85 protein-coding genes and 1 tRNA gene (2 of these 86 cut by a window edge) are annotated in these 115,343 nt (G+C 55.3%); 47 read left to right on the top strand and 39 right to left on the bottom strand.

Features of this window, described 5'->3' with window-relative positions:
• Nucleotides 1-1,099, bottom strand: partial view of a sensor histidine kinase gene (locus tag SH573x_RS20150; protein WP_479349537.1) — the 5' portion only. The gene continues 524 nt to the left of window position 1, outside the view; the window shows 1,099 of its 1,623 coding nt (coding positions 1-1,099); it begins with the start codon at nucleotides 1,097-1,099; its stop codon lies off the left edge, out of view.
• A 107-nt stretch (nucleotides 1,100-1,206) separates the two neighbouring features.
• The gene (locus SH573x_RS20145; RefSeq protein WP_479349536.1) at nucleotides 1,207-1,734 is read right to left on the bottom strand and encodes a hypothetical protein; all 528 of its coding nucleotides are present in this window, start codon (nucleotides 1,732-1,734) and stop codon (nucleotides 1,207-1,209) included.
• Nucleotides 1,735-2,024: 290 nt separating this feature from the next.
• Between SH573x_RS20145 and SH573x_RS20140 the strand changes: the two genes are divergently transcribed.
• A complete protein-coding gene (locus tag SH573x_RS20140) occupies nucleotides 2,025-3,002 on the top strand; it encodes an Lnb N-terminal periplasmic domain-containing protein (protein WP_479349535.1) in 978 nt (325 codons plus the stop codon).
• A 138-nt stretch (nucleotides 3,003-3,140) separates the two neighbouring features.
• On the opposite strand, the gene SH573x_RS20135 is transcribed toward SH573x_RS20140, so the two are convergent.
• Nucleotides 3,141-3,545, bottom strand: coding sequence for a bifunctional nuclease family protein (locus tag SH573x_RS20135; RefSeq protein WP_479349533.1), 405 nt, complete (start codon nucleotides 3,543-3,545; stop codon nucleotides 3,141-3,143).
• 58 nt (nucleotides 3,546-3,603) lie between these two features.
• Between SH573x_RS20135 and glcF the strand changes: the two genes are divergently transcribed.
• The 3 genes from glcF (at nucleotide 3,604) to SH573x_RS20120 (ending at nucleotide 5,568) form a co-directional block, all read left to right on the top strand.
• Complete coding sequence (gene glcF, locus SH573x_RS20130; protein WP_479349532.1) at nucleotides 3,604-4,863, top strand: glycolate oxidase subunit GlcF; 1,260 nt, start codon at nucleotides 3,604-3,606, stop codon at nucleotides 4,861-4,863.
• A gap of 138 nt (nucleotides 4,864-5,001) precedes the next feature.
• The gene (locus SH573x_RS20125; RefSeq protein ID WP_479349530.1) at nucleotides 5,002-5,292 is read left to right on the top strand and encodes a hypothetical protein; all 291 of its coding nucleotides are present in this window, start codon (nucleotides 5,002-5,004) and stop codon (nucleotides 5,290-5,292) included.
• Between the two features lie 39 nt (nucleotides 5,293-5,331).
• The gene (locus tag SH573x_RS20120; protein ID WP_479349528.1) at nucleotides 5,332-5,568 is read left to right on the top strand and encodes a carbon storage regulator; all 237 of its coding nucleotides are present in this window, start codon (nucleotides 5,332-5,334) and stop codon (nucleotides 5,566-5,568) included.
• 105 nt (nucleotides 5,569-5,673) lie between these two features.
• On the opposite strand, the gene SH573x_RS20115 is transcribed toward SH573x_RS20120, so the two are convergent.
• Nucleotides 5,674-6,300 carry a hypothetical protein gene (locus SH573x_RS20115; RefSeq protein ID WP_479349527.1) on the bottom strand — a complete coding sequence of 209 codons (627 nt, stop codon included), beginning with the start codon at nucleotides 6,298-6,300 and terminating at the stop codon, nucleotides 5,674-5,676.
• 330 nt (nucleotides 6,301-6,630) lie between these two features.
• Between SH573x_RS20115 and tilS the strand changes: the two genes are divergently transcribed.
• From tilS to SH573x_RS20070, 9 genes are all read left to right on the top strand, one after another.
• A complete protein-coding gene (gene tilS / locus SH573x_RS20110; RefSeq protein WP_479349526.1) occupies nucleotides 6,631-7,821 on the top strand; it encodes a tRNA lysidine(34) synthetase TilS in 1,191 nt (396 codons plus the stop codon).
• A gap of 138 nt (nucleotides 7,822-7,959) precedes the next feature.
• Nucleotides 7,960-9,411, top strand: a complete 1,452-nt coding sequence (locus tag SH573x_RS20105; protein WP_479349525.1) for a DUF1501 domain-containing protein — start codon at nucleotides 7,960-7,962, stop codon at nucleotides 9,409-9,411.
• A 129-nt stretch (nucleotides 9,412-9,540) separates the two neighbouring features.
• Complete coding sequence (locus tag SH573x_RS20100; protein ID WP_479349523.1) at nucleotides 9,541-11,832, top strand: hypothetical protein; 2,292 nt, start codon at nucleotides 9,541-9,543, stop codon at nucleotides 11,830-11,832.
• A gap of 653 nt (nucleotides 11,833-12,485) precedes the next feature.
• The gene (locus tag SH573x_RS20095) at nucleotides 12,486-13,238 is read left to right on the top strand and encodes a flagellar hook-basal body protein (RefSeq protein WP_479349522.1); all 753 of its coding nucleotides are present in this window, start codon (nucleotides 12,486-12,488) and stop codon (nucleotides 13,236-13,238) included.
• Between the two features lie 33 nt (nucleotides 13,239-13,271).
• Entirely contained in the window at nucleotides 13,272-14,075 is an 804-nt protein-coding gene (gene flgG / locus SH573x_RS20090) for a flagellar basal-body rod protein FlgG (protein WP_479349521.1), read from the top strand.
• A gap of 6 nt (nucleotides 14,076-14,081) precedes the next feature.
• Complete coding sequence (gene flgA / locus SH573x_RS20085; protein ID WP_479349520.1) at nucleotides 14,082-15,263, top strand: flagellar basal body P-ring formation chaperone FlgA; 1,182 nt, start codon at nucleotides 14,082-14,084, stop codon at nucleotides 15,261-15,263.
• On the top strand, nucleotides 15,260-16,060 hold the full coding sequence (locus tag SH573x_RS20080) for a flagellar basal body L-ring protein FlgH (protein ID WP_479349519.1): 801 nt from the start codon (nucleotides 15,260-15,262) through the stop codon (nucleotides 16,058-16,060). The genes flgA and SH573x_RS20080 overlap by 4 nt, the downstream gene beginning before the upstream one ends.
• Before the next feature lie 81 nt (nucleotides 16,061-16,141).
• Nucleotides 16,142-17,245 (top strand): flagellar basal body P-ring protein FlgI, encoded by a 1,104-nt coding sequence (locus SH573x_RS20075; RefSeq protein ID WP_479349518.1) that lies wholly within the window; start codon nucleotides 16,142-16,144, stop codon nucleotides 17,243-17,245.
• 198 nt (nucleotides 17,246-17,443) lie between these two features.
• Complete coding sequence (locus tag SH573x_RS20070; protein WP_479349517.1) at nucleotides 17,444-17,779, top strand: rod-binding protein; 336 nt, start codon at nucleotides 17,444-17,446, stop codon at nucleotides 17,777-17,779.
• On the opposite strand, the gene SH573x_RS20065 is transcribed toward SH573x_RS20070, so the two are convergent.
• Nucleotides 17,776-18,213: a hypothetical protein gene (locus SH573x_RS20065; RefSeq protein WP_479349516.1), complete on the bottom strand. Its 438-nt coding sequence runs from the start codon at nucleotides 18,211-18,213 to the stop codon at nucleotides 17,776-17,778. The two genes, SH573x_RS20070 and SH573x_RS20065, sit on opposite strands and share 4 nt — an antisense overlap.
• A 163-nt stretch (nucleotides 18,214-18,376) precedes the next feature.
• Here SH573x_RS20065 and SH573x_RS20060 point away from each other — a divergent pair, with 163 nt between their 5' ends.
• On the top strand, nucleotides 18,377-19,735 hold the full coding sequence (locus SH573x_RS20060) for a Gfo/Idh/MocA family protein (RefSeq protein ID WP_479349515.1): 1,359 nt from the start codon (nucleotides 18,377-18,379) through the stop codon (nucleotides 19,733-19,735).
• Nucleotides 19,736-19,744: 9 nt separating this feature from the next.
• Here the strand turns inward: SH573x_RS20060 and SH573x_RS20055 are convergent, their stop codons facing one another.
• From SH573x_RS20055 to aceE, 5 genes are all read right to left on the bottom strand, one after another.
• Nucleotides 19,745-20,245: a hypothetical protein gene (locus SH573x_RS20055; RefSeq protein ID WP_479349514.1), complete on the bottom strand. Its 501-nt coding sequence runs from the start codon at nucleotides 20,243-20,245 to the stop codon at nucleotides 19,745-19,747.
• Nucleotides 20,246-20,272: 27 nt separating this feature from the next.
• Nucleotides 20,273-21,079 carry a hypothetical protein gene (locus SH573x_RS20050; protein ID WP_479349513.1) on the bottom strand — a complete coding sequence of 269 codons (807 nt, stop codon included), beginning with the start codon at nucleotides 21,077-21,079 and terminating at the stop codon, nucleotides 20,273-20,275.
• Between the two features lie 22 nt (nucleotides 21,080-21,101).
• Nucleotides 21,102-22,025 carry a DUF1559 family PulG-like putative transporter gene (locus SH573x_RS20045; protein ID WP_479349512.1) on the bottom strand — a complete coding sequence of 308 codons (924 nt, stop codon included), beginning with the start codon at nucleotides 22,023-22,025 and terminating at the stop codon, nucleotides 21,102-21,104.
• 254 nt (nucleotides 22,026-22,279) lie between these two features.
• Complete coding sequence (locus SH573x_RS20040) at nucleotides 22,280-23,716, bottom strand: 2-oxo acid dehydrogenase subunit E2 (RefSeq protein ID WP_479349511.1); 1,437 nt, start codon at nucleotides 23,714-23,716, stop codon at nucleotides 22,280-22,282.
• A 108-nt stretch (nucleotides 23,717-23,824) separates the two neighbouring features.
• Nucleotides 23,825-26,542 carry a pyruvate dehydrogenase (acetyl-transferring), homodimeric type gene (gene aceE / locus SH573x_RS20035; protein ID WP_479349510.1) on the bottom strand — a complete coding sequence of 906 codons (2,718 nt, stop codon included), beginning with the start codon at nucleotides 26,540-26,542 and terminating at the stop codon, nucleotides 23,825-23,827.
• A 345-nt stretch (nucleotides 26,543-26,887) separates the two neighbouring features.
• Here aceE and SH573x_RS20030 point away from each other — a divergent pair, with 345 nt between their 5' ends.
• Nucleotides 26,888-27,874: a glycosyltransferase family 2 protein gene (locus SH573x_RS20030; protein WP_479349509.1), complete on the top strand. Its 987-nt coding sequence runs from the start codon at nucleotides 26,888-26,890 to the stop codon at nucleotides 27,872-27,874.
• Nucleotides 27,875-28,300: 426 nt separating this feature from the next.
• Here the strand turns inward: SH573x_RS20030 and SH573x_RS20025 are convergent, their stop codons facing one another.
• Nucleotides 28,301-29,044: an SDR family NAD(P)-dependent oxidoreductase gene (locus SH573x_RS20025; RefSeq protein WP_479349508.1), complete on the bottom strand. Its 744-nt coding sequence runs from the start codon at nucleotides 29,042-29,044 to the stop codon at nucleotides 28,301-28,303.
• Between the two features lie 476 nt (nucleotides 29,045-29,520).
• On the opposite strand from SH573x_RS20025, the gene SH573x_RS20020 reads away from it, so the two are divergent.
• On the top strand, nucleotides 29,521-30,018 hold the full coding sequence (locus tag SH573x_RS20020; RefSeq protein WP_479349507.1) for a fasciclin domain-containing protein: 498 nt from the start codon (nucleotides 29,521-29,523) through the stop codon (nucleotides 30,016-30,018).
• A gap of 6 nt (nucleotides 30,019-30,024) precedes the next feature.
• Here the strand turns inward: SH573x_RS20020 and SH573x_RS20015 are convergent, their stop codons facing one another.
• The 4 genes from SH573x_RS20015 to SH573x_RS20000 form a co-directional block, all read right to left on the bottom strand.
• Complete coding sequence (locus SH573x_RS20015; RefSeq protein WP_479349506.1) at nucleotides 30,025-31,245, bottom strand: nucleotide-binding protein; 1,221 nt, start codon at nucleotides 31,243-31,245, stop codon at nucleotides 30,025-30,027.
• A gap of 84 nt (nucleotides 31,246-31,329) precedes the next feature.
• Complete coding sequence (locus SH573x_RS20010; protein ID WP_479349505.1) at nucleotides 31,330-32,937, bottom strand: type II and III secretion system protein family protein; 1,608 nt, start codon at nucleotides 32,935-32,937, stop codon at nucleotides 31,330-31,332.
• A gap of 161 nt (nucleotides 32,938-33,098) precedes the next feature.
• Complete coding sequence (gene cpaB, locus SH573x_RS20005; protein WP_479349504.1) at nucleotides 33,099-34,247, bottom strand: Flp pilus assembly protein CpaB; 1,149 nt, start codon at nucleotides 34,245-34,247, stop codon at nucleotides 33,099-33,101.
• 1,475 nt (nucleotides 34,248-35,722) lie between these two features.
• Nucleotides 35,723-36,067, bottom strand: coding sequence for a histidine triad nucleotide-binding protein (locus SH573x_RS20000; protein WP_479349503.1), 345 nt, complete (start codon nucleotides 36,065-36,067; stop codon nucleotides 35,723-35,725).
• 237 nt (nucleotides 36,068-36,304) lie between these two features.
• Between SH573x_RS20000 and SH573x_RS19995 the strand changes: the two genes are divergently transcribed.
• The 4 genes from SH573x_RS19995 (at nucleotide 36,305) to SH573x_RS19980 (ending at nucleotide 40,294) form a co-directional block, all read left to right on the top strand.
• The gene (locus SH573x_RS19995) at nucleotides 36,305-37,051 is read left to right on the top strand and encodes a ParA family protein (protein WP_479349501.1); all 747 of its coding nucleotides are present in this window, start codon (nucleotides 36,305-36,307) and stop codon (nucleotides 37,049-37,051) included.
• The gene (locus SH573x_RS19990) at nucleotides 37,044-38,201 is read left to right on the top strand and encodes a ParB/RepB/Spo0J family partition protein (protein ID WP_479349500.1); all 1,158 of its coding nucleotides are present in this window, start codon (nucleotides 37,044-37,046) and stop codon (nucleotides 38,199-38,201) included. Before SH573x_RS19995 ends, SH573x_RS19990 begins: the two co-directional genes overlap by 8 nt.
• A gap of 47 nt (nucleotides 38,202-38,248) precedes the next feature.
• Nucleotides 38,249-38,323, top strand: a tRNA-Pro gene (locus SH573x_RS19985).
• 648 nt (nucleotides 38,324-38,971) lie between these two features.
• Complete coding sequence (locus tag SH573x_RS19980) at nucleotides 38,972-40,294, top strand: NAD(P)/FAD-dependent oxidoreductase (RefSeq protein WP_479349499.1); 1,323 nt, start codon at nucleotides 38,972-38,974, stop codon at nucleotides 40,292-40,294.
• A 370-nt stretch (nucleotides 40,295-40,664) separates the two neighbouring features.
• On the opposite strand, the gene SH573x_RS19975 is transcribed toward SH573x_RS19980, so the two are convergent.
• The 4 genes from SH573x_RS19975 to SH573x_RS19960 all read right to left on the bottom strand — a co-directional run bounded on the left by SH573x_RS19975 (nucleotide 40,665) and on the right by SH573x_RS19960 (nucleotide 44,083).
• Entirely contained in the window at nucleotides 40,665-41,144 is a 480-nt protein-coding gene (locus SH573x_RS19975) for a response regulator (RefSeq protein WP_479349498.1), read from the bottom strand.
• 177 nt (nucleotides 41,145-41,321) lie between these two features.
• Entirely contained in the window at nucleotides 41,322-42,494 is a 1,173-nt protein-coding gene (locus SH573x_RS19970; protein WP_479349497.1) for an aminotransferase class V-fold PLP-dependent enzyme, read from the bottom strand.
• A 57-nt stretch (nucleotides 42,495-42,551) separates the two neighbouring features.
• Entirely contained in the window at nucleotides 42,552-43,679 is a 1,128-nt protein-coding gene (moaA, locus tag SH573x_RS19965; RefSeq protein ID WP_479349496.1) for a GTP 3',8-cyclase MoaA, read from the bottom strand.
• The gene (locus SH573x_RS19960; protein WP_479349495.1) at nucleotides 43,676-44,083 is read right to left on the bottom strand and encodes a molybdenum cofactor biosynthesis protein MoaE; all 408 of its coding nucleotides are present in this window, start codon (nucleotides 44,081-44,083) and stop codon (nucleotides 43,676-43,678) included. Before SH573x_RS19960 ends, moaA begins: the two co-directional genes overlap by 4 nt.
• Nucleotides 44,084-44,345: 262 nt before the next feature.
• Here SH573x_RS19960 and SH573x_RS19955 point away from each other — a divergent pair, with 262 nt between their 5' ends.
• On the top strand, nucleotides 44,346-46,463 hold the full coding sequence (locus SH573x_RS19955; protein ID WP_479349494.1) for a carboxy terminal-processing peptidase: 2,118 nt from the start codon (nucleotides 44,346-44,348) through the stop codon (nucleotides 46,461-46,463).
• A complete protein-coding gene (locus tag SH573x_RS19950) occupies nucleotides 46,464-47,333 on the top strand; it encodes an RAD55 family ATPase (protein ID WP_479349493.1) in 870 nt (289 codons plus the stop codon).
• Nucleotides 47,334-47,462: 129 nt separating this feature from the next.
• Here SH573x_RS19950 and SH573x_RS19945 read toward each other — a convergent pair whose 3' ends face one another.
• Nucleotides 47,463-49,622, bottom strand: coding sequence for a DUF4153 domain-containing protein (locus SH573x_RS19945; protein WP_479349492.1), 2,160 nt, complete (start codon nucleotides 49,620-49,622; stop codon nucleotides 47,463-47,465).
• A gap of 74 nt (nucleotides 49,623-49,696) precedes the next feature.
• Complete coding sequence (locus SH573x_RS19940) at nucleotides 49,697-51,706, bottom strand: hypothetical protein (RefSeq protein ID WP_479349490.1); 2,010 nt, start codon at nucleotides 51,704-51,706, stop codon at nucleotides 49,697-49,699.
• Between the two features lie 83 nt (nucleotides 51,707-51,789).
• On the opposite strand from SH573x_RS19940, the gene SH573x_RS19935 reads away from it, so the two are divergent.
• Nucleotides 51,790-53,376 carry a DUF4153 domain-containing protein gene (locus SH573x_RS19935; protein ID WP_479349489.1) on the top strand — a complete coding sequence of 529 codons (1,587 nt, stop codon included), beginning with the start codon at nucleotides 51,790-51,792 and terminating at the stop codon, nucleotides 53,374-53,376.
• Nucleotides 53,377-53,656: 280 nt separating this feature from the next.
• Here the strand turns inward: SH573x_RS19935 and SH573x_RS19930 are convergent, their stop codons facing one another.
• A complete protein-coding gene (locus SH573x_RS19930) occupies nucleotides 53,657-54,352 on the bottom strand; it encodes a redox-sensing transcriptional repressor Rex (protein ID WP_479349488.1) in 696 nt (231 codons plus the stop codon).
• A gap of 620 nt (nucleotides 54,353-54,972) precedes the next feature.
• On the opposite strand from SH573x_RS19930, the gene SH573x_RS19925 reads away from it, so the two are divergent.
• Complete coding sequence (locus tag SH573x_RS19925; RefSeq protein ID WP_479349487.1) at nucleotides 54,973-56,616, top strand: hypothetical protein; 1,644 nt, start codon at nucleotides 54,973-54,975, stop codon at nucleotides 56,614-56,616.
• 468 nt (nucleotides 56,617-57,084) lie between these two features.
• Nucleotides 57,085-58,158 (top strand): DUF1573 domain-containing protein, encoded by a 1,074-nt coding sequence (locus tag SH573x_RS19920; protein WP_479349486.1) that lies wholly within the window; start codon nucleotides 57,085-57,087, stop codon nucleotides 58,156-58,158.
• A 180-nt stretch (nucleotides 58,159-58,338) separates the two neighbouring features.
• Here the strand turns inward: SH573x_RS19920 and SH573x_RS19915 are convergent, their stop codons facing one another.
• Nucleotides 58,339-59,727 carry a DUF1501 domain-containing protein gene (locus SH573x_RS19915; protein WP_479349484.1) on the bottom strand — a complete coding sequence of 463 codons (1,389 nt, stop codon included), beginning with the start codon at nucleotides 59,725-59,727 and terminating at the stop codon, nucleotides 58,339-58,341.
• Between the two features lie 183 nt (nucleotides 59,728-59,910).
• Complete coding sequence (locus SH573x_RS19910; RefSeq protein ID WP_479349483.1) at nucleotides 59,911-62,442, bottom strand: DUF1549 and DUF1553 domain-containing protein; 2,532 nt, start codon at nucleotides 62,440-62,442, stop codon at nucleotides 59,911-59,913.
• A 268-nt stretch (nucleotides 62,443-62,710) separates the two neighbouring features.
• Between SH573x_RS19910 and SH573x_RS19905 the strand changes: the two genes are divergently transcribed.
• Nucleotides 62,711-64,618 (top strand): ABC transporter ATP-binding protein, encoded by a 1,908-nt coding sequence (locus SH573x_RS19905; protein ID WP_479349481.1) that lies wholly within the window; start codon nucleotides 62,711-62,713, stop codon nucleotides 64,616-64,618.
• An 18-nt stretch (nucleotides 64,619-64,636) separates the two neighbouring features.
• On the opposite strand, the gene SH573x_RS19900 is transcribed toward SH573x_RS19905, so the two are convergent.
• Nucleotides 64,637-65,005: a hypothetical protein gene (locus tag SH573x_RS19900; protein WP_479349480.1), complete on the bottom strand. Its 369-nt coding sequence runs from the start codon at nucleotides 65,003-65,005 to the stop codon at nucleotides 64,637-64,639.
• A gap of 239 nt (nucleotides 65,006-65,244) precedes the next feature.
• On the opposite strand from SH573x_RS19900, the gene SH573x_RS19895 reads away from it, so the two are divergent.
• The 5 genes from SH573x_RS19895 (at nucleotide 65,245) to uppS (ending at nucleotide 70,286) form a co-directional block, all read left to right on the top strand.
• Nucleotides 65,245-66,339, top strand: coding sequence for a formylglycine-generating enzyme family protein (locus SH573x_RS19895; protein WP_479349479.1), 1,095 nt, complete (start codon nucleotides 65,245-65,247; stop codon nucleotides 66,337-66,339).
• A 49-nt stretch (nucleotides 66,340-66,388) separates the two neighbouring features.
• Nucleotides 66,389-67,903 carry a hypothetical protein gene (locus SH573x_RS19890; RefSeq protein WP_479349478.1) on the top strand — a complete coding sequence of 505 codons (1,515 nt, stop codon included), beginning with the start codon at nucleotides 66,389-66,391 and terminating at the stop codon, nucleotides 67,901-67,903.
• A gap of 37 nt (nucleotides 67,904-67,940) precedes the next feature.
• Nucleotides 67,941-68,897 (top strand): sugar phosphate isomerase/epimerase family protein, encoded by a 957-nt coding sequence (locus SH573x_RS19885; protein WP_479349477.1) that lies wholly within the window; start codon nucleotides 67,941-67,943, stop codon nucleotides 68,895-68,897.
• A 72-nt stretch (nucleotides 68,898-68,969) separates the two neighbouring features.
• Nucleotides 68,970-69,503, top strand: coding sequence for a peroxiredoxin (locus SH573x_RS19880; protein ID WP_479349476.1), 534 nt, complete (start codon nucleotides 68,970-68,972; stop codon nucleotides 69,501-69,503).
• Between the two features lie 60 nt (nucleotides 69,504-69,563).
• Nucleotides 69,564-70,286, top strand: coding sequence for an undecaprenyl pyrophosphate synthase (gene uppS, locus SH573x_RS19875; protein ID WP_479356772.1), 723 nt, complete (start codon nucleotides 69,564-69,566; stop codon nucleotides 70,284-70,286).
• 493 nt (nucleotides 70,287-70,779) lie between these two features.
• Here uppS and SH573x_RS19870 read toward each other — a convergent pair whose 3' ends face one another.
• From SH573x_RS19870 to SH573x_RS19860, 3 genes are read right to left on the bottom strand one after another with little or no spacing between them, the layout of a single operon-like run.
• On the bottom strand, nucleotides 70,780-72,294 hold the full coding sequence (locus tag SH573x_RS19870; RefSeq protein WP_479349475.1) for a sugar ABC transporter ATP-binding protein: 1,515 nt from the start codon (nucleotides 72,292-72,294) through the stop codon (nucleotides 70,780-70,782).
• 48 nt (nucleotides 72,295-72,342) lie between these two features.
• On the bottom strand, nucleotides 72,343-73,548 hold the full coding sequence (locus tag SH573x_RS19865) for an ABC transporter permease (RefSeq protein WP_479349474.1): 1,206 nt from the start codon (nucleotides 73,546-73,548) through the stop codon (nucleotides 72,343-72,345).
• On the bottom strand, nucleotides 73,545-74,657 hold the full coding sequence (locus SH573x_RS19860) for a substrate-binding domain-containing protein (RefSeq protein ID WP_479349473.1): 1,113 nt from the start codon (nucleotides 74,655-74,657) through the stop codon (nucleotides 73,545-73,547). The genes SH573x_RS19865 and SH573x_RS19860 overlap by 4 nt, the downstream gene beginning before the upstream one ends.
• A 480-nt stretch (nucleotides 74,658-75,137) precedes the next feature.
• Between SH573x_RS19860 and SH573x_RS19855 the strand changes: the two genes are divergently transcribed.
• Both SH573x_RS19855 and SH573x_RS19850 read left to right on the top strand, forming a co-directional pair.
• A complete protein-coding gene (locus tag SH573x_RS19855; protein WP_479349472.1) occupies nucleotides 75,138-76,274 on the top strand; it encodes a WD40 repeat domain-containing protein in 1,137 nt (378 codons plus the stop codon).
• A 270-nt stretch (nucleotides 76,275-76,544) separates the two neighbouring features.
• Complete coding sequence (locus tag SH573x_RS19850; RefSeq protein ID WP_479349471.1) at nucleotides 76,545-80,951, top strand: SdrD B-like domain-containing protein; 4,407 nt, start codon at nucleotides 76,545-76,547, stop codon at nucleotides 80,949-80,951.
• Between the two features lie 390 nt (nucleotides 80,952-81,341).
• Here SH573x_RS19850 and SH573x_RS19845 read toward each other — a convergent pair whose 3' ends face one another.
• Complete coding sequence (locus tag SH573x_RS19845; protein ID WP_479349470.1) at nucleotides 81,342-82,781, bottom strand: carboxymuconolactone decarboxylase family protein; 1,440 nt, start codon at nucleotides 82,779-82,781, stop codon at nucleotides 81,342-81,344.
• 165 nt (nucleotides 82,782-82,946) lie between these two features.
• Nucleotides 82,947-83,378, bottom strand: coding sequence for a hypothetical protein (locus tag SH573x_RS19840; RefSeq protein WP_479349469.1), 432 nt, complete (start codon nucleotides 83,376-83,378; stop codon nucleotides 82,947-82,949).
• 316 nt (nucleotides 83,379-83,694) lie between these two features.
• Between SH573x_RS19840 and SH573x_RS19835 the strand changes: the two genes are divergently transcribed.
• From SH573x_RS19835 to SH573x_RS19815, 5 genes are all read left to right on the top strand, one after another.
• Entirely contained in the window at nucleotides 83,695-85,413 is a 1,719-nt protein-coding gene (locus SH573x_RS19835; RefSeq protein WP_479349468.1) for a 4Fe-4S dicluster domain-containing protein, read from the top strand.
• Nucleotides 85,389-86,231, top strand: coding sequence for a cytochrome P450 family protein (locus SH573x_RS19830; protein ID WP_479349467.1), 843 nt, complete (start codon nucleotides 85,389-85,391; stop codon nucleotides 86,229-86,231). The genes SH573x_RS19835 and SH573x_RS19830 overlap by 25 nt, the downstream gene beginning before the upstream one ends.
• The gene (locus SH573x_RS19825) at nucleotides 86,228-88,513 is read left to right on the top strand and encodes a hypothetical protein (RefSeq protein ID WP_479349466.1); all 2,286 of its coding nucleotides are present in this window, start codon (nucleotides 86,228-86,230) and stop codon (nucleotides 88,511-88,513) included. The genes SH573x_RS19830 and SH573x_RS19825 overlap by 4 nt, the downstream gene beginning before the upstream one ends.
• A 231-nt stretch (nucleotides 88,514-88,744) precedes the next feature.
• On the top strand, nucleotides 88,745-90,178 hold the full coding sequence (locus SH573x_RS19820) for a DUF1501 domain-containing protein (protein ID WP_479349465.1): 1,434 nt from the start codon (nucleotides 88,745-88,747) through the stop codon (nucleotides 90,176-90,178).
• A 234-nt stretch (nucleotides 90,179-90,412) separates the two neighbouring features.
• Nucleotides 90,413-91,165 (top strand): sulfite exporter TauE/SafE family protein, encoded by a 753-nt coding sequence (locus SH573x_RS19815; protein WP_479349464.1) that lies wholly within the window; start codon nucleotides 90,413-90,415, stop codon nucleotides 91,163-91,165.
• A gap of 292 nt (nucleotides 91,166-91,457) precedes the next feature.
• Here SH573x_RS19815 and SH573x_RS19810 read toward each other — a convergent pair whose 3' ends face one another.
• From SH573x_RS19810 to SH573x_RS19800, 3 genes are all read right to left on the bottom strand, one after another.
• On the bottom strand, nucleotides 91,458-92,315 hold the full coding sequence (locus tag SH573x_RS19810) for a hypothetical protein (RefSeq protein WP_479349463.1): 858 nt from the start codon (nucleotides 92,313-92,315) through the stop codon (nucleotides 91,458-91,460).
• Between the two features lie 291 nt (nucleotides 92,316-92,606).
• Nucleotides 92,607-93,185 (bottom strand): hypothetical protein, encoded by a 579-nt coding sequence (locus tag SH573x_RS19805; RefSeq protein ID WP_479349462.1) that lies wholly within the window; start codon nucleotides 93,183-93,185, stop codon nucleotides 92,607-92,609.
• A gap of 185 nt (nucleotides 93,186-93,370) precedes the next feature.
• Complete coding sequence (locus SH573x_RS19800) at nucleotides 93,371-94,390, bottom strand: SMP-30/gluconolactonase/LRE family protein (RefSeq protein WP_479349461.1); 1,020 nt, start codon at nucleotides 94,388-94,390, stop codon at nucleotides 93,371-93,373.
• Nucleotides 94,391-94,509: 119 nt separating this feature from the next.
• Here SH573x_RS19800 and SH573x_RS19795 point away from each other — a divergent pair, with 119 nt between their 5' ends.
• Entirely contained in the window at nucleotides 94,510-95,679 is a 1,170-nt protein-coding gene (locus SH573x_RS19795; RefSeq protein WP_479349460.1) for an arsenate reductase/protein-tyrosine-phosphatase family protein, read from the top strand.
• 34 nt (nucleotides 95,680-95,713) lie between these two features.
• Complete coding sequence (rpiB, locus tag SH573x_RS19790) at nucleotides 95,714-96,184, top strand: ribose 5-phosphate isomerase B (protein ID WP_479349458.1); 471 nt, start codon at nucleotides 95,714-95,716, stop codon at nucleotides 96,182-96,184.
• Nucleotides 96,185-96,381: 197 nt separating this feature from the next.
• On the opposite strand, the gene SH573x_RS19785 is transcribed toward rpiB, so the two are convergent.
• The 4 genes from SH573x_RS19785 to SH573x_RS19770 are packed head-to-tail and all read right to left on the bottom strand — an operon-like array spanning nucleotide 96,382 to nucleotide 100,777.
• The gene (locus tag SH573x_RS19785) at nucleotides 96,382-97,905 is read right to left on the bottom strand and encodes an ABC transporter permease/substrate-binding protein (protein ID WP_479349457.1); all 1,524 of its coding nucleotides are present in this window, start codon (nucleotides 97,903-97,905) and stop codon (nucleotides 96,382-96,384) included.
• Nucleotides 97,902-98,651, bottom strand: coding sequence for an ATP-binding cassette domain-containing protein (locus SH573x_RS19780; protein ID WP_479349456.1), 750 nt, complete (start codon nucleotides 98,649-98,651; stop codon nucleotides 97,902-97,904). Before SH573x_RS19780 ends, SH573x_RS19785 begins: the two co-directional genes overlap by 4 nt.
• 15 nt (nucleotides 98,652-98,666) lie before the next feature.
• Entirely contained in the window at nucleotides 98,667-99,179 is a 513-nt protein-coding gene (locus SH573x_RS19775) for a SixA phosphatase family protein (RefSeq protein WP_479349455.1), read from the bottom strand.
• The gene (locus tag SH573x_RS19770; RefSeq protein ID WP_479349453.1) at nucleotides 99,176-100,777 is read right to left on the bottom strand and encodes a pyridoxal phosphate-dependent decarboxylase family protein; all 1,602 of its coding nucleotides are present in this window, start codon (nucleotides 100,775-100,777) and stop codon (nucleotides 99,176-99,178) included. The genes SH573x_RS19775 and SH573x_RS19770 overlap by 4 nt, the downstream gene beginning before the upstream one ends.
• A 501-nt stretch (nucleotides 100,778-101,278) precedes the next feature.
• Between SH573x_RS19770 and SH573x_RS19765 the strand changes: the two genes are divergently transcribed.
• The 3 genes from SH573x_RS19765 (at nucleotide 101,279) to SH573x_RS19755 (ending at nucleotide 105,623) form a co-directional block, all read left to right on the top strand.
• Nucleotides 101,279-103,270 (top strand): BBP7 family outer membrane beta-barrel protein, encoded by a 1,992-nt coding sequence (locus tag SH573x_RS19765; RefSeq protein WP_479349452.1) that lies wholly within the window; start codon nucleotides 101,279-101,281, stop codon nucleotides 103,268-103,270.
• 260 nt (nucleotides 103,271-103,530) lie between these two features.
• Nucleotides 103,531-105,099 carry a BBP7 family outer membrane beta-barrel protein gene (locus SH573x_RS19760; RefSeq protein ID WP_479349451.1) on the top strand — a complete coding sequence of 523 codons (1,569 nt, stop codon included), beginning with the start codon at nucleotides 103,531-103,533 and terminating at the stop codon, nucleotides 105,097-105,099.
• Nucleotides 105,100-105,281: 182 nt separating this feature from the next.
• Nucleotides 105,282-105,623, top strand: a complete 342-nt coding sequence (locus SH573x_RS19755) for a translation initiation factor (RefSeq protein WP_479349450.1) — start codon at nucleotides 105,282-105,284, stop codon at nucleotides 105,621-105,623.
• A gap of 30 nt (nucleotides 105,624-105,653) precedes the next feature.
• Here the strand turns inward: SH573x_RS19755 and SH573x_RS19750 are convergent, their stop codons facing one another.
• Entirely contained in the window at nucleotides 105,654-107,372 is a 1,719-nt protein-coding gene (locus SH573x_RS19750; RefSeq protein ID WP_479349449.1) for a C25 family cysteine peptidase, read from the bottom strand.
• 27 nt (nucleotides 107,373-107,399) lie between these two features.
• Nucleotides 107,400-108,410, bottom strand: a complete 1,011-nt coding sequence (locus SH573x_RS19745) for a lysylphosphatidylglycerol synthase transmembrane domain-containing protein (RefSeq protein WP_479349448.1) — start codon at nucleotides 108,408-108,410, stop codon at nucleotides 107,400-107,402.
• Nucleotides 108,411-108,539: 129 nt separating this feature from the next.
• On the opposite strand from SH573x_RS19745, the gene lpxD reads away from it, so the two are divergent.
• From lpxD to SH573x_RS19725, 4 genes are all read left to right on the top strand, one after another.
• A complete protein-coding gene (gene lpxD, locus SH573x_RS19740; RefSeq protein WP_479349447.1) occupies nucleotides 108,540-109,619 on the top strand; it encodes a UDP-3-O-(3-hydroxymyristoyl)glucosamine N-acyltransferase in 1,080 nt (359 codons plus the stop codon).
• Between the two features lie 6 nt (nucleotides 109,620-109,625).
• The gene (locus SH573x_RS19735) at nucleotides 109,626-110,498 is read left to right on the top strand and encodes an LpxI family protein (protein WP_479349446.1); all 873 of its coding nucleotides are present in this window, start codon (nucleotides 109,626-109,628) and stop codon (nucleotides 110,496-110,498) included.
• A 258-nt stretch (nucleotides 110,499-110,756) separates the two neighbouring features.
• Nucleotides 110,757-111,671, top strand: a complete 915-nt coding sequence (locus tag SH573x_RS19730) for a cation diffusion facilitator family transporter (RefSeq protein ID WP_479349445.1) — start codon at nucleotides 110,757-110,759, stop codon at nucleotides 111,669-111,671.
• Between the two features lie 517 nt (nucleotides 111,672-112,188).
• Nucleotides 112,189-115,343: the 5' portion of a vWA domain-containing protein gene (locus SH573x_RS19725; protein ID WP_479349444.1), read on the top strand. The gene runs 1,120 nt beyond the window's last position; 3,155 of the gene's 4,275 nt are visible here — the first part of the coding sequence; the start codon lies at nucleotides 112,189-112,191; its stop codon lies off the right edge, out of view.

Below are 115,343 nucleotides of genomic sequence, written 5' to 3'. Positions count from 1 at the left end.
AACGTTCGGTAATGCCTTTACAGCGAAAGGCCTCGTCTTGAATGCGTTTGAGGTATTTTCTGAGGACGTTCAATTCGGCTGGATCCATGCCGGCCAAGGCAGGCGCGGTTTGAGCGATGTTCTGATCGCTATGCAACACTTCGTGCAGTCGGCTTTCGAGGGCCTCGGCACTCCAGGCGATGGATGCTAGAGGATTATTGATTTCGTGAGCCACACCTGCGGCCAAGAATCCGACGCTGGCGAGTTGTTCACTACGCACAACTTCACGCGTCCGAGCTTGGACGGTTTCGTTCAGATGATTGCGAATTTGAACGAAACGATCGGTCATGGCGTTCAGGGCTTCGGCCAGTTCCGACAACTCGTCACCCGAATTGCAGACCACGCGATGATCAAAGTTGCCCTTAGCAATGATACGCGAACCGGCCAGCAGTTCTTTGAATGGTTGAACCACCGATCGTCGAAAGAAGGCATAGGCCAAGCCGATAATCAGAAATGCGGCCAATGACGAAATAATGATCATGGCGTACAGCGTGCGGTAACTGCCCCGCACACGCTCGCGAAGTTGTTTCATGCGGTCATGCAACTGCACCGGCAATTCATGCGCCTGGCCGCTCAGGTCGTACAGATCGTTCTCTAGACCTGCTAGCTGAGGATTGAGCTGGACCTCTTGACCTTGAACTGAATTCAAGATCGAGTTCAGCTTGGATATAATTTCGTGTACCAGTTTCAGTTCTTTACTGGTTGGATCCAAATCAAGTACGCCATCTTTAACCTGATCACTCAGCAAGCTTTGATACGATTTGACGTTTTCACGAATGTGACGCAATTCATCGACAACGTTGACCCGCATCAGGTGAACATGGCTAACAGCAAAGGCGTTCTCGAGCGTGGTGACACGCGTCGGTTGACAGCGAACTCGCAATTCATCGATGTCGCGGACGATGCGGTCGTTCAGCAGCGGCAAGTCCGAGACGCGATTGCTGACAATTAAAACCAGTTCGCGATACGCATAGAACCCACGCAGACTACTGCCGATCAAAATCAGCAGCGTCGCAGCCAACAATACGGTGGCGCAGACAATCTTTTTGCGTATCGGCATGCGTGTAAACATTCGTGTCGGTAGCGGAATGCGTCAAGCATCTCGTCCTGTACTGGTAGCGGAATGCGTCAAGCATCACGCCCTGGTGCTGGCCGCCGTAGCCGCGATCACTGAGGCGATTGCCATTCCAGTTGGGGTGGCTCATTGCTGGGCAGCTGACTATCGCTGATGGAGCGCGAAGCGGTCAGCGACGGTGGGCTGGTGTCGGACATTGGGGCCGTATATTGCTGAACGGCAGCCGCTGCGCGCGATGTGCTGGCTTGCACGACTTCATTGGCGCGATTGGTAGCGTCATTGATCACCGCGCTGGCTGAGTTGTTGACCCCGGCGCGCAGTTGGTCGATAGTGGGTGGTTGCCAGGCAGCGGTAGTCACCGTGCTATTGACTGCGCCGGGAGCAGGGGCGGCACCGTTTTGGCCGCTAGTGCCCGCGAGGGTAGAACTAGTTCCCAGCCCACTATTGGCGCTGGTTTTTTGTCCGTTGTAGTAGCTGCTGGGCACCGAGTAAGAACCCGTGCCAGGTGGTGGCACTCGGGAGCCCGAAGGCAGGCCCTGTCCCATTTGCGACCAGGATTGGCAGCCACCCACGGCGCCGACTAAACACGACAATACTAAAGTCGACCAGACTGCTCGCATGAATACTCTCCAATCTTCGTTGGCCACGAGGGACGTAATCCCTGCGAACACTAGCGATTTCCCGGCATTAGCAAAAGAGCGATTTTTGTCGCCAATTGGTGAACCTCTTATCGCTCGGCGCTTTCCAAAGGCATCGGGCAGTCTGCGAGCACTCTCTCTTGCCGTGGTTGCCTGGTTTTGCTAGACGCTATATTTGTGTTGCAGTTGGAGGAACGTTTAGAGAGTACACAGGCTAGAAGCCTATGCCACAAACAGGCTGGAAGCCTATACCACAAACAGGCTGGAAGCCTATGCCACGTACAGGCTGGCAATTGATCTTGCTGATTTTGGCGCTGCCTTGCACCGGCTGCCGAGTCTTCACCATGCCGGGTTGGACTTCGGTGACGCCAGGGGTGAACGACGAAGCGCTAGACACGCCATCTGAGAATGCGGCCGATCCGAATCTGACTGAAGGCGAAGCCAACTTTCGCAAGACCATCGCAGCTCGTTTGGCGTCGACGGTTCGCGGTGGTCAAGAGCCCCGTCGGCCGTCCAATTATCGCAACTGGCGTCCAGACCTGGCCGTCCTGCCAGTGGCCGATATCAATGGAGATCGGATCAAGCTGTACCACATTCGCGATTGCTACTACCGCACAGAAGACGATTATGATGTGCGGCACTTTGATCGTGAATTCAGACTTTCCGACGTGCGCACGATCGACTTTATCGTTGTGCCGTTTCAGAACACGCCGGCCCTGGCTCATACGATGCTGAGTTTTGGATTGGCCGATGGCGAACAACTGGTAGTGTCCGTCGAAGGCCGACTGGAGCAGGGCGAAAAGTATTCAACCTTAGGTGGGGCGCTGGACGGCTATGAATTGATGGTCGTCGTAGGCACAGAGCGCGATTTGATTTTGCTGCGAACCGAGGTCCGCAAGGTTGACGTCTACGTGTATCCCACCCGGGTTTCGCCCCAGCAGGCGCAGCGACTGATGGTCGCCATGCTGATGCGCGCCAACCAATTGGCCAGCCAACCCGAGTTTTACGATCTGTTAACCAACAATTGCACCACCAATATTGTCGACCACATCAATTCGCTCCGTCCGGGAGCGATACCCAGCGATATTCGCGTTCTGTTGCCGGGACATTCGGATCGCCTGGCGTACGATCTGGGTTTATTGGCTGTCAACGGACCATTTGATCAAATCAGGGGGGCGAGCAAGATAAATCTAGCGGCACACGTTAATGCCAACGCTCCTGATTTTTCGAAACGCATTCGCCAGCGTTAAAAAAAGGGGGCACATCTATTTCTCTCATCCCAACGCGTGTGGATGCCAGTTCGATGTTGAACAGATCGTACAGCTTCTTAGTTGTTCAATGGCATGGCCAGTGCCACCCCAGAATCGGGATAGGACGTGTGTGCCTGGTTAATTGCCGGTCTCGTCCAGGACCTCTTCGGCCACGAAGATCGGCAGGGGGGGATCGAAGGTGACGGCCACAGCGATCGCATCGCTGGGGCGGGCGTCGACTTCGATGATCTCACCATCACGTTTGAGCCGCAGTTTGGCAAAATAAGTGTGCTCGCGGAGCTCGCTGATGACCACGCTATCGAATTCCGCGCCCAACGCATCGGCGATAGAAACGATCAGATCATGAGTCAGTGGACGGGGGGGCTTATAGTCCTCTTTCACGCGCCGGTCTATGCTGGTGGCTTCAAAGATCCCGATGAGAATGGGAAACTGGCGGGGGCCGTCGATTTCCTGCAGGTAGATGACTTGATTCTCGCTAATTTCGCTGATGATGATCCGCGCGAGCTGCATTGGCACTGGCATGGCTGGGTCTGTCCGAAGCGATTCCTTCAAAAACTGTATCTCAGGTGATTATACCATTATGTTCCACGAAATAGATACCAAGAGCTTGGGGCCGCGTGGTCAAGCGATGGCCGATCCGGTGCAAGCGTGCGTGCACTGCGGCTTTTGTCTGCCGGCTTGCCCGACCTATCAGGAACTTGGACAAGAGATGGATTCGCCGCGAGGCCGAATTCTGCTGATGAAAAGTGTGTTGGAAGGGCAACTGGACGCGACGACGGCCCAACCGCATATCGATCGGTGCTTGGGCTGTCTGGCTTGCGTGACGCATTGTCCATCGGGAGTTCACTATGGTGATTTGGTCAGTTCCTACCGCGATCACGTGCGCAAAAGTGGCAAGTCGAAGTTGACCCTGACCGGCTGGTTGGCCAGCCAAACATTGCCGTATCCCAAACGATTTCGACTGGCCGTGACCACCGGCGCGTTCTTTCGGCCGTTGCATCGCTTCCTGCCCAAAATTCTGCGACCCATGCTGGAGATGATTCCACGGGAGTTGCCGCCGGCGGCGGAGTTGCCGCCAATCAGCCCGGCAGAGGGAACCAGGCGCGGACGAGTTGCTATGTTGCCGGGTTGCGCTCAGCAGGTATTGGCTCCCGATATCAACGCCGCAACGGTGCGGGTGTTGACGCGCAATCATATTGAAGTCGTCGTGCCCAAACAGATGGGCTGCTGCGGAGCGTTGGCTTGGCATGTCGGCAACGGGGACGAGGCCATCGGCTTTGCCAAACGCCTGATCGACTCTGTGCCCGGCGATATCGACGCGTTCATCATTAATGCAGCCGGCTGCGGTTCCGCGGTACATGAATACCCATTGTTACTGGCTGGCACGAACTATGAAGAGCGAGCCCGGCAGCTGGCGGCGCGGTCGATGGATATCTCGGTGTACTTGGACTCACTGGAGCTTGAACCAATTCCGAAACTCCGCGCACCTTTGCGTGTGGCCTATCACGATGCATGTCATTTAGCGCATGCGCAAGGTGTGCGGAGTGCGCCGCGCCGCTTGCTGGCTCGCGTGCCGGGATTGGAAGTGGTCTCGCTGAGCGATGCGGACACATGTTGTGGATCAGCCGGTACTTACAACATCGAACAACCTGAAATCGCCCATTCCTTGGGGCAACGTAAAGCCGCTGCGGTACTAGAAACCCGGGCTGCGATGGTGGCCACGGGCAATATTGGGTGTTTAGTCCAGCTGGATAAACATTTGCGAAATAGGACTGACCGGGTAGCGATTCTGCACACTGTGCAGGTAATAGATCGGGCCTACCAAGAGATTCTGGCCTAGTAAAGTTTACCAGGCTTTCCCAGATCAAACTTGGCGTCGAATTGTCCGATAGAATGGCTGTCAGCATGGAAGCGATGCTGGCAACACAATTTGACATCCTTGTAATTCGTTACCAACGGATTGGAGATACTGAGCAACATGATAAGCGCGTCACTTCAAGAGGAACGCTTGCAGACGATTCGAGAATTTGTTCGTGAAGAACTTTGTGAGAAAAACCAGCTTGAGAAAAACGCTTTTCAAATGACGGAACGTGTACTGGTCAAGAAGGGGCAACCCTGCGGGTTCTTCTTCTGCATCTATGGGCCGCGTAGTGTGCGGCTGACGGCGGTTTGGGATTTACAGCGCGGATCGGTATTTTTTTACGACTCACTTGGTCGCCGATCTGGCAGTTATCCCAGTCCTATCCGTGATGCATGGAGCCAGAATTGAGAACGGCCCTAGGGGACAGTTGATTCACGGAGGAACAACGTGCTGATTCTATCGCGCCGCGAGGCGGAATGTATTTGTTTGGGCGAGAACATCGTCGTGACTGTGGTATCGGTTTCAGCCGACAAGGTCCGCATTGGTATACAGGCACCCCACGGAGTGCGCATCTTGCGCACCGAACTGGAGAAGTTGCCGATCCAGTCGCTGGTGGCCGAACCGCCACGGCCGAAGGTGCAACCGATTACCAGTCTGGCCCAGTTCATGCGCCGCGCGGCCTAACCGCGAAGTAATTACAATTTGAAAGCGCAAGCTAAAAGGCGTTCCCAGTAGCGGCTGGGAACGCTTTTTCCGTTGGGGCAAGCAGTGGCAGCGCTCGCGTAACGTCTACTTGGCTTCAGTCGCAGCAGTGGCTCGGGGTTTGCGACCACGAGGTTTGGAAACGGTTTCGGGAACCATCTTCTGGTCGAGCACTTGCAGCAGCCGGCTAATGCACAGCTTGTTAACGCTGATGCCCAGTCGGCCCGCTTCATCGCACAGAGCTTCGTGCAAACTCTTGGGCAAACGCACGGTGATCATGCGCTGTGGGTCATTGGGATCACTTTCCGGTAAGTCGCGAGATCGCAGCGCGGTCAGCATTTGTTGCAGCTGATCATAATGACTGGTCGTCAGGAAGTGGGCATATTCCTCCGGTACTGGGAACAGGCAATTGGTCAAACCGCCCGTGGCAAAGACCTCGCGGAAAAAGCAAATCCACGTTGGCGCATGACCAAATAGATCGTTGGCCAAGCTAAAGGCTTGGTTGCACCGATCGGGGAAGCTAGCATTACTGTTGAGCGCATGTTTGGTCTTGGTCGCCAGAGCTTGAAACTTCTTCAAGTCTTCGGCTAGCTGTAAGGCCGCGTCGTTGGGCTCAGCCGGAGCGACTGGCTTGGTAGTGTCGACTTCCACTACCGCGCGCAGCTTTACTTGTCCGTTGGTGGGAGTCTGATCCGTGTTTTGTTCCGATTGCATCTGCTTCCTCTCGCAAAAAATGATTGGCTAATCCCTTTAGCTAGCAGGACCACCGTCCTCCGGCTGGACCTTTGCCATCATCATGCGAGTGCAAGCAATAGCCTCGACGTAAGTTCATTAAAAGCTAGCACTTAGGCTACTTGACTGGTTTGTGCGCAAATCCTGAGCAGCGGTGCCTCGAAAACGCGCTTTGATCGAGCTGCCTGTTTTTTGAGCAGTGTCGCACTGTCAAAATACTAAGTGTCCACTTGAGGCTGTGCGGAAATTTGTGCGGAATAATTGGTTCTTTAAGCTCAAGGCTAGCAATTTAGATAGTCAAGATTGGAAGTTGTGGATTTGAAGGCTCAGTGGTTATTGCAGGGCTGGTCGGCTAATCGCTGGCGGGGGCATCGTCTGCTGGTAGCGGTCAGCGGGGGTGCGGACAGTGTGGCCCTGTTGCTAGCACTGAGCGAGCTGCTGCCGGCCAGGCAGTTGGTGGTCGGGCACTTCAATCACGGCTGGCGCGGCCGACATAGTCAAAGCGATCAGCAGTTTGTGGTTAAGCTGGCCGCCAGGCTTTCTTTGTCGTGTGTCACAAACGCGACAGAGTCTATTTCGGATTCTGGGAATCAAAGTGATTCGGGCTGCGTTCGCGAGTTTGCAATGCTAGCTAGCGAGTGTGGGCCTGGTTTGTTTAAAGCTAGCGAAAGCAAAAAATCGGAAGAGAGTGCGCGGCAAGTGCGTTATGAGTTTTTGAAGTCAGCTGCGTATAGGCATGGAGCTGGGTACGTCGTTACGGCTCATACTGCCGACGATCGCGTGGAGACCATGCTCCACAATGTCATGCGCGGGACTGGCCTGGCTGGCGTGGCGGCGATCGCCGAGCGCCGCAGCCTGGATGAGCAATTGACGCTGGTGCGGCCCATGCTTCAGCGATCCCGTCAAGACGTTTTGGCTTTCCTGGCCAATCGGCATCAAGACTTCTGCACCGACGCATCCAATAACGATATTGCCTACAGCCGCAATTACATTCGCCATCGCCTCTTGCCACAGATTCTGGAGCGATATCCCGGCGCCATGCAGAACCTGCGCGGCTTGGCCGACCTGGCCGAAGAAACCACCGTCGACTTGCAGCAGCTGGCCCAGCGCTGGCGCGATCAAGTCGACCAGCGCATGGCCCAACTGAAATGCAATGAGGCTTTCCGTCAGCGTATCGCTGCCTGGCCCCAGTCGGATTGGTTCGTCCTGCCGATCGTCCTGGCCAGCGATCAAGTCTGGAGCGTGTTGCAGGTAGCCCTGCGCCAAGTGTGGCTGGAGCGTGGCTGGCCACAAGCCGACATGTCCAAACTGCATTGGCATGCCGTGCGCGACGCAATCAACAGCTCACAGAACCAACCAGGTGCTTTGCCAAGCGCAGTCGACTCAGCGACCAGGTCACCCAAATCGCTGCTCAACTTGCCTGGCGGAATCTCACTGCAAATCCATAAAGATATGCTAGCAATCGGTCGTTGTTCCCCCCAAGCTCAGCACCCGCTATCATAGAGCTAAGTCCCGGTTCAGCAAAACTAAACCGAGGGCGTTAGCCCCGGTTTTCGTTCAACCAACGCAAAACCGAGGCTAAAGGCAACCGGGGCTAACGCCCACGGTTTAGGAAGAATGAAGTTACGAGGTGGTGGAAGTATGTCGAATTCATGGCAGCATGCGCCTGTTTCGCGTCGCACGGCATTAACAGCCGGAGCTATCTCGATATGTGGTCTGGGCATGAACCACTTAACCGGGCTCCGCCAGGCCTGCGCTGGTCAGGCCAGTGCCGACAACGGTTTCGGCCGCGCCAAGTCGTGCATCTTTATCTTTCTCTCGGGCGGTCTTTCGCAACACGATAGCTTCGATATGAAGCCGGCGGCGCCGGATAATATTCGTGGCGAGTTCAAGCCGATCGCCACTGCTACTCCGGGGCTACAGATCTGCGAGCACCTGCCGATGCTGGCCCAGCGGAGCAACCTGTGGGCACTGTGTCGTTCCCTAACGCATCCCTCCAATGATCATTCCGCCGGTCATCACATCATGCTGACCGGACGGAGCCAATTGCCGCCAGGTTTTAGTCCCAATGCGGCCAGTCGCACCGATTTTCCATCGATCGCCGCGGTGGCCGGCGCAGCGACTGCGCATCGCAATAACTTACCGCCCTCAGTTGTTTTGCCCGAACGCCTGGTCCACAACACTGGCCGCGTTCTGCCGGGGCAGCACGGCGGACTGATGGGCAATCAGCGCGATCCATGGTTTGTCGAGGCATCGCCATTCCATACGACTGCCTATGGAGCCTTTCCACAGTATGGTTTTGATCATCAGGATCGAGGCAATGCGGACGGGCGGGCATTTCAAGCCCCACAACTAAACCTGCCGCCAGGGCTAGGTATGCGCGATGTGGATGGTCGTTTGGAATTGCTGCAGACTCTCAAGTCGCAGCAAATGCAATTGGCTCGGGCGGCCGAGACCAACCAATTCGATCGCTTCCGCCAAAGTGCCATCTCGCTGCTAACCGATAGTGGTCTGCAAAAATCCCTCGATGTCTCGAAGATGAACGAAGCGGATCTGGAGCGCTACGGCCGCAATTCATTCGGTTGGTCGCTGCTGATGGCTCGGCAGTTAGTCGATATCGGAGTCAATCTGGTCCAGGTGAATTTGGGCAACAATGAAACGTGGGATACGCATGGCAATGCCTTTCCGCATTTGAAGGACAACCTGTTTCCGCCGACCGATCGCGCGCTAGCGGCTCTGTTGGATGACTTGCAAGCGTCCGGTCAGCTGGACGAAACGTTGGTGGTAATGGCGGGCGAATTTGGTCGCACGCCCAAAATCACGCTGCTACCCTCGGCCTACAAGCTGCCCGGACGCGATCATTGGGGAGCGGTGCAGAGCGTTTTCTTCTCTGGCGGCGGGGTGCGCGGTGGCAATGTAATTGGCCGATCTGACGCAATTGGGGCTTATCCCGCAGACCAACCAGTTTCACCTGAAGATTTTGCAGCTACTATTTATCATGCCCTCGGAATTCCGCGTTCGGCCCAGTGGCATGATGCCAGCCAGCGCCCGCACCAGGTTTACCATGGCGAACCAATCGCCGGTTTGATGTAAGCGGTTCGCTCACCCGGCAAAATCCATCCCACCTACCTTTGGCTTCGACAAGCATTCGGCACCTCCCTGCGCCCCTGTCGCTGCTTGTTCCCTCCACCACAACATCCTCCTACATCGCTGCAGCTCACCATGCTATCGTCGCGTCGTCTGATCATCGTTACTGCCACCGCTGCGCTCTTGGCTCTCGCTGCTGGGAGGACCCATGCGCAAATCAGCCTGACCCATGCGCTACCGGCCGCGATAACCTCTTCAGGCCAAACTCGCGTGTATCTGCATGGCGATAAATTCGTCGCGCCGCTGCGAGTCTGGACCAGTGTGCCGCTGAATATCAATGTCGTTGAGGTAACTCCGAATCGCGTCGCGCTGGACATTGCACCGCGGGGTGATGCTCCGGTGTTAGGTGGTTTCAATCTTGTGGTCGCCACGCCCGATGCCATCTCGGTGCCGCTACTGGTTTTGGTTGACGATCTGCCGAGTATCATCGAAGCCAGCGACAATCATGCGCCGGCTACTGCGCAGTCGATTGGTACGTCGTTGGCCATTGATGCAACTGGTGACGGCAAGCTCTTGGACTACTTTCGGTTCCACGCGGACAAGGATCAGGCGATCACCTTTGAGATCCTGGCCAGTTCGCTGGGTTCAGCTTGTGACCCAGTAGTCCGCATCTTGAGTGAAGATGGTCGCGTCGTGCGCAATATTGATGACGATGCGATTTCGCCAGAGAGCCGCTTTCGACATTCCTTCTCCCAAGCCGGTAACTACCTGTTGGAAGTGCACGACAATCGCTTCACGGCCGGTGGCCGATACCGTGTGCGTCTGGGCAACTTTCCGCTGGTGCGATTCGCTTTTCCGCCTGTCGTGCAGCGCGGCCAAAGTGCTTCACTATCGATGGCTGGTCCTGATCGTGCATTGCTTGCCACCACCGAAATCGTCGCACCCACCGACGGCCTAACTGCCTGGATGCCTGTCCCGGCTCGTTTTCAGCAAGGCGGAACACCGTCGACAGCCCTCGTCCGCTTGAGCGATCAGCTGCAATTTCAAGAGAGTGAACCCAACAATAATGCTGAGCAAGCCAATGCAGTTGGCTCGGCCCGCGGAATCAATGGTCTACTGGAGCAACCGGGCGATCATGATTTCTTCAAGCTCACTGGGGTCAAGGATCAAACATGGCGCATCGCGGCGCTGACACGCAGTTTCGGCTCGAGCACCATGCTGAAGATGACACTGCGCAACGCCGCTGGCGAAGTGGTCGGCAAGGCCGCCGTCTCTGATAGCGATGAATGGCAGTTCGATGTCAAACTGGCCGCCGACGGCGATTACATCTTAGAAGTCGAAGATCTGCTGGGGCGTGGCGGACCGGATCATGGCTATCACATTCAAGCCGGCATCGCCCAGCCGTTCACCTTGGCGCTAAAGCCTGATCCAAAAACTCGCGTTTCCTTTGCGCTGCAGCCGAACTCTGGGGCCGCGGCTTTGGACCTTCTAATCAATCGCGTGTGGAACAATGGACCCATTGAAGTCCGATTGGAACCGCAGTTGCCCGGCTTGAATATTGTTAACCCAGTGATTCCCGCCGATGCCAAAGAAGCCAAGTTGTTTGTGCTGACTGCTGAAGGCTTCAATCCGCAACTGATCGATGAAGTTCGAGTGGTTGGCAAAGCCACGCAGCCGCCCGAAGGATCGGCCGTTGCCAGTACACAAGCGTTGCAGGTGCAGCGCGCACCGCATGTGCCCTTTCCAGCTCCCTGGCAAGATGGCGCGATCGCCATGTTAGGTGTGACCGACCAGCCAGCCTTCTTTGAAGTAACCGCTCCCTCCGACCCGATCACTCTGCCTCGTCCGCAAGCCGATGGCTCGGTCAGCCTAACGATCAAACGCGTACAAGCTGAATTCAAAGAACCGGTCTTCTTGGTCAAGAGCGAAGTGCCCGAGCACTGGAGCGCAACGCATGCCCTAGACAAGGACACGCTCACGCTTGCCATTAAACATCCGACCGACGCTACCGCAGAAACCGCCACCTTGAAGTTCTGGTGGTACGGACAGTGGAACGAACGCGGGCAAGTTTTCGTATCGACCGTCAACCTTAAATTGTTCGATCCCATGAAGGTAGCCGTCGCTCCGCTAGCAGCGGTCAAGCCAGGCGAAATGACCAAGGCGATTATCGAGATAACGCGCCAAGATGGTGAGCCTCAACCTGTCACCATCAAGCTAGCCAATCTGCCCGCGGGCGTGACCGCCCCCGAGTCGATCGTGATTCCCGCAGCTGAATCGAAAATCGAAGTCGCACTGACTGTGGCCGCTGATGCAGCAGTCGGTAAAGCGAGCGGTATCGTAGTCAATGCTGCTACCAAGTTAGGCGAACAAGAAATCTCCGCCAGCTCTCCTCCGCTCGATTTGGAAATCCAACCGCCCAGCCCGTAGAGCAGCTGTCCTCAGCTGCTCGGCACCCTCTAACCAAATTCTCGACCGCCCGTTGGTCGCGGGGATGTAGAGCAGCTGTCCTCAGCTGCTCGGCACCCTCAAATCAAATTCTCTACCGCCCGTTGGTCCCGGGGATGTAGAGCAGCTGTCCACAGCTGCTCGGCACCCTCTAATCAAGTTCTCTACCGCCCGTTGGTCCCGTGGATGTAGAGCAGCTGTCCTCAGCTGCTCGGCATCCTCTAATCAAATTCTCTACCGCCCGTTGGTCGCGGGGATGTAGAGCAGCTGTCCTCAGCTGCTCGGCACCCTCTAATCAAGTTCTCTACCGCCCGTTGGTCCCGTGGATGTAGAGCAGCTGTCCTCAGCTGCTCTACACCCTCTAACCAAATTCTCTACCGCCCGTTGGTCCCGGAAGGCCGAAGGGGCGAAGGTCCTCCTGAGCCCAACACCGCTTAGAAGAATGGACATAGCAGTGTTGGGCACGCGGTCACTCGGTCGGTCGTGAATTGGTAGGCAGGTGCTGAGCGGCTGGGGACAGCCGCTCTACAGCGGAAGGTCATAAACTCACCTTGACACCAGGGGAGTGGATTTGGGAAAGCGTATAGTGCGGAACAAGTGGCAGGGGGTGCGCCGACGCAGGATGAATTCAACACATGGCTTACGGGCTATATTTATCAGCCGCGGGTGCCAACGCGCAAAATCACCGACTGGAAGTACTCAGTCATAACTTGGCCAACGTCAATACGCCGGGCTTCAAGCCTCATTTGGCGGTCGTCAAAAGTCGTCATGCGGAAGCGGTCGATCGGGGCGACGTGCCCGAGATGTCCGGCGGTGTCGACAATCTGGGCGGGGCCGTAACCGTCAGTCCCTCACTGACGCAATTCTCACAAGGCCCAATTCGCACCACTGGTGGCCGTACCGACTTTGCGATCAACGACGAGTCGAGCTTCTTTGTAGTGCAGCGTGGCGATCAACAATTACTAACACGCGCAGGCAATTTTCACTTCGATAGTGGCGGCAAGCTGGTGACGCCTATTGGCGAAACGGTTCTTTCGGAAAACGGCGGGCCGATCACGATCGATCCACTAGCTCCCTTTGAAGTAATGGATGATGGCGCGGTTTACCAGGCCGGCCAGCGGCAATCGCTGATGCTGGCGCGACCACGCGAACAAGGGGACTTGTCACGCGTGGGCGACAACTTGTTTCAATCGTTGGCTCAAGTGGTGCCGGTACCAGCTACCGAACGATCCGTGGTGGGCGGTGCCATCGAAGAGTCGGCTGTGAAACCCACTGCGGCCATGATGGAATTGATCGAAGCTTCGCGCGTCTACGAAGCCAACGTGAAAATGATTCAAACTCAAGATCAAACCCTCGGTTCGCTCATTAGCCGCGTACTGAGTGAATAAATCTATGCCACATACTTCACGGAAGAATGAACGATGAGCATACAAACGATGTACACCGCTGCCACTGGCATGGATGCCATGCAGACCAAGTTGGATGTGGTGGCCAATAACCTGGCCAACATCAATACCACAGCCTTCAAGCGCGATCGGGCCAACTTCGAAGACTTGCTGTATCGCAATGAAGTCTATCCCGGGATGCTCGATGCCGGACAAAATCCAACTCCGACGGGTACTCAAGTCGGCTTAGGCTCGCGACTTCAGAGTACGCAGAAGGACTATCGCCAAGGCGCCGTTCAAGCCACCGGCCGCGATCTGGATATCGCCATCGAAGGCCCCGGCTTCTTGCAAGTGATCGATCCGCAAAGTCAGCAAACGATGTTCACTCGATCCGGCAACCTGGATGTCAACGCCAATGGCAACCTGGTCATTGGTTCGGCGCAGACTGGCCGTTTGCTCGAACCGCCTATACAGATTCCGCAAGATGCCACGGCGATCGTCATCAGTCCCAATGGCCAGGTGCAAGTTCGTCAGGTCGGCAATACGCAGCTCCAGCAAGTCGGCCAATTGCAAATGGCACAATTCATTAATCCGGATGGATTGCTGAAGGTTGGAGAAAATATGTATGTGCAAACTGATGCCAGCAACCAGGCGATTGCAGGTGATCCCGGGACCAACGGCATGGGCTTGCTGCGTCAGGGTTCGCTAGAGGCCTCAAACGTTGAGCCGGTGCAAGAGTTGATCGACTTGATCACGACTCAACGTGGTTTCGAATTGAATTCCCAAGCCGTTCAAGCCGGCGATCAGTTGCTGCAGCTAGTAGCGAATTTGCGTAGGTAGTGATTCATGATCGAACTACAACAATCAAGAGTCTATCGAAACGTTAGCCTGGTATCGCTGCAGGCGATTGTCTGCGCATGCCTGGTCATCGTACAGCTCGGTATCTCTGGGTTGCAAGCCGATGATAGGCTACTTAATCGTCGCTCTTCTCAGGTAGGCATGGGCTCTGGTCAGACTACTACAACGCTGCGCAGCGCCAATTTACTTGAGCTTCGTTTCCGTGCAGCGCCGCGCACCGACAGTTCAGTCGTCAAGCTGGGCGATCTGGTCGAAGTCGTCTCGTGGGGCGCTCACGCTAAAGAAGACATTCTGCAATTACCACTTGCACCGGCGCCTAAACTGGGTGCCAGTCAGGACTGGACATCCAAAGATCTCTTGCATCACTTGCAATTGCGTGGCATGGCTGCGCACCAAATACGCTGGCAAGGTCCCGAGACGACACGCTTGGTGCGCACACAAGCTGCTCCACCACCACCGGATCGTACTAAACTTACGCCAGCCTTCGTCCAGGATCGTACGATATCGCAAGCTCAGTCCAACGTCGTCCAAGCCACGCGCGAGTACTTGTGGTTGAAAACCGGTGAACGCACGGACTGGCGCGTCACGGTCAACGTGCCTACGGAATATGCCGCGACATTGTCCGGCCGACGAAACATTTTGGCCATTGATGGCGGGGAAGAACCTTGGACGGGCGACCAGGTCATGACCTACGTCATCAAACATCAAGGCGAAGAGATTGAACTGGAACTGGACCTGCAAATCGATCTTCCACCCACGGTCGTCGTCGCGGTTCATTCCTTGCGGCGCGACGAAGTTGTTGAAGAAGACGATGTGGCTTTGGCTGCGCTCAGTCAACGTAACAGCGATCAACTGGGTGAGTACTTTGAATCGCTGGACCAGGTAGTCGGCAAACAACTGCGTCGCAGTATATCGACTGGTCAGCCGATCGGCCGCGCGACGATCGGTGAACCGATCGTCATCAGCAATGGTGAATTCATTGACGTAGAGTCTGTGTCGGGCGCCATATCGGTCACGACGGCCGGTAAAGCCCTCTCCGGTGGCGCGATTGGTGACTTGATCAACATCGAACTGATCTCATCGAAAAAACGCTTGCAAGCTACGGTCATCGGCCCACTCCATGTCCGCATCGCCGGCGCCCCACCCATCGTACAGGAAAACAAGAAATGACCCCCACTGTCTCCTTTCGCTCCGCGAAAGGCAATATCGTCAACCTCACCAAATACACAGTCCTGCTTCTGCTCACATCTGCGTTAGCGCCCACGCAGCTAGCTCAAGCCCAGAACAGCAGTCTGCTCTCAGGACCGCTAACGGAAGTTGTGCCGGCGGTCGCTTTTAGTCGGCCGCAGGGCGCAGTAGCTCCGGCAGCTCCCGAGGCTGGCGCGCTCATTGTGCCGGCCCCACCTACATCGCCGCAGTTGGCAGCAGCCAGTTGGACATATGCGCCGGCTCCGACTCCACGCGTGTTGCGTATTCACGACGTCATCAGCATACGCGTTGACGAAATTGCCCGCATGGCAGCTGAGGGTCGCGCCACGCAGCGCAAGAACGCGCTTTACGATGCGGTCTTGAAGGAGTGGCTGGAATTGGACGGCTTCGGCGTACGCAAAGCACCTCAAACGGCCGGCGATCCACAAGTCAATGGACAGCTGAACCAACAGTACCGGGCCACCAGCGATCTGCAGACTCGCGAGACTCTCGCGTTCAACATCGCTGCCGAGATCGCGGATATTCGACCCAACGGTACCATCGTACTGGAGGCTCACAAGTCGATCACCGTCAATGACAATCGCTGGGAGATCTCGTTGTCAGGCATGTGTCAGGTGCGAGATATTACGCCTGACAACCAGATACTCAGCAAGGACATCATCGACCTCAAGATCGACAAACGCGAAAGTGGACAAACTCGCGACGGCTACCGCCGCGGTTGGTTCACCGAATGGTTCTCGCGCTTGCAACCGTTTTAAAGCAACCGCGCGGATACTCCAATTACTTGCCAACGAAATCTATCTCGTCTAACACAAAGCACGGCTACCATGCGTTGTTTTATGAAACTTGCCATCCTCACGCTCTTGGCGTGCAGCCATGTGTTTAGCGCAACTTCAAATGTCGAAGCGGCTGAGAATCAGCTGCGGTTAGCGGATATCTGTCGGCTAAAGGGGCAGGAAGAAAATACCCTGCAAGGTCTGGGGTTGGTCGTCGGCCTGAAAGGGACCGGAGATGATTCCAAGCCGACAGCGCGTGCACTGGCGCGCATGATGCAATTGATGGGTGGACAAATCAGTAACGATGCCAATGGACAAGCGATCGCTGCGGAAGTTGAAAAAGCGGGTAACGTGGCTATTGTCATCGTTACCGCGACAGTGCCACCGCAAGGCGTGCAGCAGGGGGACAAGCTTGATTGCACCGTTAGCGCTATCAGTGCAAAAAGCTTGGAAGGCGGCACATTGATGTCGACACCCATGTTGGGACCAAGAGCCGATCGACCAACGGTGTACGCTCTGGCTCAAGGCCGCTTGACCGTGCCCGACGCGCGAACGCCCACCTCGGCTTCCTTGTACCGTGGCTGCAAGATGGAAGCTACGATTGCCAACAAGTTTGTGAGCAACGACAAAGTTACGCTCGTTCTCGACAAAGACGTCAGTCGCTTCAATGCCGCTCAATATGTCGAGGACTTGATCAACCAGCTCAACAGCAGTGGTTTGTCGGCTGGAGGTAATCAATCGCCTTCATCGGGTTCTAACTATCAAGCGCTGGCCCGCGCGATCGATCCCGTGCACATCGAAGTGACCATTCCGAGCTACTACCGTGATCGACCGGTCGCGTTTGTATCGCTGCTGCTAGACACACCACTGCCGAATATGCCGAATGCGAAGCGGGTGGTCATCAACGAACGGGAAGGCGTGATCATCATCGGCGAAGACGTCTTAATGGCGCCGGTTGCAATTACGCATAAGAATCTATCCATCGAAGCTCGCGCAGGTCAGACGGGTTTTGTAGGGTTTGATCCAGAGAATCCACAACCGCGTCCCAAATTGAAAAGCTTGGTTGATGCACTTAATTCCCTCAGTGTGCCGTCAGACGATGTGATTTCGATCATCAAAGCCCTCAAGCAAAAGGGCGACCTGTACGGCGAAGTTGTGATCCAATGAGAGCGTACAGCTCTTTAGTCAATTGATTGAAGAGCTTTATGTCACCTCCCCCGGCGAAGCTGGGGGAGGTCGCAGACGAGGCGTTGAGCCGAAGTCTGCGGGAGGGGGCCCGTTACCGAAGCGAAAGTGTTTCGCAGCGAAGTGCACCACCTTACTCCTTACTCCTTACTCCTTACTCCTTACTCCTTACTCCTTACTATGCAAATCCCAACGACCTCCGGTTTTGATGCCACAAACAGTGCTTCCAGCGATCGCTTGCACTCGTTAGGTGAGCGTATGCTGAATAAGGATCAGCAGCATGCTGAATTGAAAGAGAAGTTCCAGGAGTTCGTCGGTCAGACCTTCTTTGCCGAAATGATCAAGTCGTTGCGCACCAGCCAAGAAGGTGCAGCTTACTTCAATGGCGGTCGAGCTGAAGAGATTTTTCAGGGACAATTCGACCAGATGATGTCCGAACACTTGAGCAAATCATCTGCGGCCAGTATCTCCGATCCGATGTTCGAACTGTTCCAACTGGGTCGGGCCAGCGGTTAGCTGTTGAGCGTTTCGCGGCCAGCTGCGGCGATTCGAGCCGCATCGGCAGTGTACGCTTCGACTTCGAATGGATTATCCAAGTAGGCATCGCGACCGCGCAGCCACATCCATGCGCTGGAACCCAAGTAGGCGGGGCCCATCAGCACTCCCCAGCGCTCGAACTGACGCACGTGCACTCGCTCGTGATCGGCACATGCATCCAGCCCATCGACTGATTGGCCTATGATCACATGGCCGAGCGTAATGCCTTGGGTACGCGCCCCTAGAGGCGAATGCCTGACGATCCACCGCGTGCCTCCGCCGAAGAATTCAAAGGCTCCATCGCGAAATCGACCACCACCGCCGGTGCATAATCCAATCAAGCCAATCGCCATGCCGAGCAGACTATAGGGTGCCGCCCAGGCAATCGCCAGCAGTTTCAACGTTGGTTGCATTATTGGCTTTGTCTCCTTTTGCTCCGCAAAAGGTAACTACCGTTGGCGGAGTGTGCTAGATTGTCTCGTTTTACTCGGCAAAAGTCGGTTACCTTTCGCGGAGCGAAAGGAGACAATGTCTTTCGCTGAGCCAGACATGCACTAATCATTAACGAGGTTCGCCATGAGTCAACCCACTACTCAGATCTCACGACGCAAGTTCGGTTTGATTTCCGCTGGGGCTGTGGCCGGTGCGGCTACTGTTGGTTGGCCTCGGCAGTCGCTGGCGCGGGCCAAGACCTTGCGGGTGGCTTTCATTGGCGTTGGCGGTCGCGGGGGGGCGAACCTCAGCACGATTGCTCAGCAACCGGACGTCGAAGTCGTGGCGCTGTGCGATGTCGATTCAAGACATTTGAACATCGCTCAAAAGGCTCATCCTTCGGCCAAAACCTTTCAAGATTTTCGGCGGATGTATGACGAACTGCGGGACTATGATGCAGTGGTGGTTAGCACCACCGAGCATACGCATGCTTATGCAACGCTGCCGGCGCTAAAGCGTGGCAAACATGTCTACTGCGAAAAGCCGTTGACTCAAAACGTGGCCGAAGCACGCTTGATCACCCAAGCTGCTGCCAAGGCGGGTGTCGCTACCCAGATGGGCACGCAGATTCATTCTGAACCCAACTACCATCGCGTGGTTGAACTTATTCAAAGCGGCGCGATCGGCAAGGTCAGCGAAGCTCACGTGTGGGTTGGTCGCGCTTGGGGACTGCAAAGTCAAGCCGATGCGCAAGCCAACAATGACATCGTGTACGTAACTGAGCGGCCCCAAGAATCGCAGATGCCACCGGCGTTTCTGGACTGGGACCTTTGGTTGGGGCCTGCACCACAACGACCCTACCATGAAGTGTATTTTCCAGGTCCCAAATGGTATCGCTGGTGGGATTTCGGAAATGGCACTATGTCCGACCTGGGTAGCCACTGGGTGGACTTGCCGTTCTGGGCCTTGAAGTTGGATCACCCGCTATCGATCGAAGCTCAGGGTGACAAGCCGCATCCTGAGATTGCTCCCGCATCGATGACCGCTGCATACCAGTACGGTCCGCGCGGCGACTTGCCCGCTTGCCAGGTTACCTGGTACCAAGGTTCTCACAAACCGCCGCAATGGCTGAACAAACAAATTCCACAGTGGAACAGCGGCGTACTGTTTGTGGGCGACAAGGGCATGCTACTGAGCGACTACGGTCAGCACGTGTTATTGCCCGAAGAGCAATTCAAGGATTTTAAGAGACCTGACCCCTTTATTCCGGATTCGCCGGGGCAACAGGCGGAATGGGTGCGAGCTTGCCAAACGGGATCCGCAACGGCCAGTCCGTTTAGCTATGCTGGACCACTTACCGAAGCCAATCATCTGGGCAACGTGGCGTTCAGGGCAGGTGGCACGATTCTGTGGGACGCGGCCGCTATGCGCATCACCAACAATGAAGCAGCCAATCAGTTCTTGTCGCGACAACCCAGACCAGGCTGGCAACTGGAGAGTTGAAGTGACAGATCAGCAGCCCGGTTTAGGCTCGGCCATTTCGTCGGGACGATCTAACTGCGAAGCCACTTCGGCCAACTGCTCAGCGGGCAGTTCATGGTTGCCGTGATTGTCATGATGATGCACCGGTGGCGGTTCAGGTGCATCGAGATCAACAACCAGGTCGTCGGGCTCCAGCAAATCCTCCGGGAAGTTTGAGGGCGTGATCGGTTCGACGATGCACTGGTCTTGCCAGCCCAAAGCCACCAGGTCTTGAATCGTAGCCCAATGGGCCTGAGGTCCAAAGAGCGGTTGATGACAGACGGGACAGGCTGGTATGTCGGCATCGGGATATTGATGAGGCGAATGCACATCGGGTTCCAGCCACAGCGTTTCGCAATCATCACACAAGATATAGCCATGCAAACTGGGATTCTGAACGCTGCCGTTACAGGCGCGAACTCTGCGCAGCCCGCACTGACATATCGGGCAATTGCCTACGTAAATCCAAGCTTCCGAAGGTTGTGCTGTCATGCAAAAATACTTTACATATAAAGTAATTTAGAATGGAAAGGCAGTGATGAAGCGGTTGCCGTCAACCACCAGGCGCAAGCGTTTGGCCGCTGGGTGTCCATCGCGTTTGCCGTCGCGTCCACCGATGTAGCCGATCGGCTGAGTGAACGGTACTTCATAAACGGTCCTGCCATCTTCTTCTTGTTTGCGGACACCCTTGGCACCTCGCTTGCCACGCGCGTAGGCGTCGTCGATCCATTTGAGGACTTGCGGCATATCGCCATCGAATACCCCATGTTTACCCGGTCGATTGGGCTGGTCTTTCAAATGGCGTTCCAAGTGCTGCAAGCGATGGCCTTCTTCGCTACCTGGATTGTATTGCAAGCCTTCCGGCGAGACATAGCGCTCACGCCCGGTTTCCTTGAGCAAGCCGTGAAGCAGCTCGGAAGAGTTATCGCTGGCAGGCTGTTTGGCAGTCGTTTCGCTGGTGGACTTCGAAGACGGTTTTTTTGTTTCGGTGTCGGCTTTTTTGGGCTTGGCGGACGAAGTTGTGTCCGAGCGCGGTGCCGATGGTTTGGTGGCCTCCGCAGCCGCGGTCGGCTGAGTATCCGCTGCAGATGGCGATGATGATTCGTCAGCTGATGATCTGCTGGAGGATGGCGCTGCTTTCTTTTCAGCGAGCTTGGGCTTGGGCTCGGGCTCGCCCAGTAGACTGGCCAGTGATGGCAACTGCAAACCCAAGCGACTGTTCAAGATGGGCTGGGCAAACCAGTAGCTGACCAGCAGTACCAACAATCCTATGGCCCAGCTAACTGGGATTTGGCGAAGCATTTGCTGCGTTGATGCGCGACTCATGGACTACCTCGGGCGGTGCGGACTATTGATCATTCAGTGAGACAACTTCGCTGCCGGCTCTGGTGCCCAGTGCGCTATAGATGGTTCGATCGACCGACGATGTCAAGAACGAAACGTGACCATCCGCAAATGCAACTTGAACTCCGCCGACGTGGCGACTGGCCAGGCATAACTCTTTTTCATCTACCTGGATCAAGGGATCGGCAAAGTTGTTCATAGCCACCGCGGTCGATCCAGTGCATTCGCTGGTCTCATGAAACCACTGCATACCGACATCCAGCATATCGGCTGTACCGATGTACCAGTGATCGATCAGTTGTCCACTACCGGAGCCGTCAGTGCCCAAGACTCGCCCTTCGAACAAACATTCCCCAACCAACAGAGTATTGGAAGTACCATCCAGGATGCTGGCCATCCGCGTGGCTGAGTTGATGTACATCATTCCGTCTTGTTGCAGCCGCCCAATATTGTCGTTGTCCGGCCCCCAATCGCGCGTGGCCGTGCCACTACCGATCGCCAGGTAGTTGCATGGCACACGGTTATCAACTCCTTGCACCGTGACATGTTCCGGCGAGTTGCTGCTGGGGCAACGAAACACTGGCAAGTATCGCGAGCAGGCCTGGCCGTTGGGCGTGTTCCCGTCGTTAAAAGGCAAGCTGAAATTGAGCGTGCCAAAGAGCGGCTCTTGCTCCAAGTGCGGCAAGATCATCGCGGTCCACATCGATCGATTGGGATACACGACCGATGAGGGGAATCGCTTGAGCGCATCATGGTATTGATGCAGGGCCAATCCAAGTTGATGCAGGTTGTTGGCGCATTGTATGCGCCGAGCCGCTTCGCGAGCAGCTTGCACTGCAGGCAGGATGAGCCCTACTAAGATGCCGATGATCGCGATAACTACCAGCAGTTCGACGAGAGTAAACCCGCGCGTAATTCGACGGCCCATAGCGCACCAGTGGTCGGGGTGGTGAATTGCACTGGCGTAGATTGTACTCTACAAATGCGCCATACGCTCGCACCGCGTAGCATAAGCCGTCAAGGCTTTCGTCTTGTGACCCGTAGCGGAAGCCGACAAGGCTTTCGTCTTCTAACCGATATGCTCACGAAATGCTTGACGCATTCCGCTACCTCTAACACGAAATGCTTGACGCATTCCGCTACCGCTCACACGAAATGCTTGACGCATTCCGCTACGCTAACTTAATTGATAGCCAGCAACAATCGGCTGGGGGCTTCCAAGTAAGCGATCAATTCATTCAGGAAGCGAGCCGCGGTGCCGCCGTCGACCAGACGGTGATCGTACGACAGGCTCAGTGGCATCATCAAGCGTGGCTTGATCGAGTCATCTTCCATTACGACCGGCAGCTTGCGTGTGCGGCCGACGAGCAAGATGGCCACTTCTGGCACATTCACGATCGGCGTGCTGTAGGTGCCGCCGATCGCGCCCAGGTTGCTGATCGTGAAAGTGCCGCCGCGCAATTCATTGACGCCAAATTCGCCATTGCGAACGCGCGAAGCCAGATCGGCCAGAGCCTTAGCAATGTCGGGGATACTCAATTGATCCGCGTTGCGAATATTAGGGACCACCAGGCCGCGGTCGGTGTCGATCGCAATGCCGATGTTGACATAGTCTTTGTAGATGACTTGTTCGTTTTCCAAATCCAGTTCGGCGTTGACAGCTGGGTGATGACGCAGCGCGGTAGCTACGGCTTTGATCAAGAAAGGCATCGTAGTTAGCTTGATGCCTTGAGCTGCATAATCGTCTTTGCTGGACGATCGGAATAGCTCTAGATCGGTAACATCCGCATCATCAAAGTTGGTTACGCGAGGCACATTGCTCCAGGATTTATGCATCTGGGCGGCAATCGTCTTGCGAATCTTGCTCATGCGTTCGATGCGTACCGGACCGTATTCGTTCTGGGCTTCTGGACTGCCGGTGGTCAGTGCGCGACTGCCGGAGCTTTGATTGGGCGCGGCGGTAACCAATTGCCCAGCCCGTTGGGCCGATGATTCGCGGACGCTGCGCAGCACATCTTCGCGCGTAATGCGGCCACCTTCGCCGGTACCGCTTACCTGGCTCAGCTCAATACCAACTTCGCGGGCCAGTCGCCGAATGGCTGGGCCGGCAGCAATTTCGCTAGCCGAGTCGGCCAAGGCAGCCGTCGCTAATGGCGTAGCTGGTTCTACTTGGCGCTGCACGACGGGCGGAGGAGTGGGCGCGGTTGGCTTGGGTGGTTCAGCTGGTGGCGGAGCAGGAGCGGCTGCAGCTGCAGGTGGTGCGGGCTGCGGCGCCGCAGCTTTTGGTGCCGCCGCAGGTTGGGCTGGAGCGGCTGCGGGCGCTTGAGCAGGCGCAGGCGCTTGAGCTGATGCTGCTGCCTTAGAGGGAGCGGCGGCCGAGTTGCTGGCTTCCATCGTGACGATGACGCTGCCGACTTCCACCGTGTCGCCAGCTTTAACACTGATCGACACAATCTTGCCACTGGACGGGCTGGGCACGGTCACCGTGGCTTTGTCGGTTTCCAGTTCCATCAGGCCGGAGCCTTGTTTGACACTGTCCCCTTCCTTTACCAGGATCTCCAGCACGTCGCCGGATGTTACACCTTCGCCCAAGGATGGTAGTTTGATTTCTGTGGCCATAGTCACTTATCGGGTTTCAGGATCTGTCGACAGGGTAAGTGTTAAACAACCTGCGCGCTCGCGCGCAGGGCTGTGATGGTGGTTTCCCACGCTGATGCGTCGGGTTGTTTAGGCAAACAATGGGTTGCGTTTCTCGGGATCGTAACCGAGGTCTTTGATGGCTTTGGCTACATCGGCTGCGCTGAGGGCCCCTTGCTTGCTCAGTCGATATAGGGCCGCGATCGCAATCGATGGTCCATCGACTTCGAAGTGGCGACGGAGCGCGTGCCGAGTTTCACTGCGTCCCATGCCGTCGGTGCCCAAAACATAGTAGTCTTGATCGATATAGGGCAGCAATTGCTCACCCACGGCTCGCACATTATCGCTGGCGGAAATGATTGGACCCTTGACGCCATCGAGCACATTTTGAATGTAACTGCGACGAGGCTTTTGGTCAGGATGCAACATGTTCCAGCGTTCGCATTCTTGGGCATCGCGACGCAACAGCGTGTAACTGGTCACGCTCCATACATCGCTGGCCACCTTGTAGCGTTCGGCCAGGATCTCTTGAGCTTCGATCGCGCTGCGCAGGATAGCGCCGCTGCCAAAGAGTTGCACGCGAAGTTTCGAACCTTCTACTTCACGCGAGTTGAACTTGTAGATGCCTTTGACGATGCCTTCTTCGACACCATCTGGCAAGGCTGGCATGTCGTATTCTTCGTTGTGAACCGTGATGTAATAGATGGCCGTTTCGCCGTCGCGATACAGACGCTTCATACCATCGATCACGATAACCGTCGTCTCATAAGCCCAAGCTGGGTCGTATGGACGCACAGTGGGAAACGCAATGGCATTCAAATGGCTATGACCATCCTGATGCTGTAGTCCTTCACCATTGAGCGTGGTGCGGCCCGCAGTACCACCAATCAAAAAGCCTTTGGCACGCATATCGGCCGCGGCCCAAATCAAATCGCCGATGCGTTGGAAACCGAACATCGAGTAGTAAATGTAGAACGGAATCATGGGCACGCCGTGGGCCGAGTAAGCTGTGGCAGCGGCGTTGAAGCTGCTCATGGAACCGGCTTCGGTGATGCCTTCCTCCAGGATCTGACCATCGGTAGCTTCTTTGTAGAAAGCGATCTGATCGGAATCGACTGGTTCGTATAGTTGGCCCGCATGCGCGTAGATACCCACTTCGCCAAACATGCCTTCCATACCAAAGGTCCGCGATTCGTCGGGCACGATCGGCACGATGTTCTTGCCAATCTTTTTGTCCTTGACCAGTCGCTGCATCAACCGCACAAATCCTTTGGTCGTGCTGGCGCCCTTTATGCCCTCGGTGAAGCGTTTGTACTCTTCCAGTGTGGGTGTTTCGAGCGTCGGGTGATTCTTGGGTCGACTGGGTACCGGTCCGCCCAGCGCACTACGTCGTTCTTCCAGGTACTTGATTTCGTTACTGGTATTGGGTGGTTTATAGAACGGAGCATGGCCAACTTCTTCATCCGAAATCGGAATACCGAAGCGGCTACGGAACTCGAGTAGTTCCTTCTCGTTCATCTTCTTTTGGTTGTGAGCCACGTTACGACCTTCGCCGGCTTCGCCCAGTCCATAACCCTTGATGGTCTTGGCCAGGATGACGGTCGGTTGGCCTTTGTGTTCCACGGCCGCTTTGTATGCCGCATAAACTTTCTCGGGATCGTGGCCACCGCGGCGCATCTTTTCCAGCTTTTCGTCGGAGTAATTGGCCACCAGTTGCAGTAGTTCGGGGTACTTGCCAAAGAAGTGCTCGCGAATGTACGAGCCCGGCATGACCGTGTATTTCTGGTACTGACCATCAACCACTTCGGCCATGCGCTTGGCCAACAATCCAGTTTGGTCTTTTTCCAGCAGTACATCCCAGTCGCCGCCCCAGACAACTTTGATGACGTTCCAGCCCGCACCGCGGAAGAGCCCTTCGAGCTCTTGGATAATCTTGCCATTGCCACGCACTGGGCCGTCCAGTCGCTGCAGATTGCAGTTGATGACGAAGATCAAGTTGTCGAGCTTTTCGCGCGAAGCCAAAGTCAGTGCGCCAAGCGATTCTGGTTCGTCGCATTCGCCGTCACCCAAGAAAGCCCACACCTTCTGGCCCGTGGTGTCTTTCAAGCCGCGATCTTTGAGGTACTCGTTGAAGCGAGCTTGATAGATGGCCATGATCGGTCCCAGGCCCATCGATACGGTGGGGTATTCCCAGAATTCGGGCATCAGCCACGGGTGCGGATAACTGCTCAGCCCCATCTCATCTTGGAGCTCACGGCGGAAGTTATCAAGATTGGCTTCTGATAGTCGCCCTTCAACGAAGGCCCGCGAGTACATGCCAGGCGATGCGTGACCTTGGAAGTAAACGATATCACCACTGTAACCGTCTTTGCCGCGACCTTTGAAGAAGTGATTGAAGGCCACTTCGTATAGTGTTGCGCTGCTGGCAAAGGTGCTGATGTGCCCACCTAGGCCATCATTCTTTTTGTTGGCCCGCACGACCATGGCCATGGCGTTCCAGCGAATGATGCTTTTGATGCGGCGTTCGAGCTCGCGATTGCCGGGGTAGGCTGGTTGCTTGCTGGTTGGGATGGTGTTCAGGTATGGAGTGTTCAGCTCCATCGGAACGTCGACGCCTTCTTGGCGAGCTCGGGTGTCGAGGGTTTTCAGCAAGAACTTGACGCGGTCGGGACCTTTGCTTTTGAGCACATAATCGAGCGAGCCCATCCACTCGCCTGTCTCCACTGGATCGATGTCCGAGGGTGCAGGAATTTGACCTTCTGCCCCTACAGCAGACTCTTCGTCGCTCTCGATCCTCACGTCTGACATCGCTGTGTTCCCCACTTGATTGATTACTTGATCTATTCAGGGCAAGGCCAATGCGGGCCTGAACCATTTGGGTGCTGCCTGGAATCAACCTAGCAACTTGCCGCCGTTGGCTCGATAGCAAACGCGTTTAGCACGCTGGCCAGTGCCCGCAAATCAATGGCCAACCGGCTTCGCCCTTAGCATGCATTTTCGCTTATTTACAGTAAATCGTAAAGCCGTTCGGATTGACGGCTAGGCCCGCGGTTTGGTAATTCCTTCGTTTTGACGCTATGTGAAACCAGATGCCGACGCGCTGCGTCGACTGGAATATTATCCGGCGGAATCAGCCGGTCTACGGGGTTTGCCATGGAAAATAGCCTGATTGTCCCAATTTATAACGAGGTAGAAAACTTACCGATCTTGGTTGGTCAGTTGGTCGAACTGGCTGAGACGCTACCGGGCGAGACCGAAATTGTGCTGGTCGATGATGGTTCAACCGATGGCTCGACGCAACTGCTAGAGACCCTGGCCGGGCAGTACCCCCAATTGGTGGTCGTCCAGTTTCGCCGCAACTATGGCCAGACAGCTGCCATGCAAGCTGGGTTGGAAGCGGCCAGCGGGGCGCGCCTAGTGACGCTCGACGGCGACCTGCAAAATGATCCAGCAGACATCCCAGCCATGTTGGCCAAACTGGACGAAGGTTACGACCTGGTCCACGGCTGGCGCAAAGATCGTCACGACACATTTCTGACGCGAAAGCTCCCGAGCCGGATTGCCAACTGGTTGATATCGCGCGTGACTCGCTTTCCAATTCACGACCTTGGTTGCACATTGAAAGCCATGCGCCGCGAGATCGCCGAGGAATTGGAGCTCTACGGCGAGATGCATCGCTTTATACCTATCTTGGCACATTGGCGCGGCGCGCGTTGCACTGAGATGGTGACGCGCCATCATCCGCGACGCTTCGGCAAGACCAAATACGGACTGTCGCGGACCCTGCGCGTGGTGTTGGATCTACTGACCGTCAAATACATGTTGGACTATTACAGCAGCCCCATGAAGCTGTTCGGTCGCATTGGCTTTGGTTTCTTAGCCACTGGTACGGCCATGATGGTCACTTCGGCGCTCAGCAAACTGCTGCTGAACATCGACATGACCGGCAATCCGCTGCTGTTGCTGGGGGCTATCCTGTGCGTGGTCAGCGTGCAGCTATTTAGTCTTGGATTGTTAGGTGAAGCCAACACACGTCTGTACTATTCGCGCAACAGCCGCCGCCCATTTACCATCCGCAAGATCGTACGCAGCGGAGCGGAAGATGAGCCCATCACGCTTCCCATGCGCAAAGCGGGGTGATGACCTGTGGCCGAAGTCGCCAGACTTTGGATGCGTCACCGATTGATTACATGGCATTAAGGGTTCTGGGTGGCACTGGCTATGCGCAGCATTGCCAGTGCTCCCAACGAAGCGATTGATATTCGATCTTTCAGTGGGATAAACCAATGAAAGCGAAGTTTGTGAGCAGCCAACGGTGCTTCATTCACGAACGAACAAGCGGTCACAGTAACATTCCCCGGAGCTGCGAGCTCAACTTCGCTTACATTGGCTGCTCAACAGACTTGCCAACTGCACCACTTCGTTCCATGCACTGGCAATGCTGCGCATAGCCAGTGCCACCCTGAGGCCTTAGGTGACGCTGTAGCCGAAGTCGCCAGACTTTGTATGCGTCACCGAACGATTTCCAATCTCTGGCGAGATCGGCTACCCTTGTAGCGGTGACATTTACGCTCGTCGTCTGGGGACTAGCTGGGACAGGCCACCGTCGACGTGCATGACTTCGCCGGTAGTCCAATCGTTTAGAGGATCCAGCAACCAGGTGATGGCTGACACGATGTGTTGTGGTTGCCCGAGACGTCCTAGCGCATGCATTTCCGAAGATGCCTGGCTGTTGGTTGGATTCTCCCAGATGCGACGCGTCAGTTCCGTGCAGGTCAAGCCTGGGCTAACCACGTTGACGCGGATATTGTTGGCGGCATAAGTCGCGGCGGCGGCGCGGGCCAGGCCAATAATGCCCGCCTTGGAGGCCGAAATGGCTTCGTGGTTTTGCAATCCAATTTCAGCAGCGGCCGAAGCGATCAGCACTACAGAGCCGCCGGTCTTGCGCATCAGCGTTCCCGCGCAGCGAACCGCTGCAAAAGCTGTGAACAAATTCGTCTCGAGCGTGCTGCGAAACTCTTGATCGCTTGTGCCGTGGCCGGGTTTGAGAATTAGCGAACCGATGCAATTGACGATGCCCTGCAAAGGCTGGTCGAGCAGCTGCGGTTCGAGTACAGCACGCAGCCCATCGCTGCTAGAGAAATCTGACAGATGGCAAGCACTAGTGGCTGGCCCCAGGCGTTCAGCGAGTGCATCAAGCTTTGGTGCGTCGCGGGCGACCAGCAGCACTCTATTGCCACGCGCAACTAAGTGCTCGGCCAGCAGACTCCCTATTGTGCCCGTGGCTCCCATTATAGCAAACGTATTCATTGTCACTCCCAGATGAGTTAAGTCTGTTTCTTTGCTCTTGAGATCGAACAGCTTTTAACTATTGAAGTTCAAAAGACTTCGGATGGCACTGGCTATGCTGCGCATTGCCAGTGCCACCCAAAACCCTAAACACGATGCAACTGCTCGACTTAAAAAGCCGGACGATCTCTTTTGTTATAGGGAGTGCGTCAAGTGTGGCACGCGAAATCTTAACTCTAAAATTTGAATCGAAAGCCAAAATTCGACTTTCAAAAAACGTGCAGAATTTTTTTCACTCGGTAAATCGTTGCTCGCTGCCCGTGCCAATAGCCACTTGCCCCTTGACGCCCTCCTATAACACAGGTGAAGACAGCGAGATCGAGATGCAACCTGCCGGCGGTTGCCTTTGATAGCGTTGCAGAGGCCGAATTTGAATCGCGGCGCTCCGTGGTGGAGTGCTGCGAAACGTTCCGAAACCGAAACTGGAGTTTGTTGTGATGAAGAGCTTTGCATTTGCTTTGTCGATGGTAGCGTTGGCCTGTATGACCGGTAGCGTTGTGGCTCAAGAAGCCAAGACAACCGACAAGACGATCGTTGAAATCGCCGCTGGTAACAAGGATTTCTCGACGTTAGTAGCTGCCGTCAAGGCTGCTGACCTGGTCGAGACCCTCAGCGGCAAGGGACCGTTCACGGTCTTCGCACCGACCAATGCGGCTTTTGAAAAGCTGCCCAAGGGCACTGTTGAGAATCTGCTCAAGCCAGAAAACAAGAAGAAGTTGATCGCTGTCCTGACCTACCACGTAGTGCCTGGCAAGGTGATGGCCGCTGACGTTGTCAAGCTGGACAAGGCCAAGACGGTCCAAGGTCAAGAAGTGATGATCGTCGCTGGCAAAGACGGCGTAAAGGTTGATAAGGCTAACGTAGTCAAGACCGACATCGAAGCCAAGAACGGTGTCATCCATGTGATCGACACCGTCATCCTGCCTAAGGACTAACTTGGACTACTTGGCCTTGGCTTTGCCTGGCCAGAAATTCATCCACGACGAGCTGCCGGAAGTCTCCGGTTGCTCGGTGGGTGTTTCAGGTGCGGGATGGCCACACAGCGCACTCGCCATTTGTTGCATAGCAATGGTGATGGCAGCTTTGGGAGCATGCTCCAGCAACGGCACACCGTTGTTACGCACTTCGACCATTGTGCGGTAGTCGTTCGGAATTTGAGCGAAGATGTCGCGGCCGATTGTTTCACGCGCCTTCTTGAGCTTGATTTGACCGCTTTCCAAACCGACGCGATTGACCACGATCTTCAATCGGTCTCGCAAGCCCTCGATCTCGTCAAATGACATCTGCAACCGGACGAGGTTTCGCAAGCATGGCAAGTCCAGTTGGACTACCAACAATACATCATTAGCCACTTCGATCGCGGACAAGTCGGTCTCGGTGAAACCTTTCGACAAGTCGATGACGATGTGCGAAAACGTCGCCTTCAACAGTCCGAAAACTCTGCGCAGCGAATCAGGGTTAATCAGCCGAACATCTTGCAGCTGCACTGGTCGCGGAAGTAGATACAAGCCTGAACTGTGTTTGGTCAATGACCGCTTCAAAAGTTGGAAGTCAAGTCTAGCAACGTTTTGAGTTACATCGATCAAGCTGTAATCGGGAATCGTGTCCAAGAACACGTCCGCATCACCAACTGCTAGATCCAAGTCGACCAGCGCTACGGTGTTGGCGGGATTGGCGGCCAGGATACAACCCAGGTTGACAGCCACACTGGTGCAACCGACGCCCCCGGAGGCGCCCGCTACGGCGATGATGCGCGAGTTGCGGTTCTTGCCATCGGTACCGCCAAATTTTGTTTGGCTAATGCGACCGAGGGCTCCCATCAATTCTTCGAGCGTCACAGGCAGGGTCAGGAACTCTTTTGCTCCCGCACGAATCGCTTTGAGAATGCGTTGACCGTCGCTGGTGGCGCTGACGGCCAGAAGAGCGCAGTCGGGTGCTTCGCTCCGCATTTTTTCCATCAGGCCGATAGCTTTGTCGGGATCAGCATCCAAGCAAATGACGCCGACATCGGGATTGGACTGGGCGACGACATCCGGAAAGAACTCGTAGCGGGAGCACTCGGCTTCCAACCAGACGATGTCCATACCCAAGAGCATAGTCTTGAGTTTTTCACGCGAGTCATCACGTGGGTCGACGATTGCTAGTCGTAATACGTTACTCATGCGCGCGTTCGTTATCCTTGAATGTTTTCCGCGATTCGGGCTAAGGTCGCGAACTACAAAGTGGTCACTTTGCTGTTATCGTCTTTAGCGAAACATGGGTGCAGTATACGGGCGAGTTGCTGTATTACCGGACTGAACGTTAACACCCGCAACTGGTTGGGCTAGCTTGGGCGCGTTCGGTCCCATGCTCATCGCCGAAGGAGTTGGAATCGGACTATTATCGTAGGCAGGAGCCGAGGTCGGCATGCCGCCAGGGATAGCGCTTCCTTCGCCACCGATCATGCCTGAGTTAACTCCAACACCTGGTTGGCCAGCGATTGGCACTTCCATGTAGCCTTGCCAGTACAGTTCCTTATCGCTTGGGCTGGTCGTATTGAGGCCTGGTCCACCGGCTGGTACTTCACAGGGATCCATAGGACCAGCGAAGTTCGGCGTAACGGTAATCAGCAATTCCACTTCGTTCTGCAGCTCGCGGTTGGAGCGGAAGAAGGTTCCGACGTATGGCAGGTCGCCAAAGAATGGCAGGCCCGTGTTGATCGACTCGGTTCGCATTTGCAGCAAGCCACCGAGGGCCAGTGTCTGACCAGCTTGGAGTTCAACACCTGTCTCCAGATATCGACTGCGCAATCCCGGAACGCTGATACCTTGCAACGTAACGCTGCGCGTCGGATCGATTTCACTAACATAAGGTCGCACTTCCAGCTTCACGCGACCTTCGCCGGCAACCTTGGCCACCATGTCGATGCGAGTACCGTATTCGCGATACTGAATCGCGACCTGTCCCAAACCTGCTGGAACGACGATCGGAATTTCACCACCAGCGTTGAAGCTGGCTGGGCGACCGTCGACAGCGGTGATGGTTGGATTGGCTAGAACTTTAACCAGGTTGTTTTGACGAAGCGCCCGTACCACGCCCAGGAAAGTCGTACTGTTCTGAACAACACCGACTTTGAAGGTCTCACCACCGCTGGTGGCCAAACCGGCTGCACTGGAGGATGCGGACAAAAGTCCCGACACCGATTGAGTGACGGCGTCGTTGCCGTTGATCACTCCCCAGTCGATACCCAGTTCGCGAAGCTTCGTTCGCGATACTTCCATGATCTGAGTTTCCAACTGGATCGTCTGCACGCCCAGCACGTTGACTCGATTGATCACCGTGGGGTAATACTGTTCAACGACTTTTACCACTGCTTCGATATCTTCGTCGCTGGTAACAATGCCTGAAACGATGCAGGCTTGTTGTAGCGGTGTGACACGCAGGTTACCGCTGGGGAACTCTTGGCGCAAGATCGCTTCGACTTCGCGTGCATCACCAATCACCATGACTTGGATGGTGTGAATCGATTCATCACCGGCCATCAGGTCGAGCGTGGTGACGCCCGGTTGTAGAGCGGATATCTGTAGGCGATTGCCACCTTCCAGCGGCAGCACAGACAAGATATTCGGATTTTGAATGCGAATCTGTTTGAAGGCTTTGTCGGTCGAGATCTCGCGACTAGTGTTGATCACCATGTTGACTTTTTGCTGATTGTCAACAGAGACCAGCTTGACGGAGTCTGGACTTGAGCCAACGTTGATTCCGCCGGGTTGTTGAGCCATGGCCGACTCAAGGGCAGCGGAACTAAGCGCAGAGCCCAACATTGCTGCGATACTCAAACGAGCGAGTCGCTTGAAGACGCTGGTGGAAACCATCGGCTCACATCCTTGTGTATTTCTCGGTTTTATGCAGAGTCGCGTGGACCTTCCCTGGTACCAATTGACTTTGCAACCCGTTAGGGCGTTTACTGACTCAACCAGTCACTGCGAGTGCTGTTGCAGTGACTGGTTCCATGAACTTGCGAGGGGTAACTTGTTCATTGTCCAGTCTTAGGCGGCAGAGGCGAACCAGCTGGTGGCTTAGCTCCCCCATAACTTGCGCCGGACTTAGTAGGTGACTTCGGTTCAGGGGCACCGGTGGCTTCACTTAGCGAAGGCGCGGTGTCTGACTCTTCACCAGTAGCAGTAGCGCCGGCACCTGTTGGGTAAACCGGAGCGTAACCGCCAAGACCACCGAACAAATTAGCCGTCGAAACTGGTAGACCTGCTGGGCTTGCGCCTTGTCCGGGCGCACTGTCTACACGTTGAGGCAACTCGTTATCGTTAGTCCACTGATACTTGGTCACTCCACTTGGAGTAATGATCAGCAATTCCTTCTTCTTTTCTTCAGTCGGCGGTGCAACAGAAGTCTGTGAAGGCCCACCAAAGATGTCAGCACCGTTAGAACCGCTAGAGTTTACCATGCTGGCCACCCGTGTATCGGAACCGCGCACCCAAGAGATGAACTCTTGTCCAGTATCAGTTCCTTCGGTGGCATCTTGATTCTCGATGGTGCCCCGCAGCGTGCACCGCAGCTCACCCATGGCCGTGGCCAGGTTGAGCGCATCCATCTGGCTTTCATGGACCAGCAGCTGGAACGTCGTGGCTCGATTGTTAGTTCCTGGATCGTTATCGCGAACGGTCACACCGTTGATACCAAAGATGCGCACATTGCGCATTACGGTGCGACTTTCAGTGATGCTGTTTACTTTAAATGTGCCCATCACATCGACGCGGGCACCTGGTTTGATGTAGCCACTACCGCCGTTGCGTTCGTTTACTGATAAGTCGAAGACGCGGAAGCCACGTGGAATCTCGGTATCCACTCCGACGATGGAGTCGTTTAGCTTGCCAGCCAGAATTGGTTCGCCTGGGTACATGCGTTGGCGAACGTAACGATCTTTGATTTCTTCGAGTTTGAAGATGGCTCCATCAGGAATGCGATTCTGGGGCCACTGCTCGAGCTTGAATAGTTCGGGACTGAGCTTGGTGTTGACGTCGATGTCTTTCACCGCCACGTAGATCTCGACCGTCGGAGCTTCGGCGGGACCTTGCTTCTGATCCATCATGACCTGACTGATACCCACGGACGCAACCGTGCCGCAGCCCAGGGCAATGATGAGCAATAGTAATGACTTGGCGCGCATGGACAAACTGCCTTAACCGGTAAGTTTACTGAGCGAGGCGTCAAGTCCGATCGACGCGCTCCACACAGGGAGGGAAACGCCCTCGACTCCAGTTCTCAGGCTTTGTCAGTCCTATCCATTGGCATTTCAGAGGTTAGAAATGCAAGCATTTCCCCTCGAGCGCTTCAGCCATTAAGATGGCGAGCGTTTGCTCAAATGACAAAGTTTGGCTGACAGTTAAACCCTATCTCACAACCGGCTCGGGCGGCAGAGAGAATACCGCACGGTTGTTCCATAGACGCAGAAATCGACTTAAGCCACCATTTAACTGTACGGAAAATCACTATAACCGTTCAGATCGTTATAGCTTTACAAATGTGTTTAGCTAGCTAAGGCTCTTTGGAGTGCGGGGCGAACAAACAAATTGAAACACCAGGTCGAAGACTTGTCTGCGATCCTCTGCGTCTCTGCGTTGAACAGATTCATCTAAAACGCAGAGGGGCGCAGAGCCCGCAGAGAAAGCGCTGAGGACACGAGCACCTGTGTACCGCATGTTGTAAGGCGGCGATCGAAGTCATCATCTGGTTTGACTTGTCTGCGATCCTCTGCGTCTCTGCGTTGAACAGATTCATCTAAAACGCAGAGGGGCGCAGAGCCCGCAGAGATAGCGCTGAGGACACGAGCACCTGTGTCCCGCATGTTGTAAGGCGGCGATTGAAGACATCATCTGGCTTGACTTCTCTGCGATCCTCTGCGTTTCTGCGTTGAACAGATTCATCTAAAACGCAGAGGGGCGCAGAGCCCGCAGAGAAAGCGTTGAGGACACGAGCACCTGTGTACCGCATGTTGTAAGGCGGCGATCGAAGTCATCATCTGGTTTGACTTGTCTGCGATCCTCTGCGTTTCTGCGTTGAACAGATTCATCTAAAACGCAGAGAACGCAGAGCCCGCAGAGAAAACGTTGAGGACACGAGCACCTGTGTACCGCATGTTGTAAGGCGGCGATCGAAGTCGTCATCTGGTTTGACTTGTCTGCGATCCTCTGCGTCTCTGCGTTGAACAGATTCATCTAAAACGCAGAGGGGCGCAGAGCCCGCAGAGAAAGCGTTGAGGACACGAGCACCTGTGTACCGCATGTTGTAAGGCGGCGATCGAAGTCATCATCTGGTTTGACTTGTCTGCGATCCTCTGCGTCTCTGCGTTGAACAGATTCATCTAAAACGCAGAGGGGCGCAGAGCCCGCAGAGATAGCGCTGAGGACACGAGCACCTGTGTCCCGCATGTTGTAAGGCGGCGATTGAAGTCATCATCTGGTTTGACTTCTCTGCGATCCTCTGCGTCTCTGCGTTGAACAGATTCATCTAAAACGCAGAGAACGCAGAGCCCGCAGAGAAAGCGTTGAGATCGCAAGTGCCTGTCTACCGCAGGCTGCGCTGTGGTTTGGTTATTGCATCAAAACTACGGCGTTGCTGTAGTACTCCAAGGAGCCGGCAGCGTTATCCTGGCGGCCACTTCAGCGGTCGGCCGCCCAGGATGTGGAAGTGGAGGTGATCGACCGATTGGCCGCCATCGCGTCCACAATTGACGACCACTCGATACCCGGATTCAGCGATGCCTAGCTGCCGCGCCAAGTTAGGGATCACTGTCCAGATATGGCCCAACAGAGCAGCATCAGTATCCTGAAGCTGATCAAGCGATTCAATTGGCTTCTTTGGAATCACGAGCACATGTACCGGTGCTTGTGCCGAGATGTCGTGAAACGCTAGACACTGCTGATCGTCGTGCACCAGCTTGGCCGGGATCTCTCCGCGAATGATTTTGGCAAAAATTGTTTCCGCCATAATATCCTCCCTCTATCAATCGTAAATCTTGAACAATCGAGCACAAAACGCATGCTTCCACCGGTTTCCTGTGAAACGCTAGCGTAGTCGTAAGTCCTTACCCAGCAGTTTCTCGTGAAACTGCTAGCAATGTTTTGCCATTTGCACCAACCATCAAACTTGGCATAATCGCCCGCACTGCGATACGCATGGAATAGCGTATCAACTAGCGACCATTGGCCAAGGGAGAGGCCTATTGTGGGACGCATATTATGCGTAGCCAATCAGAAAGGTGGAGTGGGTAAGACCACGACCGCCGTCAATCTCGCGGCCGGCCTGGCCAAGGCGGGCCAGCGGACGCTACTGATTGATCTCGATCCCCAGTGTAACGCCACTAGTGGGCTGGGATTCAAACCAGCCGACAGCCATCCTCTACTGCTCGTTGATGGTTTGCGTGACAGTTTGTTCGAGACCAGCCAAGAAAATCTGACACTCTTGCCCGGCAGTCGCTCGTTTGTAGACGTCGACCGGCTGGAACGAGGTGAAGTCAGCGATGCCCATACGCTCAAGCAGCATCTAGAAGCCGGTATGGGCGCTTTTGATTTTGTGCTGATCGATTGTCCACCATCGCTGGGCCAGTTAACTCAAGCCGCTTTGGCTGCCAGCACGGAAGTATTGATGCCCATCCAATGCGAATTCTACGCAATGGAAGGGCTGACCCAGATGATTCAAGTCATTCGTCAAGTAATGCAGAGCGGCGCTGGAAGATTGGCCTTTGGCGGGATCCTACTGACTATGTATGATCCGACCCTCGAACTGACCTACGAAGTCGACGCGGAAGTCCGCGAATTCTTCGGAGACATTGTGTTTGATACGGTGATTCCCCGCGATGTCGCGGTCTCGGAAGCCCCGAGCCACGGCACGAGCGTATTGGATTACGCTCCGCGATCACGCGGATCACGAGCTTACCTGGAACTATGCATGGAGGTATTGGAACGTGACTAAAGATAGAAGACTCGGTCGTGGCCTGGCTGCCCTCTTGGGAACTCCGATGGACGAAACCAATGTCGTCGAAGGCGCAGTAGTCGAAGGCGAAGGTCAAACGCCTGGCGTGTCGAATTTCTCAGCCCCGCGGCCCGCACCCACTGGCAGCGCTCCCAGCGTGCCTGCCACGCGTCCTCGCGCCGCTGCACCCGCCGGAGTCACCGGATCGGTGCCATTGAGCAGCGTTTTATCAGCACCTGCGCAATCTGCACAGGATGCACAGCCCAGTGTCATCCCAATGCAAAGCCACTCACTTACCAAGTCACGAACCGAGCCAGAAGTGGCCAGCCCCACCTCGCTAGAGATCGACGTGGCCTTGATCGATGCCAATCCCTTCCAGCCGCGTCGACAATTCAACGAAGAAGAAATCGCGTCGCTGGCCGAAAGCATCAAAGAACATCAGCAATTGCAACCGGTGCTGGTTCGCCAGGTGGGGAGCCGATATCAGCTGATCAGCGGTGAACGTCGGCTGCGAGCCACGATTCACGCTGGCCTAACCAAAGTTCGCGCTGAAGTTCGCGAAGCCGATGATCGATTGGTGGCCGAACTGGCGATCGTCGAGAACTTGCAACGCAAGGACCTCAATCCCATTGAGAAGGCGCTATCCTTCCGCCGCTACTTGGACGAGCACCATTGTACGCAAGACGAATTTGCCAAGCGGCTGAAGATTGATCGCTCAACGATAGCCAATCTCATGCGCTTGCTGGAATTGCCCCAGCCAATTCTTGAGGCGGTGCAGAACGACAAGCTGTCGGCTGGTCATGCCCGCGCTTTATTGCCTCTGGGTGAGGAAGCTCAGCAACTGGCCATGACGCGTCAAATTCAAACGGAAGGCTGGAGCGTCCGCCAAACCGAGCACGCAGTCACGGAGATCTTGGCTCGGGAAGATGGCGAGGAAACGGTCAAACCACGCGGAAAGCGCGGTGCGGCGCGAACCGTGACGCCCTTGATCGCGTCCTTGGAGCAAGAGTTAAAGCGTTCGTTGGGCACAAAGATCGAGATTCGACAAACAACTCGCGGTCGCGGGAAAATTGTGGTTCATTTCCACAGTGCCGAAGAATTCGAGCGGATTCGTGATATTCTTGCTCCAGGTAGCCGGGCCGCAGCCTGAAGACGCCTTGCAGGTTTTTCGCCAATCCACTAAAAACTCTCTTCTTACGGGGTGTAGCGCAGTCTGGCTAGCGCATCTGGTTTGGGACCAGAGGGTCGTAGGTTCGAATCCTATCACCCCGATTTTGATTCGAGCCCGTAGGGGCTCGAATCAAAATAGAGAGTAGATGGGAGAAAGTTGAAAGTAGAGAAGACCAGATCGGGAATTGGTTGTTCGAACACCAACGACAGATCCGGTGCTAAAGACTACTTTCTCCCATCTACTCGGTCTACTCACTTCTCTTGAAGTAGTTGATGACGTTCGCTTTCAAGAAGCGTTCGACCTACTTTCTCCCATGATCTACGGTAGTGTTCCCTCCCTCTTTTAGAGATCGTACAGCCTTTACCTAACGAAATTCAAAGGCCTTAGGGTGGCACTGGCTATCCGCAGCATTGTGCCAAGAAGTTCGCAGGGTGCTGGGAATTAAACGCAAAGACGCAGAGACTCGCAGAGAAGTCCAAGCATGCAGTTGCCCTGAGCCAATGTTTTCTGCGTTTCCTCTGCGGACTCAGCGCTCTCTGCGTTTGGAATGATTTTTTCTTGAACGCTAAGCAGCAGTGGGACGCCATCCAGGGAGAATCCGGGCGAGGTGCCAAAATCAGATGGACAAAAATTTTTCCATCTTCTTGTTCAAACAACTATTGTTTTAACGGTTACTATCTCCGATAATTGCGACTGAGCCGATGGTGGGTTGGTCTGCGAGTCTGGGTCTTACGGTAGTGGAGTTGGTTATGGTCAGCAAAATTCCGAGCGAAACGGACGTGATAGTAATTGGTGGTGGCCCGGCTGGTTCGACTGCCAGCACGCTGATTGCCAAGAGTGGCCACAAGGTTCAGTTGTTTGAGCGCGAGAAGTTTCCACGCTTTCACATCGGCGAGTCGCTGATCCCCGAGACTTATTGGGTGCTCGAGCGCTTGGACATGCTGCCCAAGATGAAGGCCAGCCGGTTTGTGCATAAGCACAGCGTGCAATTTGTGAATTCGTCGGGCAAAGTTTCGGCCCCATTTTACTTCTACGATAACAAGCCGCATGAGTGTTCGCAGACGTGGCAAGTTGTGCGGAGCGAGTTCGACCAGATGATGCTCGAGAACGCTCGCGAGCATGGCGTAGAAGCTCACGAACAGATTCGCGTACGCGATGTGATCATGGAAGGTGATCGCGTCGTGGGCGTTAAGTTATTAGATGCCGAAGGGCAGCCGCACGAAATTCGCGCCAAAGTGGTGGTCGATGCTAGTGGCCAGAGCGGCTTGTTGATGAACAAGTTCAAGCTGCGCGTATGGGATCCAGTGTTGAACAAGGGCGCAGTGTGGACTTATTGGGAGAACGCCTATCGGGACACTGGCAAAGACGAAGGTGCCACGGTGGTGTTGCAGCTGGACAACAAGCTTGGATGGTTCTGGTACATCCCGCTGCATGATAATCGCGTGAGCATTGGAGTTGTGGCGCCGTTTGACTACATCTTCAAAGGACGCGGCGATCACGAGACAATCTACGCCGAAGAACTTGAACGCTGTCCAGCTGTCAAGGAACGCATCAAAGATGCCACGCGCATCTCTGGTTACTTCGCCACTCGCGATTATTCGTATCGCGCCAAGGAAGTTGCCGGAGAAGGCTGGGTGATGGTGGGTGATGCATTTGGATTCTTGGACCCGCTGTATTCCTCCGGAGTTCTGCTCGCGCTGAGGTCCGGTGAAATGGCGGCGGATGCGATTGTTGAAGGGCTGGCCAATGGTGATACCAGTGGCGCTCAACTGGGCAAGTGGGGACCGACACTAAATCAAGGCATCGATCGCATGCGTCGTTTGGTTTGCGAATACTACGACGGCTTCAGCTTCGGCAACTTCATGCGTGAGTACCCTGAAATGCGCGGAACCGTAACTGACTTGTTGATCGGTGACTTGTTTACCAACAAGGTCGATAAAGTCTGGGGACCGATGGAGCAAACATACAAGGATCCCAAAGATGGCTTTGCCAAATGGAGTGACGGCATGGACGATGAACAAGCCCATCATCGTCTGAACGAACTGGTCCTCCCCGCCGGCCCTCGGCCCTAAACCGCAGGGCGTTAGCCCCGGTTCCTTAGGAGACCGTACGGCTTTTAAGTTGTTCAGAAGCATGGCGTTAAGGGTTCTGGGTGGCACTGGCTATGCGCAGCATTGCCAGTGCTCAAAACGAAGCGTTTGATACGCGGTCTTTCGGTTGCATCAACCAATGAAATCGAAGTTCGTGAGTACCTTGCGGTGCTTCATTCCCGAAAGACCAAACCGGTCGCATGAGCGTCCCCCAGAGGTGCGAGCACAACTTCGATTACATTGGCTGCTCTACGGGCTTGCCAACCGCACCACTTCGTTCCATGCACTGGCAATGCTGCGCATAGCCAGTGCCACCCCCGGTTCCTAAACCGCAGGGCGTTAGCCCCGGTTCCTAAACAACACCGCCGTGAGCGTTGAAAACCGAGGCTAACGCCGGCGGCTTAGTCTGGGTTCCGATATGTAACTTGGGCGTGTGGGTACGACGATGGCGCTGCGCGAGGCTCGGATAGATTTGCAGTAGCAACTCAGCGGAAAAGCCTTCAACGAAATGAAAGTCGAACTCCAAGGTTGACTCAACCGGGCTCGATGACTCGTAGAGGTGAGAGACGATCACCACATGCCTTGCCCAGGGCCGCGACCTCAACAGTTTGGCGGTGCATGCTCCACTGCGTCTGGGCCAGCCTATTTCCATCACGACCAGGTCGGGCATAAATTCTTCGGCCACAACCAGCGCATCCAAGCCATGAGCGACGCACGTGACTGCGTCGATCGAACAGCGAGTTTGGCACATCAATTGTCGTTCGAAGTTTCGAGCTGCGATCGGATGGTTATCGACGATCAAAATGCGCAGCGATGCTGAGGGGGCATGCATGGCAAGACTCGCGGGGGCAGAGCGATGAGGGGGCAGGCAGGAGATAAGGGGGACTCGATCGACCATCGGACCCTTGAGGTAGATCAATCGAACATTTGCCGCTGACACTTGCAATTATCAACCACGCAGCAGCCGCGCGTAATCAATGTGGCGATTATGTGGCGCAAGCTCGGTCGCTTACTCGATGGCTTGTAGCATGCTGGCCAAGGCATGCACCGTATCATCCAAATCGACTGCAGCGGGTTGGTGGCCCAAGCTCAAACGTAATGTGCCACCCTTATTGTGCGAACCGATGCATTCGTGCACCAGAGCAGCACAGTGAAAACCAGCCCGAGCTTCGATGCCGAAGTTGGCATCCAGCACTGCGGCTGCTTCATGAATGTCCCAGTCGTTGGGTAACAAGCTGATGACGGGCAGCCACTGACCGACTTCGGAGTGTCCGATTACCTGCAATTGCTCAGGTGATATTCGGCTGCGAAGTTCCTTGAGAAACCGCGCCAGCGGCTCTTGCCATGTGTTCCACTGGTCTGGGTGCAGGTCCAGCAGTTGTTCGGCTGCTACAGCCATCGAGATGACCGCAGGCAGATTCAGATTGCCAACTTCGACTGAATGGGGCCACACATTTTCGGCATCCAGCAGTTCGCTCGAGAGGCCGGTTCCACCATACATCAGAGGCTGGATGTGCTCATGCAATATCGGACTAGCTGCCAAGAATCCGCTACCTGGCAGAGCGCGCAGTCCCTTGTGACCAGCGGCCACCAGCACATCGATGCCCGCCGCTTGCATGTCAATTGGAATGTAGCCCAGCGACTGCGATGCGTCGACGATGAACAGCAGATCATGGCGTTTGGCTAGTTGGCTCCACGCGGTCAAGTCTTGAACGCACCCCGTAACATTCGACGCATGTCCCACGATCAGCGCTTGCGTTTGTTTGGTGATTAGCGGTTCAGCCGCTTGCGGATCGACATAGCCGCCTAAATCGCAAGGCACAACCGACATGGTCATGTTTGCGGTTGACTGCAGATGACGCAGTGGGCGCAGCACGCTGTTGTGTTCGATGGCGGTGGTCACCACCTGCTGTCCGCAGCGCAACCAACCAAAGATAGCTGCATTGAGTGCGTGGGTACCGCTGGAACAAAAGGCAACATCCGAGGCGTCGCTGGCACCGACCAATCGCGCGAGGCTTTTACGGGCACGCACCACCCATTTCTCAGCGGTTTGGGCACTGGAATACGCGCCCCGGCCACTCGTGGCTCCGCATTGGCGAATAAACTCATCCGCTGCTATCACAGCCGTTTCCAGCTTGGGCCAGCTGGTGGCTGCTTGATCCAAGTAGATTCTGCGCTGCATCAAGAATCCCAATATAGTTTATGCGTAAAGTAATTGCGCCGAGCGCATTGGCTGGAATTATCCACCAATTTGGAACATGGCTCGTTCCGGTGGTGAAAAATCAGCGGCATCGATGCCATGGGCAGCGCGTTTGGCCTGCAGGCAATTGCGAATTGTCGCTTCGATCAGCTCCGACGATGCCTGGCTGCGTAGCAACTGGCGCACATCCCACTCTTCCCGTCCGAACAGGCAGTTGCGCAACTTGCCATCGGCGGTCAGGCGTAAACGGTCACAGCCAGCACAAAACGGTTGAGTCACCGAGTCGATAAAGCCGACGCCCCCGCGGCCATCGGCAAATCGAAATTCGCTTGCCGGCTGGGCCGGATCGTGAGCAGAGGCCGGAATAAGTCGTCCCACCTGATGCTCGATTTGTTGTCGCAGTTCATCGCCGCTGACCATCTGCTGGCGACTCCAGGCGCGATCTGCATCCAAGGGCATAAACTCAATGAACCGCAAGGTGAAATCGTGATGGCGGGCGAACGCGACCAACTCGATCACTTCGCTAAAATTCACCTCGCGCATAACCAGCGCATTCAGTTTCACCACTAGCTCACTGCGAGCAGCGGCGGCTTGGATGCCTGCCAGGACTTTGTCGAGTCCATCGCGGCGTGACAGGCGTTTAAAGGTCTCCTCACGCAATGTGTCCAGGCTGATATTGATGCGCTTCAAACCGGTAGACACCAGCTGATCAAGCTGGTCAGCTAACAGCATGCCATTGGTAGTGATAGCCAAATCGTCGATGCCCGGTGTTTGGCTCAGTCTTTGAATTAATTCAGGCAGATTGGGACGCATGAGCGGTTCGCCACCTGTGATTCGCACCTTGCGAATCCCAAGTGTCGCAACGACTTCTACAAACTTGGCGATCTCATCGGTAGTCAGCAGTCGCTGGCTGTCCATGAACTGAGCGACTTCGGGCATGCAATACTGGCAGCGAATGTTGCAGCGATCCGTCACGCTAATACGCAGGGAGCGGTGCACACGTCCAAAGGTATCCATCAGCGGTAGCGGCGGAGATAAGTGAGTCGATCCGGCGCTGGGCCGGGAGTCGCCTGACGGCGTGTCGCTCGTGGATGCCAGGCACGAATTGCTGGTTAAACTGCTCGGCGAGTCATATTTGGATTGTGGATTGCTGATGTCGTGCGTCATGTTGGATGGACCCAGGCCGACTGGCTGTGGCCATGCTCGCACTTCCAGATAGGTACATGTTCTTTTAGTTGGTCGATCAACCATCGCGCCGCGTCGAAGGCGGCATCGCGATGGGCCGCACCAACAGCCACTGCGACGCTTGCCTGGCCAATGTCCACCCGGCCCAGGCGATGACAAATGACCACTTCTTCAAGGTTCCAACGGGCTCGTGCTTGATTTTCCAACTGAGCGAGCATCTTTTGGGCCATGTCGGTGTAGCCGTCGTACTCCAAAAACAGGGTTTCTTGAGTGCCAGTCCACTGGCGTGTGGTGCCCACAAACAAAACTTCTGCCCCGCAGCTCGGTTTAGTTACTTGGGCCAACATGGCCGCGGTATCAATTGCATCGTGGGTTAGTTGAATCACCAGCCGTTTCCTCGATTATATGCAAACCCATACTCCGCCAGGAGCATGAAACAGGCGATAGCGGCAACAAAAGCTGCGGTTGCCTCACCTAGAACCCATGGGCATGGTGGGATTGTCCGCTACCACCCGCCGCTGATTCTGATCCATGTTGCTACGGACGCCCAATTATCCTACTATTGCAGAGTAAAAGCGGCGCTACCCTGCTTGCCAAGTTAGCCCAAACCGTCGTCATTGTCGCCCATTTTTCTTGGAAAGTTGTCAAATGCAAAAAGCCAACCGAAAGCTATTGGCGTTTGGGGCAGTTGTCAGTTTGATTGTATCGCCGATAGTCTTCGCCGCGGAACCACCACCGCGCGTTTCGGACATGAAGGAGTTTCGGGCTAAGGACCGCATCGTTATCAAAAGCGTGGCGGAGATGATGGACAACCAGCACTTGTCCAAGCACGACCTGGATGACGAAATTTCCAAACGAGCCTTCGATCAATTCTTCAAGTCGCTTGACCCCTTCAAGTTGTACTTCTACCAAAGCGATATCGATGGCTTTATGAAGAGCTACACCAAGCTCGACGATGAAGCCAAACGCGGCCGTGGCGAAGAGGGCGACTTTCCTATTAAGGTCTTCAAAGTCTTCCTCGATCGCGTAGATGAACGCGTCAAGATGGCTCACGAAGAAATCGATCGCGAACACGATTTCACCGTCGATGAAAAGATGGCTGCCGATCGCGAAATCGTCGAGTATCCCAAGACCCCAGACGAAGCGCGTGATCGCATGCGCAAGCAGATCAAGTACAGCTTGCTGCTACTGAAAAATGAAAAGGTCGCCGAAGGCGACGAACAAGCCAAGAAAAAAGCTCAAGAGGATCCCAAGGCACGTCTGCATCGTCGCTACGACAGTATCCTCAAGCGTCAACATCAAACCGATGCCGATGAAGTGCTCGAAACCTACGTCACGGCGCTGACCACTAGTTTTGATCCGCACACTTCGTATATGGCCCCCAAGACGCTGAACAACTTCGACATCGTCATGAGTTTGAAGCTGGAAGGTATCGGCGCCCAACTGACGCTGGAAGACGGTTTCACCACCATCACCAACGTAGTACCTGGCGGCGCAGCCGATCGCGATGGACGTTTGAAAGCCGGTGATCGCATCGTTAGCGTTGGCCAAGGCACCGACGGTGAGATGGTCGATGTTCTCGATATGAAACTCGACGATGTGGTATCGAAGATTCGCGGTAATGCGGGCACCCTGGTTCGCTTGGGTGTGCGTCCTGCTACGGGTGGTGACGTAGTGATTTACAACATCACGCGCGCCAAGATCAGCTTGGAAGACAGTGCTGCGCGTAGCGAAATCGTCGAACATGGCAAGAAACCAGATGGCTCGCCACTGAAGGTGGGCTACATCGATCTGCCTAGTTTCTACCTGGATATGAAAGGTGCTAAGGGCAAGAACGATAACAACTACAAGAGTTCGACACGCGACGTGCGCAATATCCTGGCGACCTTCCGTGAATCCAACGTCGACGCAGTTATCATCGACCTCAGCCGCAACGGCGGTGGTAGCTTGACCGAAGCCATCAGTCTGACCGGCTTGTTTATCGATCACGGTCCCGTCGTTCAAGTGAAAGACCCTTCGGGCGAAGTACAAGTCTACGACGACGAAGATAGCGGTGCCGCTTGGGATGGTCCGCTGGTTGTCATGACCAGTAAGGAAAGTGCCAGTGCCAGCGAAATCTTCGCTGGAGCGATTCGCGATTATCGTCGTGGAATTGTCGTTGGTGATCCACAAACGCACGGCAAAGGTACGGTTCAGAGCTTGGTAGATCTCGGAATGAGCCTGACCAATCGACCCAATGTCTACGGCGCGCTGAAGATTACGATTCAGCAGTTCTACTTGCCTGACGGCAAGAGCACCCAACGTGAAGGTGTACCTTCCGATGTGATCCTGCCGGCGATTACGTCCGCCATGGACATCAGCGAAGCGGACCTGGACTTTGCCCTGCCCAGTGATGAAGTACGCAAAGCTGGTCATCAAGACTACGGATTGGTTAACGAGCAAGTGCTCGAAAAACTGCGTGGCCGCTCCAGCACGCGCGTCAAGAACAGCGAAGGCTTTGACAAGCTGCTCAAGCGAATTGAACTTTATCGATCGCAGAAAGACGAGAAGTACGTTTCGCTGAACGAACAAGCCTTCTTGGAGCGTCGCAAAGAATTCGACGCTGAAAAAGAAGAAGAAAAGGTCATCATGGATGCCCAGCAGCCTAAGAAGGATGTCTTCAAGAAAGACTACTACACCGAAGAGGTGCTGAATATCACGACCGACTACGTAGAAGCGGTTAACTCGCTGGACCTAGCCGACAACACTCGTCCGAATAAGCGATAGATGCAGTCGAGATTATCTACTGGCCTGGCCAAGTTAGACGAGTCCCTGGGCGGCGGTTTGCTCCCGGGGACTCTGACTATGGTCATTGGTGCTACCGGTGTGGGCAAAACTCAGCTCGCTATGGCTTTTCGCCAGGCGGGCATGCAGCAAGAAGGCCAGCCTGGTGCGATCATTGATTTATCCAGTCGTGGTGATTCGCAGAATCACGATGGCTATGGACAGCGCATGTTCGCTCAGCCACTGACGTTGGCTGATCCGCGTCGCGATGAATTGCCCAATCCGTTTACACATGGGCGGCCCGAAGATGTTCTGCCCTTCCTGGGCTACAGCGGCCAGCGCGTGCTGCGCAGCCAAATGGATGTCGACCAGTGGCATACCTGGCAATCCGAACTGAATCGTCGCTTGCCTTATCTGTCGCGATTCGTCTATGGACACCTGGTCCACGGCACGCGGCGGTTTATTGTCGACGGCATCGAACCGCAATCACAACGTTCGGATTCGTTGCAGCTAGATCTGCTGGAAAGCATCTATCATCGCATGCTGCGTCAGGAGCATGATTGGCTAGCCCGAGAAGTATTTCGCGAACGCTTTCGCGAGTTATCTCCGCAGGTGATGCAGCATGCGTTCGATCACCAGCATTCGTCAGCCATGGTGTTGATCACAACCACCGAATCGATGCTCGACCAATTGATGATGCGTCCGCTGGCCGACGGCGACCTGGCCGCCGGAGCAAACACGGTCATTCTCATGGGCCGCATGTTGGTCGATGGCCGCATGCAGCGCGGCCTCTACATCGCGAAACATCGCGGAAGTGCCGCCGATGATCGAATAGTCCCTTTCACGATCGACGATCATGGACTAGTAATCTAAGCCGTAGGCGTTAGCCTCGGTTGCTTTGGAGTGCTGTGGCGCCTTTGGAGTGCTGCGGCGCCAGCCGTAGCTTTGATGTAATGACCAAACGTTCAAGGCAACGGCGGCGATGGCCTGATCGTATTTGCGTTAAGTGCAACGCATCCACCGTCTGGCGACGGTGGCTACGGGTATTGGGTGGCTTCGCCAGAACCAAGCGGCCGTTAGCAGGTAGCAGAGCGCAACGACTCGCGCCAACGCGAAGGGTTGAAAGTACTGCAAGTAGCTCTTGGTGGCCAAGAGTGTCATCAGCGGGTCAACTACCAGCACACTGCAAGCGATGGCTCCTAGCGCCAAACCAATTCGATTGACAATCGTCCAGCGTGTGAGGAATAGGCAGGCAGCCGCCAACTGCGTGACGACCACTTGTGCGCTCAAAACGCCAATGGCGACTAAAACATCATGCGGACCAGCGATCGTTAGTCCCAACGACATCTTGAGAAAATCAAATTCTTCCTGGCTGGCCGCCACCGCAACCAGTAGCGCAGCCAGCACCGTAGTTAACGCAAACCAGTCGATCATTTGTACGCGTCTAGTCTGAGTGGCGGTGGATGTGGCATAGGCTTCCAGCCTGTGTTCTTCTGTGGCATAGGCTTCCAGCCTGTGTGCCCTCTCATCTGGCGCCGCAAACGCGCGTCTGATAATTGGTCTACATAGCTTGGCAGCCACAGCGCTTAAGCCCGCCACCAGTGCAAAGTGCAACCAGGCTTGCCCTGCAAAGTCCGCCATAACCGTGGATTGAAGGCGATGAACTTGCATTAATCCGAACGATACGCCGCCCAGCACTGCCAGCCAGGCGATCAGCCGATAAGGCCACCGCGCTCTGCCATACAAGAGATAGCAACTAACTGCGAACAACGCAGTGACTGTTCCCGCTTGCACGATCATCACGCTGGTGCGAGTGTGAGTTGACCACATGTCAAAACTCAGCATGCGATAGAGCGCAGGAGCAATCAGGACACAGGCCAGCACTATCCAATCCACTGCCAGGGGCAAGCGCATTCGCGCGGAGTTGCGCAGCCATAGCACGCACCAGGCGATGGCGGCTATGCTCAGCACGACGGCACCCACCAATGGCCAGAACATCGGATAGTACCTGGCTGCGACTTGTTGGCTGCGAGCGTCCAAGACGAGGATGGTGCCGCCCCAGCGGTTGGCCGTAGCGGCCACTTGATGATCATTGATGGGACTGGCATACCAGACTTCTTCGTCTAGCTTGAACTCGGCCGCGACTTTGCCTTGCACGGCATCATAGATGACCAAGTCGTTCCTGGCGCCACGCATAAAAAGCGTAAGCGCGTCGGTTGACTGCGGATCCGCGCGAAAGCGATTCCAATGGAGGGTACTAAGGCCATCGAGCTCTGCGATGCGACTGAAGTCCGACAAGCGGACCGTCTGGAACTGCGCCGTCGTGGTATCCGCAAACGTCAAGGTCGACAAGTTTGCGTGAGCCATGCACCACTCCTGCAAGATCACTTTATCGACCACCAACTGCTGAGTAGTCGTCAGATCATCGAAGCTGCGAACCTCGAGCGATTTTCCGTTGGGTGCCAGACTAAGGATGCGATTGCCATCGATCACCACCAGCGCTTGAGTACCACCCACTGGCCAGGTGGCCAGCTCTTTCATTTGCCCCGCTTCAATCGTGCAAGCCCGCACACATAATGGCACAGCATTGCTACATGGAACCAAGAAGACAGGCTGGCCGTTTACTACACATAGATGGTCGATGCCCGGATTGTGCCCTGGCGTGGCCAAGGTCATTTTTGATCCTTCGCCCGCTGTCACTGCCTGGACATCCAGCGCAACGACTTGGTCTTGTTGGTTTTCGAGCAAATAGCGATCGGCATGCACAGCTCGAAAGCTCGCGTAGGATGGCAGACGGCAGACTACTTTGGTCGACTCCGAGAGTCCCTCGCGGGCCAGGACCGCAAAGCCTTGCTCGTCGTCCGGACCTAGTTCGTAACCCATGCCGTGGCTATCGAGCAGGCTCAAAAAATCTCCGCCTGCTTGAACTGAACTGAGGCGGCCATTTGTAAGATCCAGACACATGGCCCGAGTGTCCGCTAGTTTCCAGATCGTACCCGTATCGGGCCAAACAGCCAGCGAAGCGCCGCGGGGAAAGTGATACCCAGGATAAATCGGTGAAGTGTTATAGTACTTGAAGACCCAAGCCGTTAGTCCCGCCAGCGGAACAAGCGCCAGCAGCAACAAGACGAGCGGAGTTTTCGAAGTTATTGTTGTTCCCATGGTTGTATCCTGTAGCCGAAGTCGCCAGACTTTGGACCCGCGACCGAACTATTTCCAATCTCTGGCGAGATCAGCTACGTGCCAAGGCCCCTCCCGAATCTTGCTGCGATACCGAACGTGGCCACCGTGATAAACACCCAACTGAAGATGCGGGCGATCTTGAAGATCAACCCAAATGTTGTGGAATCCTGGTTCAGGACTGCTGCATCGGCTACCAAGATAATCGCAGACAATAGCATGAGCGCGTAACCAATTCGCGCCAGTGGTCCACGAGAACTAAGAATTGTGCAGGTGGCCACTAGGGCCAGCGAGGCCGAAAGTGCGCCGCACACAAACACCGTGGTCATGTTCTGTCCCGCCGGAATCGTGGGCCCGCTAAATTTGGGCAGCAAGACAACCATCAAGCAGGCCGAGGCCGATGTCAGACCGAACATCTCCAGTAGCGACGCGCTCTTGGCTGACGGTTGGCTAACTGCCTGAGCGCTAACCAGACAAGTGGCCAACCATCGGCGACCTAACCACAAAGCCGGCGCACTAATCAAGGCTGCCAGCAGAATGATCAGGCACTGCATGGTTACCACCACGGGATTAAGTTGTGGCACCAACACTCCCGCCGTATTAAAGACGACCACACACAACACCAGGCTCATTATCCAGACACTGACGCGCACCAATGCTCTGCCTGGACCGGCGATCATGGTAACGGTCGTCCAATGCACAATCGCCAATTGCGATGAAAAGAAAAGCATCTCGGCGGAGGTGAAGTCGCGAAAGCTGTTGCTGGCCATGTGGGCCGCGGCTGGAACCATGGTTACCAGCGTCAATACCAAGAAATTGACCAGCACGCCTAAGTGGCCCGCTGAGGTCAGCCAGGCTTTTATCCACAGCATCCACAGGACAAGCAGTGTGACGCAAGCCACCAATGGCCACAGGAACGGTCGATGCACCGCTAGAGTCTCACCCGATTCAAGATCGACGACTGTACACGTCAGTCCTAGCTCGTTGCTGATCGTTACCAGTTGATGCGGCTCGCAAATTGCTGCATCGAAGTACATTTCATTCGAGTACCGATCGAAGGCGATCTTTTCTGCTTGGGTATCGTAGACGACCACGCGATGCTTGTAGGCACTGCGATTTTCAGCGTATAACAGGTAGCGCCCTGCATTTCGCCCGTAACCAAATTCAATGGGTACTAAACCAGACAATTCTGGTACCGGCTTCAGGTCGCTCAAGCGCACGGTGCGATGGGTGACCTTCTGTGTATCAAGGAAAGTAATCTGATTTCCAGTGATGTTTTCGGGTTGCCAACCACTGGCGAAATTGGCGTCCACTGGCAGGCTATCTTTGAATGTGCCGTCGGTTGGATCGCGACGCTCAAGCGATTGTGAATCGGCCGAGAGACTGTAGATCTGGCCATCGGCAACGACCACGAAAGCACTTGTTTTACCCACAGTCCAAGTAGCGATTTCGCTTAAGAGGTTCTTGTCGACCTCAAACAACTTCACCTGCTGCGGACGTCGACCTTGGCATGCAACCAGAAAGCGGTTGGTGCCTGGAATCGCTCTCGGGCGTTCATTGATAGTCACATTATAGCCACTCAGTGAGACAGATTGCGGTGTATCGCCGGCGATAGCTCGCTCAACGTCGATAGCCATCACCCGCTCTTTTCCGAGGTAGGCTAGCCAGTTACCGGCCACAATTTCAATTTGCGAATCGCAATTTGGCAGATCAAACGTGTGGGGCTGGTCGAGCGATTCCGCGCGCCACGCATCGCAACTGGAGGTCATTCCGCGAAATTCCCAGGTTTGACGCAGACGCCAACCATTGTTGGTTTGCTGATAGGTAACTGGGACCGATCTGTGGGGCACGCGGATGACGGAACCATTGCGGATATCTAAACGCATGGCTTCTTGAAATTCGCGTTGATTGGACTCGGGCCAAGCAACTGACTGATCTTCGGAAACAACCCAAGCGTAATTTGTGCTGTAGGGAGTTCTCAGGCGATCATCAACCCACCAAGCCAGGCATGCCAGTGGTGCCAGGCAAATCAGTAGCAGATAAACTCGGTTTCGGGCGTGTGACATACCGGTTGGAGTTTCAGATAAGATAGTGGTATGAGTTCGCGTGAGGCTCTTCTCGTCTGCCCTCATCTTCCAGGAGCACAGCGATGTCTACAATCGACGGAATTGGTAAAGCTCAAGAAGACGCGACGCTGCACAACTCAAACGCGTTTGCGGCTGCCAATCGCCTTAGTCGACGCGAAACGATAGTTGATATATCAACTATTTGCGCGTGGGTCCTGGCCAGTGATTTGTTGATTTATCACTCGGGCGGTTACTCTGGGTTCGCTGTGTTCTTGCTGATTGCGACGGGGATCATTGTAGTCTCGCGGCGGACGTTGGGCGCCAAAGTGCCCACGATTTTGACGACCTGTTTACTGGTGGCCTGCGGGCTACGGTTGGCCTGGTGCGGTAGCGGTGGAGCTATGGCCAGCGGCATTGTGTTGATGCTGGCCCTGTCGATGTCCGTTAATGGCACTCCGCCCTATTTGCCAGATATGGTGCGTTTCTTTTTTCATGTGATCGCTGGGAGTGCCACGCGTATATCACGCTATAGCCTGCGCCGGGCTACAGCAGTCATCGCCGATCCCCGCGCTCGTTTCGGAGTGTTGTTGCCGCTGGTGGTCGTGGTGGCCTTTAGTGTACTGTTTGTGCGCGCTAACCCAGATTTGCAGAGTTGGATGGGCAGCTACAGTCGCTTGCTGCTGGATCGCATGGGCCAGTGGCTGGGCGGGGTCGATCCATGGCAACCAGTCTTCTGGATTGCCAGTGGTTGGTTGGCAGTGGGCCTGATCTATCCGGCCGCTGACTACCTGATCTCATCTGTAACCTGGGACCGGCCGGCTGTGGAGGCGCCTAGCGAGATGTATGTGGCGGTTCGCAATATGATGATCAGCGTCGTGCTGCTGTTTGCGGTGTACCTGGCTTTCGAGTTCACCACGTTGTGGTTTCGCGAGTTCCCCGAAGGCTTTTACTATGCAGGCTATGCACATGAAGGTGCATTTTGGCTGACCGTGGCGTTGGCCTTAGCCACGCTGGTCTTGTCGTTGGCCTTTCGTGGTTCGGTGCTCAGAGATCCGCGCACAAAATCTCTTCGTCGCTGGGCCTGGGTTTGGTCCCTTGAAAACTTTCTGCTCGGCCTGGCCGTGTTTCACCGTTTGTTAATCTACATCGATTTCAATGGCATGACCCGCATGCGCGTAATCGGCTTGCTGGGCACGCTATCGGTGGTCATCGGCTTTACCCTGGTTGTCTACAAGATCGCGCAAGGACGTGGCTTCTTGTGGCTGATTCGTGGCCAGTTGTGGACAGTAACCCTGGCAGCCATGCTCTACACGATTCTGCCGGTCGACTACTGGGTGCACAGATACAACGCCAGTCAAATCTTGGCAGGCAACGTAGCTCCCTCTACTCAGATTCCAACTCACGAAACATCGGCTGAAGGATTAATTCCATTGGTAAAGCTCCTGAATAGCGAAGATGAGTACATCCGCGAGGGCATCAAGGCGACATTGGCCCAGTGGCAAGTCACCCAACCAGCGGCCACGGATTGGCGCCAGGATCAGTGGTGCCATCGCTACTTAAGAGTGCTGCTGAAACCCCAAGAGCAGCAACTAGCAATCTACCTCAACGACGAACACTTGCGCAAACAAACCCTGCTGAGGTTCTACAATTACGCGTACCAATGGTACTAGCCAGATTTTTCTCTAACCTACCACTGGCCTGTTCCTCGGGACTCGCTGGCCTATAGGAACAAAGAGTTACCCCGCATGGATTCGAACCATGAATGAAAGATCCAAAATCTTTAGTGTTACCGTTACACCACGGGGTAATCGTGTTGACCGCCGAAGCATAGCTCGTCCTTAGCGGTGAGGCCGGCCTGGTCAATTGAGGTGACTATCCTAGACGAAGATCGGCAAATCGTAAAAGGGGGATTTCGCAATTCAAATTCAGAATTGGAATTTCCAGCGAAATTCAGCTTTTTCGATTCACGACCGCGAAGGCCAGCCGTTGCAGTTCGATCGCCAGGTCAACATCCACGACAGCCGTTGGGGGGTGTGGGTTCAGGCTGACCGGGGCGAAATTCAATATTCCCACCACGCCCAAGGCGGACAAACGGTTGGCCAAACCAGCTGCCGCTTCGATCGGGACCGCCAAGATGGCCAGGTCGACTCGGAGTTTGGGAAGCGTCTTTTCCAATTCGTCAATCGCCAGTACCGGGATACCCGCCATGCGCTGTCCTACCTTGGTGGGGTCAGCTTCGTAGATGGCGACTAAGTTGAACCCCTGCTCTTGAAATCCACGGTAGCCCACCAGCGCGCTGCCTAAATTGCCCAAACCCACCAGTACAGTCGACCAGCGGCCGTCGGTACCCAGGACTGACCGCAAGTGCCCGATCAGCTCAGCCACGTCATAGCCCACGCCCCGTTTGCCGAGTTGACCGAGCTGAGCCAGGTCGCGGCGAATCTGCGAATCGCTCAGGCCCAGGCGCCGGGCCAGGAAACTGCTGCGGATGGTCGCCTGGCCGCTCCGCTGGCAATGCTGCAACTCACGGAGGTACAGTCCCAAGCGATTGGCGGTAGGGCCGGAGATGGCCGCACTGGGGACATGCTGATTGGCCAGCGGTGCTGGCAAACTTCCGTCCAGCGGCGAACTTGAATCTGGCTTCATGGTCGCGGAAGTCTCAGGGAAGTTTCTAAAAGCTGATGAAACGCTGTAGTCTCGTGTCTTTTGTCGCGGAAGCCGTCACGGCTTTCGGAACTGCGGTGCGGTCGTAGCGGAAGCCGTCAAGGCTTTCGGAACCGCGTGTAGTGCATCCGCGTTCCGAAATGCTTGACGCATTCCGCTACCGGGCAGCTTTCGAAATGCTTGCCGCATTCCGCTGCGGCTCGGCACACTGCTCCTATTCTCGCCAGTTTGCCCAGTCGGAAATCTTTCGCTAACCGGTAGCGGCGGCATTTACGGTATGGGCAAACCTCCAAATCTACTCAAACTGCTTTCACTACCCATGCTAGCCATTTTTTCTATTCAATCATTGCTACGTAGTCGATGAATCTGGTGCTAATCGGAGACTTCTACGGTTTAGGGACAGTTTACCCAGGCGTACCTGCCCGGCACAAGTCTGAGCTTCGGGAGGAATGCTCAGGCAATTAACGTGTGCCAGCGAGCGGGATTTGTGATGGGCCTGTGGTCAGCGGACCAAAACGGTAGGGGTCTTGGTGCAAGAGGCGATTTGTCATTCGCCACCAGATACTGCGTTCAAAGAAGTTTGTTTTCAAGGAGAGCGGGAGATGAGAAGGCTGTTCCTAGTGCCGACTCTGGTAGCCATGTTGGCTGCTATGACCGGTCAGGTAGCCAGCGCTGCTTATTGCGGTGCTATCAGCTACCAAGATTGTGAAGGCAGCGTGGTCAATTGCTGCGAAGTTCCAGCATGCCACACTGTTACCAAAACAGTACGCAAGACGGTTATGGAACAAGTAACCTGTCAAGGCGTTCGTAAAGAAATGCAGACGGTCTGGGAAGATCGTCAAGTAGATGCAGTTCGTTACGAAACAGAAACCCAGTACCGTCAAGTAAACTCGGTTGTTCGCAAACCGGTTTACGAGACCAAAACTGGAACTCGTACATACAACGTTTCACGTCCAGTGTACGAAACACACACCAAGCAAGTGGCTTACACAGTTCGCAAGCCAGTGTATGAGACCCATAGCAAGGTCATCAACTACACGGTTATGAAGCCTGTGTACGAAACTCACGAAAAGGTGATGAACTACACCGTTATGAAGCCTGTTTATCAGACTCATAACAAGGTGATCAACTACACCGTTTCCGTGCCAGTTCGCGAGACCCATGAAAAGGTCATCAACTACACGGTACAACGTCCAGTGTACGAGACCCGTGAAAAGGTCATCAACTACACGGTGATGGTACCTGTTCGCGAAACTCACGAAAAGGTTGTTAACTACACCGTTATGGTTCCTGTTCAAGAACAGCGTACTCGTACGGTTGTTAGCACGATCACCAAGCCTGTGAACTACACCAAGACTGTTATGGTCAAGGGTGGATCGTGGGAATCCCGTAGCGAAGAAGTTCCTGGCAAGACCATCCGCAAGGTTGTTCGCACCCCAGGTTCTTGGAGCTACGATCCTTGCACCTGCCGTTGCACCTACTGCCCAGGCGAATGCCATGTAGAGTGCGTGCAGTGCCCACCGACCACGGTTTGCAAGAAGGTTTGGGTTCCAACCTGCGAAGAAAAGGTCATCAACTGCGTTCGCTATGAAAAGGAATGCGTAACTAACGAAGTTCCTTACACCGTCTGCAAGATGGTGCCAGAATGCCGTCAGAAGACCGTCACTTACACCACCTGCAAGTTGGTGCCTGAGTGCCGCAGCAAGACCTGCACCTACAACGTTTGCCGCATGGTTTGCGAACCACGCAGCAAGACCGTTTGCTATACGACCTGCAAGATGGTTCAAGAGTGCCGTCAAAAGACTTGCACCTACACCACCTGCCAGATGGTTCCTGAGTGCCGTCAAAAGACTTGCACCTATACCACCTGCAAGATGGTTCCTGAGTGCCGTCAAAAGACCTGCAACTATACCACCTGCCGTATGGTTTGCGAACAAGCTGTGAAGAACGTTTGCTACACAACTTGCCGTATGGTCTGCGAACAACGCGTTCAGACCTACAACTACACTGTCTGCCACATGACCTGTGAGAACGTTTGCAAGAGCGTTCCTTACACCGTGTGCAAGCCAGTGCACTACTGCAAGACTATCAAGGTTGCCAAAAAGGTTTGCGTGGAAGTTCCTTACACGTACACCAAGTGCGTACCTCGTACGGTTTGCGAAGAAGTTCAGGTTCCAGTTTGCTGCCCAGCTCCAAGCCGTGGCGGTTTCCTGAGCCGACTGCTCGGTAACAACTGCGGTTGCTAGTCCGAGTCAGGGAGATCAACTTCTCCGCTTCCGCCTGGAAATGAAGTCTGGTGGAATTTGACGAAGGCGGCCACTTTGCCACGAAGGCAAAGCTGGCCGCTTTTTTTGTTTACTCTCCAAAATTTCTCAGTATCATCCGCCCCCTGGCATCCTTGAACCAATTCCGGGTTTGGTTTGTATTTGCTAGCATTCTTGGGCTGATAAATGGTTCTCAGACAAGCCCAGCATTCATCGTCGCTTCGGGGCTTGCAGGCTGTGAAAGTCTCTGCTGAAACCACCCCACGTCTGCGATCCGCACCATCGCACCTGTCAGGTGGCCAAGTCGAAACTTTCGTAACACTTCGGGCCTCCATCCTGAACTAGCTACAATTGCCAGAGACCGCTCCAAACTCTCTCCTGGCACAGCCAGCATTCGTTTTGAAGATCGAAGCGACGAATTGTTAGCACCATATCCGTGGAGAATCATCAATGCGTTTATCCGCCCAATGGGGCGCTATGGTAGCACTCTGCGCCATGGCCAGCGTCACGTGCGCTCAGTCACGGTCACTAACTGAGCAAATCATTCCCGCCACCAACCGCGTGTACGACTTCGGTACCGTGGCTCGCGCCGCCAAAACCGAGCATCGCTTTGAAATCCGTAACCCTTTCAAAGAACCGATGCACTTGAGCAGTATCTCAGCCAGCTGCGGATGTACTACGCCCATCATCGAAACCGAGTGGATCCAACCCGGTGAAGTCGGTACCGTAATGGCACGCTTCAATACCGGTACCTTCTCCGGTGACCGCAAAGCCAGTTTGAATTTGACAATCGACAAACCCAACTTCATGCAAGTGCAGTTGAATGTCAAAGGCTACATTCGCAGCGATATCGTCATCAATCCCGGCGAATTAAACTTCGGCGCCGTGCCCGAAGGCGAGTCGAAAGAGATCGAAGCTCGCATCGAATACGCCGGTCGCAGCGACTGGAAAATTACCGGCGTCTCCAGCAACGCACAGTTTATTTCCGCTGACGTCGAAGAGTTATCGCGGGCACCCGGTCGCGTGACTTACAAGGTCAAAGCCAAGCTGGCACCCAGCGGTAGCTCGGGTACACAGTCGACCATGCTGACGCTACAGACCAATGACAATCGGCTCAAGAGCGTCCCTTTGGCGGTTCTGGCTCAAATCCAGGCGCCGCTGACCGCTACACCCAACAGCGTTGCCTTAGGCGAAATGAAGCCAGGGCAATCGATCCAGCAACGTATCTTGATCAAAGGCACTGAGCCATTCCAGATCTTGGATGTCAACGTGCCCAACATGAAGATCGATTTCGAACCCTCGGACGAAGCCAAGGCGATCCAGTTTATCAACTTGACTCTCACGCCCGAGACAAGCCAGAGCGGTGAGGTGCGAACCCAGATGACTATCATCACCGACTTGGGAGGCGAGAAAGAGATTGTGCTGGATTTAACTTACAAAGTTATCGATAGCCCGCAAACGGCCGCCGACGATGCGCAGCTGAGCAGCAAAGTTTCTAGCCGCGTTCCGCTGCACCAGCGGTAAACGTGTCGAGCATCGGGGCCGGAATGCGTCTAGCATTTCGGCCCCCGGCAACGTAGCGGAATGCGTCAAGCATTTCGGAGAGCGGCAACGTAGCGGAATGCGTCAAGCATTTCGGAGAGCGCAATAGCCTCGAAAGCCTTGACGGCTTCCGCTACGGGTAGTGGGTACCGGCTGAGTCGATCATGCAAACAGCTTTGTGATTGGCTGGCCGACGCTGATGGGCAGTGGTCTGGCTTGCGTGTCCACAACATCGCTAGCCGGATCAATGCCCAAGGCCCAATACAGTGTGGCCGAGATATCTTCTGGTCGCACTGGATCGGAGGCTGGATAAGCCCCGTATGCGTCGCTGGCACCGTAAATCGCGCCACCTGCGACTCCACCGCCGGCCATCATGACCGTGTAGCACTCTGGCCAATGATTGCGATCTTTGCCGTCGCGATCACCAATCTTCGGCCCGCGCCCAAACTCGCCCATCCACAGCACGAGCGTCTCATCCAATAGCCCGCGGCTGCGCAGGTCGGCGATCAGAGTAGGAACTGTCTGATCGGTAGTGGGTAGCAGTCGGTTCCTAAGATCGGTGAAGTTATCTTGGTGTGTATCCCAACCCTCGCTGCCTTTGCCACCAATGCCGCTGGAGTAGTACACGGTTACAAATCGCGTGCCTGCCTCGATCAGTCGCCTGGCCAGCAGACATGATTGACCATAGGTCGTGCGACCATAGGCATCTCGCAACCATTCTGGTTCGCGTGAGATATCCAGCGCCTGCTTGAGCCCAGGGGCTGACAGAATACCGAGAGCCTGTTGTTGAAATTCATTCATGCCGCCGGCGATCGCCGATTGATCTTTCAGTTGCAACTGCGCATCGACTATCTCGAGCAGGCCGCGACGCTTCATCAGACGCTGCAAATCCACCGATGGCGGCAGTTCGAGTTCGGGCAACGCAAAGTTTGGGCTGTTTGGATCGGAACCAAAGTAAAACGGATCGAAGCGTTTACCCAGAAAGCTGGCATGTTGCCCAGGCGTAATCGAGCCATCACGCACCACATGAGGAAAGGCCACGAAAGGTGGAATGCCCGGTTCACGCGAACCCAGGAATTTGCTGACCACCGATCCATAGGCTGGATAGAGCTCGAGGGAATCCCGCAGACGTTGGTCGTCAGTTGGCGGTACTTTACCGGTCAAGCAGTAATAGCCCGCCGAATTATGGTTCTTCATCTTGTGATGCACGGAACGTACCTGGCCCCACAGGTGCAACATTTCAGCCCACCTGGGCAAATGTTCGCAGACGGTTTGGCCTGGTAGCGAAGTCGATATCGGGTGAAACTCACCGCGGATGCCATCGGGTGCCGCTGGCTTCATATCGAACGTATCGATATGGCTCGGGCCGCCATGTTGATGCAGAAAGATGACGTTCTTGGCTCGGGCCTTCAGCGTAGGCTTGCTATCTCGATTGGATTCGGCCGCCAGCACTTGCGAAAGGTTCAGTCCCGCTAGCCCCAACGCGCCAGCACGCAGAATCGAGCGACGATTCAGTTGCAGTGCGCGATAGGAACTACAGCCGTGCGACATGGTGGATTCCTTAGGTTCTTGGTGGACTTTTCGTAGAGCGGGTCTCCAGGCCCGCTCTCAGGACGACCGTTGGTTGGGGGCGTGGTGGTGGTGCTTTTTTGTTTGGACGGGCCTGGAGACCCGTCCTACGACGGGCCTGGAGACGCGTCCTACGACGGGCCTGGAGACCCGTCCTACGACCTGTTAACGTACTAGGGAAAATTCCTTGCTGTTGGTCAGTGCCCACAGGATATCTTCCAAAGCGGCACGCGGAGATGGGGCCGAGTTGACGTAATCGGCAAAGTGACTCAACTCTTGTGGCCTGGGCAACCTGGCCAGTGCAGTCAAATACAGACTCTCGATCTTAGACTGGGTATCCGTCGCTTCGGCTAGGATTCGCGTGACATGGTTATGTTGCGAGCTCAGCTTTTCACGAGTTTCTTTACCATTGATGAGCACTAGCGATTGTCCCAATGATACTTCGCTGGAGCGTTCGCATTCGCAGACCAGCAGCCGCCCCGGCTTGCCGAAGGTTGTCAGAAAGTCAGCTTTAGTCGGCACGTTCACTTTGGCTATCGCCAGCGCCTCGGCTCGCGATTTGGCTTCGGGCGAATAGACATCAAAGGTAGAACTGATTGCATCTAGTAGGACTTCAGCCGGCATGCGCTTAAGGGGAAAGCCGGCGAACACGCGGGCTCCGCCTAGCGGCGAGGCGGCATCGGGCTCACTGGCCGATGCCCGCGCAAAAGTGCGGCTGGTCACAATTAATCGAGCCAGGTGACGCGTTGAATAACCGCTCGCAATTAGTTGATCTGTCAAGTATTCCAGCAGTTCCGGATTGGACGCGGGATTGGAATCGCGAAAATCATCAGGCGGGTCAACGATACCGACGCCCATGAAGTGGTACCAAATGCGATTGGCCATATTGCGCGCAAACATGCGATTGTTGACTGTCAACCATTTGGCCAGCGATTCAAGCGGTGTTTTGAATTCGGCGGTTGATTCAGCATCGCTCTGGTAGGTGGCCGTCAATGGCTTGGGGCCAACCTCAGCGGCGCGACCAGGGTGCCAGATAGCGGCTTGCGCATCTTTCAAGCTGATTACTTCATCGCCGGAGATGATGTGTTTGTCGAACTTGTCCTTGGGCGCGTTATCCAGTTGCTTGCGCTCGAGAGTGGTGAAATAGGCGGCCAGTCCGTAATAATCGTCTTGTCGCCATTTGTCGAACGGATGGTTGTGGCAACGGGCGCATTGCAGTCGCACACCCAGAAACACCTGCCCGATCGATTCGGCGGCTGTTTCTGGATCGCGATGCGTACGGTGAAAGCTGGCAGGTGGATGCTCGTAGGTACTGCCCAGGGTGGTCAACATTTCGGCCACGAATTCGTTCAGCGGTCGATCATTGGCGATTTGGTCAGTCATCCAGGCGTGCCACTGAGCTGCACCTTGGTCGCTCATTACCTTTTGCTCATTGCGCAGCAAATCACTCCAGCGCATCGACCATAGCCACGCATAACCCGGTTCATTCAAAAGTCGCTCGACCAGTCGCTGACGTTTATCGGGCGAAGAGTCCGACAAGCAGAACTGCTGGACTTCGGCGGCCGTCGGCAAACGCCCTGCGATAGCCAGGTGAGCTCGACGCACAAACACAAAGTCGTCCGCTAGTGGTTCAGCTCGAACTTGCAAACGCTGCAGCTGGTTATTGACCAGTTGATCGATCGGCGAATCAGCTTCGGTATCTGGCCAGTTCATCTGGTCATGTGCCAGGAATATTAATCGGCTGGCCGAGCGGCCTGAGAGATACGACACCGAGATCGACACGTCCAGCGGCTGCTGGACACTTACCAAGCCACTAGCCGAGACTGCAATGCCCGCCGGGATGCTGGGTTCGAAACGTGCGAACTGAGTGACATCCCGCTGCGAGCCATCGTTAAAGGTTGCGATCACGACCAGTTGTTGAGTCGTGCAGCGTCTAGCCAAAATCGCCTGGTTGGGGAACACCGCGAGCGATTTGAGTCCTTCATCATCGCGGGGCGCTTCGCCGATGACTGGGATAGCTATGCCGGCTGGCGAATTCCACTGACAACCATCCGTGATCCAACGCTGCAAGATCTGGGCTTGGGGCGAATCGAGTTGGAAACGTACGCCGCCCTGATGAGCGAGCGCGCCCAGTGGCTTTTGCAGCAACAAACTGTTATCGGCGGCAAAACGATCGATCAATCGGCCGGCCTGGCCGCGTACGATAGAGGCAAAGTCGAGCAGAGAATCATCGCCCCGCAGACTCAAGCGAAATCCGGCTTTGCCGTGCAGATTGCCATGGCACGTGCCCAGATTGCAGCCGGCTTTGCCCAGCACGGCCGCCACTTCACGCGGAAAGATGGGGGCCGGTGCTGCTCCGCCAATGATCTCCACCGGCACGGAAGCCGCCAGCGAATCGACTTCGATCCGCAAATTCACTTGTTGACTTTCGCCAGCAAACTCTGGGGCGCGTGAAACGCGGCCTTGAGCATCAAGGGTCACCGATGATGGACTGCCCACTACAAATCGAGCGCTGCGCGTAACATCGATCGCTTGATTTTCGGTAGCTCGCAAGACCACGATTTGAGCCGGATAGTCGGGCCGCACGACGACCTTGGGCGGCAAGACCATTAGCCGGTCTTCAGCCAATAAGCTATTGCGAGCTGACCATAGTGCGAGGGCGCACGCGATCCAACGAAAGGCTGGTTGAAGTTGCATAGTGGCGGGTTTGCAATAGCAGGTAGGAATTGCGGCGGTCCTGATTATAACACACGGTGCTAAGGGGAGGGCGAATGCTTCTGCTGAGCCGAACACCGCAGTGAATTACGGACATAGATCCGGGGGTAGGTGGTGATGGAAGGATCAACGTTCGATTGTTTGGTGCAGACGTTTTCCATCCCCGAGACTTTGTCCGTTGTTCTGAGCGGTGTTGGCTCAGGAGGACCTTCGCCCTCCCGGGACCACTTACGACGGCTATAATCTAGACATGCAACCTACCAGCCGTCAGCGTTATGAAGATTATCAAGAAGAGTTGAAGAAGCGTCACGAGCAGCGGGACGCGGAATCGACCAAAGGGGATTCGAAGTCCAGCGGGCCGCGCAGTCGCACCAGTTGGCAGCTGCTGAGCCAGTTTTGGCAGCAGTTGGCCGGACACCAGCGAAATGTGATCTTTGCGTTAGCAACTTTGACCGTTTCGACGTTGTTGGGGTTAATCCCGCCTGCCGGTACCAAACTGGCGATTGATTATGTCTTGACCGATCCACCCAAGCCGCTGCCTTCGTGGCTGGCGGCGTGGGTCCCCAACCAATCGCCGATGGGATTGTTATGGTTGATCGCAGTCGGTGTGTGCCTGGTCACTCTGCTGCGCACGACGATTCACCTGTGGGGACGTTGGTATGCGACCAAGGCAGTGAACTTAGTTCAAGCTGATATCAGGCGGCGAGTCTTCAGTCATGCGATGCGGTTGCCACTGCATCGCGTTCAGGCACTGAAAAGCGGTGGGGCGACCAGTCTGATTCGCGAAGACGCCGGCGGCATCGCCGATTTGATCTTCAACATGCTCTACAACCCTTGGCAAGCAATCATTCAGTTGATTGGCAGTTTGCTAGTGCTGTTGATTGTCGATTGGCGCTTGATGCTGGGTGGGCTCATGTTGCTGCCTGCCGTGTGGATTACGCATCGCACTTGGATTTACCGCGTTCGTCCGTTGTACAAGGACATTCGAACGCGCCGTCAGCAGATTGATGGCAATACCACGGAGACCTTTGGTGGTATACGCGTGGTGCGAACATTTGCGCGTGACAAGAGCGAAACCAATCGGTTTGCGCGGGGCACGCACTTGATTGCCAGGCAGCAGTTGATGGTCTGGTGGGCCACGCGTTTGATTGAGGTGGTGTGGGAGGTCTTAATCCCGCTGGCTTCAACTGCGCTGTTGCTGTACGGCGGTTGGCAGATACTGCAGCATGAGATGACGCTAGGCGATCTGATGATGTTCCTGGTCTATTTGACCATGTTGCTGGGGCCGATTGCGTCGATCGCATCCAGTGCGATGAGTTTTCAAAACAACCTGGCTGGTCTGGATCGGGTGTTGGATCTGCTGGGCGAGGATGTTGAAACTTCGCGCGTGGACTCCGGTGTAGACGTGGTGCGTGGTGCGGTGGCGGGCGCTGTCGAGTTTCGCAACGTCAGCTTCCAATATCCCAACTCTGAAAAACGCGTGCTGGAGGATATATCGTTTTCCGTACCGCCGGGGTCCCTAGTCGCGCTGGTCGGACGGAGTGGAGCGGGTAAGACCACACTGTGCAATCTGGTGTCGCGCTTCTACGCGCCCAGCGGTGGCGCGATACTGCTCGACAATCGTTCGCTGGCTGATATCAATCTCGATTCGTATCGACGATTGTTGGGAGTGGTTGAACAAGATGTGTTTTTGTTCGATGGTACAGTCCGAGAGAACATTGCCTATGGTCGGCGCAGTGCCACGGATTTGGCAGTAGCGGAAGCGGCTCAAGCTGCAGCGGCTGCGGAGTTTATCGAAGCTTTGCCCGAAGGCTACAACACTTGGATTGGCGAGCGGGGCGTCAAGCTCAGCGGTGGTCAAAGGCAACGACTGGCGATCGCCCGGGCCATCCTGGCCGATCCACGAATTTTGATTCTCGACGAAGCCACCAGTAACCTGGACAGCGAAAGTGAACGCTTGATTCAAGCTAGTCTGCAGCGATTGCTAAAAGGACGCACTTCGTTCGTCATCGCCCATCGTTTGAGTACCATCACGCACGCCGATCTCATTCTGGTCTTAGATGCAGGCCGCATCATCGAACGCGGCACGCATCAACAATTGGTCGCTCAAGGTGGTCTGTATCAGAAGATGCTAGTTCTGCAAACCGCTGATAGCTAAGCACAGGCTTAGACTGGATTAGCGAATTCCAGTGACTTCCATCTTTTGAATGACGCGTGATGGCCAGAGAACATCCATTTCGGCAAAGTCGCCCAACTGCAGTTCCGCCAGAGTTGAGTTGCTGGCTCCATTGAGCTTGATCTTGGTGTCGGCAGTAACGAAACCCGTACCGACAGCATAATAGCTGGTACCCAGTGTGATACTTGTTCCGCTGGCATCAGATTGAATGCTGGTGATGTTCCCGGCCCAGCGTACTGTGAGCGGCTTTTTGGAACCGCCGCCACCATTGCCGCCACCGCCCGAATTGGGGCCCGCGGCCACGCTGAACGAAACAACAGATACGATGACGGCTAAAGCGCAGGCGAGTTTGACGACGTGCTTGATCATGGGTTTGGATTCCCTAACAGATTAGTAAATTGGGCTGTGAAGTGCATGGAGATTTGTTGAGAAGCTTGCTCGCCATCTAGAGCGGGCGAGGCAGTGGAGTTCCGCCAAAAGTATTTTGGGCCAGCGGTTGCCAGCACATTTGGCCGGCGCATTGCATCTTTACAGCGATTGAACGAAAATGGACAGACGTTGATTTTTCCATATGTTCGTAATCCGCTCGGCGGAGAGAGATAGTTCTGATGAGTTGGTCCTTGTGGGGTTGGATGGGGCGCAGTGTGGCTGCCTGCGGAGTGTTATGCGTGGTCGCAGGGGTGGCTTGCAGCCAAGAGATACCCCGAGTGGATGTGCCCGAAGCCGACGCTAGTTCACCGGCTGAGATGAAGACTTACAGAGAGATCATCGAGCACACGGATACCAAGATCGAGATGTTGCCCATTCCAGGCGGCACCTTCAAAATGGGCAGTTCCGAAAGTGAAGAGAATCATCAACCCGACGAATCACCCGTTCACGAAGTTGAGCTCTCGCCGTTCTGGATGTCGAAAACTGAGATCACCTGGGACGCTTACGATGTGTGGGCCGACGACTTGGACATCCATCGTCGGCAGGTCTTAGGTTCGCCGCCCAGTCCACGCGACGGCCTGGCCGATGTATTTCAACTCAGCCAACCCACCAAACCTTACACGGACATGAGCTTTGGAATGGGCAAGCGTGGCTTTCCGGCGATTTGCATGACGCAGCATGCGGCCCGTACCTACTGCAAGTGGCTAAGCGCCAAGACGGGCCGCTACTATCGACTGCCGACCGAAGCCGAATGGGAATATGCATGCCGTGCGGGCACGACTACAGCTTATTCTTTCGGTGAAGACGCAACGGAATTAGGTGACTACGCGTGGTTTGTGGATAACGCAGGCGAAGGTTATCACAAAGTTGGCCGCAAGAAGCCCAATCCATGGGGCTTGCTGGATATGCATGGCAACGTAGCCGAATGGGTCCTCGATCAACATTACGAAGAAGGCTACGCCGCTGCGTCTATTGCCGACCAGAAGAAGAATCCGCTGGCAGTACCCCAGACATTGTATCCGCGTGTCGTGCGCGGTGGCGGCTGGACCGATGATGCCACATTGTGTCGATCCGCAGCCCGCGTTGGTTCCAACGAAGATTGGATCGCTCAAGATCCTCAATCACCCAAGAGCATTTGGTACTTGACCGATGCCGTCAACGTCGGCTTCCGTATCGTCCGACCGCTGGAAGAACCCAGCGAAAAAGAGAAGGCTGAACATTGGGAGATGTCGTTGCCCGTTCAAGTCGAACGCACGACCGCCAAGTCAGAGTAGACGGCGGCCATCGCATTCATGGCACCACCTTGCATAGAAAGCGTCAATCATGAGAAGGACTCAAGCGGTTTGCGCTCTGTTGGCAACTTGTCTGGGTTGGTTGTCCTGCGGAGGGCAGCTAAGTGCGCAGGAACGTTATGAACTAACGGCGCCCGCACTCAATCGCACTTCGCAAGCTGTGTTATCGGAACGCGAACTGCGCGTGATCGATCAAGAGGGTCGCGAAACACGCTACGCCCGCTATGACTCGCTCGATTCCGGTGACGGCCAGTTTATCGCCTACCGATCAGGCACAGGGCAAGTCATTCGCTGGCCGGTTTCCAACAGTGGCCCGATGCAAATTGGCAACAACGCCAACGGACGTTATGAGTTTCGCACCAGCCAAATGCATGTAGTCGCTCAAGAACGCAAATCGCGACCTACACCGCCACCGGATCCGCGACCAGCCGACTTGGTGTTGCCCCCGGGAGTTGGTCAAGGACGTGGCCCGTTAGATCCAGGCCTTGGAACTGGTGTATCGGGAGGTGACTTTTTTGCTCAAGTTCTCAAGCAAGATCGCCCGCAGCCGCAAGTGTTGCGGCTGGCGATTCATGATGATCGCGGACGTGACTGGTACCTGGGCAAGACTTCGGGCCGTAACCTGGCGATGCACGGAGCGGCCAATCCCGACGTTCACAACTGGTACATCGTGCCAGCCGGTCGAGGCTTTGTACGCGTTGGGCAGCAGACGGCTCAAGGCTGGTCGGCGCTAGCAGTAGCCGGAAATCGCAGTTTGGCTTTTGAACCTCTGGCACAACAAGCCAATCAACTCTGGCGGGTAATGCAAGTGGGAGTCGGTAATGGATACTGGCTGGAAAGTGCCACGGTGCCCGGGTACGCCTTAACGGGCGCCATCTCCGGCGCAGTTAATCTGCTGCCGATCAACGGTGGCTTTGGGCAAGTCTGGTGGCCTCAGCAAATCGTGGTTGCACCTAGCTTCGAGCCGATGTGGCGCACCGTCAATCATCAGATTCAAGCCAATCCGCCATTGCCACCGGCGCAAATCGAATTAGTCAATTCGCATACCGAAGCCCTGCGGATCTTAGTTGCGGACCGACGAGCGCAGTCGATACGTGAAATACGCGTTGAACCCAATTCGCGGGTGGTGGTGCCCTTCGATCGCGATGCCGGGGCGACAGTGGTCGAGACTTATGAACTGCGCGGGCCTGGCGGAGTTTGGGATCGGCAACAATTCGTAACCCAAATACCACCATCTGCCATATATGACTTGAGCGTCTATGAAGAGTTTTTGCAATCGATCGCAATCGATCGAACTGGTACCAGCCCCAATCCGATCGAAGATGTAAACTATCAACCCAAAAGCGTGGGTTGGTTACCGCTGCCGCCAGGCAATGCGCTACCCGGCAGAGGGCAAATCGACGCTTATCAAGACGCCAAGGCCCAGAACAACCCGGGCGCGGTTCGCCGCTTTGATCCTCGAAGTCTCGAAAAGCCGTCCATAGAGCCTGATCCACTGAAGACCATTCTCGAAAATGCCACGCCGAAAGCCAGGCAAAAGTTTTGAAGTTGTAGTTTGAAGTTCGCTTTCTGAAATCACATCCATGATCAATCCCTCGCGACGAAATTTTCTGACGACCACCGCCACTGCCGGGGCCTTATTGGCCACGCAACTACCCTCGACCAATGGAGCTGCTCAGGCGACCACCCTCACCACTCCATCCAACGTGCGATACTGCTTGAACATGAGTACGATCGAAGTTGGCAAACTGCCACTGCGTCAGCAGCTGAAGATTGCTGCGGATGCCGGCTATACGGGCGTTGAGTTGTGGCTGCGCGATATCGATCGCTTCCTGGAAGAGGGAGGCAAGCTGCACGATTTGCGCAACGAAATCATCGATCTCGGTTTGCAAGTTGAAAGTTCGATTGCGTTTGGAAAGTGGATCGTTAACGACGAGACCGAACGCAAAGCGGGACTGGAACAGTGCAAGAAAGATATGGGTAATCTGCGTGCGCTGGGTGGACGACGCATGGCTGCTCCGCCAGTCGGCGCCACCGATGCCAAAGGTGGCAAGCTCGACTTGAATGCCGCTGCGCAGCGTTACCGCGATCTGTTAGAGCTAGGCCGTCAATACGATGTGCTGCCACAGATTGAGCTCTGGGGATTTTCGCATAACATGTCGACCCTGGCGGAAGTTCTATATGTGGCTGCCGCGGCCGATGATCCCGATGCTTGCGTGCTCTTGGATGTGTACCATCTGTATAAAGGTGGTTGCAATTTTGCCAATATGTCCTTGGTGCCAGGCATGAAAATGCATGTCCTGCACATGAATGATTATCCGGCCAGTCCTAATCGCCAAGAGATTAAGGACGAGCATCGTGTATATCCGGGCGATGGCGTTGCGCCGCTGGGAATGATTCTTGGTACATTGTTCCGAGGCGGTTTCAACGGCGTCTTGAGTTTGGAGCTGTTCAATCGAGAATACTGGAAGCAACCGCCGGCTGAGGTTGCCAAACGTGGATTGGAAAAGATGAAAGCCGCCGTGGCCGGTGCTGTGTGAACTTCTGATTCGAATTTGACAGTCGATTTTTGATAGTCGAGTTCTTTGCAACCCGTTAAGGAGATGCCAACCATGCGTACGCTACTGCTCGCGATTCCCTTGTGCTTTATGGCTTCGATGGTCATAGCCGCGGATTTGCCCAAAGTCGGCGATACGGCTCCAGAGTTTGAAATGCAAGGCACTGACGGCAAGACCTACGCCTTAAAAGACTTTTTGGGCAAACAAGCAGTCGTGATTGCGTGGTACCCCAAGGCGTTCACGGGTGGCTGCACCAAAGAATGCAAGTCATTCAAAGAGTCGGGTAGTTTACTGAAAGAGTTTCAGGTCGCCTATTTCACCGCTAGCACCGACACCGTTGAACAGAATGCAAAGTTTGCCAAAGATTTGGGACTGGACTACCCAATTCTCAGCGATCCAGAAACCAAGAATGCGAAAGCGTTTGGTGTACTTAGGGAAGATGGCAAGCTGGCCAACCGAGTAACCTTCATCATCGGCTCCAATGGTAAGATCCTGGCCGTCGATAATTCGGTCAAAACTGAATCGCATGCGCAAGATATCGCCAATCAACTCGAAAAACTCAGTGTGCCGCGTAAGGGTGGCAAGTAGTTTCTTTTTGTTTAATCAATGACGAGAGCCGAATTGAAAAGCCCAGTTCAAGCCGAACCGATTAGCGAGGTTGTCGCGCCTGCGGAGCGATTGCCCAAACATATTGCCATCATCATGGATGGCAACGGCCGCTGGGCTGGGCAGCAAGGGTTGCCACGCATTGAAGGTCATCGCCGCGGCGTGGAAGCCGTGCGCAAGGCGATGGAAGGTTGCCGTCAGTTGGGCATTGAAGTGCTGTCGCTGTACTGTTTGAGCAGCGAGAACTGGAAACGCCCCAAAGAAGAGCTCGACTTTCTGATGGCCCTGTTGTGCGAGTATTTGATTGGCGAACGCGAGAACCTGGTCGAGAAGAATCTGAAGCTGCGCATTCTTGGCCGCCAAGATCGCTTGCCACCGGAAGTGCGAACCGAGATCGCCAAAACGCTTGACGCATGTTCTAACAACACCGGCATGACCTTATGCCTGGCCATCAACTACGGAGCTCGCGCAGAAATCGTCGACGCCTGCAAAGAACTGATGCGCGAAGTTCAAGCGGGACATATTAGCATCGATGAAATTGACGAAGAGCACATCGATGCTCGCCTGGACACACGTGGACTGCCCGAACCGGACCTGTTGATTCGCACCAGTGGCGAAATGCGCATCAGCAACTTTCTCTTATGGCAGATCAGCTACGCAGAACTGTGGGTCACCGAAACCCACTGGCCAGACTTTGACGAGGATAAGCTGCGTGAAGCGGTGCAAGATTTTGCCCGCCGCAAACGACGCTTCGGCGGATTGTAGAGCAGCTGTCCCCAGCCGCTCAGCACCCTCTAACCAAATTTTCGACCGACCGAGCGACCGGGAGGGCGAGCGACCGCAAATGCTTTACACATAAAGTAACTGTTTGCGCGAACGCTGTTCTGATACGTGGCCGATTGACCAGGCCTGAAGGGCCGGTACAACCTTTGCCGGTGCCGTCAGGCACCGGTACCATGTGATGACTGGTCCGCGGCGAGTCGGTGTCTCACCCCAGCAGGCTAGATAGCGCCGAGCCGCAATTGGCGGGTAACATCGGCAATTGCCATGTTTGTTGCGGGGCAGGGCAGCGACATGCATATTGGAACGCAACTTACTCGCCGCCTGAGGCCCAATGAATCGCAAAGCGTCTAGTCGAGACAACTGCCGGCGGCTTACGCACGCCGGCAGAGGTTATTCCGGCCCTTCAGGCCTGGTCGAAAGTCGGCAACCTTTACGCGTGCGCGCAGACACTACCCCCAAGAAGACACCGCTGATTTCACACCGAGCGACGCGTTACAGCGGCTTCCATGATCTTCTGTTCGGTGGCTTCGTCGCGGTTGAAATGGCCGGTTATCTCGCCTTCGCTGAGCACCAGGATTCTATCGCTGACAGTCAGTAACTCGGGCAGCTCAGAGGAGGTGACCAGAATTGCCATGCCTTGAGCGGCTAGCTGTTCCATCAGGCGGTAGAGTTCCGCTTTGGCACCGATGTCGACACCGCGGGTGGGATCGTCCAGCAAGAGGATCTTGGGGTGAGTCAGCATGCAGCGGCCGATGATGCACTTCTGCTGGTTACCGCCGCTAAGGCTAGTGATGGAGGCTTCAGGCCCGGCGGTCTTGACCTGCAGCGCCTTGATTTGTTCTTGAGCGGATTGTCGCTCGCGTGGGCGATTGACGACCCCAAACCTGGCATCGTCTCCCAAAGCACAAACGGTGATGTTGTCGCGTACTGTTTGATGCAAGAACAATCCCAGGCGTTTGCGGTCTTCGGTAACCATGGCGATACCCGCTTGCATGGCTTCGCGAGGATGCATGAACTGGTGGCGAGAGCCTTCGATCAGGATATCGCCTTGAGGCCGAATTGGGCTAGCGCCGAACAAACATTCCAGGAGCTCGGTACGGCCAGCGCCCATCAATCCGGCCACGCCCAATACTTCACCGCGATGCAGTTGTAAGCTGATGTCTCGCAATCGCCAACGCCGCGAATGGCCAGGCCAGGGCAACGACAGGTTCTTGATCTCCAGGACAACCGGAGCGCCGGCTGGCAATTGATGACGATTCGATGGTTCGATGTCGCGACCGACCATCAAGTGTGCGATCTGTCGCGGCGTGGTGTCGACTTTGTTGACCGTCTGCACAAATCGACCATCGCGCAGCACCGTGATGCGGTCGGCTAAACGAAAGACCTCGTCCATCTTGTGCGAGATGTAGATGATCGTGACGCCGCGCTGACGCAGGCGGTCGATCACACGGTAGAGCCTGGCCACTTCGGCTTCGGTCAGAGCGCTAGTGGGTTCGTCCATGATCAAGATGTCGGATTCCAGTGACAAGGCTTTGGCGATTTCGACCAGCTGCTGATCACCGACCCGCAACGAACCAACTAGCGACGTTGGCGAAATGTTGGATTCCAGTTGAGCCAACAACTGACCGGCCTGTTGATCCATGCGGCGTTGTTCCAGCCCGAACCAATTGCCCAGTTCGCGACCCAAGAAGATATTGGCCGCTACCGATAGCTGCTCCACCATGTTCAGCTCTTGATGGATGATGCTAATACCGAGCTGTTCGGCGTGGCGCGTACCAGACAGGTTCACCTGCTGGCCTTTAACCCACAGCTCGCCTTCGTAGTCCCCTTGCACGCCTGAGAGGATCTTCATCAGCGTGCTTTTGCCTGCACCATTCTCCCCCATCACCGCATGCAACTCGCCGGGCAAAATGTCAAAGCTGACATTGTCCAATGCGCGGACCGCAGCAAACTGTTTGCCTATACCGCGTATCGAGATGATGGGATCCATAACGCTATAACCCAAAAACGTCAGCCTGAGGAACCGTAAAAAATGTTCCTACGCAGCTCGCAGCCAACGACTTTCCAAGACGCTACGAATCGACAGCACGATCACTATGCCCACGCCGACCGCAATCGAGTACGCGGGCATGTACCAGGGCTTGGTCGAAAAGAACAGCATGAAACTGATCCCGCCCAGCAAACCCAATATGGGAATGGCCGATTGTCCAATCGGATTGGCGAAATAGTAACGCTGCAGTTTGCCGATGCGTTGGCTGAAGGTCACCGCCAATACCACCACAATACCCACGATCATGCCTTGGTACACGTCGGCACCGATACCTACGATCTTGTTGACCGCATCGATCACCGTTCGCAAGAACAAACATCCCAACAGCGTACCTGGTATCGTGCCCACACCACCCTGCAGCGAACAGCCACCGATCACCGAGGCGGCGATCGCATGCAGTTCGTAACCCACGGCCAGGTTGTCCGGTTTGGCGGAAGCTGAGTCGGCGAAGTAAATGATGCCGACCATGGATGCGGAAACGGATCCTAAAACATAGGCCAACCACTTCAAGCGATCTGTACGAATACCGCTCAGCCGAGCGGCCTGCTCGTTGCCGCCCATCGCATGCAGATGCCGACCGATGACAGTGCGACTCATCAAGAACCACACGCCCGCCGCAAAGATCAAGAACACAATCGTGATATTCGTGACATCCTTGAGTGTGTTCCGCAAAGCTTCATTGGTGAAGTCAATTTGAGCTTTGTTCGTCAGGGTCAAGGTCAAGCCGCGACTAAAGCTACGCAGTCCAACCAATGTTGCCAACGTCGCGATAAACGGCGGCAAGCCCACGCAAGTGATCAACCAGGCATGCAAGGTTCCAACTGCGACGCCGGCCATCAATGTTCCGGCAATCGCTACTAATACGGCCCAAGTGGGAATCTCGCCCGAGCGAAACCCTTCAGGCGCCAACAGCATCAGGAGCGCACCGAAGACCGTCGCGCTCATAGCGATCACCGAGCCGCTCGAGAGGTCGATGCCGCCGGAAATAATGATCACAGCACTTCCGAGCGCAAAGAAACCCAGCAATACCGTATTGCGAATAATCAGCTCTGCGGCGCTAGCCGGATTGTTCCAATACGTATGCCCTTGGTCGACCAGCGTCGTAAAGATAACGACCAGCAACCAGGCCAGGATCAATTTAAACTCAACACTCGACCATAAACGCTGCAGCAGGTTAGGGTTGTCAGCGCTCATGAACTTTTCAGGTTGTATTTTTCCAACCAATCCTTGAACTGAGTGAAATTGAGAAACTCGACGCTGGGACCGAAGCTTTGGAACATTTCCGCCTTCAAGGGCGAGCCTTGGTCGGGGGCAACTACCTTCAAGCCGGTGTCCAGGATATCTCCGCCGGGTTGTCCCATGTTCGGAAACATCTTCTGAGTCGTCTCGGTGTCGCCAGTGCCTTTGGCAAAGGCGTATCGCACGGATTCATAACCCATGCCGAACGGATTCTGCACGACCATGGCATCGATGAATCCACTACCCATCTGTTGAATGGCCAACTGTTCTGCGTCAAAGGTCACTATGGTGAATTTGCTGCGAACATCTTTCTCCTTCACCACATCCACAATGGCCGGCGCGTTATACGACCAGATGCCGACCAGAACCGAAAGACTTGGATAACGATCAATCACGTCGCGAACGTTATCTCGAGCTCGTGCGCGGTCGGCGTCATCTAGTTTGCGATCCTTTTGCACGAACTTGTCGCCCACGGCGCTGGTAAATCCGTTCATGCGTTCGATGGCGTTTTGTTGTGAATCGGTGCCCACAAATTGCACATATTCGCCGCCGTCGGGTTTGATGTTCTTGGCCGCCGTACCCAAGACTTCACCACCACGCACGTTGTTGGTGCCCACGTAGAATTCGCGAATCGACTGGCTCTTGGCCTCAAGATCGCTGTCAAAGCAGCCAATAATGACCCCCTTGTCTTTCAACTTCTTCAACTCATCGGCAATGGCTGCGTTGGTCGCCGAGAGGGGCGAGATGATGACAGCAAAGATGTCATCTTGAGTGCCGTATTGGCGCAGGCGATCAATTTGGCCTTGTTCGGTTCCGTCGTTGGAGTCCATGCCCGCTGAAAAGCCTTTGTCGGCCAGCTTCAGATCCTCAGCCGCTTTGGCGATACCGGCTCGAGCGGCATCCCAGAATGGGGAGTCGGTATTGTTCAGTAGCACAATCCGTTTGACTCGTCCTCCGGAACTCGATCCCGAACTGCTCGACTTATTCGACGGTTCGCATCCCGCAGTCAAGCCGAGAGCGACCAGCAGAACGAGACTCAAACTTTTATGCAAAGCGCTACGCATGACAAGCGGATCCCAGACCAAAGCCAATGGAGTTGCAACAGGCAATAGATAGCAAGAGCGTGATTCTAAATGCCGGTGCCTCCCAGAGCAAGCGCCGACATCAAGATGCCGTAGCCGAAGTCGCCAGACTTTGGACCATCCAGTCTCTGGCGAGATCGGCTACGGGATGCCGTTCCATGCGAAGCATTTTCTCTGCGTACTCGGCGGGCTCTGCGTTTCAGAAGTTGGTCTGAAGCGACGTTGGTTAGAGGGTTCTTACTTTAAAACGCTGAGACGCAGAGAATCGCAGAGAAGACAGGGCGGAAGAAGTCCTGAGGACAGCAGCTCTTTGGGTCCAAAGTCTGGTGACTTCGGCTACGGGGCGTGACGGTAGGATTTGCCTAACCGGAACAGTTTAACAAACGAACTTAAGGTCAAGTGCTCCAGTGGTCGATATCGATGATGGGAAGATCGATTCAGAGCCAGGCAGGAAGTCCGCGTATGTACAGTCCATCTTCGACAAAGATCCTCGGTCGCCGCTGCTGGCGAGTTGCCTGGCTTGGCAGCCTTGCGCTGGCCGCCAATTCGACCGGGCTTACTACTTACGCGCAGGCTCCGCAGCTTACTGCAACCAACAATTTAAGCGCGACACTCGGCGACGCAGAGGCCGATTTGGAAGTGGCGCTGGAGGCCATCAAGCCAAATATTTCGCCGCCAGTGGTGACTGCTTTGGCCGCGACCCGCGATGACCGCTTCCTGGCCGCGGCTGGCGACGATCATATTATTCGCTTGATTGATGCACGCTCTGGCAAGTTGATCAACTCATTTGCAGGTCATACCGATTGGGTGCAGTCACTGGCTTTTTCGGCTGATGATCAGCAGTTGTATTCCGCCGGCAATGACGGTCGCGTCCTGCGCTGGGACTTCGCCCAAGCCGATCGACCATTCGAACTGATCGCGCTGCCGTACGCTTTACGTAGCATTTCGATATCTACCGAGCGCGGATTGCTGGCGGTGGGTGGGTTTGGGCAAGATATTGGCCTGTGGGATTTGAAGGCTGGCAAGTGGCATTTCAGATTTTCCTGTTCCTGCCGCGACCAACGTTGTGTAAGGTTCTCTCCGGCAGGTGACAAACTGCTGTGTGGTGGCCGGGACGGGGTGCTGAATGTGTGGGACACCTCCACTGGTCAAGAGTTAGCTCACGTAGCCTTACATCGAGATCGGATCCAGACAGCGGCTTTCAATATCGACGGCACCATCGTTACCAGCGTTGCGGATGACCGCCGAATAATGCGCTACGACTTGAGTAAACAAGCGGTGGTGTTAAATCGGGAATTGAAGGGCGCAAAGCTACGATCGTTATGTCTCATCAATGATTCACTGATTGCGGCAGCCGGCGCTGACAACACGATTCACTTAATGTTTGTCGATGACGATGAAGAAGCAGGCACGTTGACGGGTCACACCGGGTCGGTGGCAGTCATGTGCAACTCCGGAAACCGTTTGGTATCGGGCTCGTTCGATACCACGGTCCGGGTGTGGAATTACAAGTCCGCAATTGGGTCCAAGCCTGGAACGGCCAGCGTGCCGGTCAGCCGCGGGCCAATGGATGTGGATAAGAGAATAGAGATTCGCTAAGGATAGATGTGACAGGTCTCGCACGCCCCGAGAGACCTGTTGCCGCCGCCGCGACGCATGGAGGTGCAGGTGGTCTTCAGCCAACAGCTACGCCGATTTTCACGCTGGTTACGCAGTGATATTGCGTCATCAGGTGGTTCGCTCTGCGCCCAGTCTTCGCCAATTGATGAAGGCCAGTGCCGCACAAGCGGTTCCAACGCTGCGCGGTCAAACGTTGCTCGTAAACGCTCGCGATTCATTTCGCTGGAAGCGATGGAGCCTCGTCTGACGATGACCGCTGACCCTATTTGGGTCGGTGGAGTTTATATTGAAGAGGACGTCGGCAGTGACCTTCACGGCGACTCGTTCCACATTACTTTCCTCGGTGGCGCCGAAGGAACGCAGCTCAAGCGCCTGATCATCGATGGCGATTTGAATACACCTGGTTTTGGCCTGGGCGATCTATTCTTTGATACCGTGGAAGCTGGTCTGGGGGCCGACCATGCGTTTGGATTTCAGATTACCAAATTGGTCACGGCTAATCCCAACGCAACGGTAAAGGCCACCGTGGTTGATGGATCGACCAAGTTGATTTTGGATTTCACCAACTTCACTGCCGGTGACCTGCTGGTCTTCGAAATCGACGTCGATGAAGTGCAAAGTTACGATCCCGCCGAGACCGATCTGGATGTGCTCAACTCGGGTTTCGATCCGATTACGTCGGGTGTTGAGTTCCAGAACTCGCTCTTCCGCGCCGAATTCGTGGCCCCACACTACGAAGATGTCACTGGACAGAACAAGTTTCTGAACCGTTACGATACGGTCTTGCAACCCACCGGTCTGCCACTACCCGCGGATGACTTCGGCGGCAAACGCGACCGGTCGGCCGGTACCGCAGTGCAATTGCAGCAAGTACCCAAGCCGATTTCGCTGGCCGGTATCGTCTACGTTGATAATAACTACTCGCTGACACTCGATAGCGGTGAACAGCGACTGGCCAACGTCGAGCTGGAATTGTTCCAACTGGTTAATGGCAGCTTTGTCTCGACCGGTTTCAAGACGGTCACCGATTCACAGGGTGCCTACTCGTTTGGTACGAATCTGAAATTGATGCCCGGCACGTACCAGGTGCGCGAAGCCCAACCGGCCGGTTACTTAAGCGTAGGTGCTACGACGGGTGTTATCGATGGCAGCACTCCGGTTGGTCAGTTGGTTGCTGGCAATCCAGACTGGTTGACGCAGATCGAAATACCGCTGGGTGATCAACATGCCACGCAATTGAACTTTGCCGAAGCCCAACCTGCGTCGATCTCAGGACGTGTGACAGTCGTACGCAACGGCTTTGACTGCGACGACGAAAATGCCACGGAAGAGCCACTAGCCGGCGTCACTGTGGAACTGGTCAACGCTCAAGGCGCTGTCGTTTCAACTACCAAAACCGACGCCAATGGTAACTACCGCTTCGACAATCTGAAAGCCGGTAGTTACACCGTGCGTGAAATAACGCCGACCGGATACTTGGAAGGCGATGCGCATGTGGGCACGATTTCCAATCGCATTGTCGGTCAACAAATCAACGGCAGCCAAATATCAGCCATTCAAATCAATGGTGGTAACCAGGGTGTCAATTACGATTTCTGCGAACTGTTGCCCAGCGACGTCAGCGGTCACGTCTACGTCGACCGCAACAATAATGGTGTGCGAGAAAATGGCGAGACGCCCATAACCGGCGTTACGCTGATCCTGTGGAACGCCAGTGGCGTAGAAGTAGGTCGCACGGTAACCAACGGCGAGGGCTACTATCAGTTTGACAATGTAATTCCCGGTGTTTATCGCATAACCGAGTTGCAACCTGCCGGCTACTTGCCGGGCAAAGCCGCGGCAGGCACCATCAACTCGGTACGCGTAGGTACCATCGATGCCACTGGTGACTTGATCGCGCAGGTGGCGATTCCCAGCGGTGTCAGCGGCATCAACTATGACTTCGGTGAAATCCTGCCAGGTTCGATCGCCGGTCGCGTCATCGTCGATACCAATGCTAACTGCATCATCGATGCGGTTGGTGAAATGCCGCTCTCGGGCGTCCGGATCGAGCTCCTGGATAAAACAGGTCAAATTCTGTCGACGACCTTCACCGATGCCAATGGCAACTACAAATTCGATGGTTTGATACCCGGCGAATACTCGGTACGTGAATCGCAACCGGGCGGCTATTTCCACGGTGGTCAATACGCCGGCAGTGGCGGTGGCAATGATGGTTCACAAGACCTCATCAGCCAGGTGATCGTCAATCCAGGCGATCACTTGGTCGACTACTTGTTCTGCGAGATTCCGCCAGCGGAATTGTCTGGTTTTGTGTTTGTTGATCGCGATGCAGATTGTCTATTCGATTCGGGCGAAGCGCCGATCGCGGGCACGCGCGTCACGCTTTACGATTCCAATGGCACGGCCATCGGTTCAACGACGACCGATGCCAACGGACGTTATCACTTTGGAAACCTGCGACCGGGTACCTATACGGTCCGCGAAGACCAACCGGCCGGCTACTTGCAAGGTGGACAGAAGGCCGGCAGCGCCGGTGGCAACGACACTGTGCCGGATGTGATCTCAGCCATCTCGATTGGTGCCGGTCAAATCCTGACCGACTACAATTTCTGCGAAGTCATCCCGGCGTCGATTCAAGGGCAAGTGTTCGTCGACTTGGACTTCGACTGCCTTCGCGACGCAGATGAACAACCGCTCTCCGGAGTGAAGATCGAACTGCTCAACGAGAGCGGACAGATCATCGCCACCACGTTTACCGACTCCAACGGGCAATACAGCTTTGTCGGCTTGAAACCAGGCACCTACGCAGTTCGCGAAACACAGCCTGAAGGATATTTTCAAGGTGGCACCATCGCACCGGCCAGCGGTGGCGATGTGTCGATCGAAGATTTAATCAGCTTGCTGGCCTTGGCCTCGGGCGATCAGATTCGCGAAGCCAACTTCTGCGAAGTGCCACCTGCCAAGATATCGGGCTACGTCTTCCAAGACGGTGGAGCGATCATCACCGATGACATTGACTCGGTTGATTTGAACACCGTTCGCGACGGCGTCCGCACCAACGACGATAGGCCGATTGGTCGCGTGCGATTGCAACTGCGTACGATTGCCGGAGCGCCGATCGATAGCTCGCGAGCGCTATCGGGCTTCTACACGACTCAGTACATAGAAGTCATTACGGATGCGAACGGTTATTTTGAGTTCGAAGGCCTGCGCGCTGGTACCTATAACATTTACCAGGTTCAGCCCGAAGGCTACTATGACAGTCTGGATACCCCCGGTTCGACCGGTGGATTTGGCGTTAACAAGAATCAGCAGAATGTCTCGCCGCAGTTTGAACTGATAATGCAGTCGCTGACGGCCGATGCCGCTACCAACCCGGGTTTCGATGGTTTGTTGATGATTGCGGTCGAGCCCAACCAACATTCGTTTGAAAATAACTTTAGCGAAGTTGTGACGATTGTTCCCCCGCCACCACCCGAGCCGCCCATTCCGGTTCCGCCCATCGATCGGCCAACACCGCCCAACGAGCGACCCGTGGTCTCGCCAGAAACCTTTATGGCTCTGCCGCCACTGATGTGGCAAGCACCGCCGTGGTTGCCGGTTGAGCCGTTGATCGGCGTGGCTTTGCGTACGCCGCCCTCCTGGCACTTGAGTGTCATCAACGCCGGTTATCCGCGCGGAAGTCGCGCGGGCGAACCAGCCACCGAAGAACAAATCGCTGAGCAGGCCGAACTGCTGGACGTATACGCGTGGGATGTCGAGGGTATCGAAGATTCGCGCTGGACTATCGTTAGTACCGGTCCGAAAGATCGTCCTGCAGTCAGTCGCATTTCGTTCCACGTGCCAGATGGCAAACCGATCGCCGGTGACTTCAATGGCGACGGCTTTGACGAACTAGCCTACTTTGTCGATGGCGAATGGTTCATCGATTTCAATGGCAACGGGGTGTGGGACGAAGAAGACATTTGGATTCGAATGGGTGACAAAGGCGATCAACCCGTTGTTGGCGATTGGGACGGCGACGGTAAAGATGACGTCGGTATCTTTGGTCGCAAATGGTCCAATGATGATCGCGCTATAGCCGCTGAACCAGGCTTGCCTGATCCCGAGAATCGGCGTCGCGCCAAGCCGAAAAACGTGCCGCCGGTGAAAGAGGAAGCTCCTGATGATCCACGCTGGATGAAACGCGGCAAACAAGCGACAGGCGGTCGAGCTGACTTGATCGACCACGTCTTCCGCTTCGGCAGCGATCGCGACCAGGCGGTCAGCGGTGACTTCAATGGCGATGGCATCGCATCGATTGGTGTCTTCCAAGATGGCAAGTGGACGCTGGATGTCGACGGCGATGGCCGTTTTACCGACGGTGTTGACCTGCGTGTTCAATTCGGTGAGGCCGGAGATATGCCGTTAGTCGGTGACTTTGATGGCGATGGCATCGATGAGATTGCCATCGTTCGTGGCCGACAAGTTATCGTCGACAACAATGCCAACGGTCGCATCGATGCGACCGACCAGGTTTTTGTGCTTGAAGACACCGGCGAAGTTATCGCCGGCGACTTCGACGGCGACGGCTCTGACGAAGCTGCCGTGTTGCGACCCACCGAGGCTCGTCGCACACTCGAAGCTCGCGGACAAGGCATCCCTCGAACGTAAGCCACATCTTTGAGCCTGAGCATGAGCTTGAGCTGGCCTGATCGTTTAACCCGTAGCCGTCAGGCTAGGCGAACCTGCTAACCAAGCACGCATTGAACTGGCTATGCTGGTTGATCCGGGGCGCAGAGTTGGTTAGAGGGTGATCGTTTAACCCGTAGCCGCCAGGCTAGGAGCACCCGCTAACCAAGCATGCGTTGACCTGGCTATGCTGGTTGATCCATGGCGCAGAGTTGGTTAGAGGTTGATCGTTTAACCCGTAGCCGACAGGCTAGGTGCACCTGCTAACCAAGCATGCGTTGAACTGGCTATGCTGGTTGATCCGGGGCGCAGAGTTGGTTAGAGGGTGCGCCTCGCCTGCGGCTGCGGGTTAAACGATTGCGTACGCTGTGGCTACGGGTTAAAAGATGTTATTCCTGCCGCTTCGGTGAAGCGATCGAACAGGGAACGCATGGCTGTGTAATGCACAATCTGCACCACATCCCGCGGGCTGGTCTGCTGAAGTGCTGCTGCCACTTGAGCATCGGTCAACACAACGGGCGAGGCGGCCAAGTTCTTAGCGACCGTCAACATGGCTCGATCTTTTGCCGATAAAGTGCCGGCTGCATCTGCGATCGCAAAACTATCTAGCTCCGCGATCTGCTCGCTGGTTTGGCCAGCTTTCTTCAAGCGAGCTTGTGCTTCAGCCAACGCGTACCAGGCTGCGTTTTGCCGCGCTATGACGTAAGCGATCTGCGCTCGTGTTAGGTCGTTCAAGTTCAACTCCTTTTCGGCGACCACAAAACCGGTTACTTGCCGTTTGCCTGCGATGGGGAAGTTGGCCAACAGCCGCATCCAAGCTGGCACATGATCGGCAGGGACCAACTCACCAAACGCCTGGCGTGTGTCGGCTTCGCTGGCCAGTGGCAGTCGCGCTTGACGCGTGGCGCAAGCTTGCAATCCTGCGGCAGTCGATAGCGAGGCAAGCTCGGCTCGACGATCGAACCTGGTGGGCAAGACGAGCTGGCCGGCGACGTCGGGCACGATGGCTACCACCTTGGATTTGAGCTTAGAGTAGGTTGGGTTGGTTTCGGTTAAGTACGAATGATGGTCGCCCGTATTGCCACCAAAGTTTCCGCCGCCGCTGGACTGCGGTACACCGACGCCTTCCTTCCAACGATTGATCGCATTGTTGCCGGCCACCGACAGAATCATCTCCAGAATCTGCAGGTCGTTGTAGTGATTACGGCAGGCATCGATATCGGCATCGGTCAGGCGATTGGGTTCAAAGGTTAGCTTGCGAGCCAACGCAAAAGCCACTTGCTCTTTTTCGGGGAACTGCGACCAGTCGCTATCGAGCATGGCAATTTGGTCGTCCGTCATACCTGTGGCCAACAGCTTCGATTCTTGGTGCCCCAAGCAATACTGGCAGTTGTTCACCCGCGAGGCGATCCAAAACAGCCGAGTCTTAAACGGATAGTCGAGTGTCAACGCTGGATCCGGCTCTTGTGTGAACCGATTGGCATTGGTGCTACTAGCAGTGCGGGCTGGGCTGCCGCTGAAGTTCAAATAACTTCGTGCACCTGCAGTCTTGGGCAAGTAGTTTTGCGTCAAGCGACCTTCATAACCCTGCAGGCGCGGATCAGTTGCCGCTGCTGATTCAGTTGCGTCTTGAGCTGGCAAGGGAATGCGCTCCTTGCGCTGCTTCATATCCTCCAGCAGTTGTTTCATCTCCGGTCGCGTCAAAGGCGTCGGGCGCGGTTGATCAATTGGTTCTTGACTAGAGCCAACTTCGGGTTGCCAAACAAATAGGGCGGTCAGGGTAACGAGAACAAACAAACGCGATATGGTCATTGCATATTTTCCTTAGAAATTAAGATTGATTAACCCACCTGCGGCACAGACTGGAACGCTGTGCAGATAGTCGACATCGATTTCACGTAGCCACCGCTGCCAAGCGGTGGAAATCGGATGCGCTAACGAGTCCACCGTCTGGCGACGGTGGCTACAGCCCAATGCTTATGGCGGGTATTCAAACTGATGCGGATAACCAATATGGGTCCGCTCATTCTCAAGCAGGACAAGCGAACCAGGAGTCCGATCATCCGCCAGCTGCGTAAGCACCATGCCTAAGAGTACGACGGGCACACGCACTGACGTGGGCGGGGCAAAAGTTTCCTGGGCTGGCAGGTCTTTGCGCGCCTGGCAGTCTGGACCATCACACGGCTCATCGCTCTGCCAGGGCACATACTTGATAACGCCGCGCTCGTAGATCCATTGCCCCAGAAACCGAAAATCGCGCACGTGACCACGCGAATCTTTCTCGATCCCTGGCTTGTGTGAGGAGGCGTATTGGCAACCCGCCTGCAACTCAGCCGGTGTCATTCCAGCTGCCACCAGCAGCAGGACGCTGACGAGCCAACAAGCGAATTGTGCGAGTGGTTTTAGCACGGTCGGTGACCAACAACCAAAAAGCGCAGGACCAAGAATCAGACGCGGTGAATAGTCGCAGACTAAAGTATACGCACATCTGGTGGGTATTGCTACAGTTTGACGCTGCCTGGGGAAAATGCAGAAGGACACACAGGCTGGAAGCCTATGCCACAGAAGAACACAGGCTGGAAGCCTATGCCACAATAGGCCAGGCAGATTAGATAAAGCTGTGCGGCGACGATTGTGAACTTGAGCCAATGCGTCTTGAGAATCGTGCGATTTTCTACCGATAGGCTGGTAATGACGGTCAGGTAGATTTTTATGAGGGAGCACGATGAATCAGTCGGTCGCAGTCGCGCGTCCCGAGCGTTGGGATCATCCGTTGGATCCGACGATGGCTGCGGAAATCGTCCGCTGGCTGATGACACAGCCTCCGTTTTGCGAGATGGAGCAGAGGTCGTTTGCTAGCTTCGCGACCCTGCCCGAGATTCTGCATAATGATTCTCGACTGATTAAATTAGCCGGCGGCGATGTGCTATTTCAGAAGGGCCAGTACGGTGGTAGCGCCTACCTGGTTCTCCGTGGCTCGGTCAGGATGTTCTTGGATGATGAACTGGCGGCCAACTCCGATCGCGGCGATGCCAGTCGCATGGATCGAGCCAAGAGTTGGTTGCAGTGGTTTGCCAAAGGTTCCCAGTCGCGGGAATCGCTGCCCGTAATAGGACTGCGCGATCGCGGCAGCGGAGCACGCGTCTTCTTGCAAGATGTACCTGGTGTCTTGGACCAGTACGATTCTACGGTCGCCGGTGATGGTGAGCTGATCGGAGAACTGGCCGCTGTGACGCGGGCACCGCGCGAGTTTACCGCAGTGGCCGAAACCGACTGCCTGGTATTGGAGATACGTTGGCAGGGGCTGAAACTGCTGCGTCAAAGTCCAGCCTTCAATGAATTGCTGGACCAACGTTACAAATCGAAAGTTCTCAAGGCACAGTTGCACCAAACTCCGCTGCTGGAGAATGTGCCCGATGAGCATTTGGACCAAGTGGTCGCTCATACGCGACTCGAGTCGTTCGGTGACATGGAATGGTATGCCGATTTCAAGGCCGCGTCTTCGGTCAGCCCCACAGAACGCATCAGTCGAGAACCACTGATCGCATCCGAAGGGACCTACGCGGTTGGTTTGTGGATTCTGCGAGGTGGCTTTGCGCGGTTGAGCGTTAGCCAGGGAGCGGGACATCGCACGCTGGCATATCTCGGCAAGGGCATGATCTTCGGCTTGAATGAGTTAGCTCACAACTGGCGAGAACCATCGGACGACTCCTCGCTACCGTATCAACAGTCGCTCCGCGCGATTGGTTATGTCGACGCCCTGTGTATCCCCAAACAAATTGTGCTGAAACATATACTGCCGTTTGTGCCAGCGGCCCAATTGCCCATGCGCATTGTTTCTCCGCGGTATCGCTTCAATCAGCCGGTGCTGGAAGTCACGGCGGACCAGGATGCCAGTGGTTTGGAAACTGGGCTGCTGGAGTTCATCGTCGAGCAGCGTTTGATGAATGGTCGCTCGGCGATGGTCATCGATACCCTGCGATGCACACGCTGCGATGACTGCGTGAAAGCGTGCGCTACGACGCATCACGATCAGCCGCTGTTCGAACGTCGCGGTGCACAATATGGTCAATGGCTTTTTGCGCAGGCGTGTATGCACTGCGAAGATCCAGTCTGCATGATTGGATGTCCCACGGGCGCAATCCACCGCAGTCCGACCAGCGGGCAGGTTCAGATTAACACTAGTACCTGCATCGGTTGTAAATCATGCGCTGAAAGTTGTCCGTACGAGAACATTCGCATGGTCGAGGCAACGGATCGAACTGGTCGCAAGTTGATCGATAAACAAGGCCTGCCGATCTTGCAAGCATCGAAGTGCGATATGTGCGAAGGGGCAGGGGGGAAGCCGGCGTGCCAGGCCGCCTGTCCGCATGATGCACTGGTGCGTATCGATATGAGTGATCCGGGAAGGATAGGTGCATGGCTGCAATCCAAGGTCGGCTAAGCGCCCTGCGCTGGCGTCGGGTGCTCGCTCTCAGTTTTACGCTCGTCTGTGTGGCTCTATCCTGGGTGGTGCTGCAAGCGATTACGCTGTCGCTTGGTGACCCGGCCATGACCACTGGCTGGACCTTGTTGACTGCCACACTCGGTTTATATGGTCTGGGTTGGCGGAAAAAGAACATTGGGCGACAACTGGGTTCGGTAGCTGCGTGGCTGCAGGTGCACACTTATCTGGGCATATTCGCCTTGGTAGTGTTTGCACTGCATGTTGGCTGGACGATTGAGGGACCATTTGAACTTGCGCTCGCCGGCATGTTTCTGTTCATATCCGCTTCTGGTGGCCTGCTGCTCTGGTACAGTCGTCGCGTGCCCAAACTATTGTCCGTGGTCAAACGCGACTTGCGGTTGGAAGATATTCCGCAATTGCAGCATCAACTGGCCGAAGATGCGCATGGGATCGTGCTGCACTGTGCCGAATCGGTCGCCGGTGGTCCCCTCACGGAGTACTATCAGCGGCGACTATTAAACTTCTTTGTCTCGCCGCGCAGCCTCTTTTATCGCTGCTTGCCTACGGGCGTCAAGCGACGTCAATTGCTGCGCGAACTGGAGGACTTGGATCGGTACTTGGATGCGCCCACGCTAATCCAGCGCCAGGCGCTCTCGCAACTGGTGATCGCGAAAGACGACACTGATTTTCATGCAGCTCTTCAGAAGCGTCTGCGGATGCTTATGACCACTCATGTGGCACTGACCTGGACCCTGTGTCTGCTGATTGCCTTGCACGTGGTGCTGGTCCTGCGATTCTCGGGAGCGATGGTATGAGCCAGTTTGAACCATCTGCTAATTTGCCAGCCAAGCCACGGTGCGATGTTACAGCCCAGCGCGCCAAGCCTCACGTCGATTGGGTATGTGGCTATGCCCAGGTAGGAAATTGCTGCCAAAGTGGCCCAACTGCCGATGGTCGCTGTGGACGTTTGCTACAGCGCAATATCGCATCGCACCATGATGTCGCGACGCACAATGATACCGCTGAGGACATGACGCCCTGTATTCCTCGGCGTGGGCATCGCCGGCGGCGCGAAGCGTTGAAAGTCAACCTCGCGGTTATGATCGGCGGCTTGCTACTTTTATGTTTGACGCTACCAACGCGCGAAGCGCTGTTCGTACCTGGCGAACTTTCCGGCAAACATGCGCAGATCTTAAATAACACACTGGTGTCGCAGCGCTGCAGTTCTTGCCATCCGACTGTCCATGACCATCAACAGCACGAGAATCAACCGAAGCCAACCAGTTCCAATTGGTTTACCAGGGCGGCTTTGGAAACGGCGCACGGACTGATCGAAAATGACGGTCGCCAAGATAAACTATGTATGCAGTGCCATCAGAGCCACATGCCACTGGCCGCAGCCCGCCTGGCTCACGACTTGACCTCTGAGCAATGGAAAACGCTACGAGCCGATCAGCAGCCGCCGGCCTGGCAATTGGTGAGTACCGCCAGTGGCGAGTCTGGGCAGGTGGCCGACTTGGCTGATAGTACCAAGCTAACCAGCTGCGCGATGTGCCATATCGAACATCATGGCCGCCAATTCGATTTAAAGCTGATGAGTGATGCACGTTGTCAAGCGTGCCACCAGAAACAATTTGAGAGCCTGGCATCTGGCCATCCAGAATTCACCAATTTCCCAGTCGATCGACCGCGAGCCCTGATGTTCTCGCACTCGCGGCATCTGGGTGAGCATTTCGCCAAGAAGAATCGCGACTTTGACTGCAAAGCCTGTCATATCCAGGCTGGCCAGAGTGGTCCCTATGGCACAGTGGCTCGCAGTTTGAGTTTTGAAAACGCATGTGCCAGTTGTCATGAGGCACCGATTCGAGCGGCCAGTACTGAAGGTTGGGCTGTGCTACAGGTGCCGAGCATCGATTCCGCTTCGATGACCCACGATTCAGAACTTGCCCACTGGCCCAGCCTGGCTCGGTACGGTTTTGAGGGGCAAGTATCACCGGTTCTGAGAGCCCTGCTGATGGCCGATGAATCCGTGGCCGCGCAAATTACGAAAGTCCCGGCCAGTGGCAAAATAGTTGATGTATCAACTATTTCTGAAGTGCGGGCTCAAGTGGCCGAAACGATAGCCGTGGCCACCAAGAAGCTGATCGAAGAAACGGCCCGCGATGGCCAGGCAGCTTGGGTCCGTCGCCTGCAAAAGGTTACCCAAACGAAGTTAGGACGGCAGCTGACCGAAGCGGAAGTTTCGCTGATCGGCAAAATGTGCGGCGGTCTGCCACCCGACCTATTTCGCCTGGCTGTGCAGAATTGGTTTAGCGGCCCTGATTCGCTAACACAAAATTCGGCTGGAGCGTTGGGCTGGCGGTTGACCTCGACAACTCGCACGATTCAGACAGCTGGTCAGAGTACCGCTGGCGATGATCTACTGGGTGACGACTCGAGCCCACCGGGCGATGAATCGGATCTGCTGTTGGGAGGCAAAGAGACCCTAGCCGAACAAACACAGCCCGCGGAACCTACGAAGCTATCACCCGTCAAAGGCGCTATTCATGTTAGCGGCGGCGGATGGTATGTGGATGAAGCGACTGTTTCGATTCGATATTTGCCCACCGGTCATGCGGATCCCGTACAGTCGGCGTGGATACAGTGGTGGAGCTTGATCGAGCCGAATGCTCCGAAATCAAACAACGCTTACATCGAAGGCACACCAGCCTCGCAGGCCAGCATGATCCCTGGTGGATGTACGCAGTGCCATCAATTCAGTGGCAGTCAGCTCGATCTGAGCGCGTTCCGAATTCGCCAACGTAGTCGCGCCGACAAGGAGTTTACCAAGTTCAATCATACACCTCACCTCGCCCTACCAGCGATGAGCGATTGTCGTTTTTGCCATGAACTGGCCCCGAGCGGCTCGGCCCCGTCCATACCCGCCAACAATGACAGATTGGTTAGCCTCAAACCGCTTCTCCAGCGCCCGCAGACCACCAGCGAATTTGCCAGTATGAGGCTGCAACAATGTGCCTCGTGCCATCGCCCGGGCGGAGCCAACGACGGCTGCCTGCAATGCCACAATTATCACATATCCGAAGTCAACAACCCGTAGCCGAAGTCGCCAGACTTTGGACGTGTCACCCGTAGCCGAAGTCGCCAGACTTTGGACGATTCATAGTTACGCCTCCAATCTCTGGCGAGATCGGCTACGGCAGCAGCTACGCATCCAATCGCTGGCGAGATCGGCCACAGCTGGGCCTCGGCGATCCTTAGCAGACTGGATGCAGGTGAGCTAACGTACTAGAATTAAGGCGACCCACCTTTTAATCCAGGATGCTCACCTATGGATCCCCGTCTGGAACGACTGCAACTGTCGACGCGTCGTCATTTCTTGCAACAAGGTTCCTTATCGCTCGGTGCGCTCACCCTGGCGGGTTTAATGAATCCACCGGCCAGTGCCGCGCCTAATTCGTTGCCCAAGCCGCATCATCCGGCTCGAGCCAAACGCGTTATCTACCTGCACATGACCGGATCACCACCGAACCTGGATCTGTATGACTACAAGCCGGAACTGGTGAAACGTTCGGGTGAAGATTGTCCGCAAAGCTTTCTGCAAGGCCGTGAGTTTGCGTTTACCAGTGGCGTGCCGAAACTGCTGGGCACCCCGCGCACCTTCGTCCCCTGTGGTCAATCGGGCATGTTGCTATCGGATGCCATTGGCAAGATGCATCGTGTTGCGGACAAGATGTGTTTGATCCATTCGATGAACACGGATCAATTTAATCATGCCCCGGCAGAACTATTGATCTATACGGGTTCGCCGCGAGCTGGTCGACCTTCGATGGGTTCATGGGTGACCTATGGTTTGGGGTCAGAGAATGAGAACTTGCCGGCGTTTGTGGTGCTGATTTCCAGCGGCGTGCAACCCAACGGTGGCAAGAGCTCGTTTGGTAGTGGTTTTCTGCCCAGCGTTTATCAGGGCGTGCAATGTCGTTCGCAAGGTGATCCGGTACTCTTTGCTTCCGATCCGCCGGGCATGGACCGAACCCTCCGACGCAAGACGCTCGATGCGCTCAGCGAACTCAACCAACTGCAAGCCCAGACGATGGGGCATCCCGAAACTCAAACTCGTATCGCGCAGTATGAACTGGCGTATCGCATGCAGACCAGTGTGCCAGAAGTCATGGACATCTCGCGCGAGCCGCAACATGTGCTGGATGCCTATGGTGCTAAGCCGGGAGCCAGTTCGCTAGCCAACAACTGTCTGCTCGCCCGCCGACTGGTCGAGTCTGGAGTGCGATTCGTGCAGCTATTCGACTGGGGCTGGGATTTCCATGGTACGGGTGCCGGTGAAGGGCTGACCAGTGGCTTGACCACCAAGTGTGCAACGATGGACCAGCCGATTGCGGCCCTGATCGAAGATCTCGAGCAACGTGGCCTGCTAGATGACACGCTGATCGTATGGGGTGGCGAGTTTGGTCGCACGCCGTTTCGCGAAGGCCGCACGGCCAAGAGCGATATCTTGGGGCGCGATCATTACCCGGATTGTTTTTCAATGTGGATGGCCGGTGGCGGAGTCAAAGGCGGATTCGACTATGGAGCCACTGATGAACTCGGATTCGGCGTCGTCGAGAATCGCGTCCATGTGCATGACTTGCAAGCTACGATTTTGCACTTGCTAGGCTTTGACCACACTCGATTGACCTATCGTTTCCAAGGCCGTGACTACCGCCTGACCGACGTTCATGGCCAAGTAGTCGAAGCCCTGTTGGCCTAACGCCGTAGGCGTTAGCCTCGCTTTCGACCTAAGCCGTAGGCGTTAGCCTCGGTTATTGGGCGTTTGAGTGGGAACCGGGGCTAACGCCCTCGGTTTAGGGGACGCCTATGCCACACAGGCTGGACGCCTATGCCACAATTGGGTTATTACATCAAAGCTATGGCTACGCCGCAGCACTCCAAAAACCGCGACTAACGCCCTCGGTTAAGTGGGAAACGGTTATGCTTACACCCTATGAATTTTCCTTTATCGTTGAGTGTGGTTTCGTTCGTTTTGCTAGCTGTGGGGGCGATGGGGGTAGGGTTCTCCAAGAGCGGTTTCTCTGGAGTGGGCATGATCCATGTGCTGATCTTTGCCTATGTGTTTGGAGCTAAAGATTCGACTGGCATTTTGCTGCCGCTACTGATCGTCGGCGATGTACTGTCGGTCCGGCAGTTTGGTAGAGAGGTCGACTGGCATTATTTTCGGCGGCTACTTTTACCTGCTCTGATAGGTGTGGTGATCGGCTGGAGCCTAATGAGCGTTCTGAGAGAGAGTGCCTTCAAACCGATCGTGGGCAGCTTGATTCTGATTCTGTCAGGCATGCAAGCGATTCGTATTTGGCGACCGAAGCTATACGAGCAGGTGCCGCATTCACGCTGGTTCGCTGTGTGCCTGGGGTTGATGGCTGGCGTGACCACCATGCTTGCCAATGCGGCTGGACCAATTGTGGCCTTGTACCTGTTGGCGGTATCGCTACCCAAGTTTCAGTTGATTGGCACCAGCGCCTGGTTCTTTCTGACGCTGAATGTTTTCAAGATCCCGTTTAGCGCTTCGCTGGGTTTGATTGACGGGGAAACACTAGTGCTCAATGCGCTCTTGGCACCTATGGTTGCTGTGGGCTTGCTGGCTGGCAGAGCGCTGGTACAGAGAATCAATCAACGCACCTTTGATTCGCTGCTATTGATTGTGACCGCGCTGGCGGCGCTGAGACTGGTGTCATCTTGAAGTGCTTAGGCAGGTAGCCACCGCTGCCAAGCGGTGGAAAATCAAGCGTAACTCGTCCATCGTCTGGCGACGGTGGCTACGTGCTTACATATAGCGATAAGCTTCGACGCCCATCATGATGCAGGCCAAGAGCATGAAGATGGCCGACGAGATCAGCATCACTGTGTAGACCGAGTAAGGCTGCTTGGGTGCTGGTGCGTTCATCGAACTGAATTCCTGGTTTGAATTCCTGAGTTGAATTCAGCCGGAGCCGAATTCTGGACGGTGTAGAAGTGATGTAGGGTTGCAAAGCTTAGGGTTTGGGGCGATTGACGTAACGTTCGCCGAGTTTGGAATCGACTCGGTCACCCACGACGATGAAGCCCTTGGCATGTTCGGGCAGAATTTTGGCAACGGACTTGTCGGCCTCGCTGCGGGTGACTTCGACTTTACCCAAGTAGGCTCCGCCGCGATAAACATCCAGTTCGTGGCCGATACGAATGCCGTCGTCCAGACCGATCGATAGTTCAACCTTGTTATTCCCGACTGCGGTGACCACGCCGTTAACTGCAGGCGCGCCGTCGAGTTTTGTTTTGGGAGTGATGCCGAGAATCGTCAGTTTCTCTTCGGCTGCAGTGAAGTTGCGCGCCAATTCATCCGATTGCTGCTTGAGCGTTTGCTTCTCACCTTGAGTCCGAACCAATTGATCGTAGGTATTGGTGGCCTTGCGGTACTGGATGTCGCGATCCTGCCGCGACTGCACCAGTTGCTTACGCAGTTCTTCATTCTCGTTGGTGCGCGCCGACAGTTCTTGTTGAGCAGCAGTTTGATTGGCGACCAGCAAAGTGTTCTTAGCCTGTTCGGCACTCAGCAAGGCTTGCTTGGCCTTCAGTTCAGCATCACGCTGTGCCAGCAACGTTTCCAAGGCAGATACTGTAATGCGTCGACCGAGTTGCTCGGTGGCCTTTTCATCTTGCAGGCGCTGATTAGCGTCGGCCAGTTCTTTCGTCTTGGCTTGCTCTTTCTGCAACTGAACCTTCAAGCCACTGCTCTTGTTCTCAACCAAGTCGCGATAGTTGATGTGCTTGGAATTGACCACCACCGACAGGATGAAAAACATCACGCTGAAGATGAGCACGATGAAGGTGAAGACTTTTCCGATGAATGTCATGCCTGCTTACCTTACGTGGTCTGCAATTGTTTTGGGGAGGTCACTGCCGATCGCCAGTCAAACAACTGGCGTCAACTATTTCCTGCGTCAGAAGAATAGCCTAATCGGTGATATCGAGCCGTCGAGGCACTCGTATCGGATGGTCGTGAACTATTTCGATTTTTCTAGATGCGATGAGCCAATTGCAGAGGGAGACAAGTTGTGCTGCTAGTGCAACTATAATTCTCGAAACGTCAAAAAGTCAATGAAAAGTAAGTTTGGGTCGGGTATTTGTGAGCAGGGAGCAAAGGGTTAGCGAATGTCCGAGGGTGACAAATCGCTGTTGGGTGCGGTCGGCGCGTTGCCGGTCAACTGTTCGTATTGCGATTTCAAGGTGCGATGATCACCCTGCAGTTTCAACAGGTCTGAATAGGCCAGTTGGTATTTGCCGAATAGTTCATCACGCTGAGCCTTGGTCTGATTCAATTGCTCGCGAGTATCGTCGGTTTGCTTGCCCGCGGCCGACAAATCATCCTGAGCGGTCTTGGATGCGATCGCCAGTTGATTCAGTTCTCGTTGCTTGGTTTCGAGGTTTTGCTCGGAACTGCGAACGTCGAAAGTCAGCTGTTCCAGTTCGACCTGCAGAGCGGCCAAGGCAGCTTGTCGCGAAGCAATTTCCAGCTCGATGGCCGCCTTTTGCTTCTCGATTTGCTCGGTCAAATCGCTAACACGCGACTGCAATCGCTGCGCAACCGCCTTCAAACCAGTGTCCGGATTATTGAGAATCGGGGCGTAATTGACGTAGGTCAAGTTCGCCATCACGGCAATAACGAAGAAACCAATGCTCAGCAGCATCAGGATCGTCGTAAAGATCTTACCCAATTTGGTCATGCAGATCACCTTCGCGGCCGGGTGTGGTTGGACCAGAGGTCTTCAACCTGTGTGTCCTCAAGTCGTCAGCTTAATTGGGCAAGCTAGGTAATGTCAACGAATTGGGGGCCGTTCAGGTGGTTTTCAGTCAATCCGGTGATGGATTATGCCCCCTCTAATCCCGAATTGGACACTGTCCACACTGCTTACAAAGTGAATCGTTGGATGCGGTGGTTCATGGAATCGACCACATGCAGCGCTCCTTGGCCATCGATTTCCAATGCCCAGGGGCTGGCAAACTGGCCGGGGCCATTGCCAGGCTCACCCCACATATCCAATGATTTACCGGTTCGATCGAAACGCTGAACTCTGTGGTTGCCCATCTCTACCACTAGCAGGCTGCCGTCGCGATCGATGACCATGCCGTAGGGAAAGTGCAGTTGCCCGGGCAGGCTACCGAACTGGCCGAACCACGACACCAACTTGGGCTCGGTGCCGCTGAGATCAAATTGCATGATGCGATGATTGTGAGAATCGGTGATCCACAGATTATTTTCTTGGTCCACGATTAGACATTGTGGGCGATCAAAGGCGTCCAGCTCGTTTCCGTGTCGGCCCCAACGCCGCACGAAATTTCCTTGGGCATCGAATTCCTGGATCTGATCCAGTTCGCCATATTGACCGGCCAAGATGTGACCGCGTTTATCTTGAACGACGTCGGTAACAAAGTGAAATTGAGCGGGCTCGTTGCCCAATGTGCCACCGATGGTTTTTTCCGGCAGCAGAGTACCGTCAGCTAAGTAGTTCAGCAATCGATAGTAATGCGTATCGGCCACCAGCAGCGAGCGATCTTCGGCTATGGCCAGGCCGGTGGGGCGCCCGGCGTAGATTTCCGGAGTTCGCCAACCGCGCTGGAAGTTGCCATCTCGATCGTAGACCTGGATTCGGCCGAGGCGGTCGACCACAAATATTTGGTTGATAGGATCGATCGCCATGGCGCGGGGCTTGTGAAAGCGGCCAGCTGAGGTCCCCATGCGTCCCCAAATAAGCTCAGGCTCGCGCAAAGCGCCATGTTTCCTACCCGCGCAGCCGGCAAAGGCCAGCGTTGAGAGGACCGAGCCGCCCAAAACAGCCAAAACCCAGCGGCTGGAGGATTCCAAGGCCACGCGGCGCGTCAGTTTATTGTCTTCTCGTCCCTCCACAGGGGGCAGGACAGTTTCAGCCATACTGATCTCCACTTATACTAGCGCTTATCATTATAGTGAATGGCGGTCGCGATTGCCCCTCCTCGCGCCCCACAGGACAGCGCCCCCGACGAGCCGCCTTAGAAGACACAAAACTATTCATGGCCAGGATCCTGGATTGGAAACGCAGCGAAGACACGCGCGATATCGTGCATGTCATCGTTCAAGCCCTTGTGGAAGGACGACTTGTTCTGGCACCCTCGGAAACGACCTATTGGTTGTTGGCCAGTGGGTTATCGTCGCGCGCCGTCGATGCCCTGATGAACTTTCCCGAGCGAGTGCTCGACCGAAAACCTGTCCTGTTGCTCAGATCCAGTAGCGAAGTGTCCGATTACGTCCCCGACATTCAACGGGTCGGCCAGCGTATCGCCTGTCGCGGTTGGCCCGGCCCACTGGGAATTGAGTTTCCACTGACATCCAATCAGTCGCTTTTTGGCCGTTTGCCCAGCCCTGTTCAGCAACATCTAGTGATCAACGATCGATACATCACGATGCATGTGCCAGCCCATCAAGCCATCGTCGAAGCCCTGCAATTGTTGCCGGGACCGGTGGTGGCCACACCTGTCAAAGGTGCCAATGGTCAACCCTTGATCGATGCCTCCCTAGCGGCAACGCAGAACGCCGACGACAACCTGGCTTTGGTAATCGATGACGGGGCGACGCATTTCGGTGGTTTGCCAACCGTGATGCGTGTCGATGGCCACGAGTGTTCGACGCGGGCAGCAGGCGTGTTGGACCAAAATGTTCTGGTCGGACTTGGCCAGCTAGTCGTGCTGATGGTGTGCACGGGTAACACATGTCGCAGTCCCATGGCCGAGACACTGCTCAAACAGCAACTCGGCATGCGATTCAAAGATTTGTTCGAGCCCAACAAGCCTCCACCAGCAATTGCGATTTCAGCCGGCCTGAGCGCTTATCCGGGCGGAGCTGCCTCGCCCGAAGCGGTCACCGTGATGAGTTCACGCGGATTGAGCTTGAAAGAACACCAAAGTCGGCCACTGACCCAACGACTGCTTCGACAGGCTGACTTGGTTTTGACGATGACCAATTCGCATCGACACGCAATTGTCAGTCGCTGGCCCGAAGCGGCATCGAAAACCTTTTTGCTCAGCCGCAATGGACGCGATGTGGCTGACCCGTTCGGCGGTCCAGTACCCATGTACGCTTCTTGCGCCGAAGAGATTGATTCGTTTCTGAAGAACTGGGTTAGTTGGATCGACGAGAGTTGGTTGCCGCGCTGGCAATCGGTCAGCAACCAGGCCGTGGCATAAACAATTCTTTCATTCGATTTTTGAGACAGCCATCATGCGCATCGCCATCGGAAGCGACCATCGCGGAGTTCAAGTCAAGTCAAAGCTGATTACCGCTTTGGAAAACCTCAAGCATTCAGTCGAAGACTGTGGCACACAAGGCGAAGATAGCGTGGACTATCCCGACTATGCGCGCGAAGTCTGCTTGAAGATCTTCAACGGTACAGTGGATCGCGGCATTTTGATCTGTGGTACCGGTATCGGTATGTCGATTACCGCCAACAAATTCCCCGGCGTGCGCGCAGCCAGTTGCAACGACGAAGTTATGGCTGAAATGTGCCGCCGGCATAACGATGTCAATGTACTTTGTCTGCCCGGTGACTTGATCGGTAATCGACCGGTAGTCGACCTGGTCCGCGTATGGCTCAATACCGCTTTCGAAGGTGGACGCCACGAGCGACGCCTGCAGAAGATTACCGAAATCGAATCGCTGCACACACCGTCGAATAAACCCGCCGCTTCATAGAGATGTGCAACATTTTATGTTCGCCTCGCCTGTAAATCGTTTAACCCGTAGCCGCCAGGCTAGGCAATCGCAGCGATTGTCCTCGCGTGGCAAAGTCACTATGTTGAGCACGCTGAGGCCAAGTGATAGCAGCGATTGGTTAGCAGGTTCTCCTCGCCTTCGGCTACGGGTTAAACGATGTAGCCGCCAAGGCTAGGCTACAATCGCAATCCAGGCGGCACAAGAAATCTCTCCAGCCAGCCAAAGAACGCTTGAACACCTAGCGCTAGCAGCGCTGCGGGAACCGCGCCTTGTAGGATCAGGCTGATGTCGGCCAATCGAATGCCTGTCAGGATCGGCTGGCCGTAACCGCCGGCGCCAATCAGTGCGCCAATGGTAGCCGTGCCTACGTTGATCACCGCCGACGTCTTGATGCCAGCGAGGATCTGGCGCGAGGCCAACGGCAACTCGATCAATCGCAGCCGAGCTGCGTCGGGCAACCCTAGGGCCAACGCTGATTCGTGAATACTCTCTGGCAAGGAAGTTAATCCGGTATAAGTACCACGCACGATCGGCAACAGGCTGTACAAGAACAAGGCGACAATCGCTGGCAATGTCTCCAAGCCCAAGATGGGAATCATGAATACCAACAACGCCATCGAAGGGATTGTCTGGATGATGCCAACCACGCCCAGAATGATTTGGCCTGCCGCCGGTCGCTTGTAAGCATAGATTCCCAGAGGCAAGGCGACCAGGATCGCCATCGATAGCGAGATGCCGACTAGTTTAAGATGTTGCCAGGTGTTACGCAGTAGCGCCATCAAGCGGCGCTGGAAGCGCGAGTTGGAGACTTGGGCTAGCGCCAGGTCCTGATCGATCTTGGCATGCAAGAAATCGATCGCGATCTTGTTTTCGGGAATGTGCTTCAGCCGCGAGTCGGCATTCATGGCTGCCATGGTGGGACTGTCGATCTTGCCCTCGAGCAGTTGGAACGCTTGGATTACATCTGGAAAACGTTCTTTCAGATCCGCGCGGTACACAATGAGGGCTTCGTACTTCGGGAAATGTTTGAGGTCATCCTCGAGCACTCTCAGTTTGTAAGATATGATCTCCGGGTCAGTCGAATACAAGTCGATCACATCGATCGAGCCGCCAGCCAATCCGCGGTAAGCCAGGCTGTGATCAAGACTTTTGACTGCGTATTCTGGCAGCGAATAGCGAGTCTGCAGTCCACTCCAACCATCGTTGCGTTCGATAAACTCGTCAGAGAATCCAAAACGCAGGTTGGGATGATTGCGCAACTCAGAGATCGACTTGATCTTCAGTTCGGCCGCTTTCTGCTCGCGCATGCCCAGTGCGTAAGTGTTATTGAATCCCAGGGGAGCGGTGGCCAGGATACCTTGTTTGTGGATCGCTGTGATGATTTGCGAAAGTGTCTCGGCATTCTTGCCATCCAGGATTTCATATTTCAAGGTGCCTGAGTATTCCACATAGGCATCGATCTCGCCCTTCAACAAGGCTTTCCACAGAATTTGCGTGCCACCCAATTCGGCCAGGTGCTGCACTCTGATTTCCTTGTCGGCGGCGAACTGCTTGCATCCAGCCAGCGCCGTGAGCATCTCGCCCAAGATCACTGATTCGGTAAAGCTCTTGGAACCGATGCGAATCAGTTCATCAGCCACAGCCGTGGACCTACTCAACAGGCAGAGCATGCAGCAAATGATCCATCCCATGCGGTTCATGATGGTATCTTTCGAGAGTTGGGAGCGCGCTGCGCAGTGATAAATCGCGTGACGAACTCTTCGGCCGGATGAGCGTAGAAGTCTTCGATCGCCCCGCGCTGCACAATGCGTCCTCCGGCCATCAGAATAACGTCGTCGCCGAAAAACCCGGCCTCACCCATATCATGGGTTACCAGCACCACGGTCTTCTTGAGGCTGACAAAAATGTTCTGCAGATCCGCCTGCAAGTCATACCGCACCAGCGGGTCCAGCGCACCCATGGGTTCATCCAGCAACATGAGCGGAGGATCTAGAATCAGGGCGCGCATGATGGCCACTCGCTGACGCTGGCCACCTGAGATTTGCACGGGAAAACGCGCCAAAGCATCGCCCGGCAATTTGGTCAGCTCAGAGAGTTGGTCAATCTTTTGCCTGAGCGCCGACTCGTCCATCGTTCTTAAGTAGCGTGGCATGAGCGCCAAATTGTCATAGACACTCAAGTGAGGAAATAGGCCACCGTCTTGCAAGACATAGCCCATACGGTGACGCAGTTTGAGTACGGTCTCGGGTGTCAACAGTTGGCCATCGAAATGGATGGTACCTTGATCGGGAACGATCAGTCCCACCAGCATCCGCAGCAAGGTTGACTTGCCACAACCGCTGGGTCCAATCAGTACAACTGTCTTACCTTCACCGATCTCCAGCGTAGTGGGCTGGAGCACGATGGTGCTATTGAACGACTTTGAAACCTCGGCCAGTTTCAGCATGCGTTACCTTTATGCTCAATCTTTCGGGGTCCAAAACTTAGAAACTTGCCAAGGCCGCAGACGAAGAGCGGTCGGCCAGTCCTCGCTTGGCCCGTCTAGCATAGCAATCGCAGCGGTGGGCATGTCGAGCGCCTGGCCAGTCATGTGCCCAACCAGTTCACTTAATCCCGGATTGTGACCGACCAGCATAATGGTAGGCCAGTCGACGTGCATGGCGGAAACATGTCCCAGCATGGTCGCCACGCTCGCCATGTACAGCTGTTTTTCCCAGACGATTTGACCTGGGTATTCCCAGGCGGGCAGCAAGAGAGCTAAGGTTTCTCGCACCCTGGCAGCCGTGCTGGCCACAATTATGTCCACATCGATACCAGCAGCCTTCAGTCGCTGGCCCATCAGCGGCGTAGCCTGTCGACCACGCTCGTTGAGCGGTCGATCGTAGTCCTGGCTGCCTGGGTCGCTCCAACTACTCTTGGCATGACGCATGATTAGCAAACGGCGCGGGGCCGGCGAGGCTGGCGACTGGCTCATGTCAACTCTTCAATGCTGTAGATAATGCGGTCGATTATTTCGTCTGAAGTTTGTGGATTGAAGATAACCGCTTTCCAAGCCGGAATCTCGCGACCGCCGGGTGTGTATCCGAAGTTTGTCGTGAATCCCAGTCGAGCATCCAGCGTCGGATCGATAATCTTCTCACGCTTGTCAAACAAACGACGGACCTCAGCGCAGTATCGTTGAACTTGAGTGTCGGACAACTGGCCTTGAACCAATTGCGCATAAATCTCATGGGCATTGCGCCCTTTGGGCAGCACCCACCAGTTGACGCTGGGTCCGTAGGTGCCAGCGTTGAGCACTTTGCAATATTCGAGCTCGGACAGTTTGGCTTTGAGCCGATTGGCCAACTCCAACGAACGGGCCACCAGCATCTGCCAGCCTTGCATGCCGATCGCATTCAGTGAAGCCATCACGCAATAGGGACCAATTGCTGGTCGCGAACATTCCAGCGTAAAGAGCGCTGGATCGCGCCGCACATCGGCTTCCGAGAAGTAAGGCGTATCATGGACACTACGCGCGAGATACTTCAAATCTTGACGACGATTCACAATAAAAGCACTGCTTGGATAATGTCCGCGGCCCATTTTATGAAAGTCCAACGTCACACTATCAGCACTGCGCAAGCTTATGCACTGCGTCTTCAAGTAGTCGACATTCTTGAGAATATCGGCGTCCAATTGCAGTGCATTGATCGCCGTGTCATATTCCGCGAGAAAGGTCATTGCCCAACCGACTGCCGCATCGACATGCAGCTGCGGCACTGGTACCGAGTAGCGCTGTGCGCAAGCTTCGATGATCTTGCGGATAGCGGCAACATCATCGATACCAAAGCCATCGGTCGTACCAAAAGTGGCGGCTACATAGGCGACCTTGGTGCCCGACTGGTACAGTTCGAGCAGTTTTTCTTCCAGTACATCCAGACGCATGGCCAGGTTCTCATCCGTCGGGATTTCAATCAGCTGCTCCGTGCCCAGTCCGAGCCAACCGGCAATCGTCAGATTGGAGTAATGCCCTGCTTGTGAACATATGCCGACGACGCGATCTCCCGATAGACCTGTGCGCATCGCATTGGGCAGAACCTTTTCAATGCCGATCTTGGCCCCGTACAAGTTGGAAATCGTGCCGCCGATCGTAAAGACGCCCCAAGGGTCGGTGGTGTGGTAAAAGATGAGGTTTGCCAAAGCTGTAATGGCTTTGACCTCCAGTTCATTGCTACGCTGACTGTAGCGATCGGTGCACAGGTTAGGGTTTTTGAGCAGGCAAGCGATCGCACCGATCAGCGAAGCCTGGTTGGCGGGGCCGCGCACATTCTCTAGATGCAGCGGACTATTCCAACTGTCAGTACCCCAGAAATAAGGAAAGATGGCATCACGCGCGTCTTTCAGATTGCCTGGCAGCATGTGGATTTCCGGATTGGCCTGCGCAGTTTCATAGTTCTGCGACATGCTGGGGCCCGCCCAAGTGGCTTCTTCGGCGGCAGCGGCGCTGAGCAACTCTTCGAACACACGCGTAATGTCCGGCTGATTCCATTTAAAGAAGGTGGTGACCAGCTTGTTATATCTTTCGCGATCCATATCTCTTTCCTTATTGGTAGCGGAAGCCGTCAAGACTTTCGATGTGGCATAGGCTTCCAGCCTGTGGTAGCCACTGAAAGCCTATGCCACATAAGTTCACAGGCTGGAAGCCTATGCCACATGGGTTCACAGGCTGGAAGCCTATGGCACATAAGTTCACAGGCTGGAAGCCTATGCCACATAGGCTCACAGGCTGGAAGCCTATGCCACATGTTAAACAGTAACGATCATACCGAGGGTACGTCTGGAATCGAAGCCAACGGCGTTAGGGGTTGTTCGCTGGCGTCTCAGCTAAATGGATGCTGAGCGACCAGATTATCGAGTGACCGTGTGGCAGTTCGGTCGATCTCCCTCAGAGTACGAGCTGGCACAGGGGTAGTGCTGGTACGCAGATGAATCAATTTAAAAAAATCGCTGGCTGAGTCCGGCGCTCTGGTTCAGTTTGCACTCAATGGTATGGAAGCCGACGTCAAGGAAGACGCTACTGCAAGGAGTTTAGCAGTGAAAAAGACTTGGAACTTTGGAATAGCGCTGGCGCTTGGCGTTTCAAGCCTTACCAGCGTGGCCGGGGCGCAGTTCTCTTCGCCGTATAGCAACGGAGCCTTGGCTCCCAGCGGTTATGCGGTAAATCAAATTCAAGCCCAACCGGTTCAGTATCCGGGCATGCAATCTGTGCCCCCTCAAGCGGTGCAGATGCAGTTGGCACAGTCGCCATTGCAACAAATGCACATGCAGCAAGCGCAGATGCAGCAAATGCAAACCGGGCAAATGGCTGGCGTACCACAAATGCCCCAATATCAGCCATCGATGCAGTTTGTTCCCTACTCCAGTGGCGTACCTGCTCAAACGGTGGCCTATCCTCAAGAGCCAATTCCTGCACCTGGGGTTGATGCTCAGCAACATGCGCAAAAGGGTTGGGTTGGTCCCAGCAATGGTCAGTATCATCCTGTGCCCGATGCGGCTCCGATGAATGCGGCCCCAATGTATCCCACGCCGATGTATTCGGCTCCGATGAGCTCGCCGGCACCTACAACGTCGTACGTCGATCCGAGTTACAACTCTGGATGCACCAGCTGCGGCGGTGGATACACGGGTGGCGGTTACGTTGGTAATTCGATGGTTGCTCCGATGGCATCCTCAGGAGCTGTGGGCGGTAGCTGCGGTGGACCAGTCTATGGCGGTCCCGTGTACGCTGGTCCGATCTATCAAGGTGGTTTGGGTGTCGGTGCTGCTCCAGGTTTCTTGGCCAGTCGAGCCGCCGTGCCGGGCAAAGCGTTCTTTGCTGGTGGCAGCGCGCTGTTGATGACGCGAATCGATGATCACAATGTAGCGCTTACTTATCCGACCAGCATGCCTTCGGATAACACGCTCAGCACCCGCGATGCTCGTCAGTACGATCTGAACGGTTTCGAAGTATTCGCCGGCCGCTACTTCAACTGTGGCAAGAATGCGATCCTGGTAAACTACTGGGGACTATTCCCTGAAGACCGCATGGCCCGCGCCGATGCTGTCGCTGCACCGAGCGTGTATCGCTCACGCTACCACTTCAATGGTATCGAAATGCCGACCCAGTCAGTCTACGACTGGTTCGATGGCGCTCGCTCACATCGCATCTTGCGTACCAGCGAGTATCACAATATCGAAGCCAACCTGTTGGGCTTTGCAGTGGGCGGAGCTGCCCGCACTTGGTCCGCGGCAGGTCCACGCCGCGGACTCTTCGGCGCTGGTGGCTATGGTTACGGTGGCGGCGGTTATGGTGGTGGCTGCGGTGGGGGCGCTTATGGCTCGTGTGGCTATGACGCGTGCGGTGGTGGTGGCGGTTGTGGCGGTGGCGGTTGTGGCGATTGCGGCCCAGTGGCTGACTGCGGCAGCTGCGGCAGTGGATGCGCTGCATTCACCGGTCCTTGTGGTCTGACCCCCAACGTGTGCGGCAGCCGTTTGAACTGGACCTGGCTGGGCGGTTTCCGCTGGTTCCGCTTCGAGGACACTCTGCAATACGCAGCTTCTGACTTCGATACCGCCTATAACTCGGTGGATGACTTGTACTATGACATCAATACGCGTAATGACCTGGTTGGATTCCAACTAGGTGGTGCCGGCAGCTACTGCCTAGGCAAACGCTTGAACCTGTACGGTCTCTCCAAAGCTGGCGTCTACAACAATCACTCCGAATTCAGCACCGCCATCTATCGTGATGGTGGTCCCGAAGCGACCATCAATAGCGCCAACATTTACAACGGTCAAAGCTATATGGTTACCACGACCAAGAATCAGCTCGCCTTCATGGGCGAAGTTGGTACGGGCGTCGGCATGCGAATCTCGCGAGGTTGGAGCGCCAACGTCGGTTACCGAGTAGTCGGTGCCGCCGGTGTCGCCACGGCCGTCAACAACATCCCAATCGAAATGATCCACTTGGGCAATGTGGCTGACTTCAACAACACCAGCTCGCTCGTTCTGCACGGTTGGACGTTCGGCGGTATGTATAACTTTTAGAAGTCTGAAGTCTGAAGTCTGAAGTCTGAAGTCTGAAGTCTGAAGTCTGAAGTCTGAAGTCTGAATTGGCCAGTCGTTCCAGAATGTGGGGGCGACTGGCCATTTTTCGTTTCCAATGCTAGCTCAAGAGCATCCGAAAACTCTGCCTGATCGTTAAATCCTACCAAGTTCACTCAACCGTTACGATCGTTACAGCCGAATCTATAGTTAAAGGCGGCCTGCGCCATGGCTGGGGCCACGACTGTACCGGGAGTATGAGCATGTTTGAGCTGTTCTGTTCGCGACGCCATTTTGTTCGCACAGCTTTGTTGGCGAGTCTTTCAATAGGTGCCTGGAGTGGACTGGGCTCAGATGTGCACGCCCAGCTGCGATCCGGTCGCGCCGAAAGGCCGCTGTATTACGGGCAAATGCAACAGGATGAGGTTGCAGAACCACCGATCACCCGACCTCGCGCCACGACGCGAGCTCGCGCTGCTAGCACTCGTGGACGCATGGTCGCCGACGGACCTGCCAAGTCCATAATGGACAAGGGCGACAATCAGGAGGCAATCAAGGCCGAGCCGGTTCCGCCGTCGGTCCCTGCGCCATCCCAGTCCAGGTCGATGCCATCCCAGCCCGAGCCACTACCCTACGATGACAATATGACGACCTTCGATGAAGGCTACTCCAACGGTCACGGTGGCGGTTGCGGGTGTGGTCAATGCAGACAAGATAGCTACTTCGCCGATCTGGCTCCCGGTTGTTGCGATTCGAGTTGCGGACCCGTCCTCGGTGGCTGCGGCGGACCTTTCGAGCAGCTCTTGGCCAACATGAGCGTTCGCGGTGAAGTACCGCTGTTCTGGCGGCGCGGTATTGGTTTACCACCACTGGTAACCAACGAAACCACGGGACTTGTCAACGCGAACACGCTGTTGTTGGGAAATCAACTAGCAACGGACGACCTGCAGGCTGGTGTGCGCATTACAGTGGGCAGTTGGTTCGATCCACAACACTATCGCGGCATCATCGTGCGGTACACCAACGCTGGCGACCAAGACACCGAATTTGCATTTGATAGCAATAACACTCCCGTTATTGCTCGGCCCATCAACACGATCGAAGCTGGACCTGCGACCCCTAACACACAAGTGATCGCAGATTCAGTGAATACATCTGGTTCACTGCGCGTGGGTACCCAATCTTCGGTCGATGGCTTCGATATCGTCATGCGACGTTTGGCCTACCGCGATCGATTCACCCGAGTGGATTGGTTAGTCGGTTTCCAGCACAATCGCATTGCAGAGAGTTTGTCGATCAACACCAATACATTTGTCTTTGGTCAACCGCCAGAACTAACCGGTTCCAGTATCGCAGTCAGCGATCACATTCGAACCACCAATACCTTCAACGGCGCAGTGCTGGGCTTGATGAGCCAGCGGCAGTTTGCGTACTGGAAGTTCGAGGCAATGGGACGCTTGGGGCTCGGTAGCTTGGAAAGAGAATACTCCGCCAGTGGCTCAACCACGACCACTTCGGCTGGTGGTGTCGTAACCACTGAAGACCAAGGTTTGCTGGTACGCAATACGAACAACCAAACGCGCGTCAACGATACGTTTGTGGTAGCGCCAGAATGGGGCATCAATGCAGCTTATTTCTTGACGCCCAACTTGGACGCGTCGATCGGTTACAATTACCTCATGATCGGTAAAGTAGCCCAACCCGGTCGCCAGGTTGATCAAACCGTCAACTTGTCGGATCCATTAAATGGATTCCTGCGGCCTGGTTTCGTGCTGAACACCGACAAGTACTGGCTGCATTCACTTAATCTCGGTTTGCAGTATCGGTATTAGATAGCGTAGCGGAATGCGTGAAGCATTTCGATGAGTTCCGTAGCGGAATGCGTCAAGCATTTCGGGATCACGTCAAGCATCGAAAGCCTTGACCGCTTCCGCTACAGTGCCAGACGAAAGCCTTGATGGCTTCCGCTACTTGATTGCAACGAGAGAGCTTTGACGGGCCCTGCGCAACGATTATGCGATTATTTGAAGGCACACCTTGGGACATACCGCCCAAGTGCGAACGTTGTGGAAAGTTGCTCGAGGGCGAGTGCCAGTGTGTGCCGCTGCCCGACTATTTGCCGCCAGAGAAACAGACAGCTCGCTTGCGGGTCGAGAAGCGGGCGAAAGGCAAGATCGTCACAGTGATCAGTGGGTTGTCGGCCACGGCCAACGATCTGCCCACACTGCTCAAACAACTCAAAAATGCGTGTGGAGCAGGTGGGGCTTGCAAAGACGATCTGCTGGAGATTCAAGGCGATCACTTAACGCGCACGCGCGAGACGCTCGAGAAGATTGGCTATAAGACTCGAGGTTAGTGCCCGTACTGGTTCGCGGCAGCGATGCGTCTATCTTTTACGCACGACCTGTAGTTCGGCCGAGCCGGCTGAACAACTCCTGGCACCGCACACAAATACACGCACCACATAGCGACCAGGCTTGAGCGGCTCTTGCATCATTAGTTCGCATGCAAACGCGCCAGCTTGGTCCAGCTCGAGTGTTTGACTGGTGATTACGCGATTATTGGCTTTGGCATAGCCGGCTTGCATTTGTTGGCGGACTTGAGGATCGCTGGTAAAGGTGCCAGCCTTGAATGCATCGCTAGGTGCTTTGTCACGTGGCCAGGCCAGTTCGATTGTGACGGTCCCGGGTTGCCCGGCCACACCACTAACAGCGATTGTTTCACCCGCGGTGATGCGCTGGGGGGCATTCAACTGAAGCGATTCCGGATGATGCAGACGCAGAAGTGGATCGCCCAATAAATTCATTTGCCAGACGTGCTCGAGTCGTTCTTGCAGGAGATCGTGACCCGCGGGAGAGAGGGCGGCGGCGATGCCGGTGATCAGTTGCATTTGGCCGTCAGCACGGGCTGCGGGCGAATCCAAGGGTGGATCCGGTTGGAGCATTTGACGCTTGGCTTGCATCATCACCTGGCCCAGCGATTCTTGTTTGCTGATGTAACATTCGTCGAGCATCCGACTAGCCAGGCAAGCAAGTCCATATGGTCCTGTAACTCGCGTAGCTGAGATGCAGGCCACCGGTCCTCCCGCGCTCATCATCATCTGCTCTGACAGACAGTCCTCGCGCGCATCAAAAGCACCGGTGTAGCACGCCAGAAACAATGCGATCGGTGGTCGAGGATGTTTATCACTTTGTGCAATTTGTCCATCTTGCAAGATGTGTAGCGCCTGATCTTCGACGCGCAAGAAGTCCAAATGCTTGACGTGCCCATGCCCGATGTACACCCAAAACTGGCTGCCTGCAGATAACTGTTGCAGAGTAACCTGGCTGAATTGAAACGGATCTGGGCAGTAGGGACTATTGGGGCTGGCATAGGTCATGCTGACATCGCACCAGGCCGGCACGCGGTCGGTCAAGAAGCGGGCGGTGGTCATTTCAATGGCAGAATCGGCCAGCGCACCAAACCCGCCCACACCAGCCACCACGCGCACGTCGCGGCGCCACAGTCCAAAATCCAACTGCCGTTCGTAGTCCATGACACGCTGCAAATACGCACTGAGCGCAGCGGGCGAATCGGCCGGGATGCGACCGACGGCTAAATCCGGTTTCTCGTCGCCATCAATATCGGCGTACGGGTTATCGGTGGCCAGTTGCTCATCGCCACCGAACTTCACCATGGCTTTGGAAGGATGGTACCAGGCCGGCAACAAAGCAGGCTGAACCTGTCCCATATTGGCGTCACCTACCAATACTACATAACCAATTTCCGGATGTGTTGGGTCTTGTGCACGAAGAGCACTCGCGGTGCGCACCATCTGGGCCACCGTCGCTTGGACGCTCCCGGCACCAGCTTCGGCATCCAGTTCATAGATTGTATGCCCTTGAGTTTGACGGTAAGCAATCCATGGCTCCAGCGCGCTGGACCAGTTTGCAGGTCGTACCACAATGGCTGCCGGCGCGGACTTGTTTGCGGGTTTGATCGCCGGCTCGTCGGCTACAAGCTGACCTCCCTGGCTGGCCAACAGCACAAACCACGCGGCCATACCCAGGGTCGACCAACACTGCGCTTGGCCTAAGAGACGTTCAGATATTCGCAGTCTAAACAACGGGCAATTCCGTCCTTGCCGCAGCAACTATTGGACTTCGCGCTGAAATGCGTCCGCCTCGGCTCGCACCTGCTGCAACTCACGACCGTGGCTAGTCCAATAATAGACCAGACCAATGCCGGCGATGGCAAGAGTAATCAAGCGATAGACCGTAGCCACGATCATGCCCGAGAATAGTTCGGGTTGTCGCGGCAGTTGCTTGAAGAGTTCGTCGAGTGCAAATTCTTGGGCTCCCAGGCCACCCGGTGCCAGCGGTACCGCCCCCGCAGCCATCGCTGGCGGCACGACATAGAGGTGCTCGGCCAAGGTCGGGCGGTCGTCATAAATACCACACGAGATGAAGTAGACAGTTAACGCCAGCAAAGCATGAACGACCACCGAAGCCACGATCAGGAGCAGCAATTTACCAGTCTGGTCACGCAGTTGTCTGACGGCCCATGCCATGCGTGCTAGTGTGCTACCGGCCAGCGGCCAGGTCGCGACCCAGTGCAGCAAGCGTTCGAACCATTTGCCCGAGTAAATCGCCAATAGCAGTCCTAGCAGCGCCGCTCCAGTCACAATGATAGCAAAGGTGCGAATACTCTTGAGCACCAGCGGCAGCTCGTCCACGGGAAAGATGGTCAGCGATACCACGGTCAGGATGACCAGTCCCAACAAACCGATAGCCCGGTCGAGTACAACGGAGGCCACAGCCTCAGGCCTGGCTTGCGGTTTGTGCTTGGCCACCAAAATCGCTTTGAACAGATCGCCGCCCACGCTGCCTAGAGAGACAAAGTTCAAGAGATAGCCCAGGAAACCCAAACGTAAGGCTTCCTGCAATTCGAACGGAATTCGAAACGCGCGGACCAGTCCCCACCAGCGAACGATGCCAACGGTGATCGCTGCCAAAGCCGACAGCTGAGCCAAGGCCAACAGCTCCCATTGCTTGGGCCGAGCCCAAAATGCCCGATAATCCTCTGCTGGAACTCGCCACAGCAAAAACGCAAACAGGGCTGCCGGCAACACGATTTTCAAGACTATCAGCAGTGGTTTTTTCACTCGGACACCGTAAAGCAATAAAATTCAGATTGCTGAACATCATAGCTGCTGATTTTTCCTGTTGTCGTATCGATGGGTAATGTGGTATTCCTTTTCCATTGACACCCATCATTTGGAAAGGAGGCCAAGATGACGGTTGTTAGCTTGGGTGATCTGGGAAGACTTGTTGCTGGAGAAGTTCATGGCGATGCCTCAACGGCGATCGCGTGCGCTATGCCTCTGGAGTTGAAACTACCTGCACACTGCTTAACACTGGTCGACAACGCTAAACTACATGAGCAGCTGATTGCTAGCAATGCAGCCGCAGCGGTCGTACCCTTCAGTTTTCCAGAGACGCCATTACCGCTAATCCGCGTTGCCAACCCACATGCTGCTTTCGAAGCCGTTATTGGTCAATTGAGACCAGCCCGGCAGGTCGAGCATCGGGGTGTGCACGTACAAGCTTTTGTGGATCCATCGGCTCAAATGGGCGAAGGCGCCTGCGTGGGAGCCGGGGCCAGCATTGGGGCCGGGACGGTGATCGGACGCAATACGCGCATTCATCGCGGCGTACACGTCATGTCCGACTGCGTGATTGGTGAGGATTGCGAACTGTACCCCGGCGTCGTGCTTTATCCACGGACTCAACTGGGAGCTCGGTGCACGTTGCATGCTGGCTGTGTATTAGGGGCAAACGGTTTTGGTTACCGCACCACCGGCGGCAAGCATCTGCCTGCAGCGCAACTGGGTTGGGTCGAAGTTGGCGACGATGTGGAAATGGGAGCTTGCGTAACAGTTGATCGCGGCACCTATGGACCAACGCGTGTCGGGACCGGAACCAAAATCGATAATCAGGTCATGATCGGTCACAATTGTCAAATAGGCCGACACAATCTCATTTGCGCGTTTGTAGGCATCGCGGGTTCATGTTCGACAGGTGACTATGTCGTGTTGGCTGGCCAGGTCGGATTGAAAGATCACGTCCATCTGGGAGATCAAGTCGTCGTGGCCGCGCAGGCGGGCGTGATGCATAACTTGAACGGCCCTGGCCCCTGGAGCGGTACACCGGCGGTGCCCGTCAAGGATCACATGAAGTCAGTGGCCTACATTTCGCGTTTGCCTGAAATGCGCAGCGAAGTGCGTGACTTGCAGCGCGAGCTGGCCGCGGTGCGCGAGCAACTTTCGCAGCTGCAACCCGGTTCGCTCCCTTCGCAACCCAAAGCCGCTTGAAGCACCATGGACGACTGGAATCCTGCTAAGATCGCGCTCCACGCTCCGCTGGGATTGGTCGCCGGTTGGGGAAGGTTTCCCGTCGAGCTGGCTCAACAGGTTCATGCTCAAGGTCACCGCCTGGTAGTGGCTGGCATCAAGGCGCATGCCGATGACGAGCTGAAGCGACTCGCCGATCAACATCAGCTATTCGGCGTAGCGAAACTCGGCGCCCAGATTCATTTCTTCAAACAACACGGCGTGCAACAAGTCGTATTGGCTGGCAAGTTATTCAAAGATCGCATACTTCTACACGGCATGGGCTGGGTCGGTCACCTGCCCGATGTAACGTGCCTGCGAGCACTCTATCACAGTTTCGTATCCGGTCGCGCCGATCAGCGTGACGATACGATTCTGTCGGCCGTGGTGCAAACCTTTGAATCGCATGGAATGACTGTCCTGAGCTCGGACCAAGTCGCGCCGAACTTGATGGCCGAAGCGGGCGTGTTGACCAGGCGTGCGCCAACCGATCGCGAGCACCGCGATATTGAATTCGGCTGGAATGTGGCCAAACAGATGGGCGGACTGGATATTGGTCAGAGCATTATAGTTCTTAACCAGACGGTCTTGGGTGTCGAAGCCATTGAAGGCACCGACGCGCTGATTGCGCGCATGGCGGAGTTGTGTCCGCGCGGAGGATTTACGTTGGTTAAAGTTGCCAAGCCGCAACAAGACATGCGCTTCGATGTGCCCACCATCGGCATGCGGACCATCGAGCACTTGCACGCCGCCGGCGGCAAAGCGATTGCCATCGAAGCCGGACGCACCATCTTCGTCGATCGCCAGGCTACGCTGCGCCGCGCTAATCAACTTGGCATCGCCATTGTGTCGCGCGCCTGATTTTATGCACCTGCGTAGCGGAAGCCGTCAAGACTTTCGTTTTGGCACGCGTAGCGGAAGCCGTCAAGGCTTTCGAAGCGAATGGTACGATCCCGAAATGCTTGACGCATTCCGCTACCGACCAGATCCCGAAATGCTTGACGTATTCGGCTAGGGAAAAAGTCACCGTAGCGTCATATCCACTCCGGGTTGTCGGGGTATGATTCACATACTGCCAGCCAGAGGTGGGTAACTGGGCGCCAGTGAACTTGGGAATTCATGAATCGTAAACCGCTTGAACAAAACACCTTGCTGGGTTTCGTGGCCAGTATACTGCTGGTGATCGTCAAATTCCTCGCTGGCTGGTTTGGCCATTCGACGGCGCTAGTGGCCGATGCGATCGAATCACTGGCCGATACGTTGGGCTCGCTGATGGTCTGGCATGCGCTCCGCGTGGCTTCTCGACCGGCTGACCCACGATATCCCTACGGATATGGCAAGGCGGAAGCCTTGGCCTCGCTGGGAATCGGAGTGCTACTAGTATTGGCGGCCCTATATATCGTTTACGAAGCGTTTCATCAGATTGCCATCGCTCATCAGCCGCCTGCATCCTGGACGTTGATAGTCCTAGTGGCCATCATCATTGTCAAGGAAGGTTTGTTTCGGTTTGTGTATCGCGGCGCGCAGCAGTTCGATTCCGATGCGGCCCGAGCGGATGCCTGGCATCATCGCTCCGATGCGATTACTTCGCTAGCGGCGCTAATTGGAGTGGGATTGGCGATTTATGGTCCCGCGGTTTTCGGTTGGCCAGCTTTGGTGATGGCTGATGAAGTTGCAGCTATTTTGGCCAGCGGCGTCATCCTGCTAACGGCTCGATCGCTGATGGCTCCCGCCTTGCGCGAGCTGTTGGATGCGGCCACGCCGGCGATAGCCGGTCGCATTGCGGAGATTGTCAGTCGTGTCGACGGGGTCGAATATGTAGAGCAGGTCTTGGTTCGCAAAAGCGGGACCGGTTACCTGGCGGATATGCATATGCATGTACCTGGGGAAGTCAGTGTCGAAGTCGCCCATCAGCTGACCGGAAAAGTCAAAGCGCTGCTGAAAGCCGAAATCCCCTCTTTGGTAACGATCTTGATCCACGTCGAACCGGCTGACCACCGGGCGGGTTCCTCCGAGCCGAGCGCTCAAGCCTGATTTTTCCAGAGAAATATGCTGCATTCTGCTAAAGTGAAACTGAAGCATTTTGCAACATACGCTTCAATCCGCACTGTCGCATTTTGCAACGGTCGCCATTTCCGCTGGGTCGAAACGGCTGGATACGGGGCGGCTAGAAAATTTTCGCAATTCAAAAAAGCCTGTAAAAATAAGGCCGTAAGGCTCATGTCTGGTTAGCCTGACAGCACAGGCACCCTCTAGGCGGCACGACCCTTGCAAATAGTAGCGAATGGTCATGCAAGGCTTCGTCTAACGCAATGCATTTTTTGTTTTTTGTGTAGCGGGGTCGGAATGAGGCAAATAAAATGCAAAGCTAGGGCGCAAGTCCTTGCTGACCTTTTCCTCAGTTGATGGAGATGCCGGCAATGGGTGCGATTGTTGATCGCGCTAGCTTGCATCTTGCGATAATATCGATTTACGGTCCTGGGCTCGAGTGCTGAGTCCATCACCACTTTTCACATGCCCACCACTTGGTCCGGGTGTCAGGAGTTTTGCAATGTTGGCGAAGCAGCTATGCCTTCTTCTCCTTGCTACGCTATGTGTGCCTATCCTGGCCGCAAACGCAGCCCCGCCAGTGACTGGTACCAGTCGTTGGGCCACGTTTGACGCAGACGGTGCGAACTACTTTGCCTTAACGGTACAAGCGGATTCGGCCAGCAACGTTCCATTGGCTGACAAGCATGAGATCGTAATCCTGGTCGACACCTCAGCTTCGCAGACCGGACCTGTACGTCTGGAATCGTTCGAAGTTGTGGAAGAGTTGTTGGCTGGTTTGCCCGCGAATTCATCGGTGGCTGTGGTGGCTTGCGATGTCAAAGCGGTGCCCTTGACCAAAGGCCTGGCCGCACCGGCCAGTCCTGAACTCAATGCAGCCATCGAACAACTGAATAAGCGTGTGCCGCTGGGACTGACCAACTTGGGATTGGCCTTAAAGACTGCCATGTCCCAGTTTGGCGAAAGCGAAAATGCTCAGCGAACGATTGTCTATGTTGGCGACGGTATCAATCGCAAAGAGTATCTCAAGGGCGATGCTTACAAGAGCCTTATCGATTCGCTAGTTAATCAACGCATAACGATCACGAGTTTTGTGATCGGTCCCATGGTTGATGTGCCTGCTCTGGCAGCCTTGAGCAATCAAACCGGCGGTGTGTTGATCGCTCGCAACGAAGTGACCGCTTCGATGCAAGAAGTTGGTCGCATGTTGGCCGAGAGCGTTCATTCGCCGGTCCTCTGGCCGACCAAGGTTGAAAAGCCAAGCGCGCTTGTGCGTCACCTGCCTGCCCAGTTTCCACCGCTGCGTTTGGATCGCGATTCAGTAATCGTCGGTCAGACCGAAGGGGCTGCCGCCGCTGGAAAGTTGGTTATCGAAGCCACCTCAGCTGGGAAACCGGTTACCCTGCATTGGAATCTGACGCCAGAGGAAAGCCATCCCGATATGGCTTTTCTACCCAAGCTTTGTGAAAACGCTCTGAAAGATGAAGGCCGCACCTTGCCTGCTCTGGGTTCAGAAGGCCTGCGAGCAGTTAGCTACGTGATGTTTGATTCATCAGTGGCCTTGGTCAAAGCTGGTGAATTTGCCCTCAAGAGTGGCGAACTGGCTAGCGCTCGTCGCATCGCTGAAGAAGCTTTGAAGTCGGACCCCAACAACGCTGAAGCTCAAACTTTGATGGACGCGGTCAAGACCGCGACGGCAGAGGCCGAGCAGCTAGCACCGCCTGCGGGCAAGCTGATGCGCTTTATGCAAGATCCCAACGATCCGTTTGGCACGGCCGAACCGGCTGGTGATCCTCCGGCCGACGGGGCCGATCCCTTTGGTGAACCTGCGGTTCCCGATGCGACAGCTACCGAGCCGAGTACAGCACCAGCGCCTGCAACTGACAGCGCGCCTCTGCTGGATACCAGTGACGCACAAGCTCCACTAGATGCCAACTCCGGTGTGCTGGATAGCCGTTTCTATGGCGATGGAGATTTGCTCAAGAGCGAAGAAGAAATCAACAGCGTTATGGAAGCCGCGATTTCGAGCCAGGTCAATGCCAAGCTGGCGGCTGCTCGCAGATTGAGCACCACGGATCCAACTGCAGTCAAGAATAGCTTGATGGCTCTATTGGAAGAACTAGACCAAAACGTAAATCTCAGTCCCGGTGTGCGTCGTACGTTGGACACTCGCGTTCGCGCTCAACTTGAACAAACTGCTGAAGCCGAGGCACGTTTCCTGGATCGGCAAGCGCGGGATGAAGCTGTTCGCGCTCAAGCGGCCGCTTCGCAGCGTCTGTTGGCCGAGAGCGAGCGTCGTGAAACTGCGCTTAAGCAACTGGTTGAAAGCTTCACGTTCTTGATGAGCCAAGGTCGTTATCTGGAAGCGAGCCAAGAAATTGCTCCTGAAATCGAAGCTCTCACGCCTGGCACTCCGCTGGCGGCTCAGTCTTACCACGTCAGTTCACTGATTGCTAACCAGGCTCTGGTCAACAAGGCGTTCCGTCGCCGCGAACAAGGCTTCATCGACGCCATGCGTGGCGTCGAAGAGGCTGCTGTGCCGTTTGATGGAGTGCCTCCAGTGGTGTATCCACCGGCCGACGTGTGGAACGCTTTGTCGGCTCGCCGCAAAGAACGATATGGCTCGATCAACCTGGCTGCAGATGATTCGGAACAACGGATCTATGATGCGCTGCGTTCGCCGATTGATGAAGTCGACTTTGTTGGTCAACCTCTCAACACGGTCATGCAGACGTTTGAAGACAAGCTGGGTATCGACATCTACATCAACGATACCGAACTGGATACGTTGGGTATCACGCAAGACACCCCGATCACTTTGTCCCTGCAATCAGCCACGCTACGTTCGGCCTTGCGCATGATGCTCAAGCCCTTGGACTTGACCTATGTGATCCGCGAAGGTGTGCTGCAGATTACCAGTACCGACGATGCCAACAACGAACCGGTTAACAAGATCTATCCGGTTGGTGACCTGGTCGTGCCACCAATGAGTGGTGGCGGCGGTATGGGCGGTATGGGTGGAGGTATGGGAGGTATGGGAGGCGGCATGGGAGGCATGGGAGGCGGCATGGGTGGTATGGGCGGCATGGGAGGCGGCATGGGCGGCATGGGTGGTGGTGGCATGATGGGCGGCATGGGCGGCATGGGCGGCGGTGGCATGTTCATCGTTCCTGACGACGTCAAAAAGCCAACTAAGCCAACGCCAACTGCGAAGCCTCAAGCCAAGCCTGCAGCCAAAGCACCCGCGAAGGCGGATGCCAAGGCAGCGGCCAAGCCTGCTGCTCCTGTAACTGAAACGGTGGCTCGGAAGGCTGTTCCAGAATCGTGGGACGACATTTTGGCTGACTACGACAAAGCTGATGAAAAGTCCACGCCACATCTGGATGCCGAAGTTCGCGAAATGGTAACGTCTCTGGTAATGACCGCCCAAAAGGCTGTTGAAGCCAAGGACGAGAAAGCTGCGCTAGCCAGCTTCCAACGAGTGATTGGTCTTATCAATCAAATGCTCAGTGCTGGACATCCACAACCTTGGATGTACCAAGCGTTGTCGCTGTCGATGAAAGCCTGCAATTACCCCAAAGAAGACATCGAGCGGGTTATGCTTAGCTCGCTGGATTTCGGTGGTGGTACCGAAGCGGCTTTGGATATTGCCGACTA

The organism is Rania fehmarnensis (genome assembly GCF_056494185.1).
This window is presented reverse-complemented; position numbering and strand designations above follow the sequence as displayed.

Bases quoted from the DNA above. Each gene is read 5' to 3' on its own strand.
- SH573x_RS19945 (WP_479349492.1), bottom strand. From the start codon at position 49,622: ATGGGAACAACAATAACTTCGAAAACTCCGCTCGTCTTGTTGCTGCTG.
- SH573x_RS19810 (WP_479349463.1), bottom strand. From the start codon at position 92,315: ATGACATTCATCGGAAAAGTCTTCACCTTCATCGTGCTCATCTTCAGC.
- SH573x_RS19885 (WP_479349477.1), top strand. From the start codon at position 67,941: ATGATCAATCCCTCGCGACGAAATTTTCTGACGACCACCGCCACTGCC.
- SH573x_RS20105 (WP_479349525.1), top strand. From the start codon at position 7,960: ATGTCGAATTCATGGCAGCATGCGCCTGTTTCGCGTCGCACGGCATTA.
- aceE (WP_479349510.1), bottom strand. From the start codon at position 26,542: ATGTCAGACGTGAGGATCGAGAGCGACGAAGAGTCTGCTGTAGGGGCA.
- SH573x_RS19805 (WP_479349462.1), bottom strand. From the start codon at position 93,185: ATGACCAAATTGGGTAAGATCTTTACGACGATCCTGATGCTGCTGAGC.
- SH573x_RS19880 (WP_479349476.1), top strand. From the start codon at position 68,970: ATGCGTACGCTACTGCTCGCGATTCCCTTGTGCTTTATGGCTTCGATG.
- SH573x_RS19855 (WP_479349472.1), top strand. From the start codon at position 75,138: ATGTACAGTCCATCTTCGACAAAGATCCTCGGTCGCCGCTGCTGGCGA.
- SH573x_RS19760 (WP_479349451.1), top strand. From the start codon at position 103,531: ATGTTTGAGCTGTTCTGTTCGCGACGCCATTTTGTTCGCACAGCTTTG.
- SH573x_RS20070 (WP_479349517.1), top strand. From the start codon at position 17,444: ATGCAAATCCCAACGACCTCCGGTTTTGATGCCACAAACAGTGCTTCC.
- SH573x_RS19845 (WP_479349470.1), bottom strand. From the start codon at position 82,781: ATGACCATATCGCGTTTGTTTGTTCTCGTTACCCTGACCGCCCTATTT.
- SH573x_RS20025 (WP_479349508.1), bottom strand. From the start codon at position 29,044: ATGAATACGTTTGCTATAATGGGAGCCACGGGCACAATAGGGAGTCTG.
- SH573x_RS19950 (WP_479349493.1), top strand. From the start codon at position 46,464: ATGCAGTCGAGATTATCTACTGGCCTGGCCAAGTTAGACGAGTCCCTG.
- lpxD (WP_479349447.1), top strand. From the start codon at position 108,540: ATGACGGTTGTTAGCTTGGGTGATCTGGGAAGACTTGTTGCTGGAGAA.
- SH573x_RS19775 (WP_479349455.1), bottom strand. From the start codon at position 99,179: ATGAGCCAGTCGCCAGCCTCGCCGGCCCCGCGCCGTTTGCTAATCATG.
- SH573x_RS19980 (WP_479349499.1), top strand. From the start codon at position 38,972: ATGGTCAGCAAAATTCCGAGCGAAACGGACGTGATAGTAATTGGTGGT.
- SH573x_RS19735 (WP_479349446.1), top strand. From the start codon at position 109,626: ATGGACGACTGGAATCCTGCTAAGATCGCGCTCCACGCTCCGCTGGGA.
- glcF (WP_479349532.1), top strand. From the start codon at position 3,604: ATGTTCCACGAAATAGATACCAAGAGCTTGGGGCCGCGTGGTCAAGCG.
- SH573x_RS20140 (WP_479349535.1), top strand. From the start codon at position 2,025: ATGCCACGTACAGGCTGGCAATTGATCTTGCTGATTTTGGCGCTGCCT.
- SH573x_RS19870 (WP_479349475.1), bottom strand. From the start codon at position 72,294: ATGGATCCCATCATCTCGATACGCGGTATAGGCAAACAGTTTGCTGCG.
- SH573x_RS19770 (WP_479349453.1), bottom strand. From the start codon at position 100,777: ATGGATCGCGAAAGATATAACAAGCTGGTCACCACCTTCTTTAAATGG.
- SH573x_RS19860 (WP_479349473.1), bottom strand. From the start codon at position 74,657: ATGCGTAGCGCTTTGCATAAAAGTTTGAGTCTCGTTCTGCTGGTCGCT.
- SH573x_RS20060 (WP_479349515.1), top strand. From the start codon at position 18,377: ATGAGTCAACCCACTACTCAGATCTCACGACGCAAGTTCGGTTTGATT.
- SH573x_RS19865 (WP_479349474.1), bottom strand. From the start codon at position 73,548: ATGAGCGCTGACAACCCTAACCTGCTGCAGCGTTTATGGTCGAGTGTT.
- SH573x_RS20030 (WP_479349509.1), top strand. From the start codon at position 26,888: ATGGAAAATAGCCTGATTGTCCCAATTTATAACGAGGTAGAAAACTTA.
- SH573x_RS20125 (WP_479349530.1), top strand. From the start codon at position 5,002: ATGATAAGCGCGTCACTTCAAGAGGAACGCTTGCAGACGATTCGAGAA.
- SH573x_RS20095 (WP_479349522.1), top strand. From the start codon at position 12,486: ATGGCTTACGGGCTATATTTATCAGCCGCGGGTGCCAACGCGCAAAAT.
- SH573x_RS19970 (WP_479349497.1), bottom strand. From the start codon at position 42,494: ATGCAGCGCAGAATCTACTTGGATCAAGCAGCCACCAGCTGGCCCAAG.
- SH573x_RS19785 (WP_479349457.1), bottom strand. From the start codon at position 97,905: ATGAACCGCATGGGATGGATCATTTGCTGCATGCTCTGCCTGTTGAGT.
- SH573x_RS20045 (WP_479349512.1), bottom strand. From the start codon at position 22,025: ATGGGCCGTCGAATTACGCGCGGGTTTACTCTCGTCGAACTGCTGGTA.
- SH573x_RS19935 (WP_479349489.1), top strand. From the start codon at position 51,790: ATGTCTACAATCGACGGAATTGGTAAAGCTCAAGAAGACGCGACGCTG.
- SH573x_RS20080 (WP_479349519.1), top strand. From the start codon at position 15,260: ATGACCCCCACTGTCTCCTTTCGCTCCGCGAAAGGCAATATCGTCAAC.
- SH573x_RS19800 (WP_479349461.1), bottom strand. From the start codon at position 94,390: ATGGCTGAAACTGTCCTGCCCCCTGTGGAGGGACGAGAAGACAATAAA.
- SH573x_RS20100 (WP_479349523.1), top strand. From the start codon at position 9,541: ATGCTATCGTCGCGTCGTCTGATCATCGTTACTGCCACCGCTGCGCTC.
- SH573x_RS19940 (WP_479349490.1), bottom strand. From the start codon at position 51,706: ATGTCACACGCCCGAAACCGAGTTTATCTGCTACTGATTTGCCTGGCA.
- SH573x_RS19890 (WP_479349478.1), top strand. From the start codon at position 66,389: ATGAGAAGGACTCAAGCGGTTTGCGCTCTGTTGGCAACTTGTCTGGGT.
- SH573x_RS20020 (WP_479349507.1), top strand. From the start codon at position 29,521: ATGAAGAGCTTTGCATTTGCTTTGTCGATGGTAGCGTTGGCCTGTATG.
- SH573x_RS20015 (WP_479349506.1), bottom strand. From the start codon at position 31,245: ATGAGTAACGTATTACGACTAGCAATCGTCGACCCACGTGATGACTCG.
- SH573x_RS19910 (WP_479349483.1), bottom strand. From the start codon at position 62,442: ATGCAACTTCAACCAGCCTTTCGTTGGATCGCGTGCGCCCTCGCACTA.
- SH573x_RS20040 (WP_479349511.1), bottom strand. From the start codon at position 23,716: ATGGCCACAGAAATCAAACTACCATCCTTGGGCGAAGGTGTAACATCC.
- SH573x_RS19930 (WP_479349488.1), bottom strand. From the start codon at position 54,352: ATGAAGCCAGATTCAAGTTCGCCGCTGGACGGAAGTTTGCCAGCACCG.
- SH573x_RS19820 (WP_479349465.1), top strand. From the start codon at position 88,745: ATGGATCCCCGTCTGGAACGACTGCAACTGTCGACGCGTCGTCATTTC.
- SH573x_RS19925 (WP_479349487.1), top strand. From the start codon at position 54,973: ATGAGAAGGCTGTTCCTAGTGCCGACTCTGGTAGCCATGTTGGCTGCT.
- SH573x_RS19830 (WP_479349467.1), top strand. From the start codon at position 85,389: ATGGCTGCAATCCAAGGTCGGCTAAGCGCCCTGCGCTGGCGTCGGGTG.
- SH573x_RS19955 (WP_479349494.1), top strand. From the start codon at position 44,346: ATGCAAAAAGCCAACCGAAAGCTATTGGCGTTTGGGGCAGTTGTCAGT.
- SH573x_RS19915 (WP_479349484.1), bottom strand. From the start codon at position 59,727: ATGTCGCACGGCTGTAGTTCCTATCGCGCACTGCAACTGAATCGTCGC.
- flgG (WP_479349521.1), top strand. From the start codon at position 13,272: ATGAGCATACAAACGATGTACACCGCTGCCACTGGCATGGATGCCATG.
- SH573x_RS19795 (WP_479349460.1), top strand. From the start codon at position 94,510: ATGGCCAGGATCCTGGATTGGAAACGCAGCGAAGACACGCGCGATATC.
- SH573x_RS19835 (WP_479349468.1), top strand. From the start codon at position 83,695: ATGAATCAGTCGGTCGCAGTCGCGCGTCCCGAGCGTTGGGATCATCCG.
- SH573x_RS20065 (WP_479349516.1), bottom strand. From the start codon at position 18,213: ATGCAACCAACGTTGAAACTGCTGGCGATTGCCTGGGCGGCACCCTAT.
- SH573x_RS20055 (WP_479349514.1), bottom strand. From the start codon at position 20,245: ATGACAGCACAACCTTCGGAAGCTTGGATTTACGTAGGCAATTGCCCG.
- SH573x_RS19895 (WP_479349479.1), top strand. From the start codon at position 65,245: ATGAGTTGGTCCTTGTGGGGTTGGATGGGGCGCAGTGTGGCTGCCTGC.
- SH573x_RS19730 (WP_479349445.1), top strand. From the start codon at position 110,757: ATGAATCGTAAACCGCTTGAACAAAACACCTTGCTGGGTTTCGTGGCC.
- cpaB (WP_479349504.1), bottom strand. From the start codon at position 34,247: ATGCGCGCCAAGTCATTACTATTGCTCATCATTGCCCTGGGCTGCGGC.
- SH573x_RS19815 (WP_479349464.1), top strand. From the start codon at position 90,413: ATGAATTTTCCTTTATCGTTGAGTGTGGTTTCGTTCGTTTTGCTAGCT.
- SH573x_RS19920 (WP_479349486.1), top strand. From the start codon at position 57,085: ATGCGTTTATCCGCCCAATGGGGCGCTATGGTAGCACTCTGCGCCATG.
- SH573x_RS20135 (WP_479349533.1), bottom strand. From the start codon at position 3,545: ATGCCAGTGCCAATGCAGCTCGCGCGGATCATCATCAGCGAAATTAGC.
- SH573x_RS19905 (WP_479349481.1), top strand. From the start codon at position 62,711: ATGCAACCTACCAGCCGTCAGCGTTATGAAGATTATCAAGAAGAGTTG.
- SH573x_RS20115 (WP_479349527.1), bottom strand. From the start codon at position 6,300: ATGCAATCGGAACAAAACACGGATCAGACTCCCACCAACGGACAAGTA.
- SH573x_RS19850 (WP_479349471.1), top strand. From the start codon at position 76,545: ATGACCGCTGACCCTATTTGGGTCGGTGGAGTTTATATTGAAGAGGAC.
- SH573x_RS20000 (WP_479349503.1), bottom strand. From the start codon at position 36,067: ATGGCGGAAACAATTTTTGCCAAAATCATTCGCGGAGAGATCCCGGCC.
- rpiB (WP_479349458.1), top strand. From the start codon at position 95,714: ATGCGCATCGCCATCGGAAGCGACCATCGCGGAGTTCAAGTCAAGTCA.
- SH573x_RS19755 (WP_479349450.1), top strand. From the start codon at position 105,282: ATGCGATTATTTGAAGGCACACCTTGGGACATACCGCCCAAGTGCGAA.
- SH573x_RS19825 (WP_479349466.1), top strand. From the start codon at position 86,228: ATGAGCCAGTTTGAACCATCTGCTAATTTGCCAGCCAAGCCACGGTGC.
- SH573x_RS19900 (WP_479349480.1), bottom strand. From the start codon at position 65,005: ATGATCAAGCACGTCGTCAAACTCGCCTGCGCTTTAGCCGTCATCGTA.
- SH573x_RS20145 (WP_479349536.1), bottom strand. From the start codon at position 1,734: ATGCGAGCAGTCTGGTCGACTTTAGTATTGTCGTGTTTAGTCGGCGCC.
- flgA (WP_479349520.1), top strand. From the start codon at position 14,082: ATGATCGAACTACAACAATCAAGAGTCTATCGAAACGTTAGCCTGGTA.
- SH573x_RS20010 (WP_479349505.1), bottom strand. From the start codon at position 32,937: ATGGTTTCCACCAGCGTCTTCAAGCGACTCGCTCGTTTGAGTATCGCA.
- moaA (WP_479349496.1), bottom strand. From the start codon at position 43,679: ATGACGCACGACATCAGCAATCCACAATCCAAATATGACTCGCCGAGC.
- SH573x_RS19975 (WP_479349498.1), bottom strand. From the start codon at position 41,144: ATGCATGCCCCCTCAGCATCGCTGCGCATTTTGATCGTCGATAACCAT.
- SH573x_RS20050 (WP_479349513.1), bottom strand. From the start codon at position 21,079: ATGAGTCGCGCATCAACGCAGCAAATGCTTCGCCAAATCCCAGTTAGC.
- SH573x_RS19780 (WP_479349456.1), bottom strand. From the start codon at position 98,651: ATGCTGAAACTGGCCGAGGTTTCAAAGTCGTTCAATAGCACCATCGTG.
- SH573x_RS20075 (WP_479349518.1), top strand. From the start codon at position 16,142: ATGAAACTTGCCATCCTCACGCTCTTGGCGTGCAGCCATGTGTTTAGC.